We start from the raw sequence: 115,343 nt of genomic DNA, 5'->3' as shown, positions 1-115,343 counted from the left end.
TACCCGTTTCTGTATCTACTTCCACTTCCACGCCATAGACGTTAAAGGTATAGGGCCAGTATGGGTTTCCCTGACCGGTTTCATCATCCAGCTGGGTGGTCATGGCGGTGAAACTGTCTTCCACTCGAAGCAGTTCCTGTCCCTTTATCATGGCAACTTCCCGGTAGCTGAGTGTTGATTCAGCATGTTCTGGATGAACCAGCTTCCCTGAATCCATTGAAATACGGCCGGGTGATGATACCCCCCAGTGCTGGGCTGCCGTTACTTTCATTTCTTTCAGTAATAATTCAGCAGTGCGTTTGATGGCATTACCGGTGTTGTAGGTCTGACGGCTGGCAGCAGCTGTCCCTGCATCCGGGGTTTCATCGGTGTTTTCACACACGAAATGAATGCCTGACAAGGGAAGCGCCATCACTTCCGCAGCGATTTGACTCAAGACGGTCTTGGCACCTTGTCCCACCTCAGTGGCCCCCACATAAACAGTCACCGATCCATCCCGTTCCAGTTGGACGATGGATCGGGAAACATCCGGAAAGCCATTCCCATAGCCAGTACCATAAAAGGTGCATCCAATCCCTTTTCCTCTTTTTTTCATGGTGCCACCTCCCGAAGACTCTGTTTCAAGCCCAGTTTTTCTGCCACTGCTTCCAAACATTCCACCAGCGGCACACTTTCAGAGAGGGTTTGGCCTGTGGCGGTCACAGAACCGGGTACGAAGGCGTTTTTCAAACGAATTTCCAGGGGACTGATCCCCAGCTGCTCTGCCAGTGCATCCATCTGCATTTCATGGGCAATGGGAATCTGTGTCGCCCCAAAGCCTCGCATGGCTCCCGCATAGGGGTTATTGGTGTAAGCGCTGTAACCATCCACATGCACATGGGGAATCACGTAGGGGCCGGTGGCATGTACCCCTGCTTTCCGCAGTACATTAATGGCCCAGGAGGCATAAGCACCCGTATCGGAATAAATGGTCACCTGAGTGGCCAGCAGGTTGCCTTCTCTGTCAGCACCGGTTTTCAATCGCATCACCATGGCATGCCGTTTGCTGTGAGCATAGAAAGACTCTTCCCGGCTGTAGGTAGTCTTCACCGGCCGTTTCAGATGTTGAGCCGCCAATGCCAAATGAATCTGCATGGTCACATCTTCCCGGCCGCCAAAGGCTCCACCCACCGCCGGATTCACCACTTTCACCTGTTCTGTTGGAAGCGCCAGGGCTTCTGCTATTTCCAGCTGATCAAAATGGGGATACTGAGTGGCGGCGCACACCACTACCCGCTCATCTTCTTCCATGTAGGCCAGTCCTGACTCTGGCTGAAGAAAGGCATGATCCACCATGGGCGTCCGGTACTCCTGTTCCACAATGGCATGACTCTCCCGGAATCCTGCTGCCACATCGCCACGGCGCAGCTTGAAACGATACACCAGATTTCCCTGTTCATGTACCAATGGAGCTCCCGGCTTCAATGCCTCCTCGGGGTCAAAAACAGCCGGCAGATCCTCGTAGGTCACCTGAATGGCATCCCGTGCGGCAGTGGCTTCTTTTTCTGTTGCTGCCACCACAAAAGCCATGGGGTCTCCCACCCGCCGGACTTTATCCCTGCAAATCACTTCATGATCCTTGAAAAGAACACCATGGGCATTATGAGGTACATCTGATGCTGTAAAAATGCGAAGCACCCCCGGCATTTGAGAAGCCTGTTCCAGATTTAGGCTGAAATGAGCATGAGGGCGGCTTGAACGCAGGGTTTTTCCAAATACCATGTTGTCCATGTAGATGTCTTCAGGGTAAAGGGCCTTTCCAGTGACCTTTGCCTTTCCATCCACTCTGATTTCATTTTGCCCCACGACGCGCAGTGCCATGGCTCTCTCCCCCTTCTTTCATGGTGTCAGCAGCCTTTTCAACGGCTTCCACAATTTTATGATAGCCAGTGCAGCGGCAGAGATTCCCGGAAATACCCTCCTGAATGTCAGCTCTTGTGGGATTGGGATTTTTGTCCAGCAGTGCTTTGGCAGAAAGTACCATGCCTGGTGTGCAAAAACCGCATTGAACCGCCCCTTCTTCCAGAAAAGCCTGTTGAATGGGATGCAGTGACCCATCTTCCCGGTCGAGGGCTTCAATGGTTTGAATGGATTTTCCATCCGCCTGAAACGCCATCACCAGGCATGAATTGACGATAGCCCCATCCATGATCACCGTGCAGGCACCACATTCACCTTCTCCACAGCCTTCTTTGGTGCCTGTGAGCTTCAGGTTATGACGAAGCACATCCAACAATCGCTGATCTGCCTCCACTGTCAGGGTCATTTCTTTACCGTTAACCGTCAGTTGAATCGTTTTCATGACTGTTCCCTCCTTAATGAGGATTTCAACGCCTGGGACAGCGCATCCCGAAAGACACCCTGCACCGCATGCCTCTTGAAAGGCAGTGTGCTTCTGCCGGCCAATCGCTGGGCAGTTGTCCTTTCCAGCACCTGTGCTGCCTGATCAATGATTGTTTCGTCTATTACTTGCTGCTGCAGGAAAGCTTCCACTTCATTTTCCCGCTGGGCTGTCAACCCAAGAGCACCACTGGCCACCCGGGCTTTCAAACAGCGACCGGTTGCATCCAATTTCAGATATACCGCCATGGAGAGCCGGGCAATGGCCAGGGCGTTTCGAATGCCCAGTTTGCTGAAACCAAGCCCTGATCTGTCTTCCAGTTGTCGAAACCACACCCGTTCCAGCATTTCTTCCGATTTCAGAGCTGTTTTTTCTTTGCCGACGAGAAAATCCGACAAGGGCAGCAGACGGCTTGCTTCCTTTGATCTCAAAACGGTCATGGCTTCCATTGCCAAGAGGGGGGGAAGCAAATCGGCTGCAGGAGAAGCATTGCAGATATTGCCTCCGATGGTGGCACGGTTTCGGATTTGAGGCGACCCCACTGACCGGGCAGCTGCGGCAATGGCGGCCAGATCCTCCTGAAAAAGAGGATGTTCCTGAATTTCACTGAAAGTAGCAGTGCTTCCAATGTGGATTTCATGCCCCTGCGCTTCGATGATACGTGTTTTATCCATGGATGAGATATCAATGAGCACAGCGGGTTTCACATGCCCCTCCCGCATTTTTATGATTAAATCAGTTCCTCCCGCCAGTAGCTTTGCCTGGTGGGTATGCTGGTGCAACAGTTCGAGTGCCTGTTGTATTTCATGTACCTGGTAGACTTTCTGAACCAATGCATATCTCCCCTTTCAATCATTGCTTCTTTCTGGTCACATTACTTGACGACACCCGCAGTGGTGATCCGTTCCTTAATGAGGCGGTTGGCTTCATTTTTCAACGCTGCTTCATTGATGGTGGTCAACTGCCGGTTTTTCATCAGTATGTCTCCATTGATAATGGTGGTGTCCACATCGGCTGCCGTAGCAGAATAGACCAGCTGGGAAACGGGGTCTCCCGATTCCCAGGGAGCATTGTGCAGGGTATCCATCTTCACCAGCACCACATCCGCTTTTTTGCCTGGCTCCAGGCTGCCCAACTCCCTTTCTTTTCCCATGGCTCTGGCACCGCCCAATGTTGCCATTTCAAGAATCGTGGCTGCCGGCATCACTGTGGGGCTTAACAAGCGGGCCTTTTGAATCAGAGCGGCATGACGCATTTCCCGGAACATGTCCAGATTATTGTTGCAGGGCGCACCGTCGGCGGCCAAAGACACTTGCGCATTCATTTCCATCAGCTCCGGTATTTTGGCAATGCCCGAGGCCAGTTTCATATTACTGGAAGGACAATGGGCAATTTTAGTGCCGGTCTCTGCCAGAATCTGCATTTCTTCTTCGTCCAGCCAAATACAATGGGCTAAAATCAGGTTTTCGCCCGTGAGTCCCAGATGCTTTAGATACTGAATATTGCGCATTCCCCGATCACGCTGTACCAGTTCAATTTCACCCCGATTTTCTGAAGCGTGGGTGTGAACCATCACACCATACTCGGTTGCCAAATTCTTTACTTGCACCAACAGTTCTTCGGTGCAGGACACCACAAACCGGGGGGCAAAGGCATAATCAATGCGCCCGCCTCCGGCGCCATGCCACTTTTTCATGAGCCTGAGACTTTCATTGATGGAATCGCTGGTCTTTTCCATCAGTGATGCAGGTACGCCATTACCGTAATCCATCATGCACTTGCCTGATATGGCCCGATATCCGGTTTCCAGCAACGCTTCAAAGGCAGATTCTGTATGATGTACGGTTTCCATGTCGATGATGGCGGTGGTGCCACCTTTAATCAGCTCTGCAATCCCCAGTTTTGCCGATACATAGTTGGACTCGGCCGTATGAGACCCTTCAAGGGGCCATACCCGTTTTTTCAGCCAGTCCAGCAGCTCCAGATCATCTGCCTGTCCCCGCAGCAGGGTTTGTGTCAAATGAATGTGCGTTTGAATAAAGCCAGGAATGACCGTCATGCCTCCAGCCTCCAGCACTTCACAGTCATCAACATCCAACCGGGGAGCTATGGCAGCAATGCGATCATTTTCAATCAGCAGATCGCCTTTCATGATTTCTCTTTGTTGGTTCATGGTGACAATATGACCGTTACGGATCAGCAGTCGTTTCATCTTCGGTGGTGCTCCTTTCGTAAATGGATTCAATTGATTAAGCTCAGCTGTTTCAGCGGGAAAAAGTGATCCTTTGCCGTTGCAACAGCTCAGTTCAATCTTCGGGACAACCTGCCGGTACCGGCAACAATGAAGCCTGCTGACATTAAAGGATGATGGGACAATGCCCTAAGAATCGGTATGATCCTTAGGGCATCGGGTTTCTGTCAGGTTGTCTGACCTAGGTTATCCCAGTGCAAATTTGATGATGAAAAGAATGGAGAGGACAATCATAATCAAGGAAACATCTTTCATTTTTCCTGTTAAAATTTTAAGAGCTGTGTAGGAAACCATTCCGAAGACAATCCCGTCTGCAATGCTAAAAGTCAGCGGCATCATAATGATGGTCAGAAATGCAGGAATTGACTCGGTGAAATCATCCAAGTCTATTTTGTTTATGGGAGACATCATAAACAATCCCACTAATACCAGTGCAGGCGCTGTGGCAGCACCGGGAATCATGATGAACAGAGGCGACAATAACAAAGCCACTCCGAACATTCCCGCTGTGGAAAGTGCCGTTAAACCGGTACGCCCACCTTCGGCCACCCCGGCGGCACTTTCAACATAAGTGGTGACTGTGCTGGTTCCCAGACAGGCTCCGGCAGTGGTTCCCACTGCATCAGCAAAGAGTGCTTGCTTCGCTTTGGGAAGGTTTCCAGTTTCATCAAGCATATCGGCTTTTGAAGCTACTCCCACCAGGGTTCCCAGAGTATCAAACATATCCACAAATAACAGGGTGAAGAGTATAATCACCATATCCAGAGAGAAAAGGCGAGAGAAATCAAACTGGAAGAGAATCGGTGCAAGTGATGGGGGAGCTGAAATAAACTGACTGGGCAGCTGGGTTAATCCCAGTGGAATTCCAATGATGGTGGAGGCAAAAATGCCGATGAGCAATGCTCCCCGAATCCCTTTGGCCAGCAGAACTCCAGTGATCACAAGGCCCAAAAGAGCAACAATTGCACCCGGTGAAGTCATATCCCCCAGTGAAATGATGGTTGCCTCATAGGCGATAACAACACCAGCATTTTTTAAACCGATGAAAGCAATGAAGAGACCGATACCCACCGAAACAGCATGTTTCAGGTTCAGCGGAATTGCTTTTACAATTGCTTCACGAACATTGAACATGGTCAGCAGAATAAAAATAATCCCTTCAATGAAAACTGCTGCCAAAGCCATCTGCCAGGAATACCCCATGCCCAGAACAATGCCGTAGGCAAAAAATGCGTTCAGCCCCATACCAGGAGCCAGTGCAAAGGGATAGTTGGCATAGAATGCCATGACTAAAGTTGCGATGATTGAGGACAAAGCTGTTGCTGTGAAAACCGCACCGAAATCCATTCCTGCATCCGACAGAATCAGGGGATTAACAATGAGAATGTAGGCCATGGTCATGAACGTCGTAATACCTGCCAGAATCTCGGTTTTTGTGTCAGTATGGTGTTCTTTCAATTTAAATGTCTTTTCAAGAAAACCTGTCTGACTGGTTCCGTTTGAACTCACATTGACGCCTCCTTTTTTTGCAGTTCGTGTTGTTCCCTGTACATCTGCGCCATTTTCTTCTGGCCGGTGCGAAGATCCTGTTCCGTCGCCGGTCGGAAAAGACCTTCACATCAGCCCTTGATTGCCGCTATTCAATCACCGGCGGCAAAATGGTAAAGTTATTGACATCAACCAGTCCCTGGTCGGTGATTTTCCATTTGGGGCTGGTGGACAGGGCGAGAAACGAGAGGTGCATGAAAGGTGCGTGCACCTTGCAACCCAGTTGTTCTTTAACTGTTTGTTCCAGTTGGGAAATTTTACGGCTGACTTCATGACCGTTCAGTTCATCGGTGATGAGACCTCCCACCGGCAGCCGCATGTCGTCAATGATCCGACCGTTCTTTGCGACGGCAATGCCGCCACCCATTTCAATAACCCGGTTTACCGCTTCTGTCATGTCTTTCAGGCAGGTACCCACCACCATGATGTTATGGGTATCATGGGCCACACTCTCTGCAAAGGCTCCCTGCTCCAGGCCAAATCCCTGTACGAAAGCTTTTCCGATGCTGCCGTTTCTGCCGTAACGCTCAACGCATGCAATTTCCAGCACATCCTGACGCACATCCGGCACAACCGTTCCCTGCTGGGTGCGGAGGGTGAACTCCAGCGTTTCAGATAAGTTTTGATCTGGAATAAGCCCGATGCAGCGCACACGGGCCTCCTGGGATTGACTGGCGATGGCCAGGTCTTTTTCCACCAGAGGTTCGCGTATCACTGAATTTTTAACACTGTCCGGATAGGTATATTCCGGCAGATCAATCAGGAGTTCTCCCTGTGACGCCACCAGTCGCCCTTCCAAAAAGACTGCTTCCACTTTCATTTGATGCAGGTCGCTGATGACTGCCACATCTGCCAGCATGCCAGGCGCCAGAATGCCTCTGTCCTGGAATCCAAAATAACTGGCGGGATTAATGGTTACCATTTGAATGGCCATCGCCGGATCGACACCCTCTGCGATGGTTCGTTTCACGATTTCATTCATATGCCCCAGCTTTTCAAGATCTTCTGCCACCATGTCATCAGTGGCTAAAATACAACGACGGGAATCCAGTCCTTCTTCTGTGACAGCTCGAATACACTCGGCCATGTTTCGCTGAGTCGAACCTTCTCTCATGAAGACATAGACACCCTGGCGCAGTTTTTCCACACATTCTGCCTTTGTGGTGGTCTCATGACAGGAACATCTGCCACCGGCTGCAATAATATGGGCCGCCAGTTCTGCCCCAAAAAGCTCCGGTGCATTGCCGTCCACCATTTTACCGATGCTTTTCGCATAAATGGTGGATGCCAGCAGGTCTGTTACAATGTCGGCCGTGTTACGGTATACATGAGCTGCATTGCTGAAACCCTGGAGTTCACCGATGCCAATGACATTGGGATAATTCAGTAAATCTTCCATATCTTTGGAGCTGACATCATATCCGGCGGTTTCAAGGCCCGGGCAGTCCGGTGTTAGTGATGGTACCACCAAATGCACGTGGTTGGGAACCAGGCCTGCTTCGTCAGCCATGGCTTTCATTCCCACCGGCCCCAGCGCATTGCCAATTTCGTGAGGATCTGCCACCAGTGTGGTGGTTCCAGAAGGAATGGACAGCCTGGAGAACTCAGTGATGGTCAGCATACTGCTCTCAAAATGCATATGGGAATCGATAAAACCAGGAGCCAGGTATTGACCCCTTACATCAACGGTAATGGTTTCCGGTCCTATGAGTTGCTGTGCATCGCCCACCATCAGGATATATTTCCCTTTTATGGCCAGGTCTGCCTGATAAATTTCAGCTGTGAGTACGTTGACCACCTGTCCACCATGGAGCACCAAATCTGCATGCTCTTTATCGGACATGAGGACGTCCACCAGTTGCCGGTATTCCATTGCCTGCTTTATCCATTGTGCATCCATTCGTTGTGTCTCTCCCTCCTTTCAAACGGCCTATTTGGCCAGATCAATCGAATCTATGATTCCGACAATAGCAGCATCAATGGGCGACTGTTGCCGGTTGGCAGCATGGCGGGAAGCAGCACCAGTGGCAAACAGCACGATTTCACCAATGCCTGCCCCAACGGTATCCACCGCCACCAGCGGGTCGCCAGCTGGCTGGCCGTCCTTTAGAGGCTGGGTTAACATCAGTTTGCATCCGGTTAACCGCTCATCTTTTCTGGTTGCCGTTACAGTGCCGATTATTTTTCCAATACGCATGTTCTTCTCTCCTTGCCGACTGCCTTAAGTTTTTCGAATGAGCTGTATTCCTTTTTCAACTGCCGTGTCCCGAGCCAGCGGTGTCACAATGGCTCCCGCCTCCACCACCAATGTGGCTCCTGCGGCATGTGTCAGCACATCTTTCTCGGTAATCACTTGAACCGCGCCTGCCATTTGATCACGGTTGATCACGTCTGGCAAGTCTTTTCCTGCTGCCACTCTTTCAGTCTTGACTCCCTGAAACTGGTTCATCTCCCGCACACCCATTTCCTTCAATGAACTGATGGTTTGTTTCATGATGCGGTTCATTGCCTGGTTTTGTGTAGGTCTGCCATGGTAGGTGTTCAGGCTTTCCAGATTCATGTAGACAGGAATCCCATCCCATAACGCCTGCCACAGCAGGTTGGGCACCAGTCCGTCCTGTATGCCCTGAACCAGTTTTCGAGCTGTGTTGTGGGTGATCTGCGGCACAAGCACCCCCGACAGGTGATTGAGTGTGTAGTGTTTCAGTTCCTGCATATTGCGATGGATCACCTGAACCGGCTGCAGCGCTCTTAGAATGGCATCTGATTCCATCAGTGCCTCTGCGTTCGCCGAAAAAGCGGCGTCATAGGTATATCCCTTTTTCTTCCAGCTGGTCAGAGTTTGAATGGTCTGCTCCAACCCAATGGGATTGCCTGCAAAAACAGCCAGCAGCCTGGGTTCCTGCAATGAGTGGCTCCACGCCGGATGCCTGACAACGTCAGTTTCTTTGCCAGGCAGCTTGCCAACTTGACCTGATAAATGTGCAAGAATCTGCTTTGTTTGATTTCTCTGATTCACGGATTATCCCTCCTATTGGGACGGGCACCATTCATACAATCATGCAATGGCTATTCCGACTTTTTAAGGATAACCCGCTCCACTTCAGAATGAGGTCGTGGAATGACATGAACGGAATGAAGTTCGCCAACAGCTCGTGCAGCTTCTGCGCCGGCATCTGTTGCTGCTTTTACCGCACCCACATCACCACGCACCATAACGGTGACCAGTCCAAAACCAATTTTCTCATACCCTTCAATGGTGACACTTGCTGCTTTCACCATGGCGTCCGCTGCCTCGATGGCTCCTACCAACCCTTTTGTTTCTACTAAACCCAATGCTTGACTCATATTCTTTCCTCCTGTTCCGGATCCATTGGATCACTTGGTTTTTGTACGTTGATTTTTAACCGCTTCGGCTTTGTCACCCTTCGTGGGATCGCCGGCCGGTGGTGATTGAAGCGAATCCTTTTTTTCTTGCCTGAACCATTCAATGAGCTTATCCACTTCTTCATGGGGCCGGGGAATGACGTGGTGAGACAGCACGCGTCCCGATTTAAGAGCTGCCGCCACTCCTGCTGCCACCCCTGCCTGAACGGCCGCAACTTCACCGGCAAAATGCACCGTCACCGAAATGGCCGCTCCTGCTCCGATGATCTTTTCATAACCGATGAACTTAATGTCTGCCGCTTTGCAGGCAGCATCAACCGCTGTCATGGCAGATGTCAGCCCAATGGCTTCAATCAGTCCCAATGCTGAGTTCATCTATTGCCCCCCTTTCACGACTTCTGGTAATGCCGCAGTTCAACGGCTATTTTTGCCTGCCAGTTCCGACAGCGAGACCATTTTTTGACCTGATACCCTGTCATTCATCGGCTCCTCACGGCGGCTCTGAGATGCCTGCATTTTTTTGCCTGGATAAAGTGTCTGCCGCAGGTGAATCAAATCCATCATCAGTTTTTCCTCATGCGGGTTAAGCTGAACAGGAGCCTGAGGCAATGTCGGTGTCCCACCTGGGGCAGCATGAGCAGCACCAGTCTCGCCAGCTTTTTGAGCCATGTGATTCAATACTTGTCTTGCCAGTGGGTTTGCCATTTTTTACGCCTCCTGCTCCATCATCACTGCCACTTCATCATGGGGGCGGGCGATCACATTGTATGCGATAATTTCAGCCAGTTTTTCCGCTTCAAGCCGGCCATTATCCACCGCTGCCTGAACAGCTGCCACTTCGCCTTCCACGATAACCGCCACAATGCCTGAACCGACATAGTTGAAGTCAGCAATTCTGACATCAGCAGATTTAACCATGGTATCCGCTGCCTGAAGGGCGGCGACCAGACTTCTGGTTTCTACAAAGCCCAATGCTTGCATTACTACCATCTCCATCCTTCACGTTAGTTTTCACCCGGAAAATATCGGCTGATATCGATCTTTTCATATCCCGGAATCACCGCCCGATGGAATCGTTGCCCGTTTTCATCCGTTGGTCGGGTGGCGTCCAATCCCATTTTATCGGTAACACCCCGCAGGCTGTTGGACGGGTCCAGCCCTGACCCGATGGCATCGGGGATCACCACCAGATCTCGAGAAGCCTGGAACCGGGTGGCGATGGCTGCTTCCACATCGTCATGACTGTAAATGTTCACATCATCATTCACAATGACCACATGCTTCAAGTCCTTGTTGCTCCCCAGCGCCGCCAGGATGGCACTTTTTGCCTGCCCTGGCCGTGCATTGCGAATCGCCACCACTGCATGAAAGCGGCAGCCTCCTGACACGGTCACGTTAACATCAGCCACATCAGCCATCAGTTTAACAGCATTGTAGAGCTCCATTTCCCTGATCAGGCCGTTGGAAAGATGTTCTTCACGACATGGAAAAGCCGTCAGAAAAATCGCCTGATTTCGGTGCATCACCGTCTTTATTTCTGCCACCGGATGAGGCCCCACGCCGCCATAGTATCCCATAAGCTCTCCAAAGGGGCCTTCTGGCTTGCGTTTATGTGGCGGCATAATGCCTTCCAGCACCATTTCCGCATAAGCAGGCACTTCCAGATCAACACTGTGGCATTTCACCAGTTCCAATGGTTCTCCCCTCATGGCACTGTCAACCTGATACTTATCGACACCATAAACCTCGCTGCTGATCTGTGAAGCCAATAAAAGGGTGTGATCATACCCCAGCACGATGGCAATTTCCAATGGTCGATTCTGAGCCTCCATCTGGGCGTATTGGCGTTGAGCCAGGGGCGAGGCCACCAACACGCTCACTTCATTGCCACCATTGATTTGAAGTCTTCGCACAGAAATGTGGGTTTGGCCGGTTTCTGGATCTTTCAGCACCACGATCCCTGATGTGAGGTAGGTGGAAGAATCATCTTCATGAAACTTGGGAATTGGGAACATGCGCTGCAGATCGATGCGACTGGTGACAATATTCTCTTTCACCGGTCCATTGGGTAGCAGTCGGGTTGGCTGTGGGTTAGCCACCGCTGCCATCATTTTAAAGAGGCGATTCTCCGGTGTCATCCCCATAAGGTCGTAGTAAGCACTCCGTTCACCAAAAATAGCACCAGCAACTGGCATTTGGTAACCTTTGACGCGCTCAAAAAGAATAGGCACTTCGTTCCGGTAATATTTCAAAACGGCTCCCAGCTCAAATATCGGGTCAACTTCCGTCTGGCATACCTTCAGGTCACCTCTTTTTCGAAAGGCTTCCAGGGTTGCTCTGAGCATTTGCCTTTCCATCCACTCCCTCCTTTCTGCAGGTTTTACCCACTGTATTTGATTGCTTTATTATACCACAGCATATCACTTTTCGAAGCTCTTTTGATTAGGTTCCCCATCTCTTGAACAGCTGGTGATCGATGCCCAACTGATCAAGGGTGCGGCCCACCATGATGGCAATAATATCCTCAAGATTTTCAGGGTGGTGATAGAAACCAGGTGATGCCGGAAGGACGGTCACTCCCATACGGGCCAGCTTTAGCATATTCTCCAGATGGATCACACTGAGGGGTGTTTCCCGTGGGACCACCACCAGCTTTCGCTTTTCCTTCATGACCACGTCTGCCGCCCTGGTGAGCAGATTGTCTGAGATGCCATTGGCCACGGCGGCCAGCGTCCGCATGGAGCAGGGAATAATCACCATTCCGTCTGTTCGAAAGGAACCGCTGGAAATAGGTGCCGCCAGATCCTTGTTATCATGAGTCACTGTTGCCAGTTGTTTCAGCTCTTCAAGACTCATGCCACACTCATGATTTACCACATGCTCCCCCATGGTGGAAACCACCAAGTGACTCTCAATGCCAAGTTGTTTTAAAACCTGCAGCAACGCAACGCCATAGATGGCACAGCTGCCGCCGGAAATACCGACAATGATTTTCATGGGTTGCGCCACATCCTTCCAATTTCAATGAATGCTGCCCTGAAAAGACAGCATTCACCCTGTTTGGCTGCCTCATCATCAGCAGCTCTTTTTTCTATTCTACTTTGTTTTCAGCGTCGCCGCCACCCAGCCATGGATCTTCTCCTTTTTCCCAGGCATCAATGTACTCATCGATGGTCATCACTTTTGTGAAAATGCTGAGATCCACCAGGCCATGTTCATGCATTGCCTGTGTTTTGGAGGCGCATCCGTCACTGAGGGTGATCACTTTATACGCATTGGCCAGGGCATCGGTGGCAGTACTGCGCACACAAACGTTTGTCCAAACACCAGTTACCACGACGGTATCAATTTTCTCTTCTTTTAAATATAGATCCAGATCGGTGTGGGCAAATCCACTGTGACGCCGCTTTTTCACAATATACTCATCGCCTTCAGGGTATAGTTCCGGAATAAAATCAGAACCCCAGGTGCCGTCCACTGCGTGTACCGGACGCACTTTAAAGTCGGCATCGTTCTTACGGTGAGCTTCCTGAATGTGCACCAGATGCACATCATCATCCTTGCGGGCACGTACCCATTTAAAAACCTTCTGCAGTGGTTCAATAATGTCATCGCCGCCTGGGCAGCGCAGTGGTGCTTTTTCTCCAACAAAATCATTTAACATGTCAATGACTAAAATGGCATGTCTTGGCATTTTATTTCCTCCTTTGATATGAAACACTTGATTACCATTCGTTTTCAACTACACAAAGCATGATTTGACTGATTGGGACGGCTGTTCCCTAAGGTTACTGCCGTCCCTTTTGCCATTTTTCATTTCATACTTCTCTAAGAATGATTAGGATCTAAAATCCACTCCGGTAAAGTTGATGGTGCGGGGCAGCTTTTGAATGTTTTGACGTTTAACAAACTGACCATAACCAGGCTTGCCAACGATTCCTTTGCCATCTTCATAGACCACCGTTCCACGTACCACGGTTTTGAAGGGTTTTCCTTTCAGTTTGATGCCATGAAGGGGGTTGTATTTGGCCATGGAATAGGTTTCTTTCTGGTCGATGGTCCATTCTTTGTCCAGATCAATGATGGTAAAGTCGGCATCAGAACCAATATGCATGGCGCCTTTTTTCGGGTAAAGACCGTATTGCTTTGCAGCACTGGTGCTGAGTACTTCCACCAATCTGCTGAGGCTTAAGCGGCCCTTGTTATAGCCTTCACTGACCATGATGGGTACCAGTGTTTCCACTCCCGGAATTCCCGGGAAAGAGTTCCAGATATCCAGTTCAACGCCATCCACAATGCCTTCTTTCTCAGTGGCAATTTCATAAGGCGCATGGTCGGTTCCCATAAAGTCAACGCTGCCATTTCGCAGACCTTCCCACAACTCTTCGTTATCTTTTTTGGTGCGAAGAGGTGGTGCGATTTTGGCAAACTGCCGGTGCTCTGTCATGGCTTCCTGATAGTTCAGCATCAAATAATGGGGGCATGTTTCTGAAGTCACATCAAGCCCTTTTTGTTTGGCTTCACCCACCAGTTTGGCACCAATGCCAGTGCTCATGTGCACAATGTGAAGACGAGCCCCAGTTTCTTCTGCAAAGCTGATTCCCAGCTGGATGGCTGCTTTTTCAGCCAGCTCCAGTCGAGCTTCGGCCCATGCGGGACCATCGGTGCGGCCTTCTTCTTTGAACTTTTTCACAAAATAATCGCACATGGCATAGTTTTCAGCATGGATCCCCACCACAAGACCTGTTTCAGCAACCAGTCTGAAGGCTTCCAGCATTTCAGGATCAGTCACCCGCTCATAGGTGGGTACTGAAGGTGTCATGTAAACCTTGAACGCGCATACGCCATAATCAGCCTGCTCTTTGACAATATCATACTTGCCTGCGCGGATGTCTTCACCGGTCACGCCGCCCCAGAAGCAAAAGTCGATAACGGCTTTGTCTTTTATTCGGTTCAGCTTGCTTTCCAGTTCTGGAATACTTCTCACTGAAGGCTTGGAGCAGCAGGGCATGTCCATGATGGTGGTCAGACCGCCAGCAGCTGCAGATGAAGTACCCGTGAGGAAATTTTCCCGGTGTTCAAAACCCGGGTCCATGAAGTGGGTGTGGGAATCGAAGCAGCCGGGAATGGTCAGATGACCCATGGCATCAATTTCATGGTCATACTCGACACCTTCCAAATCAGTGACAAAACCTGCAATTTTCTCATCCACGACAAGAATATTGGTTAATATAGTGTCATCTCCCTGTGGAATGCGGGCATTCTTGACAACAACATCAGCTTTCATAAGTTAACCTCCTTGGTATTGGTGAATAATTTGGTTGATGAATCGATATCTACCGGCGCCCTATGATGGCCAGAAGCGCCGGGCATGCGTCATTTTTACAGGAATATTCTCAGGGTTATTTCATCAGGTGCGTTTCCAAAATCTGTTCTTTTCGGAAGCCTTCCAGTCCCAGGTAAAACTCCAGTGAGTTCAACAGGTAGTCCAACTTCACTGGTCCCACCAGCTCTGAGCCAGTCACAGCCACCCCATATCGGGCCGCTTCCTGCTTGACAAAGTTAAAGGTGCGATAGAGAGGGGTTGCGCCACAGTCGAACATATTCATAGATACCACCACCCCAGATCGTTCCGGAAACTTAATGCCCACGGCACGCACCGTGGAAAACCCGCCACTGGGCCCTCTGACTCCCTTGGCTATTTCTTTGGCAATCGTAAGATCTTCTGTTGCCAGGAACACGTTGTAGGCTGTCAATCCTTCGGTGTCAGCGCTGACGATGGTGGCTCCGGCTGTGGGATGCAAAGCAGCGGGTCCGATATCCGGTTTGCGCTCGTCTGTATGGGCCACTTCTTTCAAACCTTCATATTGACCTTTTCGAATGAATGACAGCGCCTTTCGATCTTCATTCCGGGCATTCTGTCCGGAAAAAAACACCGGCACCTGATAGCGCTCATACACTGCCTGTCCAATTTCCTCCGCCAGCTGGGTGCAGGCTTCCAGGCTGATATTCTTGAAAGGAAAGAGCGGAATGGTATCCTGTGCTCCAATGCGGGGATGGCTGCCCTGTTGTTCTTCCATGTTAATAAGTTCATAGCTCTTGCCCGCCATTTCCAGCAACGCTTCTTTCAATGGCTCCGGTTCGCCGATGACTGTGATGACTGTTCGGTTGAAATCATGTTCAGGTTCAACACTGACCAGCGTCACGCCTGTGCGATTTTTCAGTGTTGCCGCCACCGCTTCAATAACATCTTTTCTGCGGCCTTCGCTAAAATTTGGTACTGCCAGTACATATTGTTTCTCAGCAGACATGGACACGCCTCCTTCAACATTCTTTGCCTGTAAACAGTATTTGTTTGTTAACAGAGCTGCTTTATTTCTTCACTTACTATCATATCCTATTTTTCAACAGATTCAGACAAAATCCTTTGTAATTAATTAACAAACTTATCTCATTCTTCACCGATGATAACGTTGTCATCTTGTGTACATCTGCTAACTGGCTGCTTTTTTGTTGGCTTCCAGAATCCGTGGGCAAGCGCCAGGTTATTCCAGTGGCAATGAAAGCACCTCCCTCAGAGAGTTTCTACCCGGTTCTTTTTTTGGCTAATCATATTGAAGACAGGAACGTTGTTATTTGACAGCCACTTGGGTATACTGATGATCAAAAGCACATTGATGATCATAAAGGAGGATTCGAAATGGCATTAAAGCTTATTGACCTTTCTCAGGAAATCTTTCAGGGTATGTCTGTCTTTCCCATGCACCAGCCCACATTTATCATGACCAACATGACTCACCAGGATAATCAGCAGGCAACCGGCAGCAAGACTCTTGGATTTTCTGCTCGCAATCTTCTCATCAGCGAACACGGCGGCACCCACTCCGATGCCGTCTGGGAATACAAGCCCAGCGGTGCCACCATCGACCACATGCCTCTTACGCATTTCTGGGGCAGTGCCATTTGCATTGACCTGACCCATATCACTCCTCGCCAGCACATGGGGCCCAGAGAACTTCAGGAAGCTGTAAAAAAATCGGGTCAAAGCATTCAGCGTGGTGATATTGTCTTGCTTTACACAGGTCATTTTGACCGTTACTTCGGAACCGAACACTGGCAGACCACTTACAGCGGTCTGAACTATGAAGGGGCCAAATGGCTGGCAGAACAGGGAGTGGTTAACATAGGTGTTGACGCGCCCGCCATTGATCATCCTGAAGACACCGATTTCTCGGGCCACTTGGTGTGTGGTGAGTACGATATCACCAACACCGAAAACCTGTGCAACCTACATCTGGTCGTAAACCGCCGCTTTCTGTATATGGGCCTTCCCCTACGCATTCGGGACGGATCCGGTTCACCCATTCGAGCTGTTGCACTGATCGAAGAATAGCCCTCACCACCCCTTGAGCACATTTGAAGACCTCTCATAAGACAGTATCATTGTTTTATGGGAGGTCTTTTATTCTGCTTTCTATTCCAGCATTTTCTTCACTTTCAACGCCACCTCAAGGTTAAGCCGGTCTTTATGATGGTTCAGATCCATTCCGGTGATTCGCTGGATGCTCTCCATCCGGTACAAAGTCGTATTGTAGTGAGTGAACAGCACCTCTGCTGTTTTGCGCAAATTTCCGCCCTGCTGATAATAGACTTCCAGTGTTTTCACCAGCTCCGTGGATTTTTTTTCATCGTATCTGACCAAGGGCAGTAATACCGCCTGATAAAAACGCTCCAACTCTTCCTTCAGACTGGGGTGACATAAAATTTTATAAATACCCAGCTGTTCAAAATAAATAACTTCTGTTTCTCCTATCAAAGGACCATGCTGAATCGCCTTCACCGCGTCTGTGTAACTCTTATCCACCTGCTCCAAATGCCGATAACAGCGCCCGATTCCCACCCGAAAACCAATGTCTCTCAGTTTTTTTGGTTTGCGGGCCAGCAACTGCTGACTGTATGTGGCCACCTGTTCATTTAAAAGCTTTTCAGCAGCCGAAGTGAAGATGACATTCAGGCTGTCTGTTTTGGAAATCACCAGGGCGTGCAGTTGTGTATCACGAAGATAAGCATCTGTTTCCTGGGTGATCCAGCTCATTTTTTGAAACACTTCGTCAGTTAATCCTTCAGGTGTCCGGTCAATTTTAATAACCACCATCAGATAGTAATCCCCTGGGTTCAAATGAAAGAGAGATGCTTTTTCAACAGCTTTCTTTTTTCGGGTGTCATCCATGGAAATCAAGTCTTCAAAAAACTCTGTGCGGTATCGGTTTTCAACATCCATGACCGAAAGCTGTCTCAATACCTCCAGCGCAATAGTGGTGGACGCAGATTCCAGAACCGACAGATCAAACCCCCCCAAAGGCGTTCCCACCGCCCAGGTCATCAAGTATCCAGTCACCCGGCTTTTCACTACAATCGGCATCACCATGCGTCGTATACGCTGTTGCATCAGTGTGACCATATTTTCTGAAAAGCGATTGCGATCTCCCCGTTGCTCTGCCTGTTTTAGAAACTGCCGAGCATTTTCTGCAAGGGCCTCCTGCATTTCAGGCGTTGCAGCTGTCCATTCTGTCAGCCATTCATCATGCGATTCCAGTTTCACCAGCACCGGATTCCGTACATTATCTGCCACGACGCCAATGATGGCTTTTAAATCTCCACCGCTGAGCATCACATGCATCAGCTGTTCATGAATTTTTTCTATTCGTTTCAACAGAGAAGCCTGCTTGTTAAAGATCTCCTGAAAAATTGGCGTCATAATTTCGGAGAACGGAATGGCATCATGTAATTCGATGATGGGAAAGTTCAGCGTGTTGGCCAGTTGGATAATCTCTGGGTGAAGTTCCTTCAGATAGGGCTGTATTTTGATACCCAGACCGGCCAGACCCATTTCCGCCGACTTCTTAACAAACTGCTTTTGTTCTCCGATATCGTCCTGCTTAAAAGAATAAGCGGTGGTAAGAAGCAGTTCTCCCGCTTCTACCCACTCCAGCACATCGGGATCAGCCATAATGTTCACCTTGGACACCGTGTTGCGAATCCCGCCAAAACCGGCAATCAGTCTGCATTTTTTCATGCATTCCATTTTCATCACATCTTCGATGGAAATGCCATTTTGTCTTCTCACCGGATGATTCTCTCCTCTCAACTGTCAACTCAATCATATATTTTTCCATTGATAAACCATTGCCAACCTGCTTCTCCATTGAATATACCACTAACATTGTTTTTTGTGGGAAACCCATTTGAATCTATTATAGCTTATAGTATTTTTTTGTGAATCCTTTGTAACTTATTTACAAAGTGGCGCCATCGATACGGATAACGTTTTCCCAACGCTGCCTGTCGTTGTTAACCCAAACTTTCATGCTTGTTTTCGTCAATATACTCCTTCTGAAATGATCTGTTAATTTTGAATTTGTTGAAGCTTCACAAAGGAGTTGTTGTCATTTAATCGAAATTTACGATATAATCAGCAGCAAGTGTGCATCTTTTACCTGTGTCATGAATACTACTTCGCATCATTCATCCTCACTATTGAAAGGGGGCATGAACTCCAGCAGACATTTTTCAGGAAGATTCATCAGGCAAACGGGCAATCTTGAATCTCATGTACAAAAGCACTTATCAATTAGAAATAAGGAGGCATCTGCATGACTGAACAAAAAGTCAATTATCCATGGTTTAAAAAAGAAGACATCGACGGTTTCTTTGCTTTATTTCAAAACAATCTGGCAAACTTCGTACTGATTGCTGTCGCGCTTATTGGCATGGGTTACCCCACAAGCATTGTCTATGGACGCGTCATTCCCGGCGCTGCTGTTTCGGTTCTCTTTGGGAATGTTTATTATGCCTATATGGCAAACCGTTTAGCCCAGAAAGAGGGTCGAACCAACGTCACCGCTCTTTCGTACGGTATTAGTACACCAGTTATGTTCGTGTATCTCTTTGGCGTTATGGGACCTGCGCTGGCATTCACCGGCGACCCTGAGGTGGCATGGCGCATCGGTCTGGCTGCCTGTTTCTTTGGCGGCGTTGTAGAAGTAGTTGGCAGCTTTATCGGAAACTGGGTGCGTAAAACCCTCCCCCGGGCATCCATGCTGGGAGCATTGGCCGGTGTTGCCTTTACATTTATCGGCGGAGAGCTCTTTTTCAATGTACACGAGATGCCCATGATTGGCTTCACCGTATTGGCCATTATCATTGTCGGCCTTATTGCAAGAAAAGCCATGCCTTTCAGGCTACCTGCCTCTTTGTTCGCCATTATCATCGGTACTGTTTTGGCCTACAGCCTGGGAGAAGTGGAAATGAGTCAGATTGCTCAAGGAATGGAAACCGTTGGCGTTTATCCTTTCCTGCCCACCCTGGGCTTCATTGAAGGATTCCGTCTTCTGCTGGGCCCCATGGTCGGTTTAATTGCCGTGTTGCTCCCCATCTCCATCTATAACTTTATTGAAACCATGAATAACGTGGAAGCCATGGCGTCTGCCGGTGATGATTACAGTGCCCGGGAATGTATGCTGGTTGACGGCTGCGGTATTATGCTGGGCAGTCTTTTCGGCGGTGTTTTTCCCACTACTGTCTACATCGCCTCTGTTGGTTCCAAATGGATGAACGCCGGTCGTGGTTACTCCATTCTCAACGGCGGCGTCTTTATGGTAGCGTCACTATTCGGAATAGTAGCAGCTATTTCAAGAATTATCCCCGTACCTGTCATCGCTCCTATCCTGGTATTTGTGGGTATTTCCATGGTGGCACAAACTTTTGCCGCTGTTCCACAACGCCATTTTCCAGCGGTGGTCATCGCCATGTTCCCTTACCTGGGCAACTATGTCATGACTCGCTTTAACAATGCGGCAGGAGAAGTGGTGGCCAATATCTCCACCGGGATTGTTCCCCTTGGACAGGGTGCCATGTTTGCCGGTTTAATCTGGGGTGCCATCGTGGTCTACATCATCGACAACGATTACACCAAAGCAGCTTACGCCTCCCTCTTTGCAGCCGTTCTGGCTGCCACAGGTTTTATGCACGCCCCCAGATTGACGCTTTTCCACGACTATAAGTTTGTTGCCGGTTATGTGATCATGGCTGTCATGTTCCTGATCTTCAAGCGCTTTGGCGGCGATGAAGAAACTCAAGCCGTGTTGGCCGACTAACCAATTATTTGGTCAATTTGTTCAAAGTCTTCGCTCAACTCTTTTAATCAGAATGCCCGAATGCCTGTTATTATTATCAAAACCGGCTACCACAGTGAAACCCCATGCTGCGGAGCCGGTTTTTTATGCTCTTATGATGCCAGATACCAGATTCTCCAGACTGTTATGTTGAAATGCTGAAACTTTGTCTGATTTGATTTTTTAATTATAGGCAACCGTCACCTGCCTTCCATCGAGTATAGGAACTGTTGAAAGACTTGTCAACACTGTTGTTTCCCATGCTATAATGATATAGAACCCATTGCCTGCGATGTTGTTTCGTTGTTTCAAGGATATTTCCCCAACGATTTTGGAGGTGTCACATTGGTCTTCAACAGGAAACATATCGAAAACCTCATTTTGGTCACCGTTCTGACCACCTTTTCAGGCCAAATTTATCTGAGTCCCACCGGCGGTACTTTCCGCCTTTCCATGGCAGTGGCCGTGCTGACGGTCACACTGATCCATTTTCGAAAACTGCCGGTAATGCTGGTATGTGGCACTGTTGCCGTTACCATCCCCCTTTTCCGAAGTGTGGTAGACTATTTTTCAGTACTTGATGCGGATTTTGGTGACATTTTTCGCTCTTATCTTCCTGTAATCTCGTTTTACATCTCCTATGGATTCCTGTTTTTACTGCTTTCCATTCGGGAAAAACTCAGTCACCCCTTCTCCTTCATTCTATCTCTCTGGCTCTGTGACAGTTTTTCCAACATACTGGAATTCTCACTGCGCCAGCTGATTTCGCCCGCTAACATTGTTTCCGATGTGTTGCTCCAGATTATATTAATGGGGCTGGCACGATCTGTGCTCACCTATTTTCTCTACAATACCACGCTCTATTATATCGAACGGTATGACCGGAGCTATCAGGAAAATCGCTATCGGGAAATGATCATGTTTATATCCAGTTTGAAGTCCGAACTCTTCTTCCTTCAAAAATCAATCGCAGATATTGAAAATACAATGAAAGACAGTTATGATCTATACCAGCATCTGGAGTCCGGTCCCCAAAAAGAACAGGTGCTGTCCATCGCCAAAAATATTCACGAAATTAAAAAGGACTATTATCGAGTGGCAAGCGGTCTGGAAAAGGTACTTTCAGCAGAGGAAGATCGTTCCAGCCTGAACAGCCGGGAAATATTTGATCTCATACGGGAAAATTATCAAAAATTGAACACCAACCGGCAGTTACATATCCACTTTGAGTTTCACTGTCGATCACCATTTATCACTGCCGAATACTATCCCCTGATTTCAGTGCTTAACAACCTGATCATCAATGCCGTGGAGGCCATTCAGCAGTATGGCCGCATTGTGGTTGAGGGTCGTCTGGAGGGCACCATTTACAGATTCAGTGTCACTGATAATGGTCAGGGAATCCATCCTGAAGACCTTGAACTTCTTTTTATCCCTGGTTATTCCACCAAGTACGATGCCATTACCGGCCGTATGTCCACAGGCATCGGTCTATGCCACGCCCAGGAAATTGTTGAGAATCACTTTGGAGGTAGCATTCATGCCGAAAGCAATCCCGAACTGGGAAGAACAACTTTCAGCGTGATGATCCCCTTTGACCGTCTTCAGGAGGTGCTCATCCCATGACAACCCATTTCTACATTGCTGACGACGACCGGGGCATTCGCACTATTCTCAAAAGCATTATTGAAAATCATCACCTCGGCACTGTCATCGGTCTGGCTGATAATGGAAAAACAGCCATTGACGAAATCATTCATCACCAGCCTGATATTGTGCTGATCGATTTGCTGATGCCTCAGGTTGACGGCATTGGGGTGGTGACTGCGCTGAAAAAACAGGATTTCACCGGGTCTTTCATTATGATTTCGCAAGTCGATTCAAAAGAGATGATCTCTGGTGCTTATCAACAGGGAATTGAGTTTTTTATCAGCAAACCTCTGAATGTGGTGGAAGTCATCGCAGTGATTCAGAATGTCATGGAAAAACATCGTCTGACCAAAATGCTTCATTCTTTTGAATCTGCCATTCAGCATGTGCGCCAGGCCAGACCGAAGACCGCTGCTTTTCCTCTGCAGGATGGACTGGAGAAATCGTCCCCGACTGATGAGCGGGGACACATTCGCCGTATTTTGGCAAATCTTGGGATCTTGGGGGAAGCCGGATGCCAGGATTTGATTGAAATTGTATACTGGATGAATCAGTCCGACGATCCCACTGCCGCTTCAGGCCATCATTCCTATCGCCTTGCCGATGCCTACCACATGCTGCAACAGTTTTATTCAGAGCGGCAGGGAATCTGTACAAACCCGGGAGCCATTGAACAACGGGTACGCCGGGCAATAAAAAGTGCCCTGAAGAACCTGGCAAATCTGGGGATTGATAATTATGACGACGATGTTTTTATTCGTTACTCAACCATATTGTATGAATTTGGTGAAGTGCGCCGGGAAATGGATCACGAAAAAGGAAAAAGCCCCTATGGTGGCAAAATCAGTGTGAAGAAATTTGTAGAAGGGATTCAGATATTACTGACAGAACAGTATTAGTATTATTGTCACCTCTTGTTGCTGCCATTCGTTTCATGTTGAAGCGGGATGACTTGTTTTTAAGATGCGCGCCTCTGAATATTCATCTAATTCGCAACTCTTTTGTCGGATTACGTCCCTTTCTGTCCGTTTCTGTCAGGCAAAGGTTATCATGAAGTTGTCAACAGCCATTATTCATGGAAATATGAAAAGGAGGAATTCGATTGAAAGGCAAAATGAGTCTTACCACAAAAATCATGATGGGTTTGGTAGCAGGTCTGGTGGCCGGGATTGTGCTTCAGGGATCCCCCGATTTTGTGAATACCTTTATTGCTCCATTGGGACGTCTTTTCCTGAACCTGATCATGATGATCATCGTTCCCCTGGTTTTCTCTTCACTGATTGTGGGTGCCGCCAGTGTGGGTGATGTGAAAACCCTTGGCCGCATGGGAGGCAAAACCCTCGGTTATTATCTCATCACCACTGCTGTGGCCATTACCATTGGTCTTTCACTGGGAGCCATTCTTCAACCTGGCGCAGGCCTTTCGATCCCGGTGGATGCCGAAGTGGCAGTTAACGAAGCTCCTGCCCTTACAGACACACTTCTCAACATCATTCCCCGTAATCCCATTAATGCCATGGCTCAGGGGAATATGCTTCAGATCATTGTCTTCGCTCTTTTCCTCGGCGTGGCTTTTAACGCCATTCCCAAAGAAAAAGGACAGGTATTCATCGACTTTTTTGACGGGCTCGCTGAAATCATGTACAAAGTCACTTCCTATGTCATGGCGTATGCCCCCATTGGTGTTTTTGGCCTGATCACTCCGGTGGTGGTCAACCATGGGCTTTCTGTGCTGATGCCATTGGCAAAGGTAATAGCTGCTGTCTATATCGGATGTATTTTACATGCTGTAATCGTTTACAGTGGCGCTGTGAAACTATTTGCCAACATGAATCCTCTTTATTTCTTCAAAGGGATTATGCCCGCAGCCATCACTGCTTTTAGCACCACCAGCAGCGCCGGCACATTGCCGGTAACCATCAAATCTGTCCGGGAAAACCTGGGTGTTTCCCAGAAGGTCGCCAGTTTTGTTCTTCCTCTGGGTGCCACCATAAACATGGACGGAACAGCTCTTTACCAGGGTGTCAGTGTGCTGTTCATTGCACAGGTATATGGCATCGAGCTTTCCATGGCACAGATGGGCACCATTGTCGTCACGGCCACTTTAGCTTCCATTGGTACCGCCGGTGTTCCCGGTGCCGGAATGATTATGCTCTCTCTGGTACTGACTGCCATCGGTCTGCCATTGGATGGGGTTGCTCTGGTTGCCGGCATTGATCGGATTCTGGACATGGCCCGCACATCTGTCAATGTCATTGGCGACGGTTCGGCTGCTGTCGTAGTTGCCGCCACTGAAAATGAACTGAACCTTGTCTCTGAAGCGTAGTTAACCATTATCCACATTAAACCATGAGGTGACGACATGCAGTCAAACAAGGAAAAAATCATTGGAATTCTCGGAGGAATGGGACCAGAGGCTACCTGGGATCTTTTCGGACGCATCACCAGAGCCACGCCGGCAGAAAAAGACTCCCAGCATCTACATGTCATTGTCGATTCAAATCCCAAAATTCCCGATCGAACCAAAGCCATTCTGGGGGAAGGCCCAAGCCCAGTTGATGCAATGATTGCAACAGGTAAAAATCTGGAACGAGCCGGGGCTGATTTGATCCTGATTCCCTGCATGACTGCCCATTATTTCATTGAACAGGTACAGCTTTCTCTGACGATCCCGGTGGTGAATGGATTTCATTTAATGCAACGCTACCTTGAAAATCAGGGAATTGCATACTCAAAAGTGGCGGTAATCGCCACCACCGGCAGTCTTCAGTCGAAGATTTATCCGCACTATCTGGGGGCAGACCGGTTGATTTGCCCGGATGAGAATGTCCAGCAGCATGAAGTGATGGATCTGATCTATGGTCCCTCCGGCATTAAAGCCGGGTACGTGTCAGGGCCGGTTATCACCCGGCTTAACCGGCTGATTGCCCGCTTTGAAACATTGGGTGCCGATGCTGTCATCGCCGGCTGCACTGAGATCGGTCTTGTCTTGAAAGGACATCCCATGCCGCTGCCGGTCATTGATCCACTGGATCTGATGGCACAGGAAGCCGTTCAACTGGCCCTTTCATCAGTATAATCAAAAACACCTTCCTCCGAATCCGGCTGTCAAAGCCGTTGTCAGATGGAAGGTGTTTTTAAATGGTTGGTTCAGTTTATGATGTGCGCCAGTCCCCGTATTCCATATAAGCCATGGTTTTCTTCATGATCTCACGGCCATAAAGCTTGGATACCAGATGCAGACTTAAATCGATTCCTGCTGCAATACCGCCTGATGTCATTATCCGGCCGTTGTCCGTCCATCGTTTTTCCGGCATGACCAGTGCCCGGGGTGCTGTTTGTTGTAGCAGATCAAGCACTTCATGATGAGTCGTTGCTTCAAGACCGTCCAGAAGCCCCAGTTTTCCCAGTAGTACGGCTCCCGTACAAACTGTCATGGTGATTTTAGCCTGATGATGCACCCGGGAGATCCATTGAAGCACTTTCTCTTTTTTCATTTCAGAACGGGTTCCCACACCGCCTGGAATCACCAGAATGTCAATGGGGGGATGATTGTCGAAACTGTAATCAGCCATGATCCGAAGTCCATGAATGGTTTGAATGGGCCGTCCATCCTGACTGACAGTCAATACCTGAAAAAGGCCAAAATGATTCAGCTCTGAGGTAACTGAAAAAACTTCGCAGGGCCCGGCAAAATCAAGAAGTTCCACCTTATTAAAAAGATAAACGCCAACTCGCAGCACCTCCGGCTGCAAGCTTTTTTTTGATGCGGTCATTGCCATCACTTCCTCCCCTGTTTATGCCACAACTGTCGGTATTTGGCTGAACTGGGCTTCGTATAGTCGGGCATATATTCCCTGCTGTTTCATCAATGTCTCATGAGTCCCTTCTTCCACGATGCCTTCATCTGTCAGCACCATGATCCGGTCTGCATTCTTGATGGTAGCAAGCCGGTGAGCTATCACCAGTGTGGTTCGCTGTTTGGATAATGCCGCCAGTGACTGCTGGATCAGTTTTTCCGTTTCATTATCCAGAGCAGAGGTGGCCTCATCAAGAATAAGGATCGGTGGATTTTTCAAAAACATGCGGGCAATGGATAACCGTTGTTTCTGCCCGCCTGACAGCATGACACCCCGTTCACCGATATAAGTATCATACCCTTTTTCAAGGCCTGTAATAAACTCATGGGCATTGGCCAGACGCGCCGCCATGATAATATCATCTTCAGAAGCATTCAGGTTGGCATAGGCAATATTCTCACGCACCGTTCCCGAAAACAGGAACACATCCTGCTGCACAATTCCAATATTCCTTCGCAGCGAAGCCTGCGTATAGCTTCGAATATCTCGCTGATCAATGGTGATGGCCCCTGTTTCCACTTCATAGAATCGGGGAATCAGGTGGCAGAGAGTGGTTTTTCCACCACCGGAAGGCCCTACCAACGCCACCGTTTCACCCGGGCTGACACGAAAGCTGATATGATTCAGCACGTGTTCCCGGTTATTGTAGCTGAATGTCACATCGTGAAATTCAATTTCACCCGCCGCTTCAGTCATTTCCATCGCATCTGGATCATCTTTTATATCAGGCTCCAGCTCCAGCGTCTCCACAAACCGGTGAAAACCAGCCATCCCCTTCTGATAGTTCTCCACCAGAATTGTCAGCTTACGCATGGGTTGCAGAAACATGGAAACATATAGCAAAAATCCCACCATTTCGCCCATGGTCATGGTTCCCTGATAGATAAAAAGCCCGCCGAAGGTGATCACCAGGAGATTGATGGCGTTGGTGAAAAAGTTGACACCCGCAAAAAACTCCGCCATCACTTTCAGCGCTTTTTCTTTGGAGAGTCTGAAGCCATCATTGCCTTCCTTGAACTTTTCTTCTTCATAGGCTTCATTGGTAAAGGACTTCACCACCCGCACGCCGGATATGCTGTCTTCCACCTGGGCATTGATATCTGCCAGCTTGCGCCGCATGTTCCTAAATGCTTCCTGCATGCGCTTGTTTTTAAGAATGGTGAAGGTCATCACCACAGGAATCAGCATAAAGGTGATGAGCGTTAACTGCCAGTGGATTGAAAGCATGATGAGGAAAGAGCCTGTCAGGGTCACCAGCGCAATGAACAGGTCCTCTGGCCCGTGGTGCGCCAGTTCAGAAATTTCATTCAGATCATTCACAAGCCGGGACATGACATGACCTGTACGCGTGTTATCAAAATAGTTGAAAGAAAGCTTCTGTAAATGCTGAAACAGATCTTTTCGCATATGGTACTCCATGCGAATGCCCAGCACATGTCCCCAGTAGTCAACAATATACTGCAACAGACTTCTAATAATGAAAAAGACCAGCAACCCCCCTGAAATCATAAAGATCAGGTTTAAGTTGCGGCTGGGAATCACCTCGTCAATCATCAACCGCACGACAAAGGGAAAGACCAGGTCCATGAGAGCCGTGATCAGGGCACAGCCAAAATCAAGGGTAAACAAGGGTAAATGTGGCCGATAATAGCGGATGAATTTGCGCATCATCGTTTGTCACCTTCCTTTTCAAATCCTCAACCAGACTGCAATCAGCCCCTGTTGAAGACATAGTCGACCGGATTGATTGTACCACAGTTTCATCAACAGAGCAATTGGCCGTCATCGTTGTCCACAAAAACACGCGCTGTTTCTCAACCATTGACAGTCTGTTCAGATGCACTTCAGAGAAAATACGTTGCAGACAAAAACCGCCGGCAACCCGGCGGTTTTTTGTCAGTATCAGCCTGCAGGCTTATCGATGATGCAGTGCCTTCGCACCAATAAAGGCAAGTCCCTTTTCAGTGAGCGCTCTGGCTGTCCGGTTCACTGCTTCGTGTTTATCAAGGTAATTCTGCTCCAGGTTCTTCATATCGCCTGATTCGAGTATTTCAGCTTTATCTCTGAAATAATGGAGAATGCTGGAGGGTGATTCTCTGGTTTCTTCCACTTCAGGGTCTCCGCCCTCATGTTTTGCCGCAATGTTGGGAACAGTTCTGGCCAGCTCAAGCAGTTCCTCTCTTCGATTGTATGGCTGCCTCACGATGGCCTGATAAGTTTCAGTAATGTGATGTTCAATGCGCACATTGTTTTCCAGGTCCAGTTGCTGTCGAATAAAACTGCTTAGTTCGATTGTCCGGTTATCCACAGAATTGCTCAGATTGAAACCAACCAGCGGTGTTGATCCATCCTCTCTTGAGAACAGTTTCGCCATGAGAAGCGTCCAAAGCACGGAATAGGGATTGTCATTTCCCATAAAAACAGATATCTTAAAGGAAATATCAATGCCCATTTTATGAAGCATATAGGCAATGAACACCGTTCCCGGGTTTATGTTCAGTACTTGTTCAATTCCATAACGGGTATAGTAGTAAAGCAGTTCATCGATCCACTGAAGCGGGTGTTCATTGGGTTGTCCGATGCCACCGAAATAACCGGTGATGGTTTCGGGACCACCCAAATGTACATTGGAACCATCTGTCCCCTTTGTGTCCAGGGTTTCCACATAGCTGGCACCAACGATCTGCATGGCTGCGGCAATGGCCAGCGTGTCTCCGTGATCCTGCTCCTGTTCTTTCATTTTTCGTACTCTGATGAAGCGCCCCGGCATGATCTCCTGTTTCTCAATGGCCTGTTTTGCCTCCGTTATCAGCCAGGGGAAGTATTGGAGAGCGCTGATTTCAAGCGTGACAGCCTTTGCTTCGTCAAATCCAGAAACCGGCAATTGGTCTCCCATCACTTTTTGCCTGTAATCGCTGATTCCAATAAAAGCTTGTCTGTCCCGTTCTCCCATGAGCCATTCCAAGTCTTTCAAATACGGCGAGTTCATTCGTTCCAGTCTTTCCAAAAGATTGGAAAGCTGACGGGCTTCCCGGGCCTGTCGGTTGATTTCTTCAGGAGTTCCGTACTTTCCCACAATACGGGTGATTTCACTGATCAGGGGATTGTTTCGATCCATGAGAAAATCATTGATCTCATCCAGTCTTAAAGGATCAATTTTGAGTTTATCACGATACATGACCATTCCTCCATATTCTCACCTTCGTTTAGAAACCACCAACAGCCTCCGACACCCCCTTAATTAACCTCTTGAGCATCAATTTTCAACACCGTTTTGAAGCCTTGTTATTTTATTGTAATCCTTTGGTTTGATTGTACCCTACCGCGCAGATGAATTCAATTTATTTGTTATATTTTGTCAATTCTGCGCATGGAACTTTTTTGCCTTCGTGCCGTCTATGTTATCAAAGGCTGGTATGGCAAATGCATTATTTCAATGACCCATGTCTACCTATTTTGTACCGGCGCTGTTTCAATTCATATCGTTTGCATGAATAAACTCAGAAGAAAAGAGGGATCGTTATGTCGACAAGGATAAAAAATGGACTTTGGCAACGCAACCGCTATGTGGTGCTGATTCTGTTGCTGATCATGCTTGTGTTTGGAATGGCAGGATGTTCCCGTTCACCGGAATATGCCGCCAGCGACAGTGGCTGGGATGACGGTGCCGTCACCGAGAGTCGTTCTCCTGATGCCATGCCTGCTGCTGAAGCGCCTGCGGAAGCATCTGGTGGCGGCGTCGATCTCAGTACAGTCAACCAAAGCCAGCATAAGATCATTTATTCCGGCGAGGTTAGTATGGAAACACTTGACTTTGATGACGCAGTGGCAGAGATACAGGCCTACGTCAGCCGACTGGGGGGCTATGCGGAATCTTCTTATGTGGAAGGACGCCGCATCGGTCAGACAACGAACACCTCCAGGCGTAATGCCTCTTTTACTTTTCGTATTCCGCAACAGCGTTTTGATGGTTTTACCGAAGGATTAAAGGAGTTTGGCAATGTGCTGTCAGCCAGCAGTCATGGTGAAAACATCACCGAGCAGTACTTCGACACTGAAGCACGTCTCACCAGTCTGCTCATTCAAGAGGAACGCATGCTTGGATTGCTGGAACGCGCTGAAAACATGGAGGATATTCTGCGCATCGAGTCAGAATTAACTCACCTTCGTTACCAGATTGAAAGCTTTACCGGCTCACTGCAAAAATGGGATAACCTGGTACAGTTCGCCACCATGCGGGTGAATCTGAGGGAAGTATCTGAAATGACTCCCGACCCGGATAGCCGCCATTGGGGCACCGAAATAAGCGAGGCTTTCAAAGAATCTGTCGTTGCTGTTATCAGAACCCTTCAGAATCTTGTGGTGGTGCTCATTATGTTTATTCCTGTCGCCATCGTTCTGCTGCCGCTGTTTTTCCTGGCACGTTTTGTTTATCGTTTGATTCGCAAAAAGATTTCTCAACACAAGAAAGATCCTTCCTGATTAATCATCTCTAAAAAAGACACTGCCCATTGTTGGGCAGTGTCTTTTTTACTTAGAAGCAGACCAGAAGTCCGCCAGTACCTGCATGGGTACCAATCACCGGCCCCATAGTGGTGAGGATTATTTCGGCCGGCTTAAAGCGTTGCATAATCTCTTCCTTTAAAGCAAGGGCATCTTCCAGGCAATCACAATGGGTGATCCCCACGATCCGATTAGAATAGTCGACACCCTTTTTCTCCATTTCTTCCAGCAGCATGCGTATCCCTTTTTTCTTTCCCCGCAGGGTTTTCAGAATTCTGACGTACCCTTCTTCCACATGAACCACCGGTTTTAAGTTTAGCAGGTTGGCCACAATTTCCTTAGGTTTGCTCACCCGGCCACCTTTAACGGCATTTTCGAGGGTTTCCAAATACACCACCACCCGCATCTGCTCCCTGTACTCAGCCAATCTCTCCAGAATCGCCTGCTTGCCAAGTCCTTCTTTCACCAATTCACAGGCCTTCATCACTTGCAAGCCCACACCCAGCGATCCGCTCAAGCTGTCAAAAATACTGATTTCTCCTTCCACATCATTTCGCGCCATGAGTGCACCTTCCATGGTGCCGCTGAGACGGGAAGATAGATGGATACTAAGGATTTCAGAATGACGTTTAAACCCTTCCCGAAATGCATCAATAAAAGACTGGGGGGATGGCTGAGATGTTTTGGGCAGGGTTGGCGAAGCAGCCATCTTTTCGAAAAACTGGTGATGGGTCAGATTAACACCATCCGTGAACTCTTCACCATTAATTTCAATTTGCAATGGCACAATCAATATTTTCAGGCGGTCAATGATTTCCTGCGGCAAGTCGCAGGAGCTGTCTGTAATAATTTGCACAGGTTTTCCTCCTTTTCTGGCCGATGTATTTATCTCGGCACCTTCTACGGTCATGATCCATTATTCTTCCTGCATCATTTGATGGTGAAAAACTTGTTGTATTTGCTGAAAATCTAGAAAACGTGCAGTGCGAAAAATCTCTTTTCCTTCCACGAATAACAACACCGCCGGTATTGCAAAAACAAGATACTGGCCTGCAATGTCCGGGTTTTTTTGGGCGGAAGCCTCAACTCCTGCCCACAGGGGATGTGCCTTCATCAAAGTGAGTATCCTTGGTTTCGTTGACTGACAAACAGTGCAATCGGCATTCCCTACATATAGCAATACCCTTTTTTCTGTCTGTAGAACAGTCTCCCACATTTCCAAAGTATGTATTTCTGTTAACGACATGAGCTGCCGCCTTCTTTCTGTCTTGATGCCGCAGTGCACCCTGCCACATAGCCGGAAGAAAAAGCAAACTGGAGGTTAAAACCTCCTGTCATGCCATCCACATCCTGAACTTCTCCCACGAAGAACAGGCCGGGAACTACGAAGGATTCCATGGTGCTGCTGCGAATTTCATCTGTGGAGACACCGCCAGCTGTCACCATTGCCGTTTCCACATCTCCCAAGGTCCCTACTTCCAGTGGCATCCGGGTCATCCATTTTACCAGCATCTTCCGTTGATCTTTGGTGACAGATGCACACACTTGTTCATCAGCTATTCCGGCCATCTTCATCACAATGTCCATCACACGTCGGGGCATCGGTTCTTTATACAGCAGTGTCTTGACTTTTTTCTTTCCCATTGATTGTAACTCCCGAAGTATTCTGTCACTGAAAGCCTCTTCTTTTTCAGGTGCTGCCAGGTTGAGTGTGAGCAGGTCTCCCGGCTGGAAGTAGCGGGAATAGTTGAGGATTACAGGACCACTGACCCCAAGATGAGTAAACAGCAAATCACCTGTGTAGGTTCCAGCCTTTCGTCCCTCACGCCAATGAGATATGGTGATCTCCTGGAGAGATACTCCCGACAAATCTTCCAGCTTCCAATGACTGACAGACAGTCCTGTTAACGCCAGCCTGGGGGCAATAACACTGTGGCCCAGGTCTGCCGCCAAGCGATAACCGTCACCGGTAGTTCCCAGTGAAGGATAGGTGCAGCCGCCGGTTGACAGAATCACATTTCGGACCTTATAAACCTGTTTTTCACACGCTACTTGAAAGCCCTCTTCAAAAGTTTCCAGCTTTTTCACAGGGCTGCGACAGTTCATCACCACCTTCAATCGCTTCACTTCTGTCAGCAGAGCTTCCAATACTTCTGTGGCTCTCCTGCTGGCAGGGAACACCTTGCCATTCTCCAGCACTTCAAGACGAACTCCTCTTTGAGAAAACCACTGCATCAAGCTTTCGGGCGGAAACTGCCGAATGCATTTGCCGGCATAAACCGCTTTTTCATGGTAGTGAGGTAAAAATGATTTCATGGGCATCTGATGGGTCAAATTGCATTGGCCTCCGCCGGTTGCCAGCAGCTTTCTTCCCGGTTGATCATTTTTTTCCAGCACCAGCACCCGACATCCCTGAACCGCCGCAGTGATCGCTGCCATCAGCCCGCCAGGACCGGCTCCAATGACAATGACATCCCAGTGTGTTTCAGTTGTTGTCATCACACTGAATCGCCCGCCAGTTCATTGATGGATGCCTGGATGGTTTCCATTTTATCCGTCAGTATACGCAGCGCCTCTTTCTGTTCCTGAGAAGTGACAGTATTATTTTTCATTAAGTCAAAAATACCCTTGAAAATAGTTGAGAAATGCTGTGTCTGCTCATTGATGTTCTTTGCATAAGACCCAGTCTGTTCTGCCAGTCCTTTCACTTCCCCTGCGACAACGGCAAACCCTCTGCCAAGTTCGCCGGCCCGGGCCGCCTCTATGGCAGCGTTCAAGGACAACAGATTGGTTTTTTTGGCAATTTGCTCAACAAATTTCAAATCATTGCCAATGGTTTCCAGCACTTCTTCTGCCTGGTGGACTGTTTCAACTGCATGGCTATTGATCTCTGCCAGCGTTTCTGAGCCGGCCAGCAGCTCCTGTGAAGTTGCTGCGAGATCGCTCATGCTTTGGTTGACCTGAGTTGCTGTATTCAAAATGCGTTGATTCACCAGATACTGTTCATACATCATATCCACCATGGCCGCAACAATATTGAAGAAGGGCATGACATCATCGGGTTCACCTGTAATGGCGAGGGCTGCCACCACTTCTCCCTCATGCTCCACCACACCTGCAACACCGGCCCTGACATCGAGTCCTTTCTCCTTGGCGGCCATCTCATCAGCTTTGGTGACAACCTGTCTTTCATCAATCCTCTCCCGGATCATGACCTGCGCCCGGGGGTGAGTGTTACCCACACGGCTGGAAACGGTTGCCGCGATTATTTCACCTTCATCCCCGCATAATATCATGGGGTAGGGGACTATTCCCCGGCACTTCTCTACGATCTTATGTGCCACCGTTCTGTCAAGCATGCTGTCGCCTCCTTTAGTCCAGGTTGCTGCGCCACTCCTTTAATGTTAAGGTGCGGCTGCCCTTTACAATTGCCGGATCTTGAGAAGCCATGGCCATGGCTTCTTCATATGAATCTGCTTTGTAAAGCACCAGACCGCCGCTGTGATCGGTGAAAGGCCCCTTCGCAAAAATGCTGCCGTCATCAATCAGTTTCTGTAAATACGCCTTATGTTCTTCAAGAAGCGCTTCATCCATTCGACCATCCACCATGTTCAGTATGGCTGCATATAAAATCATCCGTCTGCTCCTTTCGATCTGGTAATGTCTCATTGTACCCAAAACCATCTTGCAAGTATTTCGTCAAAAAAGCTTCTTTTCTGCAATCAACTGCCCATTGTAGTAGAAGAAAACTCGATCTGCCAGCCATCCCAGCTTCAGTTCTGCTTTCACCGGTACTCCCTGATGAGGGCCTTGTTTAATCTCAGCATGGTAAGTCTGATCCACTTTGTGTTGCATCAGTTTACCGCCGGTCATGTCACGAATTTCGCCGTCCACCAAAAAGCTCACCGACCCCAGTGAACGGTGCAATTCAAACACATGGCCCTGGTAAGTGGTTTTCACTTTCACGGCTGCACCTCCCTTAGATGAAATGATCGCACCGTTTTTGACTGATATGGAGAGTCGTCAGGCATTTCCAATTCTTTTGTTCTATTTATTATATGCGGAATCATGACCGTTGTCGATAGAAAAGCAAAAAAGCCCCGACAGATGGTGACCCAGGGCTTTCATCATCATTGATCTGCAGTGGCAGTTGACATCAATATCAAATCATTAGAACTGTCTTCTTTAAATCAGTTATCCCACACATCTGGTCTCTTCAGTATCTGCCAGGTTCGTATGATCATTCTTGATCTTCTCGATTCGAAAGAGTCTTTGCTGGTTTGTTCGAACCTGGTCTTCCATTCTATTCATGCTGTTTTCAAGCCAGCTCATTTTTATACCTGCTTCCCGAATGATCTCAGCGACTGTGCTCATTTCTTCTCCCATGGTATGGGAAAGCTGAAAGAGACGGTAAAACTGTGTATCGATTCCTTTCACCAGAGCGGTGGCCGCTTCCACCTCCTGACGGCCTTTCGTCACCTGCTGCCGGGTCAGGTTGGATTCCAGCAGCGTACTCTCCATATAAGCTTCAATTTGTTTAACCGACGCGTCCACCTGCTCTGACAGCTGTCGAACTTCCAAGGCAACCACCTGAAATCCGGCACCATGAACACCTGCTCTGGCTGCTTCAATGGAAGCATTCAGGGATAACAGATTGGTCTGGGTTGCAATCCGCTTAATGCCTGCCACCAGGGGTGAAATCTGCTGCATCTGCTGCTGCAGCACCTCCACCTGATCCATCTGCCGTTGCACCACTTTTTCAATCAGGCGAATGTGGTTAAGCAAATCTTCCAATGCCTGCTGTCCTCCGTGGGCAACTTCCTTCATCACGTGTCCTGTCTGTTCGTAGTGGATCATCGAAGTTGTCATTTTCTGTACTGCATGGGAAATCAGTGTCACTTCTCTCACATTTTCCTGAATCACAGCCATTTGATGGTCTGCTTCTTCATGTTGAATTTGAGTTAACAGATTAAAGAGGCTTTCCAGCTTTAGGATTCCCTGAATGCCTCTGTCATTCATGATCAGAATGGTTTCTCCAAAGTCGCCGACTGCTTCTTCAATCATAACCAACAATTGCTCCAGCGTTGTATTATAATCCACTTGAAGCATCTGTCGCAGCATCACCCGTTCCACCGGTTTTTGCTGGTAAAGAAACGGCCCATAACGGGTGCTCAACATAGAAAAGAGGCGCTCCCGCAACAAAATGCCCACTGGTTGCTGACCAACAGCCACCACCAGGCATTCCGTTGATTCTTGATAAAGAGTGACCGCTTTTTCAACTTTGATGCCAGGCTCTATGACAGGGCACTGCTGACAATAATCCGCTACTTGTTGTTTCAGTAATTGTGACATTCTGACCCTCCCGGACTAAAGGCGGGGGCACCGCTGACTCTGCAGAACAACTGCTCCACGAGACACCTTCTGTTCCACCTTTTTTTTACAGTTTAGCCGAAATGTCAGGCAAGAGGTTCAGTTAGAAGTTAATTGCTTGTTAATATTGTGTTAAGTCCAAACTAAAATCAATGAATGCACTTTTAAAATTTAAATCGGGCAACAGCCTCCTGCATTTCCTGGGCCAGTTTTGCCAGGTCTTCGCTGGTGCCTGCAATTTCATCCATTGCTGCTGTTTGTTCTTCCACGGAAGCGGAGGCTTCTTCTGATCCGGCTGCGTTTTCTTCAGAGATGGCCGAGAGACTTTCAATGGTGCTGACAATACTATCTTTCCTCTTTGCCATTTCAGTGCCCGAATCATTGAGTTTTTTCAAACAAATTGTCATTGACTCAACGGCATCAGAGATTCCAACAAAGCGGGTATTGGTATTTTCAACACCTATGGTCTGCTCTTTCATGATTTGTGACACCTTTTCCACAGCTTCAACAGCCGCGCCCACTTTTTCACCCAGTTCAGCAATCACCGCTGCGATTTCATCGGTGAAGCGATTGGATTGTTCTGCCAGTTTTCTGATTTCATCTGCAACCACAGCAAACCCTCTGCCGGCGTCCCCTGCCCGGGCTGCCTCAATGGCTGCGTTTAGAGCCAGCAAGTTGGTTTGCTCGGCAATGCTTCGAATCATGCTGCTGGCAGCATCGATTTTACCGGCACTTTCACTGGTTTCAGAAATAACGAGGTGCACGTTTTGAATGGTTTCACGGCTTGTGACGGTTTTTTCAACCAAATCTGTCATTGTTTCAATTCCTTCATTCTTCAGCTGATCCACCATTTCTGCCGCCTGGTTCATTTCTTTCATTAGTTCCTGTTCATCTTCAATGCTCTGACCCATCTGGTGAACACTCACTGCACCCATTTCCGTTTCCTTCGCCTGGTCTGATGCTCCCTGGGCTATCTCTTCAATGGTTTTGGCGACTTCCGATGCCGCTGTTGCCGCTTCCAGACTGGTGGATGTCAGTTCCTGTGAAGCTGCTGCCACTTGATTAGACTTGTCATTGATATCCTGTACCAGTGTCACCAGATTCTTCTGCATGATTTTCATTGCTCGAAGCATACTGCCAATTTCATCCTGCTGGCGTTCGTAGCGATTCAACTGATGGTTTTCATCAATGGAAAAATCGTAGGCAGCCATGCGATCAACCACTTTCTGAATTCCGATGATGGGACGGGCAAAAGAACCTCCCACCACCACGGCGAGTATGACACCGATGATAATCATTCCCAGCGCCACTGCCGCCAGCAGGGTTCTCATGGCCGTCACCCCGGCCATCAGTTCACTTTCTTCTGCCACCACTGCCAGAAACCAATCGGTTTCTGTGATGGGGTGATAACCGGCGTGGACATTTAAATTATTGAAAAAATACGAACCTGTCCCCGTCTGCTCCTCCAGTATTTGAGTTACAAGCCCTGCCAGCGGTGCCAAAGCAGGGTCTTGCTGAGCTGCCTCCAGGGGATTATACTGATCAATGACCAGTTCCCGCCTGGGATGACCGATAACTGTTCCCGTCTGATTAATCACATAGGCATACCCATTTTGCCCATATCCCATATCCTGAACCAAATCCGAAAGAAAGTTTCCATCTCCCACAGCCACCAGTACTCCGACAATGCGGCCTCCATATCTCAGAGGTACTGAATACACCATGACCAGATTCCCCTGATCATCAGGGTTTACACTCACGGTTGGCGTCATAATAGCCCGTTGCCCATCCAGGGAGCGATGGTAATACTCCCTCTCAGAAACATCAACAATGCTGCCTCCTATCCCATAACTGTCGGACAAGTATAGATTCCCTGATAAATCAGCGACACCGATTCGGATGAAATTACTGTTGGCAGCTTCCTGTTGCAACAAGTTCATTTTCACCGCCAGGTCTCCCTCGGGATTAGAAAGTCTTTCCACTTTAGTGAGGCCTTCCAGATAAACAAACTGGCTGTTAATACGGGCGGTCGCCACATCGGCTCCTTCTGAAGCCAAGAGCAGCAATCCCCGGTTTGCTTCTTCCACCACTGCGTTGGTGGCTGTTGTGATGGAAATGAATGACAACGCTCCTGCCAACACCACCACCACCATCATAATGACCAATACCATTTTTGCCTTGATTGATTTCATCCCGCTCACTCCCCCTTGACTAAATGACACAACTGACTGCACTCCCAGTCTGCAAATCGATTTATATGCATGCAGGCGGCAGGGACTTCCATCGGTTTTTATATCTCTGTATTAAAAAACCTGCAGTCAGGATATCACTTTGATACCCCGCAGCTGCAGGTTTCTATCATTAAACTGGTCATTTTATGACAGACTCGTCTTAATAATTCGACTTCTTCGCCTTTCATGAAAGCTTCTCATTGCAAAAAGACCCTCTTTAAATCCCAATGGAAATGTATTTGATTTCCAGAAAGGGATCCATGCCATGGTGACCTCCTTCGCGGCCGATGCCGCTTTCCTTGAATCCGCCAAAGGGTGCCTGCACTGTTGCCGGCCCGCCATCATTCAGCCCCACCACGCCATATTGAAGCTTCTCGGAAACCCGGATCCCACGGCTTAAGGATTGGGTGTAGACGTAAGCTGCCAGCCCGTAACGGGAATCATTGGCCAGACGAAGGGCTTCTTCTTCTGTTTCAAAGCGTCGTAGCGGCAGCACCGGCCCAAAGGTTTCTTCTCGCATGATCTTCATTTCGTCGGTGACGTTGGTGAGCAGGGTGGGTTCATAAAAATAGCCGGCTTCCGGATGATCGCTTTCATGACGGCCGTTACCGCCGTACAACAGACCAGCTCCCAGTTCTCTGGCATCTGTCACGTGATCCACCACCTTTTGATAAGCCTTCTGATTAATGAGAGGCCCCATGGTGACGGACTCATCAAGGCCGTTTCCGGTGTTAATCTTTTTCAATTCCGTTCGCACCCGGGAAACGAAAGCATCATAGATACCCTCTTGCACAAAGAACCGGTTGACGGCAACGCACATCTGTCCGGCGTTGCGAATTTTTGCCTGAATGACTCCTGCCACTGCCTGTTCCAGATCAGCATCGTCAAAAACCAGGTAGGGCGCATGTCCCCCCAACTCAAGTGAGACGCGTTTCATTGTGTCTGCCGATTGTCTCATCAGCATTTTACCCACTTCCGTGGAACCGGTAAACGTAATTTTTCGGACACGACCGTCTTCCATTAAGGCTTTACCAATAAGTGTTGCCGATCCCGTCACCAGATTCACCACGCCCTTGGGAATACCCGCTTCATGGGCCAGCTCCACAATAGCTGCAGCGGTCAGGGGTGTTTGACTGGCAGGTTTCAGAATCACCGGGCAGCCGGCTGCCAGTGCCGGTGCAATTTTTCGGGTGATCATGGAAGCAGGAAAATTCCACGGGGTGATGGCCGCCACAACACCCACTGGCTGGCGCAACACCATGATGCGTTTGTTCTCACTGGAAGGCGGAATTATTTCCCCGGTAACTCGCACCGCTTCCTCCGCGTACCATTCCAGGAAACGACCGGCAGCCGCCACTTCTCCCCGTGCCTCTGCCAGTGGTTTTCCCTGTTCCAGCGTCAGGATTTGAGCTATGGATTCCTTATGTTCCCCCATCAACTCATACCATCGCCGCAGATATGTGGCTCGCCGACGGGCAGGCAGTGCTGCCCAGGCGTCAAAAGCTTCTGAAGCCGCCTCAATGGCCTGGATCACTTCTTTTTTCCCGGCTGCAGGAACAGTTCCCACCACTTCTCCATTGGCAGGGTTTAATACTTGAATCACTTCACTGCCGGAACCATCCAGCCATTCACCGTTAATGTATAGTTTTTTTTCTTCCATGGGACACCTCCATTAAGAAAAAGATGAAGCCTTTTCGCTCCATCTCGACGATAATGAATCTTATTATCTTTTTTACCCTTTCGTTTCCCCTTCAAACGATGTCTTCTCGCGAATCCACTGAAGCAGGTCTTCAATCAGCGGCTCATCTGCCGGTGTCATGCCATAATCTCCCATGCCTTCCAAGCTGACCCACACCATGGCATCATGCTCCAAGAGCTGGGGTTCTCCCTCAACAATGTGGGTTTCAAAGGCCAGCAACTTCACCTCTCCCCAATCATAGTCATAAGAAATCTCAGAAATGAAGCGACCCGCCATCACCGTCAGATCCATCTCTTCCTTCAGTTCACGAACCAGACATTCTTCAGGTGTCTCACCCAACTCAACTTTCCCTCCGGGGAACTCCCAACAGCCTTCCATGACTTTACCCGCCGGCCGTCGGGCTATGAGTACCTGGTGTTTTTTGTTTGTGATAATCGCCACCGCTACCCGCGTCATTTTTCTTCACCTCTGTTTCAGACATCAAGATATCTATTTGCTACATGCCTTCAATAATGTTGCTAGCCCATTTATTTGAAAACAGCCTTCTGAAACCCACAATGGCTTTCGTCACTTCTTCCAGATGGACCAGTGCCACAACAACATAGATGGGCAGCTGCCAGTAGGTGGTGGCCAAAAAAGCCATGGGAACCCCCACCAGATACACACTAGAAATTTCCATCATCAGGGAGTAGGTGGTATCGCCGCCTCCCCGCAGGGTACCAATCACCTGCAGTGCATTGCACATTTTGATGGTAAGAAAAAAAGCAAAAACAGCCATCACTTTCACCGCATCAGCCCTTACCTGGTCATCCACATTGAAGAACCTGGCAATGGCAGGTGCTGTTACCAGCAGAAAAACAGCAAGAACAATACCAAAAAAAATCGTCAGCAGGTTAAAATAACGAGAATAACGAATGGCTTCTTCCCGACGGTTTTCACCCAGCAGATTGCCGATCATCACTGCCGCCGCGTGGCCAATGCCCATGGCTGCCACGAAGAATAGTTTTTCCACCGTCTGGGATATTTGCACCGCTGCGTAGGCCTGGGTTCCCATACGGGCATAGGCGGCCACATAGAGCGTCATGCCAATGGCCCACAGAAACTCATTAGCCATCACCGGAAAAGACTTTTGCAGGATGCGCCGGGCAAAGACACGGGAAAACCGGAAGTATTGACGCCATTTGGCACGTAATGGGTGCAGGCTGGTAAAAATGGTGCCGGTTAGAATCAGGCATTCCATGCTGCGGGCCAGCAATGTGGCCAGAGCCGCTCCCCGTACTCCCATGGCCGGAAACCCCAGCAACCCAAATATCAGCACGGCGTTCAGTCCGGTATTCACACCAAGTGAAAGGATGCCGGCCCGCATGGGAAGCCTGGCATCCCCCACTGATCTGGAGGCGCTTGACAAAGTGATACTGACAGCGGTGGCCAGGTAGCTCAAGCCAACAATGCGCAGGTATTCCACTCCCAGTCGAATGGCCTCCTCATCGTTGGAGAGGAGTCTCATAAACCATTCAGGAAAAAGAACGCTGATCACAGTAAAAATCAGCCCACCCGCTACACTGAGGAGCAAGGCAACACCAAGGCTTTTATGAATATTTTCCAGATCACGTCTTCCCCAAAACTGGGCAACGAAAATAGCCCCTCCGCTATTAATGCCAAAAAGTAGTAATGAAAAGACAAAAAAGAGCTGGTTGGCCAAACCAACAGCAGTGATGCTCACCGCATTGATTTGCCCAATCATGACCACATCCACCAGGTTCAGGGAGGAAGTAATAACATGTTGAATGGCAACAGGAATGCCAATGGCTGTCAGTACCTTGAAAAAGTGTTTATCCTGCAGCATGGACCGAATCATGATCCAAATACCCGCCAGCTGGTTCCCATGAGCTGGAACAGGGCCAGTGTTTCCTGCACCGGCAGCCCCATCACATTATAGTAACATCCCTGAATACCTTCCACGAAAAGGGCTGCATGCTCCTGGATCGCATAACCGCCGGCTTTGTCACCATAATTGGCATGGGTGACATACCACTCCAGTTCTTCATCGGAGATGGGACGAAAGGTCACATCTGTCACGGCGGTCAGGCTCACCGAATGCCTGCCTGTCGCCTGGGTCAGGGTCACTCCTGTGAACACCTGATGCGTCTTGCCTGAAAAGGCCTGCATCATGTGCCGCAACTCCTGTTCATCCACCGGTTTCCCGTATATCTGATCTTCCAATACCACGATGGTATCAGCACCCAAGACCAGCCCTTCATCCAGTTGACTGGCCACCGCCTGAGATTTGGCGCTGCTGAGGCGCTGAACCAGCTCTCTGGGTGTCGCCTGAGGCATTTTCAAAAGAATTTCAGCTTCATCCACATGACTGGTCTGCACCCGGTAACGCAGTGTCAGCATACTTAAAATTTCAGACCGCCGGGGAGATCCCGACGCTAATATCAGTTCCATTGTCATCCGCCTTTCAGTCTAATTGCTTTTTTGCTTCCTGTGAGCCTTCTGTTACTGTTTCTGTTACTGTTATTGATACTGATACTAATACTAATATTAGTGATGTTGCTCATGTTGCTAACACTGTTAACGCTTTTGATGAAATTTGATGGAACGGATTTTCATCCATCATTTTACCACATCCTTGTTCTGCATCAAAAGCATTCATCTGTTATAATATGATCATACCAGATGACAAGATCAAAAGGAGGCATCGCCGCATGGGTGTCAAGCGAGTTTTTGTTGAAAAAAAAGAGGCGTTTCAAGGAGAAGCGCGCCAATTGTTTCAGGATTTATATGACCACCTGAAGCTCACAGCCCTTCACCGGGTACGCGTTTTGAACCGCTATGATGTGGAGGGAATCGATGAAACCACATTTGAAAAGGCACTGACAACCATTTTTTCCGAACCCCCACTGGACGACGTTTACGTGGAATCCTTTCCCGTACAAGATGACGCCCATTTACTGGCTGTCGAACTGCTTCCCGGTCAGTATGACCAGCGAGCAGACTCTGCCGCCCAGTGCATTCAGCTGCTCACCCAGGAACAGCGCCCCGATGTGACTTATGCCAAAGTCATGGTATTTGAGGGAGATCTAACACCTGACGATCTCATGCGCATCAGTCACTATCTCATCAATCCGGTGGAATCGCGAAAAGCCTCCCTTGAAAAACCAGAAACCCTGAAATTATCGCTAACACCTCCTGAAGCCGTTGCAGTGCTTTCCGGTTTCACCACCATGACAGCCTCTGATCTGGCTGATTTTGCCGGCCAATATGGTCTTGCCATGTCTGTGGAAGACCTTGCTTTCTGCCAGACCTACTTCAGGGACACTGAAAAACGAGACCCTTCCATCACCGAAATTCGCATGATTGACACTTACTGGTCTGACCACTGCCGTCACACCACCTTTCTCACAGAAATCACCCAGGTGGATTTTGAAAACAACCCTTTAAATCAGCCGTTGCAGGATGCCTGGCAGCTTTATCAGCAGAAACGCCAGATGGTCTATGGAGATCAGCTGGCGGAAAAACCAGCCTGTCTCATGGATTTAGCCGTCATTGCCATGAAAGAAATGCGTCAGGCGGGCAAATTGGATGATCTGGAAGTTTCTGATGAAATCAATGCCTGCAGTATCATTGTGCCAGCCGACATTGACGGCCACATGGAAGACTGGCTGGTGATGTTTAAAAACGAAACCCATAACCACCCCACAGAAATTGAACCTTTCGGCGGTGCTGCCACCTGCCTGGGAGGTGCCATTCGCGACCCCCTGTCTGGCCGTTCCTATGTCTATCAGGCCATGCGCATCACCGGCAGCGGTGACCCCCGCACCCCCCTGGAAGAAACCCTTCCCGGGAAGCTCCCGCAACTAAAAATCACCCAGGAAGCCTCCCATGGGTACAGTTCTTATGGAAACCAGATTGGCCTGGCCACCGGCTATGTGAAAGAGTACTATCATGAACGTTTCGTGGCCAAACGAATGGAGCTGGGGGCTGTCATTGGCGCTGCTCCCAAAAGCCAGGTCACGCGGGCATCTTCAGACCCGGGTGATGTGATCGTGCTGGTAGGGGGACGTACCGGCCGGGATGGCTGTGGCGGTGCCACCGGCTCTTCCAAGGAGCATGACGAAACCTCTCTGGCCACCTGCGGTGCAGAAGTTCAAAAAGGAAATGCCCCCACAGAACGAAAAATCCAGCGTCTTTTCAGAGACCCGGCTGTCAGCCGTCTCATCAAAAAGTGTAATGACTTCGGTGCCGGCGGTGTTTCCGTCGCCATCGGCGAGCTGGCAGACGGCCTCCTTGTTGACCTAGATCAGGTGCCCCGAAAGTACGAAGGGCTTGATGGCACCGAACTGGCCATTTCAGAATCTCAGGAGCGCATGGCCGTGGTGCTTGATCCTGCTGATGAGACAGCTTTCATCGCTGCCGCCCAAAAGGAGAATCTGGAAGCCGTCAGAGTGGCTGTTGTCACCGAATCTCCCCGACTGGTGATGAACTGGCAGGGCACTGCCATCGTTGACATCGCCCGTTCATTCCTTGACACCAACGGTGTCAAACAGCAAACAACCATGAAAGTTCCCGCTCCCCTTTATGACGCTTCACCCCTGGTACAGCTGCCCGAAAACCTGAAACATTCCATGAAAAAAGCCCCTGATGACCTGCACCGCCACTGGATGAAAAACTTATCTGACCTGAATGTTTGCAGCCAAAAGGGTCTCATCGAAAAATTTGACAGCACCATTGGCGCAGCCACCTCCCTTATGCCGTTGGGTGGCCTTCATCAGCTGACGCCGGCCGAAGGCATGGCCGCCCGGCTGCCGGTGCTTCAGGGAAATACCACCACCGTCACCGGCATGACTGCCGGTTATCATCCGGATCTGGCCTGCTGGAGCCCCTTCCACGGGGCATACTACGCGGTGATGGAATCTCTCTGCCGCCTGGCTGCCATGGGTTTCTCAACTCAAAAAGCCCGGCTCACCCTGCAGGAATACTTCGAAAAACCAGGAGATGACCCGGTACGTTGGGGACGCCCCCTGGCAGCTCTGCTGGGAGCCTACACCCTGCAACAGCAGCTTGAAATTCCGGCCATCGGCGGCAAAGACAGCATGTCGGGCACTTTTAAGGAGTTGGATGTCCCTCCCACACTGGTTTCATTTGCCGTTGCAGCCGGAAAGGAACATCATCTCTGTTCACCGGAATTTAAGGAAGCCGGTCATCCGGTGGTATGGCTCCGCCCACAGGCAGATCCCCACACACTGCTGTTGGACACTTCTCAGATGAAGGTACTTTTTGAAAAACTGCATCAACTGATTGGAAGTGGTCGGGTACTGGCCGCCAAAACCGTCGGCCAGGGAGGTGCATCTGCAGCTCTCTCCCACATGTGCTTTGGCAACCGGGTGGGCTTCCGGCTTCAGGAAGACCTGGGTTTGGAACCCCCTGCGCTGTTTCTCCCTGCTCCCGGCAGCTTTCTGCTTGAAATGACTGATAAAGAGGCTGTGGATGAACTATTGGAAACATTTCCCGGATGCCTGCTGGGACTCACCATCGAGACACCTGAAATGCAGCTTCCCGAAAAAGCCATTTCCCTTGATGATTTGCTGAAAGCCTGGCAGGAGCCGCTGGAGACTGTTTTCCCCACGAAGACATCGCCAGATAGACCGGAATCTATTGCCACCGCCACAGCAAAGCCTGCCATCAGTAACCGTCCCCTTGTCAAAACACCACGTCCCCGGGTGGTGATTCCCACCTTCCCCGGCACCAATTGCGAAATGGATACCCTGCGGGCACTGGAACGGGCGGGAGCAGATCCTGAGTTGCTGATTTTCCGTAACCTGACTGCCAATGACATTGACGAAAGTGTGCAGGCATTGGCCGCAGCCATTCACCGATCCCAGATGGTGGTACTCCCCGGCGGCTTCAGTGCCGGTGATGAACCCGACGGTTCCGGCAAGTTTATCACCGTTGTGTTCCGCAACCCCCTTATTCAGGATGCCGTCCACCAGCTTTTGAAGGAACGGGACGGTCTGATGCTGGGAATCTGCAATGGATTTCAGGCGCTGATCAAGCTGGGGCTGGTGCCTTACGGAGAGATTCGCCCACCCCATGAAGCCGCACCCACACTGACCTTCAACACCCTTGGCCGCCACGTCTCCGGCTTGATTCGCACCCGGGTGACCTCCAGCCTGTCTCCCTGGTTCGCCGGCGTCACTCCCGGCCAGATTCACACCCTTCCCGTCTCTCATGGCGAAGGACGCTTCATTGCACCGGAAGACACCATCGCTCAGCTCATGGCATCCGGCCAGGTGGCTGCCCAGTATGTGGATCTCTCAGGTCAACCTGCCATGGCACTGCCGCATAATCCCAACGGCTCCATGGGTGCCATTGAAGCACTGACAAGCCCTGATGGCCGAATACTTGGGAAAATGGCCCACTCTGAACGCTGCCTGCCGGGATTATATCGTAATGTGCCCGGAGACTACGATCAAAAAATACTTGAATCCGGCGTGAAATACTATCGTTAATCCCGTCACTTTATGGTATACTGTAGCGTGCCCGTCACAAAGGAATAGTATGATGACTGGAAAACAAGAATAACTGGAGGGTTGAAAGTGGAAAAAAAATGGTTTTATGAAAAAATGAGCCCCGAAACAGTGTACGGTTACCATGTGACACCCGTCCACGAGGAGAATACTGGTTTTCAGGAACTTCAAATTGTGGATCACGGCCACTTTGGTCGTATGATGATTTTGGACAATGTGGTCCAGACCACCGAGAAAGACGAGTTTGTTTATCACGAAATGATGACACACCTGCCCATTATGGCACTGGCACGCCCTGCAGAAAGCATCCTGATCATTGGAGGCGGTGACGGTGGCATTCTGCAGGAATGCCTGCGCCACGACAGCGTGAAACGAGTGACCATGGTGGACATTGACGGCCGTGTCATTGAAGTCAGCAAAGAAATGCTCTTCTTTAAAGATGCTTTCAAAGATCCCCGTTTGGAGCTTATCGTGGGTGATGGTGCTGCTTATGTGGCCGGCGAAGAAGCCCAAAACAAGAAGTTTGATGTGGTGATCGTCGATTCTCCCGACCCGGTGGGTCCTGCAATGGTTCTTTTTGAAGCACCTTTCTATAAAAACATCAGCAATTGCCTCAATGAAGACGGGATCATGGTTCGTCAGGCCGGCGTTCCGGTCTTTCAGGCGCCTGAGTTGAAAGAAGCTGTTGAACATGTGCAGCTCTCCTTCCCTCATGTGGCCGTCTACCGTGGCGTAGTGCCTGTTTATGGCGGCGACATGGCCTTTGTCATTGCCTCCAAAAACGGCGCCCCTGTCGATCAGCCAAACGGTCAGTTCACCGGCAAATACTATCACACCCGCTTCCACAATGCGGCTTTCGTATTACCTGCCTTTTGGTATGATGTGACCGGACTTCCCATGGAGTAGTCACCTTAAAATTTTCACTTTTTCATCATTCAAGCCTGTTGCATCCCTGCAACAGGCTTTCTTATTGGTGCTGAAGGCACCATTGTTTCTCATTGCCTTGACATTTTCCATTATTTCGTTTAAACTTATTTCATATTATAATCATTACACATTGAAAGCAGGTGGGTTATAAATGAAAATGGAATCCACAAAACCAAAATCAATGGAAGAACTGAACCAATACCTACAGGAACATGGTGTCAAGCCATCCTATCAGCGAACCCGCATCTTTGAATACTTGCTGAACCATATGACACACCCCACTGTTGATGAGATTTATCAGGCACTGTCAGATCAGATCCCCACCCTTTCCAAAACCACTGTGTACAACACCTTGAAAGCCTTCATGGAGGCACAGTTGGTTCGCATGGTGAACATTGAGGATCACGAAGCCCGTTATGACGTGGATTTAAGCACCCATGGTCATTTTAAATGCGAGCAATGTAGTACCATTTATGATTTTGAGCTGGATATGACCCAGTTGAAAAATGAGTTCCTGGATACCTTTTTAATTAAGGAACGCAACGTGTATTATCAGGGCATCTGTAACCAGTGCCTTTCAAAAAGTAAACGGCATTAATGAGACGGCTGTCCACTCCTAGTAAGCAAGGTCCCTGCGCCGGATTTTCCGACTCAGGGATTTTCCTGTTTCCACAAATCACACCCACCCTGATGAACCCATTGTCGTCCACGCTGGTCAAGGCTGATGAAATCGAAGACAGATCACGAATGGCGTGTGATGATTCTCAATGAAAGGACGAAGACTTATGTATCAGGGAATTATTCTGGAAGGCATTTCAGGCTCCGGTAAAACAGAGGTGCTGCAGGCATTGCTTCACCACCCGTTACTCAACACTCTTTCTGCCGCTTCCCGGCTCATTCTCACAGAACATCATACCCAGCGGGTGCTGGAACTCCAGGAACAACGTAGAAGGCTGCAACCGGAAGACCACATCGCACTGCTTGAGGAGTTGACTTCGTTTATTGAAGGCTGTGCCGCCCGTACCCTTGGCCGGGGATGGAACGAAAATCAGCTGGCTTCCCATGATCTTTTTTTCCTTCTTGAAAGGTTTCATCTCACCCATGTGTTCCGGTTTCCCCACATGAAGTGGGATCATGTGAAGGAAGTTGACCAGCGACTGAAGCCACTTGGAACCATTCTCTGCCTATTGACTGTCGATGCTGAAACGCTGGAAAAACGTCTGTTTTCCAGACAACATACCTGTTGGCTTCAATACCTGAAGCAATATGGCGACACACCTGCTGCTATTGTGGACACCTTCATGAAACGTCAAGAGGAAGCCCGCCGACTTAGTCAGAGCTCCTGCCTGCCGATCTTGGAGATCAACACTTCTTCAAAAACAGCCAGCACAGTAGCCCAGCAGATCATCACCACCCTTTCCCTTCCGGCTGTCGAGAAATACTCCAATGAAATTTGATGGAAGTTCAATTAAAAAACTTCCCCGTAGCCAGGGAAGTTTTTAATTTTATTCTCATCTATTCTCAATGATCACTCGCATTGATTCATCATTTGTCACGCGACTCATTTTTTGCGTCGTGTGAGCGTCAGACCGCCTACTCCTGCCAGTGCCATAAGACCAAACATCATCATTCCTGCATCACCTGTCTGTGGAATGGGTTCCTGTGCAGGAGCCTCAGTCACCACCGGCTCTTCCACTGGTTGAGGGGTCGGGGCTTCTTCCATCACCAGCTGGAACCCTGCAGGTACCAGTACGGCATCGATGACATGAATCACACCGTTGGATGCTTCAATATCAGGAATAATCACCTGGGATTCATTGACGAATACGCCGCCATCTAAATCAATCATCACATTCTGTCCGCCCACTGTTGCCGCCTGCATGCCATCTGAAAGGTCTGTGGACATCACTTTGCCACTCACCACATGGTACAGCAGCACATCGGCCAATGCTGGCTGGGCCAAAAGTTCTTCTGCCGTTACATCCAGAGCTGCCAGTAACGCTGTGAAGGCATCATCTGTGGGTGCAAATACGGTGAAGGGGCCTTCTCCCTGAAGGGTTTCCACCAGTCCTGCCCGCTGCAGTGCTGCTGTCAGTACGGTGAACCTGCCGTCATTGACTGCAATGTCAACGATGGATGGGAGCACCTCTGCCTGCTCTTCCGCTTCCTCAACCACCAGCTGGAACCCTGCGGGTACCAGTACAGCATCGATGACATGAATCACACCGTTGGATGCTTCAATATCAGGAATAATCACTTGGGACTCATTGACGAATACGCCGCCGTCCAAATCAATGGTCACATTCTGTCCGCCCACTGTTGCCGCCTGCATGCCATCTGAAAGGTCTGTGGACATCACTTTGCCACTCACCACATGGTACAGCAGCACATCGGCCAATGCCGGCTGGGCCAAAAGTTCTTCTGCCGTTACATCCAGAGCTGCCAGTAACGCTGTGAAGGCATCATCTGTGGGTGCAAATACGGTGAAGGGGCCTTCTCCCTGAAGGGTTTCCACCAGTCCTGCCCGCTGCAGTGCTGCTGTCAGTACGGTGAACCTGCCATCATTGACTGCAATGTCGACAATATCATTTTCTTCTGCAAATACCTGGCTGCTGATTCCAAAGAACACCAAGCTTAAAACCAGTAACATAACCAACACTCTTTGACTTTTCATTGTGTTCCCTCCTATTTCTTTTCAATGGTTTTTTCGACAATCTCATCTGCTCTGTTGTTGTTCGCAGATGATCTTTTCAACTATTCACATTTTACCCTCCACCGACAACCTTAAACACGTTATGAAATTTTTATTGTATCTGTTTGAAAGTAATATTTCGAAATGTTATAGTTAAATCAGAAAGGGTATCTAACTGGTAAGCAGACGATCCTGTCAAACTGCTTATTATCACTGGACTGATTATTGAATGGCGTCAATTGCCAACAGAGATTGAGGTGTTTCTCATGAAAAAATTGATTCGCATCATGTCCATCTTTTTTCTCATTGTGGCCATCGTAGCTATCGGTCTTCGCTGGCTGGAAAGCCAAAATCAGCAGGCTTCCATTTTAGAGGCCCAACAGCGCTTCCGTCAGGACTATGACAGCAATGAACTGGGATCAGAAGAAACGTCAACAGTCTTGACCGATCTATCCGGTATCAGTAAATCTGCGCCCGAGATACTGCCAGAAATTGCCAACCTTCAATCTGTGAATCCACAGGTTACCGGCTGGATTCAGATTCCCGGGACCCCTGTGGATTATCCTGTCGTTCAGGCTCACGACAATGCGTTTTATCTGGATCATGACTGGCAGGCTGAAAAAAACCGGGCAGGAGCCATCTTTATGGATTACCGCAATGATGTCAATGCTTTGACACTACCGGCGACTCACACCATTCTCTACGGACACCACATGAGGGATGGCTCCATGTTCCAGTCATTGACCGCTTATAAGGATCCTCTTTTTTTACAGGATCATCCTGTAATTCATATCACAGATCTTCATGAAACACATCGGTTTGAAATTTTTTCTGTCTATGTCACCACCACTGATTTTTATTACATTGAAACCCATTTTGAAGACAGACCCACCTTTGAGGCATTTATCAATGTGTTGCAAGAAAAATCCAAGCATTCCTTTGCGCATTCCATCACTGGAGAAGAGGCTCTGTTGACACTCTCCACCTGTACTTACGAGTATGATGATGCGCGTCTAGTGGTGCACGCCCGTTACCTTGAAACCCTTCCCAGGAAAGGAAGTTGAAGTCATGGCACAAAACTTTGGAGACCGGCTGCGCGGTCTGCGTAAAGGACAGAAAAAAAGCCAGCAGGAACTGGCTTCTATGTTGGGATTGTCACAAACCACCATCGCCAATTATGAAAACAACAGCCGATTTCCAAACGATACCACTCTGTTGCAGTTGGCCGATCATTTCCAGGTAAGCCTGGATTATCTGTTGGGACGTACTGAAGACGCTTCTCCTTTCTTGTCAGGTTCAGTAACACATCCTCCTCAACAACCGGATGAAGCTTGGAGTTATCGTTATCTGGAAGCCTTGATCAGAACAGATATCAGGGAGGCATGGCGCGTGTTGAGCCTGGCTTCCAACATGGGCATTCCTCTTGAAATAATTCATGATCAAATCATCAAACCGGCCCTTTACGAAGCAGGTGTTCAATGGCAAAAAGGAAAGCTGGACATTGCCCAGGAACACTTTATCACCGCAGAAACTGAACGATTTATTTCCCTTTTACGCAAAAAACCATCGTCCGTCAGCACCGGACCGCTGATTGTCGCACTTGCAGCAGGAGACGAACGCCATACCCTTGGCCTGCGCATGGTCAGCAGCGCTTTGGAAGAAGCCGGTTATACCGTTATGTATCTTGGCAGCCAGATCCCTTTCAGCAGCTTGCAGTTTGTCCTCAACCAATACCCGGTGAAGGTGGTTGCCATCTCTGCTGCACTCCTTTCTCATGTCAATGAGGCGCGTTTTTTCATTCACAGTCTGCAGGAACTTGAATCATATGATCATATTAAGGTATTGGTGGGAGGTCAGGCTTTCACTGATACCCCTCATTTATGGAAGTCCATCGGTGCTGATGGTTATGCCTCTGATGCCGTCAGTGCCATTCAGGAAGTGAAACGGCTGTTGAAGCATCAAAAGCCTGACAAAAAATCCCTCCCAAAAAACTGATATTTTCCAAATAAATCAGCAGGACTTTTTGACTTTTTGTTGAATACAGCATAAAGTGGTTTCATAAGAACCGGAGTCTTTATCTGCATTTGATAAACCGGATCAGCAACAGCACGAAAGGAGCCCGTCAGCTGTGATAAAAAAAGACAATGGTCAGAAAGAGCACAAGATGGCATTACTGATTGATGGTGACAATGCTCAGCCTTCCCTCATTACCAAGATGCTGTCAGAAACCGGTAAATATGGATCAGTCACCATTAAACGCATTTACGGTGACTGGACAACGCCCAACATGAAAAGCTGGAAAGACACACTGAATAATTATGCCATCCAGCCCATTCAGCAATTTCGGTATACAGTCGGAAAAAATGCCACCGACAGTGCCCTGATCATCGATGCCATGGACATCCTTCATGGTGAACTGGTGGATGGTTTTTGCATCGTTTCCAGTGACAGTGATTACACCCGGCTGGCAACACGCATTCGTGAGAATGGTACTTTTGTGATGGGAATTGGCGAACAAAAAACCTCCAAAGCTTTTGTCAATGCATGTGATGTGTTTATTTACACCGAAAACATCGCTCCCAAAGAGCCAAAGCCAACAGCAAAAAGTGTACCAGGCAAAAAGAAGGAAAAAACCAAGGAAGCCATTGTACTCGGATTACTAAAGGAAGCCTTTGAAATGGTGGTTCAAGAGGATGGTTGGACTCATTTGGGATCTCTTGGAAAAGCGCTGCTGCAACTTGACCCTGGCTTTGATCCACGCACTTATGGATACCGTCAGCTCTCTCAGCTGATTGAGGCGTTCCCGGCACAATATGAGTTAAAGCGCCTTGACGCAGTTGGTCCCAGCAGCGTTTATGTCAAAATGAAAGAATAGTGAAGTGTTGAACAAAAAGAGGGCATTCCGCCCTCTTTTTTGTGTGAGTTTTACTGTGAATCAATGGTCACCATTCGGTTTTCTGCATCAAAGTGAATTCGCACACCAAAAGCGTCAATAAGCAGGCGGGAATGAATCATGGTACGACCATTCCGCAGCTGTGTGGGATAAAATAAGTCAATTTGCCGGCCGTTCATTCTGGCATAATCGGCATTGATGGGAATGGTTAATGCCTGCTCACCATAGATCATTTCAGCAGCCTTTTCAGAGCTGTTCCATCGAATTTCAGCACCCATTGCTTTCGCCACAGGAGAGATGGGCAGCAGTGTGCATCCTGCTTCCACGATGGGAGGCTGATCCACCTCAAGGCACACTCCATTGACATAAAGGCAAATTTCATCTGCTTGCCCGCAGCGCGCCTGGCATTCCTCCGGCACTTCAGGATTGATAATGCTGGTACAGCGCACATCCAGCCATTGTAAATTTTCAAGCAACTGCAATTGACCGTTTTCAGCCGCCGGGTTGCAACGAAGATCCAGTCCCATGAGCTTGGGAATGGTTGTCAATGGGCGCAGATCTTCCACCTGATTTCGTGCCAGATATAAGTTCAGCAGTTCCTGCTGATTGGCCAGGGGCATGAGATCGACAATTCGATTATTACTCAAATTTAAAATCGTTAGTTGCTGAAGGCCCGCCAGTGGCTGAATGCTCTCAATTTGATTTTGATAAAGGAACAGCCTTTTCAGTCTCGTCAGGTTTTTCAGCGGAGTCAGATCTGACACCTGACTGTTGGCAATCACCAGCGTTTCAAGTCTGACAAGGTCTGAAAGCGGTGACAGATCCGACAACTGGCTTCCTCTGATTTCAAGCCTCTTCAAATTGCGAAGTCCAGCCAGTGGTGTCAGATCACTAATTGCCGTATCCTGAATCACCAGTTCCTCCAGTTGAGTTAATTTTGCAACTGGATCCAAGCTGTCAATTCCGCTGCAGAGAGCCAATCGTCGAAGGTTATGAAGCGCCTCGATTCCTTCCAGGGTTACCACCTGGTAACGGCAGTGCATTCATGTGGTGGTGTCGATGGTTCGGATACTCTCAACATCTGCAGGCTGTATAACCCCCTCTGGTTTATCTATTTCTCTTCTGATAAAAGCCTCCAGTGCCGGATCCTTGATCTGAACACTGTCACTCTCAGCAGCCACCGGTGTAAAAACCACGGATGCTGCAAGCATAAAGATTACCAGTACAACAACTGGTCGAACTCTCATCATGATGCCTCCTTTCCTAGTGGGCATTCCTGACATGTTACCCGAACTACCTCTCATTCTATTATATTCCCATTTTTCAAATTTTGTCACTATAATTTAGGACATTTGTCATTTATTTCTCTCAACTTGCCTCTTTTCCTTTTTGTGCTATTGGATCTTCTTGCACCTTAGCATTTCAATAGCTTCTTTCTTCCCGATGATCAATCTCTCTTTTGAACAAAAAAATCTCCTTTCTCAGTCTTGAAATGATGATTATTTCAAGTGCTGTTAAAAGGAGAGTCTTATTAAACAGAAGTTTCAGTGAGACTTTCGGGGAAACCATGGAAAAAAAGCACTGGTACGGGCTGCATAGGCCTCAAAATCAGGCCGACCCCTGTATTTCTTTTCCAACATGGGAACACCTGAAACAAAAACCAGCAGCCATGTGATGGTCGCAGGTCCGATGATTCCTATCCAGCCAAAAGGAACAGGCAATGCCATCAGCCACAGTCCCCACCACATGGTAGCTTCTCCAAAATAGTTGGGATGTCGGGTATAGCGCCAAAGCCCCGACTCGATTATCTTGCCCTTATTAGCAGGATCCGCCTTAAAATCCCGCAGCTGGCGGTCACCTACTGCTTCAAAGAAAAAACCAACCAGCCAGACTGCCAGACCAACTGCTTCGAACCAGCCGAAACCTGGCTGAGGCACTGCCTGAATTAACAACACCGGCGAAACCACCACCAGCATAAAAAAACCTTGCAACATAAAGACCTGAAAAAAAGCTCTGGGAACCACCCACTTGCCCCACTCTTCGCGCCAGCTGGCGTATCGAAAGTCTTCCGGCTTTCCCCAGTTACGCTTGATGATATGTGTTGCCAGGCGAATCCCCCAGATGGCCACCAGTATCATTGCCGCTGTTGCCCGCGGAGTAAAAAAACCGGCATTGACATAGGCAAATCCAGTCACTATAACAAACCCGGGACCCCAGGCCATGTCTACAATTGAATTGTTTCGAATCACCGTTGCGATGAAAAAGAGGGCTAAAAAGTAAACAAAGATTACCACCACCGACTGTACCAATAAAGTTGACATACCGTCACCTCATTCCTTATTTCTGAACCAGTGCCACCGCCACCGCTCCCCGGCCGGCATTCAGGGCAACAATGGGAGATATTTCAGTTACATATGCTGGTGGCATTCCCAGGATCTGGGTGAGTTTTTCCGCATATTCTTCCGCTTTTTCGGAAGCGTCGGCATGCACCACACAATATCGCTCCACCGGACTTTCCGCATGATGACGTTTCACAATTTCCATTATTTTACGGGTGTTGGCCGCCCTGCTGAAAGCCTTTCCAAAAGCAACACCTTTTCCAGTTTCATCAAGAGATACAATTGGTTTCAGATTCATCCACTTGGCAAGCCTGCCCTTCATAGGACTCACCCGCCCGCCCCTCACCATATATTCGAAAGTGGCTACCGACACATATATGTGGGTTTTAGGAATCAGGTTCTCCACCAGGTGTGACACTTCTTCCAATGATTTTCCTGCCTGAATGGCTTCTGCCGCCATCATAACCAACAGCCCTTCTGCCCCGGAATTTTTACGGGTATCGATGACATGGATCCTTTTTCCCGGGCGCTGCATATCAGCTGCAGCCTGCCGGAACGTCTGCCAAGTTCCACTGTTTTGTGCCGAGACGGACAGCATTAACACTTCGTCATATTGCTGCAGCAGAAAATCCAGTGTTTCCTGCACTTTTTTCACCGTTGGCTGAGACGACGTGGGATATTCTGTCACGTCTTCCAGCACCTGAAATAAAGTGGATGTTGTCAGAGTGACCTGGTCCAGAAAGGGAGCGCCTTCCACCATTACCTGCAGCGGAATCTGAAACACCTGATAATCATCCTGAAAGCTGCGGGGCAAGTCGGCGATGGAATCTGTTACCAGGGCAACAGCAGTCTTGCGTCGAAACAATGCATCCTGCTGGCGCACCATATCATCCACCTTTTGCTCTGTCAGTTGACCATGCTTCATGAGTTTTACAAAAACATTCTCCGGGTGGTCGGTATGGAAATGGAACCGACAACGAAACTCATTGCCAGCCACAATCACTGAATCACCCTGCTGCTTCAACATTTCCTTTATTTCTTCCAGGGCAATATGTTCTCCCGACAACATCCCCTCGGTGCAGTAACGATATGTTGTTTCTTCCGGTGAAAGCACTTCATAAGATATGACATCTTCTGCCACTTCAGCAGGCCGTCCTAAAAACTGTTTGTAATTGCCCGACTGAATCATTTTTCCGATGCCTTCCAGAAAATGAACAAATCCCTGCCCCCCCGAATCAACCACCTTGGCTTTTTTAAGCACTTCCAGCTTTTCCGGTGTCTTTATGAGAGCATCCCGCGCTTTTTCCAGTGAACTGTTGAGAATTTCCACAAAATCATTACTGGCTTTTCCAGCCTCATGAAAGGCTTCTGCCCAGGCTCTAATCACCGTTAACATGGTCCCTTCCACCGGTTGAGCCATGGAGCCATATGCGTAGGGGACTGAATTCACCAGAGTCTGCCCGAACCTTTCTGCTGTCATCACCTGGTGCTGATGCACCTCTGCCGCTACGCCGTTGAGAAACTGGGCCAATATGATACCTGAGTTTCCCCTGGCACCTGCCAGCGAGGCATCTGCAATGGATTGGAGGGTTTCATAAATGGAAGTGGTGGGTTTCACTGTTTGGAGTATGTGGTTGAGAGTGGAGGCCATGTTGCTGCCTGTATCACCATCTGCCACCGGGAATACATTGATTTCGTTCAAATGCCTGCGCTGCTGAGTGACTTCTCTGGTGCCTGCCAGAAAAGCATAGTAGATACGTGTGCCGTTGATGTAACGAATTTTCATGATACAACCCTCCCGGAACAGTTTAACGTCTGTTTGTATCATTTTTTTACCCATCAATAATTGCTTCAAGCAATGTTTCTTCTGAATTCATTCCATTTTTTGAGCCTGTTCATATTAATACCTGTAATGGTATCTGTCATTCACTGTGTTCTTCCAGCTGGAGTATTGCTGCAAATGACAAAACAGTCGAAAAAAACACCGCCTGCATTGGGTTTGGACTGCTTGCAAAGCGGTGTTTTCAGTTGTCACATCCTCTGAATCACTGACTGAGTTGCTTCTTTACATCGATAAAGCCGCTGAAGCAGTTGTCATTGGAAAAGTCACATAAGTAATCATCAAAATCGATACATTAGAGGCTAATAGCATAATTACCCTGACGAAAAACTGAAATTTGCTCCCCCTCAGAGGTAATCCCCTTAATTTCCATGTCAGCGGTTCCAATCATAAAGTCCTCGTGCACCAGGGAGTCATTGATGCCCGCCTTCCGTTGTTCTTCTTTCGACATCTCTGTTCCACCTTTCAGGCAAACAGGATATGCTTTTCCAATGGCCAGATGGCAGGAAGCATTCTCATCAAAAAGAGTGTTGTAAAAGAGAATGCCAGTATTGGAAATGGGTGAATTGTGAGGCACCAACGCCACTTCTCCCAGGTAGCGGGAACCCTCGTCAGTTTCAATGAGACCCTTTAATGTCTCATAGCCTTTTTCTGCGGTAAAATCCACTATTTTCCCCTGTTTAAAAGTGATGGAAAAATTTTCAATGAGATTCCCATTATACTGCAAGGGCATGGAGCTGACCACCAATCCGTCAACTCCTTGACGATGGGGCAGCGTGAAGACTTCTTCTGTGGGCATATTGGCAATGAAGTCAACTCCCTGCTGCGAGACCTCGGCTCCCCCCGTCCAGATATGCCTTTCAGGAAGGGTGATGGTCAGATCAGTCCCCAAACTGTTGGAGAAATGCAGCTGATGGAACTGTTTTTCGTTCAGCCAGTGACTCATTGTTTCCAACTGCTCTTTATGATGTTTCCACGCTGCCACCGGATCAGGTTCATCCACCCGCACCGATGTGAGGATGGCTTCCCAAAGCGCCTCCACTGCCGCTTCTTCCCCCATTTCAGGAAAGACCTTTTTTGCCCAGCTCACCGTTGGCACCGACACCACATTCCAGGTATTGGCGTTACCCATGAGCCGTTCCCGAAACTCGGTATTGGCTGTATTGGAAGCTTTCTGGGCGCGCATGATGCGCTGAGGATTCACGTTTTTCATCAGTTCAGGATCTTCTGCTGCAATACTGACAAAAGCGGCACCTTCTCTGGCATAAGTTTGATAAAACATGCGTTTCCATTCAGGGTATTCGTCAAAGACAAACTCCGGCGCTTTCAGGTATTTGATTTTCTTCGAAAGCTCGTCGTTCCAGTCCATGACCACTTCACGGGCACCTGCCTCATAGGCCTGTTCTGCCACCATGCGGGCAAAAGCTGCAGTCTCAATGGGTGCAGTAATCACCAATGTTTGCCCCTGCTGAAGGTTAACACCCGCTTTCACAATCAATGCTGCATATTTGTTGAAGCGTTCCTGATTCATTTGATTTCTCCTTTCTTCATGCACTTCCTATGGTTGGCGGTAAGAGTGCAGCAGCGCAACCGGTAGTCATATTTTCAAGCTGCCTCTGCCATGTCTCCTGTCCTCATCATATTATATCTTATATCCGGCACATTTTTTAGGATATTTCTTGCGAGCCTCTTGTTGTAACATATCGTAATCCTCACCTTTTGACAAGCTTCATTCAAACCAAGTGATCCACAGTTTTCATTCCCAACACGACTATAAGAAGCTTTGATTGAATTCGGTTGAGTTGGTTATTTTGCTGTGACAAAATTAACTTTTGCGTCCGGTATTGATTCCATCTGCGTATGGGGTATAATTAATAGATACCAATCGATTTATTGTCGTTCACACACGCAAGTCAGATTAATGATGGAATCATTGTTGCTGATTTCAGCAACAATGAAGACTGCCTCAAAAGGAGTTGACGCGTATCTATGGAGCACAATTATTTGACCCTGAATGTCGATGGGATGACCTGTACTGGCTGTGAACAGGTCATTCAGAGCTCGCTGCTAAAGCATCCGGGCGTGGTTCAGGCAGAAGCAGATTTTGTCACTTCATCAGTGTCTGTCAGTTTCACATCTCCGGCCACCCCAAAAAGTATTCGGGTAACCATCGAAAATGCAGGTTACACACCCCAGGTGAAGGCCTATTCTCCCGCCAGAGCATCCTTTGGCTGGGAACTGCCGCCCCCCATTAAGGCAGCTGTCAAATGGGCTGGGTTAGCACTGGTTTTGCTGCTGGCCTACCGCCTGATTCAAAAAGCCGACAGCATGGCGTTTCTGCCTGAAATTCAGGATGAAATGAGTTATGGCATTCTCTTTGTCATCGGCCTTCTCACTTCTCTTCACTGTGTCACCATGTGTGGTGGCATTGCCCTCAGCCAGTGCATCGGTGCCGGGGACCAAAGGGACCTGTCTGGCAGGCTGCGTCCCAGTCTTCTTTATAATGGCGGCCGGATTGTCTCCTATACCATCATCGGCGGTTTTATCGGTGCTTTGGGCTCGGTGATCAGCATGACCCTCCGCTCCCAGGGAATCGTCGTCATCATTGCCGGTGTTTTTATGATGATCATGGGGTTGAACTTGCTGGGTCTTTTCCCAGTACTGCGGCGCTTGATTCCCCGACTCCCCGCCGGATTGAGCGGACGCCTGGCCAATAGCCGTGAAGGCAGGGGACCTTTTGTGGTTGGCCTTATCAATGGATTCATGCCCTGCGGCCCCCTGCAAACCATGCAGCTATACGCCCTTGGAACAGGAAGCTTTGTTGCCGGTGCCACCAGCATGTTTTTCTTTAGCCTGGGTACTGCGCCCCTCCTGTTTGCCCTGGGAGCCCTGAGTACATTTGTCAGCCAGCGCTTCAACCGGCGGATGCTGGCCGCCAGCGGGGTGCTGGTAATGCTCCTGGGAGTTGTGATGATTACCCGCGGCCTCAGCCTGACAGGAACAGTTGCCCCATCCTTTACCGCACCTTCCTACAGCAATATGGCAATGCTGGAAGATGGCCGCCAGGTCGTCCGTATTGAACTGGAGCCCTATTATTATGAACCCATCGTGGTTCAAAAGGGTATTCCTGTCACTTTCATTGTTCATGCTGAACAGCAAAATATCAACGGATGTAATAATGCCATTGTGATTCCTGCCTATGATGTACGCAACAACATTGTGGCCGGAGAGAATCTTTTCGAGTTTACCCCCACTGAAACAGGCACCATTGCCTACTCTTGCTGGATGGGGATGATTCGAAGCAGTATTCAGGTGGTGGATGACCTGTCTACCATGACTCCCTCAGCAGTTCCGGCTTCGCCCTCTCAGGGATTTCCTGAAGCTCCGGCAGACGACTGCTGCAGCGGCCCCTTTTCTTCGTAAAGGTGGCTTTGAAATCAACCACCAGCCGTCTCCAAATCAATTTTTATACTAAAAAGCACCCTGCTGAGAGGGTGCTTTTTGGTTCGTTCTTTTATTGGTTAAGCAGTTGATGCCGGTTGTCCATCACAAGACGGCCTTTTTTTATCACCCGTTCCACCACATTGACGCCAATGTGATAGGCCAAAAAGTGGTAGGAGGGGTCTTTCAGAATGATCACATCTCCCTTTTTCCCTACATCCAGACTGCCGATGGTGTCGGCCATATCCAATGCCGCGGCTCCGTTGATGGTGAGGGCGGTGATGGTCTCTTCCGGTGTCATGCCCATGTAGAGGGTGGCCAGAGCAATGATCAGGGGAATGGATTCAGTATGGCAGCTGCCTGGATTAAAGTCGGAGGCCAGGGCTACGGCGCATCCGGCTTCTATCATGTCCCGTGCCCGTGCATATTTTTCCCGCAGGCTGAAGGCGGTGCCAGGAAGCAGGGTTGCCACCACATCTTTACTGGCCATTTGACGAATGCCTTCATCAGATGCCTGCAACAGGTGATCTGCCGAAACAGCCCCCACTTCTGCCGCCAGTTCTGCCCCTCCCAGGGGAATTATTTCATCGGCATGCATTTTCAGCTTGAATCCCATCTCGCCGGCGGCTGTCAGCAGTCGGCGGGATTCTTCGATGGAAAACACGTTCTTTTCTGTAAAAATATCGCAAAACACTGCCAGATTTCCCTCTTTCACCAGAGGCAGCGCCTGTTGAATGATGGCTTCGATCATATCGCCTCCCCGGTCTTTGTACTCAGGGGCAACTGCGTGGGCACCCATATAGGTAGGCACCACATCCACAGGATGTGCTTGATCAATGGCCTGCATCACTTCCAGCTGCTTCAGCTCTGTGGCTGCATCAAGTCCGTAGCCGCTTTTCCCTTCAACGGTGGTCACACCATTGGCCAGCATGGCCGTAAGACGTTGGTAACCGCTGTTATAAAGCTCCTCAGTGGTCGCCTCCCGGGTGGCCCGCACCGTTGAGAGAATGCCGCCTCCCCGGTTCATGATATCCATGTAATCATCACCCCGAAGCCGCCAGGAGAATTCTTCTGCCCGGTAGCCACCAAATACAAAGTGGGTGTGGGAATCCACAAAACCTGGAAGAACGGCTTTTCCGGCGGCATCCACCACTTCATAGTGACTTTTGTCAATGTCGGCCATCACGGTTTCTGTGGAGCCTGCCCGGGTGATGATACCATCTTCAATCACCAGTGCACCATTCTCAATGATACCCAGATCCTTCATGGCCGCCCCTTTTTTGGCTGTGTTGCCGCTGCAGGTCACCAGCTGGGCTGCATTTATAATGATCAGATTTCCAGATTTCATGTCAACCTCCTCTTCCGCCCTTCAAACAGGGCATCACTTGCCCCGACAGCCGTTGGCTATTCCATGATTCGTTTTTCCAGCACCTGATCCATGCTGAAGTTTTCAACACCCAGGTAATACACCGCTGTATCGATGAGAGCTTCCATGGGCAGCAGCCCGATGATTTCACTGCCCACAACATTCACACCGTAGCGGCGGGCTTCAATGCGAATCAGCTCAAAGACCCGGTAAAGGGCGGTTTTACTGTAGTCTGTCATGTTCATGGACACCTGGACAATGCCCCGCTCTTTCAGTTCGATGCCGATCCCCTTGCAGTAGCGCAGTCCGCCGCTGAGATGGCGCACATTTTTGGCGATCTGGTTGGCAAAATCCAGGTTGTTGCAATCCAAGTTCACATTAAAGGCCACCAGGGGCATCCGCGCACCCACGGCAGTGATCCCGGCGGTGGGATGCAACTGATTGCCAAAATCCGGATGCCACTGAGAATCCTTGATCTTCTCTGCCATGCCTTCAAACTGGCCTTTTCGAACTGCCGCCAGATTTTCCCGGTGGGGTGCCGACGCTGCTTTTTCATAGAGGAAAATGGGCAGCTGGTAGATTTCCCAAGCGGCAGCAGCCACATCCTTCGCCATGGCAACGGCTTCTTCCATGGTCACATTGCGAATGGGGACAAAAGGAATCACGTCAACAGCACCCATCCGGGGATGCTGGCCTTCATGGCGGCTCATGTCAATGAGCTCAACCGCCACTCCCACAGCTTCCAGTACTGCTTTTTTCAATGGCTCTGGTTCGCCCACCACTGTGACCACCATTCGGTTGTGATCTTCATCACAGCTGTAATCCAGCAGTTTAACACCTTCTTTTCCCCGAAAGGGAGACACTATTTTTTCGATTTTATCCAGATCCCGGCCTTCACTGAAATTGGGAATACATTGTACGATTTGCTTCATGGTGATCTGTCCTTTCCGGTTTCAGATTATTGACACTCATTTAATTGGAACCTATTCAACAGGTATCCATTGATACTGATGGAGTCCCGTTTATCAATCACCCAGCTTTTGAGCCACCAGTGCCCTGATCTTCTCCTCATCAGCTGGATAAGGCAGGGTGATGTGATCACGGCCCTGGTTCAGCTGGTTATACTCCATGCTGGTGGTGATGGCATTTTCGTTACGGGCCCAGGCACGACGGGCCACGCCGCCCATGACATCCCACAACATGGCAGATTCAAGAATCTCATCTGCCCGCCGACTCCCGTCAAGCACCATACCAAATCCGCCGTTGATGGACTTGCCAATCCCCACACCCCCGCCATTATGGAGGGCCACCAGGCTCATTCCCCGGGCAGCATTTCCGGCGAAGCACTGGGTGGCCATATCGGCCATCACATTACTGCCGTCTTTAATGTTGGATGTTTCGCGGAAAGGCGAATCAGTGCCGCTGACATCGTGGTGATCACGGCCCAGCATGATGGGCCCAACCTCTCCCCGGCGCACCATTTCGTTAAACTTCAGGGCTATTTTCAGACGACCGTAGGCATCCTGGTAGAGAATGCGAGCCTGACTGCCCACCACCATCTGATTCTTCTCCGCGTCGCGGATCCACACATAGTTGTCACGGTCCTGACCACGGCGATTGGGGTCGATGCAGTCCATGGCTGCCGCATCGGTTTTTCGGAGATCTTCAGGATCACCACTGAGGCAAACCCACCGGAAAGGTCCATAACCAAAATCAAAGAGCTCAGGTCCCATGATATCTTCCACATAGGAGGGGAAGATAAAGCCGTCTTTGTCATCAATACCGTTCTTGGACACTTCTTTCACACCGGCATCATAGACCGATTTCAGGAAGGCGTTGCCGTAGTCAAAAAAATAGGTGCCCTGATTCACCAGTGCCTTGATCATTTCAAAGTGCAGCTGCAGGGTTTCATCCACTTTGTTAACAAATGCCTGACGATCAGTTTTCAGCATGCGGGTTCGTTCTTCAAAAGTCATGCCCTGGGGACAATAGCCGCCGTCATAGACGGCATGGCAGGAGGTCTGGTCAGACAACAGGTCAATGTGAATCTGGTTTTCCACTGCATAAGCCAGTAAGTCCACGATATTGCCATGATAGGCAATGGAAACTGCTTTTTTTGCCTTCTGGGCTTCCTTGGCCAAACGATAGGTCTCTGCCAGATCGTCGGTGACCTCTGTCACCCACCCCTGGTCGTGACGGGTTTTAATTCGTGAAGCATCCACTTCAGCGATGATCCCCACCCCGCCTGCAATTTCCACCGCTTTAGGCTGTGCGCCACTCATGCCGCCAAGGCCGGATGAGACAAAAAGAATGCCTGCCAGATCAGCATCGTCAGCAATGTTGAGTTTTTGTCGGGCTGCATTCAGCAGGGTATTGAAGGTGCCGTGAACAATCCCCTGGGGTCCGATGTACATCCAGCCTCCGGCGGTCATCTGGCCATAGTTGGCCACCCCCATCTGTTCGGCAATATCCTGGTCTTTGGGGTTGTCAAAAAGCCCCACCATCAGAGAGTTGGTAATGATCACCCGGGGATTCTCAGGCTTGGAGTGGAATAATCCCACGGGATGTCCGGAAGAAACCACCAGGGTCTGGTCCTGGGTCATCACCTGCAGGTACTGTTGAATCAGCTGATACTGCATCCAGTTTTGACAGACTTTGCCGGTCTCACCGTAAGTCACCAGTTCGTAGGGGTACAGGGCCACATCAAAATCCAGGTTATTATCCATCATCAACTGAAACGCTTTGCCTTCCAGACAGTTGCCTTGATACTCATGGATGGGTTTTGCCTTGATGATGCCTTCAGGACGAAATCGGTAACCATATATGCGCCCCATGGTGGTGAGTTCTTCCAGAAATTCCGGCGCCATGATGTCATGGTGTTCCTCCGGAATATATCGCAGGGCATTTTTTAGAGCCGTTTCTGTTTGGGCCGCCGTCAGTTTGAATCCCCGGTCTGGTGCCCGGCGGATTCCATCAGCAAATGGCTTGAGGTCCGGCAGGGGACCTGTCAACTTGATGGTCATGGCATCAGCCACATGTTGGTGCATCATTATTCATCGCTCCTCCCAGTTTCTTCATTTTCATCGATATTTCCGGCGGTATATGGTGCCTGCCGGATGATCTGCGTCCAGCTCATGCAGTTACACGGGCAACGTCATAGAAAGACTTGCCTCTTTCTATGCAACAGCATATCTGATCTGCGTCAACAAAGTGTCGATAAATGAACATCACTGAAGCGACATTTAATGGTTGCTTTCGACCATTCTAAAGACAGGTACAGGTGAACGCCATCGACTGATGACGAAACATGAATGTGCTATTCGGACAACAACAGTGTTCCTGTGGCCACCACTGCCACTTCACCATCCAGTTCGATCTGTTTCACCCCATTCTCCCATTCCACGGCAATTTCCAGTGAACCTCCCGGCTGAAAAATGGTTTTCCGGATGGTTTGCCGGGTCTCCACAGCCAGTGCCACTCCCACCGCAGCGGTGCCAGAGCCACAGCCTCGTTCCCAGATCAGAGTATCCGTTGCTCCTACCCACACCAGCGGTTTCATGTGGCTGTCATGCGGTTCATAAAACATCATACCCAATGCTTCATGATGGCGGTCTTTCAGTTGCTCAAGCACCAGCGGGAAAAAGCCTTCAGGATCATCCACCTTTGTTTGAAAAACCAGGTGGGCGATGCCGGGAAAGGTTACCAGCGTTCCGGTCAACAGCTGATCCTCCCACAGAAAAGTCAGCGTCTCCACTGCCAGAGGAAGAGGAATGCGGGCAGCGGACCGATAAACCCCCTCATGATGAGTGGCCGTGACACGGCAGAAAATGGGTTCCTGCACACCTGAAACAGCCAGCAGATACTCCCGCAAATCATGTTCCTTCTTATTTCCCGTTTCTTTTCCCGGTTTTTTTCGGAAGGCCAGCGCTGCCGCCAGAGAGCGGGTGGCATTGGCACAGAATTCGCCACCCATCATCTCCAGCACACTGTCCACACCTGATACTTCTGTTGCCGGTGGTTTCACAAAGCCCACCTGTTCAGCATGGAGATGATTCTCCTGCATGATGCGACCAGCGATCATGGGATACTCTTCCGGCTCCACCGGATCGAAGATGAGAATGGTCATGTTTTCTGTGGGATTGCACTTCACAAAAGTCAGTCTCAATGTCAACGCCCTCTTTCTCTAAGAGTCTTTCAAATCCAGTTTCCTGTCATTTTTTCATCAAAAATGCTGACCATTTAAGCATACCCGAGGTCTGTCTGCCGTACAACCTGTTTCCACTGAATGAAGCCGCTTAAAAAGAATCTATTTTTAAGAAAATCACCTTCCCGGTATCTTTTCAGGCATATGTTTCGTTGATGGTAAAAAAGCCGCTATCTCACAAAGAGACAACGGCTTTGACACTTATGACTGGTTTACAGCAACACCGCACCGATGATGCCAAAGATTACCAGCGGAATATTGTAATGCATGAAGGTGGGCACGCAGGTATCCCAGATGTGATCATGCTGCCCATCCACATTCAGCCCTGCTGTTGGCCCCAGCGTACTGTCAGAAGCCGGGGAACCGGCATCACCCAGTGCCGCAGCCGTTCCGATAAGCAGGATGGTGGCCGGGGTACTGAAGCCCACAGACATGGCCAGGGGCACATAGATAGCTGCAATAATGGGAATAGTTCCAAATGAAGTGCCAATTCCCATGGTGATGAAGAGGCCAATGAGAATCATGAGAGTGGCGGCTACCAGTTGGTTTCCTGCCAGCATACCACTGGCAGAAGCCACCAGGGTTTCAACCCCTCCGGTTTCACGAATGACAGCGCCATAGCCAGCGGCCACCAGCATGACAAAGGCAATAAAGCCCATCATGCCAATCCCGCTATGAATCATTTCGTCAATGTCCTTCCATTTGATGGCACCACCAATAAGCATGATGGCCATTCCGACAACCGCACCAATGTGCAGGCTTCCCAAGGGACTCACCTGAATGGCCAGAGCAGAAAAAGCTCCCACCAGTGCCACCCAGTGTCGGCCTGTCATGGTAACGGCCACTTCAGCTTCATCAGCTGCTGCAGCTACTGTTTCCAGTTCCTGATATTCTCTGGGTTTTCGGTATGTAACAAAGATGGCAATAAAAAGTCCGATGACCATGGCAAGTCCGGGAATCCACATCACGTGCCAAATCTCACCCTGGGCCACTGCCAAACCGTTTTCAGACATCTGATCACTGATGATACCGTGGAAAATCCAACCGTAGCCCACCGGCAGGGCCACATAAGGGGCCTTTAATCCAAAGGTGAGAGCAGAAGCCACTGCCCGGCGATCGATCTTCAGCTTGTTCATCACCGCCACCAATGGCGGAATCATAATGGGAATAAAGGCAATGTGAACCGGAATCAGGTTTTGGGACAGGCATGCCACTGCGGCGATGATCACCACAAGGATAATACCCTTTCCACGAACCCACTGAACGATTTTTTTCGCCAGAATGACAGCAATTCCTGTCTTATGAAGGCTTGCCGCCAGGGCACCCAGTAAAATATAGCTGAGGGCCGTGCTGGAGTTGCCGCCCATGCCGCCAATGAGGACACCCATGGTTTCCCCCAGAGGCATGCCGGCCAATAAACCGCCAGCCAGGGCTGCCACAATAAGTGCCAGCAATACATTCAGTTTAAGAAGACAAAGAACAATCATGATGATGACGGATAAAACCACAGGATTGGTAAACATGATATTCCTCCTTTTTGGTTAAGTTCCCTTTTTAAACCACCACTTCATGACCAGGGTCATGACACTTAGCCTCCTTTCCCAACGTTTAACGCGCAGCCCGCCTTATACCGGGGTATCCGGCCGCCGGCACAGCTGACAACAATAGATTACAGCTGCCCCACTGCTGTTTCCACAGCCTGCAACAAGGAGCCATTTCGCACTAACTCGGCACACTGTTCCATATCCAGGTAAAGAATTCGATCTTCTTCCAACATGGAGACTTGCCGGCGCAGCACACTGTAAGCCGCTTCAGTTCCTTTCCCCAATTCACCCGTCGGATCAAGGTCCACTGCCTGGCACGCTGCCATCAGCTCCACCGCCACCACCTGCTGGGCGTTGGTGAGAATGCTTCTGGCCTTTCGGGCTCCAATGGTCCCCATACTCACATGATCCTCCTGGTTGGCTGATGAAGGAATGGAATCCACACTGGCCGGATGTGCCAGTACTTTGTTTTCAGATACCAGCGCTGCCGCTGCATACTGGGCAATCATAAAGCCTGAGTGAAGGCCGCCCTTCTTTGTCAGGAAAGCAGGCAATCCGCTTAACTGAGGATTTACCAGCCGCTCAATACGTCGCTCAGATACGTTGGCAATTTCTGCCAGGGCAATACCCATATAATCAAAAGCCAGCGCCACCGGCTGTCCATGAAAGTTCCCCCCCGAAATGGCGTCCCTTTCATCGGCAAAGATCAGGGGATTGTCTGTCACCGCATTGATTTCTATATCCAGTTTTTCCTTCACATGCACCAGGGCATCCCATGAAGCGCCGTGAATCTGAGGAATGCATCTCAATGTATAGGCATCCTGAACCCGAAGTTCCCCCTGTCGAGTGGTTCGCCGGCTGTCTGTGGTAAGTCGCAATATGTTGGCGGCACTGCGCATCTGCCCAGCATGGGGCCGCAGCTGATGGACTCTGGAGTCAAAGGCATCGGTGATTCCCCGAAGGGCTTCAAGTGTCAGGGCCCCTGCCACATCCACCAGTTTCACCAGGCTCAGGGCATCTGCCACACACAAAACCCCCACAGCTGTCATCACCTGAGTTCCGTTGATGAGGCCCAGCCCTTCTTTCGAAGTCAATTCAATGGGTCGGATGCCGGCGGCCTTCATGGCTTCACTTCCGGCGAGGCGCTTGCCTTGATAAAAAGCCTCTCCTTCACCCATCATCACAAGCACCATATGGGATAACGGCGCCAGATCACCGCTGGCTCCCAGCGATCCTTTCTCCGGAATCACCGGATGAACGCCCCGGTTCAACATGTCCAGGAGCACCTGAATGGTTTCCAGCCGCACACCAGAAAAACCCTTTGAAAGGGCATTGGCCCGAAGAAGCATCACTGCACGCACAGTTTCTTCCGAAAGTGGATCTCCCACACCACAGGCATGACTCATAATCAAATTTTTTTGCAACTCCCTGGCTTCATCCTTGGAAATCACCACATCACTGAATTTGCCAAATCCGGTGGTAATGCCATACACCACTTTTCCTTCATCTACAAAGGCATCCACGACTTCCCGAGAACGACGCACCTGGGCTGCCGCCTGTTCTGTCAGAGTCACCTGAACCTGTTCCCGCGCAACCTGCAAAACGTTTTCCACTGTCAAATGATTGCCGTCAATCCGAATTGGTTCCACGCTCATTCCTCCTCACTTTTCATGCAGTTTATCAAAGGAGCGTCACCAAAACGTCAACAGCTTGTGATGCATCATCAGGATTCTTCTGCCAGTCTTTGATGCACCAGCTGCTGCACTCGTTTCACAACCCCCAGTTCATAGGGATTTTGCAATTTTTCTGCATAACGGGTCGCTTCCTGAAGGAAATGATTAGCCTGTTTTCTGTCTCCTTTTTCTGCCAGGATTAATGCCATGTACGCATTGGCAATGGAACGCCTCCAATAAATATCGAAAGCCCTGAAATGTTCCAGTGCCTGTTGCAGGCTCCTCTCTGCGTCAGCAATCCGGTTCATTTCGTAATAGGCTTGCCCCATGCCAGTGTGGAACACTGCAATGGAATGATGCCGGGCTTCCTGTTCCCCACACTCTGTAATAGCTCTTTGATAATGAACGATCGCTTCCTCCCACCGCTGGCGGTTGCGCATGATTTCACCCAGGTAATATCTGCAGGCTGCCACATGAACCACTTGATGCCGATGTTTTTCTGGCATTTTATTCACCGCTTCAATGGCCTGCTCCAATACCGACTCCGCCTGATCAAAATGATGCTGTATGAGGAGGTAAAGGCCTTGTAACCGCAGCAGCACCGGCACCCGGTCTGTCAATCCCCGGGTTTCTGCCAGATTCATGGCCGCCTCCAGATTCACCCGCATGACTTCCGGCTGCTGGGTTTGAATTCCATAATTGATGAGCTGTTGAAAGCCATGGACGGCATACCGCCAGTTACCAGTCTCCTCTGCCAGACGAATCATATTGCGCGTAGTGGTCACACCCTCATGATAGTCGCCTTCCCGAATCAGCAGACGTCCTTTTACGTGGAAATAGGCAATCTTCCAGCTCTGTACTTCCGCTTCAGCCAAATCTTCCGGCTCCAGCCTGGTCAGCATGTCTTCCACTTGCTCAAAATAAAGGAGGGCTTCTTCCCGGGGCATAAACAATGACTGTTTGGACAGTTCTCTGGGATGCATGACGCTGGGAAAAAGCTCATGATAGTAATCCAGATAGGCATTAAGGTAGGCAAGAGTATATTTCAGGGTTTGCCGATGGTCGCCCCCCAGTTTGAAATGATGGATCAAATCAGTATAACGCAAGACATCCCCCGTCGACCCCGTCAGTTGTTTTTCCAACTGCACACCCACCCGACGATGCAACAACTTCCGTTTCACCGGAGGCTGTTGCTGATATACATACTCCCGAAATTTTTCATGATTGAAGGTCACACTGATTTTATGACCGTCATCCACTTCACGAAGCATCCCCCGTTGAATCAACTGCTGAATCATTTCCATGGTGGTCATTTCATCCTCACTGGTGAGATCTGCCAATAGATTCAGAGAGACCCGGTGAAAAAACAAAGACACCAGTTCCAGTAGTTTTCGGGTTTCCTGGGAAAACTCGCAAAGACGGCTGCGCAGAATATCCTGGGCTTTGGGAGTCAATTGGCCCGGCTGATCTTGATGTTGAAGGGCATACAGGTATTCGGCCACAAAGAAGGGGTTGCCGCCGGTTTCTTTGAAGATTTGCCGGCAGGCAGTTTCATCAGGCCGGCGTGTTTCTGTCAGCCGGTGGGAAGCTTCCTGCACCCATTGAAAAGTTTCTTTTTCGTTGAAGCATGCCAGGTTCACCCTCTGAAAAAGCGGGCGTCGAACAAGGGTCGCCGTAAAGGCCGCCAGTTGGTCTTCATATCCACTACGAACAGTGGTCAAAAATAACAGCGGCAGACGGGATTCCTGAAGGAGGCGCTGCATCAGTTGCAGGCTGACCCGGTCCATCCAGTGAATGTCTTCGAAAAAAATTGTCACCGGATGTTTCTCGGTTATTTTTTTGAAGATCCCTGTCACTGCTTCCATCAATGGCTGGTTGGGGCGACTGTCATAAAGGCCCAATGACGGCTCTGTCTCTCCCTTATCAGAAGCGAGGAGGGTTTCAAAGATTGGAAACTGCCCGGCGATCAGGGCCAGCCACTGCCTGGGGAGCTGTATGCCTTCTGTTTCAATCAGGTCTGCCAGCCTCGAAAACACCGGTTGCCATGGTTTCAGAAAAAAAGATTCTTCCTGTTGATAGCAGTTGGCCTGAAAAATGGGGAAATGGCCTGTCACCACTTCTTCCAGAAAGGTTTCCAGCAGCATGGTTTTTCCCACACCAGCTTCTCCCGACACCACCACAATTCCCGATTGCTGCTGCCGCTGGAAAGTTTGAAGTACTTGTTCCAGCTGATGCCACTCCCTTTGACGACCAAAAATGTGCTTCTCACCCTTTGTTGATTTCTGTGGGGATGCGGGTTCCTGCCGCTGCTTCTGAAGGATTTCTGCCAGTTTACGGGTTTCTGCCTCTGGCTGAATTCCCAACTCTTCACGAAGCATGGCGGAAACTGACTCAAATTCCTGAATGGCTCTGTGGGCTTCTCCCCGATCTGCGTAAACCTGCATCAGGGTTCGCCTTGCCTTTTCATCAAAGGGATCCTGAAGCACCATCTCGGCTGCCACTTGCAGCATGATTTCCTGATCTCCTGACTGCTGTGCTTTTTTCAGGACACTCTGAAGTTTTCGCAAGTATTGCTGCTGCAAGCGCTGGCGTTCTGCCAGCATCCAGTCTTCAAACTCCACGGCATCTTTAACTGAAAAACCGCGCAGAAATTCCTGTCGATAGTGCTGCCAGGCTTCCGGTTCATCTCCGTTGAACTGTTCCACATCAATCACCAACTGGAAGTTCGGATTTAAACGAATTTCCGATTGGCCTATGGCAATAAGCACCTCTGCATCAAAGGCTTTTCTGATTTTGTAGAGGGCGTTTCGAAGGTTTTTGCGGGCTGTTTCCTCCGGAAAATCGCCCCATAAAAGATGCATCAGCTCATCACGTGTTGCCTTTTGGCGGCAGGCCAGGTAGTAAAAAACCGCTTCTGCTTTTCGGTAGGGAAGCTTCACGGGGTGGCCATCCAGGGAAACTCCCGGAATATCCAGCATTGTCACTGTCACAACAGGCATTCAGCCACCTTCTTTCCATCGCTTTTCAATCTGATTCGTTTCATTCATAGATGGCATAGTACGCGTCTCCCCAGTACTTCTTAATGAACTCGTCACGCCCTGATTTGCTTCGGTCAAGTTTGTATTCTTCAGGACTCTTTTGATAGAAATCCTGGTGATATTCTTCAGCATCATAGTAAGTACCGGCAGGAAGAATGGGTGTGATCACCGGGTCGGGAAACCGTCGGGATTCATCCAGTGCTTTTTTTGATTTTTCAGCAGCCAGCCGCTGAGTTTCAGTGGTATGAAAAATCGCTGTTCGGTAGGAAGGCCCCCTGTCCTGAAACTGGCCCTCCTCATCGGTGGGGTCCACCTGACGCCAAAAGGCTTCCAGCAGCTTTTCATAGGAGATCACCTCAGGATCATACAAAATGCGAACAATCTCATAGTGACCGGACTGCTGGCTTTTCACATCTTCATACCGGGGATTCTCCAGGTGGCCGCCCATATAGCCGGACCTCACCTCAAGAATGCCTTCCAGCACATCAAAGGGAGACACCATGCACCAAAAGCACCCTCCTGCAAAGTAAGCTGTTTGAGTTTCCTGTCGCCTCATCGCCACACTTCCTTTCCATCTATATCACTTTCGAACCACAGAAGCTCATGTCAATCATCAATCATTCTTCGCTGCTTCAGTTCCAATTCGCTCCATGATCATCTTCACCAATCAGAGATTCATCCAGCAGCTTCACCAGCATTTCGCAAAATTGCCGGTTTTCAGCATCGGTCCGCTTTCCAGGCCCCTTGGTACGCCCGCCGCTTCGTCTGATTTTGGCTTTCATTTCCCGTTCTTCCAGTAGAAAATCAATGGTTTCATGGCGATACTCCTTCCCCGAAGGATGAAGGCATCGGCCTCCTTTTCCCAAAATCAGTGCGGCCAGGCCCCAGTCCTGGGTCACCACCACATCACCCGACTCTGCCAGGTTCATCACTTTCATGTCTGCTTCCTGAGAACCGCCATCCACCGTCACATGATGATCAGATTCAATGCGATGATGATAGTTGGCCACTGTCCATACCTCTATCTGCCGTTTTTTCCCTTCCCTCAGGCAGGCTTGAAGCGCTCCCTTGGGGCATCCGTCGGCATCCACCAGAATTTTCACAGAGCACCTCCTTTTCCATGATTTTTTTCAGTTTATCATACAGCCGCCCCCTTTGTCTTCAAAAGTGCGAATCGAGTTATTATTTCAAAAATAACTGTTGACAAACCCAATGGAAGCTGATATTGTAAGCGATAACATTATTTTCTGTCAATTAGCCAATGACGGAGACAAAAGGTGGCTGCTTTCTTTCAGAGAGCCGGTGGCTGGTGTGAACCGGTGGAAAGTTTCATCATATACTCCCTCCCGAGGCTCAGTTCTGAACACAGGCCCCTGCATCATGCCCCATCGGCTGATTTGTATGGTGACACTGTCAGTAGGCAGCTGCGTTTTGTCCCCGTTAACGGACATCACTTTTGCCCGTCGGCATATGCTTCTGACGGCAGAAGTCAGTGAGCCTGGCCCTGAAAAGAGCTGGGGAATTTGGGTGGTACCACGAACAGAACCTGTTTCGTCCCTATTGGATGAAGCGGGTTTTTTTGATACTCTTTTTCCAAAACAGGTGAACTCAATGAATGGTGAACTCAATGAAGAAGGAGTGAGAGAAAATGAAAATGAGTGGCGCATCATGTGTGGTTGAAGCTCTCCGACAGGAGGGTGTCAGTGTCTTGTTCGGTTATCCGGGAGGGGCTAATCTGCTGCTTTACGACGCCCTCATCGACTCAGGTATTCGCCAGGTGCTGGTGCGCAATGAACAGGGAGCCGCCCATGCCGCCAGCGGCTACAGCCGGGTGACAGGTAAACCGGGCGTTTGCATGGCCACCTCGGGCCCTGGTGCCACCAACCTGATCACAGGCATTGCCACTGCCTACATGGATTCCATCCCCCTCATCGCCATCACCGGTCAGGTGGGCACCGATCTTATCGGCCGGGATGTATTTCAGGAAGTGGACATTACCGGTGCCACCGAACCCTTCACCAAGAACAATTATCTGGTAAAGGATATACGTGACCTGCCGCAGATTTTCAAGGAAGCCTTTCACATTGCCACCACCGGGAGACCTGGCCCTGTACTGATTGATATACCCAGAGATGTTCAAACCGCCATTCTTGATTTTTCTTACCCTGAAGCAGTGGATCTGCGAGGATACAAGCCGACACTGAAAGGCCACCCCCGGCAGATTAAAAAAGCCATTGAAGCCATGATGGATTCACGGCGGCCGGTGATTGTGGTGGGTGGCGGCGGTATCATGGCTGATGCTACCAGCGAACTCATTGCCTTTGCAGAGCGTATGCAGGCCCCGGTGGCCACCACCCTCATGGGCATTGGTGCCTTCCCGGCCAGCCATCCCCTTTCATTGGGAATGCTGGGAGGCGATCATGGTGTCTACCCGGCCAAACAGGCAGTGGCTGAAGCTGATTTTCTGGTGGTCATGGGGTCTCGCATGGCTGACCGATCCACGGGCAAACGGTCAGATTTTGCCCAAAAAGCACTCACCGTGGTCCATATCGATGTGGATCCGGCGGAAATCGGCAAAAACATTGATATTCATATTCCCATTGTGGGCGATATCAAAAGAACACTACAAGGACTATTGGAACAGGATTTTCACCGTGAAAACCCTGAATGGATGACACAAGTTCAGGAATGGAAACGGGTGGTGAAAGGTACCGGAGCAGGAGAAGGCGCAGCGGGTCTTGATCCCATGAAAGTGATTCAGCAGCTGTCAGCCAAGGCGTCAAAGGATACCATTGTCGCCACCGATGTGGGACAACATCAGGTATGGACCGGTCGCTATTATGCCTTCGAGCACCCCCGCACCTTTCTTACCTCCGGCGGGTTGGGCACCATGGGCTATGGTTTACCTGCCGCCATTGGTGCCAAAATCGGCTGCCCCCATCAGCAGGTACTATTGGTCACCGGAGACGGCAGCTTTCAAATGAACCTCACAGAACTGGCCACCGCTGCCCAGGAAGGACTGTCCATTAAAATTGTCCTTCTTAACAACAGCCGCCTGGGCATGGTACGGGAACTACAGGAGCATTTCTGCGAAAAGCGCTACACTCAGACCACCCTGACGGGGAACCCTTCTTTTGGAAAGCTGGCGGAAGCCTATGGTTTTCCAGCCATTCGAGTGGAGCATCAGGAGGAACTGGATGCAGCCCTGGATCACTTGCTGGCTCACGAAGGCACCATGCTGGCGGAATTCATCATTGACCCCGTGTCAAATGTGATTCCGGCCCAGCAGGTATAAGGAGGGATTTCAGATGAAAAAGCATATTTTGGCAATTCTTGTTGAAAACCGGCCCAGCGTCCTTTCTAAAGTGGTGGGCTTGTTCAGCCGCAGAGGCTTTAACATTCACAGCCTGGCAGTGGGTGTGACGGAAGACCCCGAAATCTCCCGCATTACCATCGTTGCCGAAGGAGACGAATACATTCTGGAACAGATCTCCAAACAGCTGAATAAGTTGATTGATGTCATCAAAGTTTCCGACATCGGCCAAGAGGCCATTGCACGTGAGCTTGCTCTTATTAAAGTGCACGCCACTCCCGCCACTCGAAATGAGATCGTGGAAATTGTCAACATATTCAGAGAAAAGATCGTAGACATCAGTAAAAACTCCGTCACTATTCAGGTCACCGGTGACAGCAAAAAAATGGCGGCACTGGAAGAAATGCTCCGGGATTTTGGCATTAAAGAGCTGGTACGCACCGGCATGATTGCTGTGGATCGGGGTGCCAAAGCCATTCAGGTGAATAGCGGCCGCAAAGACGGGTAATACGATAGCATGATTAACAATTTGTCAGGGAGGTGATCCCATCGATACACACATTCAAATCACCATTTATGAGGACATTGGCTGAGGCTTCAGCAAGATGAAGCCCGTCGTTGACGAGGCTATTCGCCGCCTTCATCTGAAGGCATCTGTGACATTGGTTTGCAGCCCTGCCGCCATTGAGAAAGACGGCATTCAGTGTTTGCCGGCACTCTTTTTAAACCAACAGCTGGTGGTGGCAGGACGCGTCCCTTCCATTTTCACCATGCCAGATCTACTAAAACAGGCAATCAATGAAAAGAATACTCTTTATCTTGAATAATCAAAAACCCCCTGGGATTTTCAGTCAATTCCCAGGGGGTTTCATTGGGCTTAGTTTCGGTCTTTATTTCAATTTAAAACGGGCGATGGCTTCGTTCATTTGCTGAGCCAGCTCTGTCAAATCGTTGCTGTTCCCTGCAATTTGGTCGATGGAAGCCGTTTGCTCTTCGATGGATGCTGAAGCTTGCTGTGTGGAGGCTGCATTTTCTTCGGAAATAGCCGATAAGCTTTCCACAGCCTCTACCAACGCATTTTTCCTTTCCTCCATTTCACCACCAGACACTTTCAGGGTTGTAATGGCTTCCGTCATTTGTTCCAGGGCGCCTGCAATACCCTCGAAACGTTCATTGGTCTCCGACACATGAGCTTCCTGCTCCTGTGTGAGTCGTGCTGCAGTGGCCATGGCTTCTACCGCCCGGCTAACATTGGCTGATACTTCTTCAATTACCCGCTGGATTTCATCTGTGAAGCTTTCTGACTGCTCCGCCAGCTTGCGAATTTCATCTGCTACAACGGCAAAGCCTCTGCCGGCTTCTCCTGCTCTGGCCGCTTCTATGGCGGCGTTCAATGCCAGAAGGTTTGTCTGGTCGGCAATGTTGCGAATCATTTGACTGGCCTCTGCAATACGGCCGGTGCTGTCATTGGTTTTCTGAATAATCTGCTGTACCTCTGAAGAAGTCTTCGCTGTAACAGCCGTTTTATCCACCAGCCGGTGCATGGCCTCCATGCCTTCCTGACGCAGCTTCTCCACTGCTGTCACTGAATGATCCAACGTCACAAGATCCCGGGCATTTTCTGCGATGGCTGCTCCCATGCGCTCTGCATTGGCAGCACTTTCTTCTGTTTCCCGGGCCTGATCGGTGGCACCACCGGCAATTTCTTCAATTGTTTTTGCCACTTCTGCTGCGGCTATGGAAGTTTCTCTGCAAATAGCAGCCATTTCCTCCGATGCCATGGCCAACTGTTCAGACTGGAGTGAAATTCCCTTAATAAGACTTTTCAAGTTTTCATGCACCCGCACCAGCGACCCGGAAATCTGTCCGATTTCATCTTTCCGCCCACGATATCCCTCAATGACAGCTTCATCTTCTAGGGTCAGATCGTAGTCTGCCAGCCGGTCCAGCGCACGACGGATCATTTTGATGGGCTTGGCAAAGGAACTGCCCACAAAGAAGGTGAGGATCATGCAAATCAAGACAATGACGGCCGCCACCACCATCATTTCACGTTGAATGACCGGAATAGCACTGAGTACTTCATCGGCATCAGCTGTGACCACCATGTACCAATGAGCCCCTTCGATGGGAACGAAAGCTCCGTAGAGATCCTGGTCGTTGTTGGTGTAACGGACGACACCCTGTCGTTGGCCCAGCACCTCTTCCGTGAAAGCTGCCAGGGATGCCAGCGATTCATCTTCTGTTCCCTGACGAATGGGGTTGAAGGCATCCATCACCAATTGACGTTCACGGTGGGCCACTATAGTGCCTTCATGATTCACCACATAGGCATAGCCGCTTTCTCCCAAACCGATGTCTTCAATCTGTTCACTCACTGAATACCAGACAGCCACCGCCAATAAAACCCCCACTGTACGGTCATCCCGGCGAATGGGTGTCACGAAGGTGATGCCCTGTTCATGGTAGTCAGCATCCACCAGCACGTCTGTATGCAGGGTTTGGCCGTTGAAAGCCGATCGGATATATGACCGGTCTCCCAACTGTGCCGTGGAACCATCCAGATAACGGGCAGCGCCACCGGGCTGCACCACGGCAATGGTTCTGAAATTCAAGATATTTCGAAACTCATTGAGGGCCAGGTACTGCTCATCCCAATCCATCCCCGTCACTTCCGGCATGGCGGCAATCAGCTGAATCAGCTGAGCCTGTACTTCCATTCGGGCATCAATCAGATCAGCTGCCTGATGTGCCACTTCCAACAGCGATGCTTCCACTTCATTCACCAGAGCATCTCCCGCTCGCATGGTAGCTATCATGCTCGTAGAGACACTGGCTAAAATCACCAGTAATGCAAAGATCAATACCATTTTAGTCCGAATACTCTTCATGGCGGCGAATCTCTCTCCTTTGTTTCCCGGCAGACAGCCGCAGTTAAGCAGTTGCCACTGCTGCCCTTTTGTGCCCGCCGGCTCAGTTGTCCCTTCGATTTCAGGGCGTTCTTTTTCTTCAATGCTCTATATCTGTTTCATTCGTATACCTATTTCAGGATTATTTTCTGATTTGTCCATTCCCCATCACCATGTATTTAATGCTGGTAAGGGCTTCCAGCCCCATGGGACCCCGTGCATGAAGCTTTTGGGTGCTGATGCCGATTTCTGCGCCAAAGCCGAACTGAAATCCGTCGGTGTAGCGGGTGGAGGCATTCACATAGACGGTGGCTGCATCCACTTCCTGTAGGAAACGCCGGGCATGGCTGTACTCCTCAGTGACAATAGCTTCCGAGTGGCGAGTGCCGTAGGTTTCGATGTGATCCATGGCTTCATCCAATGATGCCACCACTTTCACCGCCAGAATCAGATCGTGAAATTCTGTTGACCAATCCTCTTCACTGGCAGGCATCGCTGCTGGTACCAGAGAGCAGGTCACCGGGCATCCTCTGAGTTCAACACCCTTTTCCAGCAGGGGTTTTGTCAGGGTGCCAAGGTGCTCCCGGGCAAAGCTTTCATGAACCAGCAGCGTCTCGGTGGCGTTGCACACTGCAGGTCGATGGGTTTTCCCGTTCACTGCAATGGCTGTTGCCATGACAGGATCTGCCGACGCGTCCACGAAAACATGGCAGTTACCCACACCGGTTTCAATGACAGGGACTGATGATTGCTCCACCACGGTTTTAATGAGACCGGCGCCGCCTCTTGGAATCAGCACATCCACCAGTCCGTTCAGTTTCATGAGCACATTGACCGCCTCACGGCTGGTGGATTCAATTAACTGTACCGCTTCCACCGGCAACGCACTTTCAGCCATGGCACTTTTCAACACACCGGCAATGGCCGTATTGGTATGAATGGCTTCCGATCCTCCTTTAAGGATCACCGCATTCCCAGATTTCAGGCACAGGGCTGCTGCATCAACCGTCACATTGGGACGGGCTTCGTAAATCATTCCCACCACACCCATGGGAGTTCTCACCTGAGAAATCTGAATACCGTCGGCACCCGTCCACAAACGAGATCCCTCACCAACGGGGTCTTTCAGTGCCGCCACTTGTCGCAGTCCCTCGGCCATATCATTAATCCGGGCATCATTAATCATCAACCGGTCCAAGAGCGCCTGCGAAAAACCCTTTTCCCGTGCCATCGCCAAATCCTGTTCATTGGCTGCCTGAATAACACCACTGTTGGTCTCAAGAGCTGCTGCCATTTTTAACAGACACTGATTCTTTTCATCAGTACTCACCAATGCCATTTGCCGCGAAGCCTTCCGGGCTGCTTTCGCCTGTTGTGTCACTTGTTCTGCAATTGTCATTTCCCGCACCTCATTTCATCGCTTTCATATTATTTGTTCTTTTTAAAAAAGATGTGTTCCGACACTATCCACTTGTGTTCATCTTAATCTCTTTCATCATTTCATCAGGCTCAGCAACTTAATGGAGCAAGACCACCAGATTGTTTCGGTGTATCACTTCATCATATGGTTTATAGCCCAATGTCTCAATGATTTCAGAGGATTTCAGGCCCTTAATCTGATCAATTTCCATGGAACTGTAATTTGTCACACCCCGGGCCACTTCCACCCCCGACTGGCTGACTATAGAAACGATCTGACCCTCCCTGAAGCGTTCTTCTGTTTTTAGAACACCACTGGGCAGCAGGCTTTTTTGCCGCTCTGTCAGCGCTCTCACCGCGCCGTCATCCACTACCAACCGGCCAGCAGGGGTGCTGCCAAAGGCAATCCAGTGTTTCCTTGCCTGAAGGGGATGTTGCTGCTCCTGGAACCATGTGCCCATTTCATAGCCGTCAATCACATCCTGAATCACCCCGGGTCTACTGCCATTGACAATCACCATGGCTGTTCCGGAAGTGGTGGCAATGCGGGCTGCATTGATCTTGGTGATCATCCCGCCGGTACCCAGACTGCTCCCTGCGCCGCCTGCCAGTTTTTCGATTTCGGGCGTGATTTCGCTGACGGTGTGAATCAGCTTTGCGCCGGGACATACCCGGGGGTCCGCTTCACAAAGGCCATCAATATCAGAAAGGAGAATCAGCAAGTCTGCTTCTGCAATGCTGCTGACAATGGCAGAAAGGGTGTCATTGTCTCCCAGTTTGATTTCATCCACTGCAATGGCATCATTTTCATTCACAATGGGAACCACGCCCTGTTCCAGCAGAGAAAAGAAGGCATTTCGCACATGAAGAAACCGGGTGCGGTGGTGGATATCTTCTTTTGTAAGCAGTATCTGGGCCACCACTTTGCCGTACTCGGAGAAAAGTTTTTCATACATGTGTATCAGGATTCCCTGGCCCACTGCTGCTGCCACCTGCTTTTCAGGGATGGTATTGGGACGCTTCTTTAAGTTCAACCGCCCAATGCCAGCACCAATGGAGCCTGAGGATACCAATACCACCTCATAGCCCTGGTTGTGGAGATCGGCAATCTGACGCACCAATAGCTCCATTCGGTTCAGATTCAGCAGTCCATTGCCGTGGGTGATGGTAGAGGTGCCGACTTTGATGACAATGCGTTTCACATGCTGCATGCGTTCTTTTCGGTTCATCAACAGCGCCAAAGGCCTCGACGGGCTTCCAGCTTCCACCTTTCAGTCTAAATATGAGTTTCAGATAATATTTGCCGTAAAATAGTTCAACTGTTATTGTACCATAGAGCACCAGATTCGTCATAGTGGTTTCCATACTACCCGGCAGTATTTTGTGATGCTTACAATTCTCCCTGCAAATCTCCTCTGCCAATCAGGGCATGATTGAATTTATAGCCAACGCCCCGCACATTAATGATGTATTGAGGATTTGAAGGTTCTGGCTCAATTTTCTTCCTTAAATTACTGATATACACCATGATGGTGCGTGCGTCGCCGTCAAAGCTGTCCATTTTCCACACCATCTGAAAGAGCTGTTCCATGCTGTAAATTCTCTTGGGGTTTTTCATGAGGATGGAGAGAATTTCAAATTCTTTATTGGACAGGCTGAGCAAAACACCTTCCGACCAAACTTCCCGCGTATCCATGTTCATCTTCAAGCTGGCATGTTGAAGAATTTCATCTTGTTCCCTGACCGTCGCCAACAACCTATTTCTCCTTAAATGGGCTTTAATTCGGGCAATTAACTCACCCGGTAAAAATGGCTTGATGATGTAGTCATCTCCTCCCGCTGAAAGCGCCATCACTTTGTCAATTTCGCCGGCCTTACAGCTGAGAAACAACACCGGAACATTAGTCTGTTTTCGAATCTCCAAACACAGCTCTATTCCGTCGATATCCGGCATCATAATATCCAGCAGAATCAGATCCGGTTGAAAAGCCTGCACCGCTGCCAGGGCTTCCCTGCCATTGGCCGCCGACTCAATGGTGAAATCTTCTTTCAGCAGATACCGTTTAATTAACTCTGTAATATCCCGTTCATCATCAATCAGCAGGATTCTTTCTCGCGCCATCGTTTTTCCTCCTCTTCCGCATTCGTCATTTTCCATGCTTATGGTTCATAAAGCGGCAGGGTAAAACAAAAGCTGCTGCCTTCATATAGTTTGCTGTCTGCCCAAATATGTCCTCCATGAAATTCGATGATCTCTCGTGAAATGGTGAGCCCAAGGCCACTCCCTTCATAAACAATTCCTTTTTGCCCACCACCCCTGTAGAAACGTTCAAAAATATGTTTTAGATCAGTTTCATCAATACCCACACCGTTGTCGATGACTTTTACCTGCAAATTTTGATGATGATCCGCTTCGAAAACCGAAGCTTGCAGCGCAATCAAACCCGATTGTGGTGTATGCCTGATAGCATTAAACACCAGATTTGAAATCACCTGGTCCATCCGTTCAATATCCACAATGATTTCCCGTTGCAGATCTTTGAGCGTCACTTCGTTCACCAGCTGAAACACAATTCCTGCATGATTCACGTCCCATTCACATTTTTGAAGGTTATTCTGAATAAATTCTGCCACTGTCACCTGCGAAAAATTGAAGGAGATTTGACCAGACTCCAGTTGTGTCAGTTCAAACAAATCCTGAATGAGGCGCTGAAGCCTCAGCGCCTTCGACTGGATCAGTTCCAGGTAATTAATTCTTGTTTCTTTCATGGTAATGGTGCCGTCCAGTAATGCAGATACATAACCCAGAATAGAAGTGATAGGTGTTCGTAACTCATGGGATATGTTGGTGAGAAGGGAATGCCTTGATTTTTCCGATTGCATCATTTCTTCCTCAATCCGTTTGCGGTCCGTAATATCCCGGGCAATTCCCTCGACAGCTTTCATATGTCCTGCAGCATCATGCAAAATCGTGGTATGTTGCTCCGTCCATATGTAGTGCCCTTCTTTGTGCAGGAACCGTATAGTAACAGGTCCCGGGTTGATGTGATCTGGCTCCGTCAGCAAGTCCATCATTACTAGATCAGCCGGATGTACCAGCTCCGAAAATAATGAAGGATTATCATAGAAAGCTTCAGGTTCATAGCCCAGCATGTTCAGAGACGAAGGACTGATGTACTCAAATTTCAACATTGGTTTCAACTGATAAAGGTAAATGAGATCTTTTGCATTATCTGCCATCAGGCGAAAACGTTTTTCACTCAACGCCAGTTGGCTCCGTATTTTTTGAAGATAGATGATCAGAATACTGAAATTTAAAATGTTGGCAAAGATAATTTCACTGGTATAACCCAGATGGGAATCACTGTAAACAGGAAAAAGAAAAGGATAATAGGCTTTATGCAGCCCCCAGATGATGAACACCAAGCCTCCGATGACTCGATCTGCCCAGTTGGTGTCCCAGTACCTGAAGAGCATGACACCGGTGGCTACTGCAACCACACTAAAAAAGACGGAGGCGATCAATGTCACCGTCAGAACGGGTAAATCATAGTACACCGCCAATGTGATCCACAGTAAATTGATAAAGAGAAACTGAATCCAGTACCGGGGAATCTTTCTGCCTACAAAAAGGTAGGTGCCTCCCAGCAGAAACAGGCTGTTTAACAAATCACAAATGACTTTCAGGCCGATTAACACCGTTAATCCCGGCTGGTTAAGCAACAACATGCTGATGAACAGACTGATGGTGTACATCGTCCAGCTGAAACCCCAGTAATTAATATAAGGCTCATGATTTTTAGAAAAAATATAGAAATAAAGCAGTGTGATGAACAGGGTCAAAAAAGCCAGCGAAGCCAGTGACGGGCTTATTTCAAACACCTTCAGCACCCCTTTCCGCAGACAAAAACTGATTTATTGAAATATGCGCAATATATTGAATCGGTAAATTATTTACATAATTTAAAGCATTTTTAAAGCTGCTTTTATGATTTCTTTAATGCTGCTCCTGTAGAATCTATTTTAATACAAATCCATGAAAAGCGACAGCAGAATCAAAAGCGGCAACATACAAAGTATGTGGCCGCCAAACCATTATTAAAGGGGGATGAATCATGAAAAAAAGAAACCGAAACAAGACAATTCTTCTCAGCATCTTTCTTTGCATCACGCTCCTGCTGACAGCCTGCGGCGGCTCTTCCGGCGACAACGGGGGCCAAGCGGCTTCCGATGAGCCCATGGTGCTCCGGTTGGCAACCGACCACCCCGTTGACCACATGGCCACTCGATCTGCCAATGCCATCGCTGAAGAAGTGGAAGAAAAGACCAATGGACGCATTAAGATTAACATTTACCCGGCCAGCCAGCTGGGCGGCTATGACACCGTCTACGAAGAAATTGTCCGCGGCACCATCGATATGGCCCATATCACCATTCCCGATTCTCTGGATTCCCGACTGGGCGCCGCCTATACGCCTTATCTGACAACGGGCTATGAAGAAGCCAAAGTTGTTTATGCTCCCGGTTCCTTCCTGAGTGAAAAATTTGTGGAGTACAACGAAGCGCTGGGCGTCAAGTTTTTAGGATTCTATCTTGAAGGTTACATCGGCATGTCTGCAAAAAAAGAACCCCGGGACCTGCTGGTGCCTGGTGCCAACAAAGGATTGCAGATGCGGGTATGGGCTGCGCCTGCCGCCCGTGAACCCATGGCCGATCTGGGCTATACCCCCGTCACGGTTCCCTACGCAGAAGCCCCCACTGCCATTCAGACAGGTGTGGTGGATGGCTGGATTGGAGGCACTCCCAATGTAAACTACCACTGGGTGGGTGAAATCATCGACTATTTCTGGCGCACCTACATGCATGCAGAAAGTACGGCCTACGTCATGAACCAAAAATTGTTCGACAGCCTCTCTGCCGAAGATCAGCAGATTATTCTGGATGCCTTTGAACGTCAGAGCAAGGAAAGCTTTGAACTTGCCGAAGCGGAAGATGAACACTGGATGGAACAGTTGGAAGAGCTGGGTGTGACAGTGGTAAAACTGAGCGACGACGAAGTTCAGATGCTGGCAGACTTTGTCAGAACCACCACCTGGCCAAAACTGGAGTCTGTCTATACCAGCGAACTGCTGGATGGACTGAAAGCACAGTACGAATAGATTTTTAGACAGGGGAAAGCAAGCCTTTCCCCTGTAACCATCTTGCTGGGAGGGATGAAATTGTCAAGAACCGACATTGAACTGTCACGGGAAAACCATCTTTTCTGGCGAACCCTCGCCAATATTCAAAAGGCCATCATGGTGGTCACCGGCCTCGCCGTCATGCTCATCGTGTCTTCTGCCATGCTGTTGCGCTGGCTTTTTAACACCGATTTCAAAGGCTACGAAGAGATCCTGGTGATGTTTGCCTTCTGGCTCTACATGATTGGCAGCAGCTATGGCAGCTACCGAAAAAACCAGATCACTGCCGATATTTTGAACATCTACCTGAAAGAAGGACGTGTAAAGTCAGTTATTAATTTGTTTCGCTCTTTTTTAACACTGGTTTTGGCAGCTATCTTCAATTACTGGGCTTATGAGTTTGTTGTCTGGGGCTTCACCATGAAGACCAAAACACCCGTTTGGCGGCTGCCCATGGTATGGGGTCAAAGTTCCCTTCTTATCGGACTCACCCTGGTGACTTTCTATAATCTCGTCTATTTTTATGACGAAATCAAACTGACATTGATACAGTTTAAACAAGGCAAACAAATTCTAAGCTAACCTGAAGAGGAGTGATGACTGCATGCACATTATTCTGTTTGCTTTTATAGCTTTGGTGACAACACTGCTCATTGGGGTTCCCATTCCCTTTGCCTTCTTTGCCTCTTCCATTGTAGTGGTTATTTTGGGTGGCTACGACCCTTCATTCCTACTTCCTTATGGGTATGCCCAGGCTTCCTCCATCATTCTGGTGGCCATTCCACTGTTCATACTGGCCGGTGGTCTGATGGAGCGTGGCGGCATTGGCGAACGCCTGGTGGAAGTGGTGGAAGTGCTGGTAGGCAGAGTTCGGGGAGGCTTGGGGGCTGTCATGGTCATTTCATGCGCCATTTTCGGAGCCATTTCTGGCAGTGGCTTTGCAACCGTCTCCTGCATTGGTTCCATCATGCTGCCCCGCATGTACAGAGCAGGTTATCCCCGGGGCCATTGCTCGGCACTTATTGCCAGCGCAGGCGTACTGGGCCTTTTGATCCCCCCCAGCCTGACCATGATTCTATATGCCTGGGTTGGCGGCACTTCTGTTTTAGCCAGTTTTCTGGCCACCGTTACTCCCGGCGTCACTTTGGTTATTCTTTTCAGCATCATCAACCTGATACTGTTACGCAATAATAAAGAGATCACCGTCACTGAAAACTATGACTTCTTGACCACGCTGAAAGTGTTTAACAAAAAAGCCATCTCTGCCACGCCTGCCATTATCGCACCTGCCATCATTCTGGGTGGCATCTACGGCGGAGTGATGACTCCTACTGAGGCAGCTGCCATGTCCTGTCTCTATGCCATTCCCGTCGGCTTTTTCATTTACAAGGGACTTACCTGGCGGGAGTTTTATGACACACTTCTGAATTCCGTCAATACTGCCGGCGTCATTCTTATCATGCTACTTTCTGTTATGGTGCTCAGCCGGCTTTATATCATGGAAAATGTGCCTCAACAACTGATGGCGCTTTTCTCAGCCGTATCAGACAATCCCATTGTCATTCTGCTGATGCTGAATGTGTTTATGGTACTAATTGGAATGCTTATGGATGATATCAGCGCCATCCTTCTATGTACACCCATCCTGTTACCCATTGTCACTCAGTTGGGTGTCACCCCTGTACAGTTCGCTGCCATCATCGGGGTCAACCTGGGAATGGGCTGCATCACACCACCCTGTGCTCCCTTCCTGTATCTGGCCGGCCGCATTGGCGGAGCACCTGTGAATGAGATGCTTAAAACCACTTTTGCGCTGATTTTCTTTGCCTGGATTCCCACCCTCCTGTTGGCCACCTTTGTCCCCGGTTTTTCGCTTTGGCTTCCCCGGCTGGTGCTGGGTATTCAATAATCCGGGCATTCACTACTTCTTTATTTCGCATATTGTCACACGCCAACCGATTTCAAAAAAACCCAAAAGCCCTGTTGGTATTACAGGTACTTTTGGGTTTAACCGTTCATCCCGCTGTGTCAGCGTTCTGACGAGAATGACGATATTTTTCGAAATGCTTCCATCTGTTGTTCGAATTTTCCAATGATCTCATGGCTCCGGGAAGGGGTCTGGCTGCTGACCGCCACAAAAAGACCTGCATTGACCAAAAGAGCCACAATGCCTGCATACACAATTTCAAAGGAAGGGTCAAAGCGCATGACGACCATGGCACTGATCAGTACCACCATGCCGCCCAGGAGTCCTGTAATGGCACCCTGAGCAGTTGAACGCCTCCAAAACAAGGCGCCACACAAAGGAATCAAAATCTGGGCAGTGCCGCTCAAGGCAATTAATCCAATGTTAATCAACAATCCAGGGATATAAATCAGCATTAAATAAGTGAACGCCGAAAAAAGGACAACGGCAACTCTGCCCACCAGAAGAAGCCGCTTATTGGACAGGCTGCGATTAATATACTTTTGGTGAATATCGATGGTATAGACAGAAGAAATGGAATGGATCTGAGAATTGGAAGTGGACATGGCTGCCGCCGCTCCTCCTGTCAAGGCTAATGACATGAAGGCATAGGGGGCATGGCGATACAGCAGCACCGGCAGTATTATATCAGGATTTTCAATGCCCGGTTCCAGCAAAATTCCCGCATAACCGGTGAGCATTGGAAAAATATTGATAATTGACACCATCCCCAGGAGCAATGGCATTAAATCAAATATGCGGGGGTTACGCACCGCATATAAGCGTGTCCATAAATGAGGACCCATCAACGCTCCCACGGGGACGACAATGAACATGGCCAGCCACAGCGGTGCTCCGGCATTACCCGTTGGCCCTGGCAGTGTTAGAATTTCAGGCTTTGTTCGCTGCAACTCCGCAAAAAGAAAATGCATGCCACCCACACGGTTCACCAAATAAAGTCCTGAAGAAGCCAGTCCAAAGAGAATTAAAATGCCATAAAAAATATCAGCCCAAGCCACGGCCCGTAAACCACCCGTCCACACATAGATAATGATGACGATGAGAAAAAGCAGTCCCGCCAGCTCCCAGGGGATCAACTCATTGGAAGCTACCTGAATCAGATAGGCACCACCCGCCAACTGAATCTGAAGGTATGGCAACGTAAAAACCAGCAGAATCACCGCCACCAGATCCGCCAGCCGATCCGACTGGTATTGGTCGCGAAAAAAATCTGCCGCCGTTATATACCCATTCATCTTTCCAAAAAACCAGATGCGTTTTCCTAGAACAAAGAATAAGAGACCAAATAAAAAATCCCACCCGATGGTTGTCCAGTAAACAGGACCTTTCAGGTAAAAAGACGCACTCGATCCCAGAAAGGCAAAGGCACTCATCCATGTGGCCATCACTGTAAAAAAGACCGACAACGATGACATGTTGCGGCTCTGGATAAAAAAGTCCTCCGGCGTACCCAGTTCCCGTTCTCCTGCACGGGTTCCAATGTAAAGAGGAATGAACATATAAGTTCCAATAATCAGTAATGGAAGCACGTGTTGATCCATGGTTGTTTTATCACCCCGCTTTAATCACCCGGCTGTCAGCTCATCCTGTGACTATTTTCCCCAGTTGATCCTGTAGGCAATCCACAGCACCACACAAAGGTACGCCCATACCAAAAGAACAAACCCATACAAAAAGGGCATTCCAAGAAAAGAAGGTTCAATGCGGTTAATGAACAGAATGCCGGGAAATTCTATGGCAGCTATTCCAAGAATAATCAGACCCCACAGTATTTTCCCGGATTTGGTCCCTGTTTTTCTTCTTCCCATGGAACCAGCCTCCTCAGCTTCAACCATCAGCTCAATTGATATTCATTCTGCTCGTCCCATTATACCATAGAATTTTCTGAATTTGTCAGATGGTTTTGCGCACCACCAACAAAAAGGGGGAGCTTCAACAAAGCCTCCCCTTTTTGCTATGGGCTATTGATTTTCCAGCAAATCTTTCACATCCACAAATTCACCGTTGGGGAAATTATCAGCAAAAATCAGTGATACCAGTGCTTCTGCCACCACTTTGGCCGGGCGCAGCACACCGTCTGTCTTGAACTTTACAAAATCGGCCAGCGGCTTAAAATCCACTTCCTTTGAACTTCGAATGGTCACCTGCATGTCGGTGTCCATCACTCCTGGTGAAAAAGCCGCCAACTGAGCGCCATTTTTTTCATCCTTTTCTTCTTCTGCCGCACAACCGGTAAACAGGTTCACCCCCGCCTTTGCGGCGCAGTAGGCACTCCAGCCGTAAATGGCGCGCTTGGAAGCTCCCGAGGTAACGGTCACCACCCGTTTTGGCGCTGCCAGTTCCCGGGACAACCGGAGGAACGCTGCCGTCAACGCCATGGGCGCCGCCAGATTGACATGCAGATTTGTCAGGATCTCCCCGGCATTATACTTTGACAAGGGAGCAACAGGTTCCACCATTCCTGCATTGTTCACCAGATACAGTCCCGTTGCTTTTGAAAAGTCAACCATCTCAAAGAGCTGCACCATCAACGACTCCAACATTTCCACTTCTGCAAGATCCGCCTGAATCACATTCATGGAGATTCCCAGTTTCGCCGCCTGATCAGCCAACGCCTGGTTGGCGGTACGTGCCACACACAGCAGATGAACTGTTTCTCCCTGTTCCATCAACACTTCTGCCAATGCACTCCCCAACCCCTTGGAGGCACCTGTGATGATCACATATTTCATTTTAGTCACGCTCCTTTTCTGACAGCGAAGTTCACCATATGCTAGTCTTCCATCATGATTTTCAGCACTTCCACATCTGTTTCCCGCATGCCTTCACGGCCCAATCTTCCCACTGCCGTAATGGTTTTCTCCACATTGTTTTTCACAATCCCTGCACCCTGCTCAAAAACAATATTTTTCATGGCCAGATGGTGAGCCATCATGGCCGCATCCACACTGGATGCAATTTTGGCGGCACAGGATGATTTGGCTCCATCACAGACAATGCCGGAAACATTGGCCAGGGTGTTAATGATGGTCATTTCAATATTCTCCAGGCGACCACTTTCAAGATAGGTGACGGCTGCACCACTGCCACAGGCGGCACTCACAGCTCCACAATAAGCAGAAAGCCGGCCAATGCCTGTTTTTTGATGAACGGTGATGAGGTTCGCCAGAGCCAGGGCCCGGTACAACCGGTCTTGACTGATTCCCTTGTCAGTGGCATAAACAATCACCGGCAGAGAAGTGGTCATACCCTGATTGCCGCTTCCCGAGTTGGTCATCACAGGAAAGCTGCAACCGTTCATACGGGCATCTGAACCTGCAGCGGCATAGGCACGCATTTTGGTGATTACATCATCGCCGTAGCATTCCAGCAACATTTTCCCAATACCGGCACCATACGCTTCGGCAAGACCTTCTTCCGCAATATCAAGGTTAAAGGCAATTTGACGATCCAGCAGTTCCCGGACGTCTTCCAACCGGACTTCATTGGCAAAATCCAGTATATTGGCAACGTTAAGCCGGCTTCTGTCAGAAAGAACCGAATTGAAGTCATTCATGTCTGTTTCCTGTCGATAAACCACCTGACCGTTGTGAAGAATTTCATGAATGTTGGTATGGGCATGAATGATTTCCACCGACGCTTCATCTTCACCATGAGACACCTGCACCTTTAAATGCAGATTGGCCGCAGAATCCATTAACTCCACCCGGCACATAGATGTTTCCAGAGAAGCATGAATCTGTTTGAGATCTTCTGCTTTAAGGGATTCCAGTACTTCCATCTCCCTTGAGGCATCACCCATCAATCCGGCAAGGGCACTGGCTTCAATGCCCTTCAGCCCGCCGGTGTTGGGAACTGTGACCGCTTTGGCATTTTTGATGATATTTCGGCTGCAGGCAACCACCATGTGCTGCGGGTACACTCCCAATACTTCCCGTGCCTTTGCTGCCGCATAGGCAATGGCAATGGGTTCGGTGCACCCCAGTGCCGGAATTAATTCTTCCTTCAATATTTCCAGATACAGCTGGTATTGCTGCTGGTCCATGAAGCCATCTCCTCTATCACAGTTTATCTCGGTCATGATGGTGTGATTTATATTTTCTCTCATCATACTATTTTGATCTATTTTCATCAAGTACCATCAATGAATCACTCCATCGTCGATGCACATGCAATCACCTGCTATCCGTGTGACGAGAAGAAAAATGAACAGCTGCAGCTGACATGCCCTGTCATATAAATAAAAAAAGTGCTTTCCAGATGGAATGCACCGATATCCTGCTTATTTTAATTGACTGATTGGAGCGGGTGAAGGGAATCGAACCCTCGTAACCAGCTTGGGAAGCTGGGGCTCTGCCATTGAGCTACACCCGCAGTTTGCCTCAGATGATTATATCATCAATACTAATTAAGCGAAACCATCCAGTTACTTTTCTTATGACGTGTACATTTTTCCCGTCAGCTTTCCGTTTACTCTCTAACAGGAATCGTGATTTAGGTTGCACCTTTCAGGCTACAGATGTATTTTACACGTTTATTGTTCTTTTTAAGGAATCATTTTTATCATTTTGTGCTTTTTTTGTCAGTGATCCGTTGAAATCAGTGGCTTGACTAACACCACCGCCACATCGTTCACATTGGTGCCTGTGGGGCCGGTGATCACCAGGTCGCCAGATGCCTTCAAGGCATGGTAGGCATCGTTGCACTTCAGTGCACTTTCCGGGTCATTTCCGGCAGCTCTCATGCGGCAGGCACTATCACCATCCACCATTCCACCAGCAGCATCAGTGGGGCCATCGGTACCGTCAGAACCTACGGAAAACAGCACCACATTGGCCAACCCTTCCATACCCAACGCAGCCGCCAGAGCCAACTCCTGATTTCTGCCGCCTTTCCCATTGCCGGTAAGGTGAACCACGGTTTCACCGCCCATAATGAGGGCGCAGGGAAGTTTCGTCCGATAACCACCTGCTTGATTATTCTGGTGTTCTGCCAGTTCCCGGGCCATTGCTGCCATCACCCTGCCCGCCTCCCTGGCTTCACAGTCCAGGGTGGTGGTAAGAATCTGGGGTTCGTAGCCTCTTTGCAGGCAGGCCTCGGCGACAGCAGTACACAAACCCGCAACGTTACCGGCAATGATGGTCTCACAGCGGGTGGTAATGGCGGGGGTTTCCATGACCAGTGCCTGGCGCACTGATTCATTTATCTGTAAATCATACCGGTGAATGATGGCCAGCGCTTCCTGAGTGGTGGATGAATCAGGATGAGCAGGACCGGAAGCGATGACATCCAGTCGGTCTCCCAGCACATCTGAAAGAACGATGGCCAGGATTGGGGCCGCAGCGCAGGCAGCAGCAAAGCGTCCGCCTTTGACGGCTGAAAGACGTTTGCGGATGGTATTTATTTCACCAATGGAGGCACCACTGGCCAACAGCTGTTCGGTGATCATCTGAATGTCTTTCAACGTGACACCTGCTGCCGGCATTTCAAAAAGAGCAGAACCGCCTCCTGAAATCAGCAGCAGCACCTGATCTTCAGCAGTGAGTTCACTGACTATTTCGAGGGCGGCAGCAGCACCTCTCACAGCATTTTCATCGGGAACTGGATGCCCTGCCTCAATGATTCGAAAGCTCGTCAGCGGTCCCTTAGAATGACCGTGCTTGGTGACCACCAATCCCCGTTTCAGTTGATCACCCAGGATTTCTTTTGCTGCATGAGCCATTGACCAGGCGGCTTTTCCCAGGGATATCACCACAGGATTGCCTGTCAACTGACGGTGTTGCAATGCTTTTTTCACAGCCTCTTCCGGCAGAACCGCCTGAATGGATGTCGTGATGATGTCATGAGCGTCTTGCTTCATGCCTGTTAGTGATCCTTTTTGACCGGCCGCCTGATCTGCTGTTTTCATTCCGTCATCTCTCCTTCAATGTCAGTACGCGTCAGTGCCGATTGGTAAACGGTCTGTAAACTAACGCCCGCTCTTAGAGCTGCTTGCCGGCAGTCTTCATATTCCGGCGATGCTTTCACCACACCTTGCCAGTGAGCCCGTTTCACCCGCACCGGCCCAAAAGGGGTATGAACCTTTCGAAGTTCCCTTGTCATGACAGCGCGTCTGGCTTCTGTGATACGCACGCCCAGGGTGGTGGTTTCCCGAAAGATAATTTCAAGGAGCTTTTTTTCATCTGATCGGTTACAGATCACTTCCAGTTTGACTCCCGGTCGATTCTTTTTCATATAAAGGGGGATAAAAGAAACATCCAGCGCCCCGGCATCCAGCAGCTGTTCCATGGCGAACCCCAGGATTTCCCCCGTGGAGTCGTCTAAACTGGCATGAATCACCGTCACCTGATGAGACGTTAATGCGCTGGGGTCATCACTGTCTTTTTTTTTTCGCCTACTACCATGCGCAGCATGTTGGGAATTTCAAGGTCACGGGTACCCGCCCCGTAGCCGATGGCGGTAACTTCCATTGCAGGCAGCGGGCCGTATCCATCTGCCATGCCGGCGGCGATGGCGGCTCCGGTGGGTGTTACCAGCTCACGGGGGATCCCTGTGTTGTAAAAGGGCATTTGGTGATTTTGAATAATCTGCAGGGTGGCCGGCACAGGCACAGGCATCAGCCCGTGCTGGCACTTCACAAAGCCGGTGCCGGTATGCAGGGGCGACACCACCACCTGGTCCACCTTCAAGTGACACAGACAGATGGCCGCTCCCACAATATCCACGATGGAGTCCACTGCCCCCACTTCATGAAAATGAACTTCTTCAATGGGTTTGCCATGCACCGTTGCCTCTGCTTCCGCCACAATGCGGAACATTTTTTTGCTGAGAACTTTCACCGGCTCTTCCAGGCCACTTTCGTTAATGATGGTTTCCACTGCCGCCAGGTTCACATGGTGATGCTCATGAGCTGTTTCGTCATGATGATGACCGTGGTGATGGTGATGCTCATGGGCATGGCTTTCCTCCTGGTGATGGTGGTGCTCCCCGTGATGATAGCTTTCTGCGCCTGTCAGTTTTACATTCACCTTAGTCCCCTGTATTCCCTGCTTTTCAGCTGGTGTCACCTCTAAACGGTAACCGTCAACCGTCAGCTGTGACAGTCCCTCCCGCAGCAACTGTTCCTCCACACCCAGGTCAATAAAAGCCCCCAGCGTCATGTCCCCGCTGATACCTGCAAAACAGTCAAGATATAATATTCTCAATGAAATCATGCTCCTTTTCAGTTGATTGACACGTGAATCGATATATTGTTGATCCGGATATCTGCCCTTGGTTTTCGTCCAGTCTCATTGTACCACAAACCAACACGTCAGCGGTCGTTACCTGGCCCAGATCTGAAATACTGTCAGCAACACCATCATCACGAAAAGCGTCACTGCATAAATCAGGGCATCTCCAAAAATAAGGGGGGATTCATATCGCTTCACGCAGAAAGTGGAAAACCGCTGGCAAAAACTGAGCACAGGGTGCAAAATCACCTGTTCGGCCGATACCCAGCGAGGCAGTTCCAGGGCAAAAAGCTGAAAACGCCGACCTACAATAAACAAAAGAAATCCGGCAGCAAAAACAGGAATGGTTCCCAAAAGATCTTTGCCATTCCAAAAATTGAGTCCAGTGAGCTGAATTTCCACCAGCGCCGGCACCCGGGAAACCCACATGGCTGCCGGCGCCATCAAATGCCTGACCCAGAAAGTTGGAAACAAGCCTGCGAAGACCATGATCACTGCCAGACAGGTCATCACATGGGTCATCCACCGGGATGGTCCTCCCACCACCTGGCCATCAGCCAAAAGGACCGACTGTGTAACCAGCGGAACCTCCCCCGATTTCACGAATACAAAATAGAAGTATTTGATGGCGTAAGCTACCGTTCCTGCACCGGCAGCCTTGTAGAGCCATTCTGCCATTCGCAGGGAGGCCGGCCCCTGATCCATGGCTTGGACAAGGCCATGGTGCAGCAGTGTCTTGCTGACATAACCGTTCAATCCGGGAAACCCGGTGATTCCCATAAGTCCGATAAGCGTGAGTATGGCAATCACCGGCATTTTTTTCCAGAGACCCCCCAGTCGGTAAAGATTCACCTCATCTGTGGCAAAGAAAAGGGTGCCAGCGGTCATGATCAACAGTGCTTTAAAGAAGAGATGATTGATCATATGATAGAGGGTACCGGCCACACCATAGACTCCCAGGTATCCCAGATATGCAGAAATGCCAACACCCATGATCACGTAGCCCATCTGGCTGATGGTGCTGTAGGCCAGCATTCGCTTGATATTACTCTGCATCAGAGCCAACAAAGCACCTGCAATCATGGTGATGATCCCCGCCCAAAGGAGCATCAGCCCCACCTGTTCCGACACTTGCCAAAGAACGGCACTGAAAGGTGCCTGGTCTTCCGCCCCGGCAGAAAAGGTCACTGACATCACTCTCAACATGCCGTAGCCACCCACTTTTACCAGCATGGCCGAAGACAGAATCACCACTGCAAAAGGGGCCTTTTCGTAAATGCGGGGCATCCAAAAATGAAAGGGCACCATCCCAGCCTTCATTCCCAGTCCCGTTAACAAGAACAGGGCGATCAGATATTTGATGCTCCCCATTTCACTGAACTGCGCTGCCAAGTGCACCCATTCTGCCGTTCCCGTATAAGCCACCAAGAGCAATATGCCGCTAAGAAGCAGCAGGCCGCCCAAGATTCCCATGTACAGATACACAAAGCCAGCCTCCAGCTGTTCTTCCCCCCGGTGATAGACCATTAGTGCATAGGAACTCAGTGTCATCAGTTCAAAAAAGAGAAAGAATGTAAGCAAGTCGCCAGCCAGAAAAGCTCCCTGTGTCGCCAGATAGGTGATGGTGTAAAAAAGATAATGAATGTCTTCCATGCTGTAATAGCCCACCATCAGCCACAGAATTCCTGCCAATACTAAAAAAGGATAGTTTAGCAGGTTTATTTGAAAATACATACCCTGGCCAAAAACGCCGCCCAGCCGATAAATGATAGGTTCCTCCATCACATCCCAATAGGTGGCTGCCAGAATGATCGTATTCAGCAACACAAACCCCTTGGCCGCATTACGCCGCACCTGGCGAGGCTCCCGTCCCGGCATGATCCGGGGCAGCATCAGTTCAATCACCATAAACACGATCACCAACAGCGGTAATCCCATCTGCACCATCAGCCGAATATAGTTCAAGCGAAGACCTCCCGTCTGCTGAAATGCACGTTCTACTTCACTCATACCACAGAAGACAGTCTGACTATCAGACGAAATACATATGTCAGCAGTTCACTGGAAATGAATGAATCTCCGGTGTATTTCCATGGATTTACAGAATCCTTACCTGTTGTTTACATGATCTGAAACCAACTTCCCCGCCCATTTGATACATTAGTGGTGACATTATTCCCCCAACAACCATCAGCAATGGATGACAACTGTTGAAAGGAGTGCCCCATGCGAACCATTGTGATTGTCACTGCATCCATCGGCGCAGGGCATAATCAAGTTGCCTGTGCTTTAAAGGAATCACTGCTGCAGCATAATTCTTCCCAGCAGGTTCATGTCATTGATTTACTGGCAGAAAAACGGATTTATCAGATGGTGAACAAACTTTACTTAACCACCATCCAAAAGGCACCTGCCGTTTTTTCAAAAGCGTATCTTTGGACACAGACACACCAGACAAATCCCCGTGCCGTATCCATGCTCCACCACCTGTGTTACCGCCTGTTGAAGCAGCTGCAGCAGACACTGTCTCCCTCTCTGTTTATCTTTACCCATCCCTTTCCCGCTGCTGCCTATCGATCTGCTGCCCTGGCACCTGCCTACGCAGTTCTCACAGACTTCGGCTTCCACCCCCTCTGGTTAAACCGTCAGCTCAGCGGTTATTTTGTTGCCCATTCTTCCCAGGTGATGTCATTAAGGGATGAAGGCATCCCCGCATCACAGTTATACCTCACTGGTATCCCTGTGAAAAAGGGCTTTGCAACACCAGTCGAAACAGCCTCTCATCTTTATCCCCTGTTAAAGGAACCTGCCATCAGCGAACAGCACATTCTGATCATGGGCGGCGGACTCGGCATTGGCAGCCTGACCGCCTGCACCGATCTGTTGATGGCGGCTTTTCCGCAACTGCATTTTGTTGTGGTCACTGGTAACAACGAGACCCTGTATGACAGCTTAATAATCCGCACCCGCCATTTAGCCAATTGGAAAATTATGGGTTTTTCCAATGATATTCCCCGCCTTATGAAGCAGGCTTCCCTGCTTATTACCAAAGCGGGGGCAGTCAGTCTTTCGGAGGCTGCCGTTGCCGGACTTCCCACCATTATCCTAAATCCCCTGCCAGGTCATGAAGAAGAAAATGCAGCGCTGGCGGCGAGTCAGGGCTGGGCCCTTCAGGCAAAAGATGTTCGTGAAGTTGAGCACCTCATTTGCCAACTTGGTCAGTACCCTGAACGCCTTCACGATATGTGCCAAAAGGCTCGTCAGGCAGCTTTTCCAGAGGCTGCCCACAACGTTGTTTCCCTTCTGCAAATACCGTTGGAAGAGGAGGGGCGCCGATCATGCTGACACTTTTTTCCAAGTCTTCCACCCCACAAAAAAATGTTCATCGCTGCTGTTCCGAGCATGTGCCGGCACTTCTCGCCGGCAGCGGTCACCGGTATTTGGCAGCACTTCTCCCCCCTTTCATGAGCTTCATTCATCAAGGCAGCCAGTGGACTGATCAGGGGTTGCGAAACCTGAGTCATTTTTATCACCCCTTGCAGCACAGCGGCCTTCCCGGTGTTCACCATGCTGCCGACGAGCTGACAAACAACCTGAAAATCATGGATGAAGCATTCAAAGAGCGTCACGCACAACGCTATTTTTTCCACTTGGGGATCGTGCTGCACCTGATACAGGATCTCTGTGTGCCCCACCATGCCATTGGCTGTCTTTTGCAGGGGCATCACCACTATGAATCCTGGGCTGCAGACCATTTTCAGGCCTTTATTCCCCGCAGGCTTGTTGCAGTGAAGGGGCGGCATCCACTGGAGATCCTGGAGTCAAATGCACTTCGCTCTCTTTCTCATGAAATGTTACTTCATCAGCCCACTGAAGAGCAAATGAAGCACAGCACTGCCGAACTGCTGCCCCGGGCTTTCCACAGCACTGCAGCTGTGCTGCTGCTTTTACAGAAGGAAATTGTCTCTCTGACCGAATGCTCCACCTCAATACCCCACCCCAGTCTGATGGGCAAAGTGGTATAGAGGTGATTTCATAAGAAGCAGAAGCTGCCGGATTTTTCGGCAGCTTCTGCTTTATCTGTCGCTGAGCTTATCAGACAGCAATCACAAGGCGATCATCTGTTTTTCAACGCTGACGCCTGTCACTCTAAATCTGGTGACCTTCTCTCAACCCTCCAGGCAAATGGTATCCATGTGCTCAAAATCCAATGTAACCACTGCCGTGTCAAACTTGATTTCATAAAGGACTAACTGTTCTCCGGCTTGCTCAATCGTATCTTGATAGTCTGGAATTTTACTTGTGAACCCATCAGCAACATCGAAAATAGTGCGGTCACTCTTTTTGACAATGCCATTTGCCTTCACATGTTCATAGCCATGATGGGGGATTGTCGTGAAAGCTACCTGTGGATTCGCTTCAAATTCCTTGACCTTGTCATTATCTCCAAAGGTTGTAAAAAACAGTGTGTTTGCTGTGGCATCAAAGTAGAAATTAACAATTCGCACATGCGGCTGTCCATTAACGCTTGTCGCCAATGCAATTTCGGTTTGCGTTCTCATCATGCCTGTTAATTCCTTTTTCGTGATCATCGATCATTCTCCTTTTCTTTTTGAGATATTTATAGCATAATACAGAAAGGTATCAAATCATGACACCTTTTTGTATGATCATTTTTTGGGGGAAGGGTGAAGTTGATGAACAAATCAGAGCGATTGAACGATATGATGCTATTTCTGAACGACAGGAATTTCTTCAATCTAAAAGATTTAATGGAAAAATATACGATTTCAAAGAGTACTGCACTTAGAGACGTACATTCAATGGAAGAAATGGGAATGCCCATCTATTCCCAATCAGGCAGAAATGGTTATTATGGCATTCTGCAAAACAGGCTGTTATCTCCCATTATATTTAACATTGATGAAGTATTTGCATTATATTTTTCAATGCTCACGTTAAGGGCGTATGAAACCACGCCCTTTCATTTAAGTGTCGAAATACTAAAGCGCAAATTTGAAAACTGTCTTTCCGCAGAAAAAATCGAAATGCTTCATAACGCTGAAAAAATTTTTAGCTTAGGGTCTATTCCGCAAAAGAATCATTGTCATTTTTTGAAAGCTATTTTACAGTCCGCTCTTGATGAAAAAGTGTGTGACATTAAGTATCAGAAAAAAAATGCGATTCAGTGGCATCCCATTCAATTTTTTAATATCTCTGCTGCTTACGGCCAATGGTATGCAACTGGCTATCATGCTGAAACAGGCTGTACACAAGTGTTTCGTTGCGACAAAGTACTCGATGTGAAAGGGAACGTTGTGTATCCTTCAAAGCCAGTCGCTGACTTGATAAAATCTGCTGCCCTGCTTTATAAAACCCCGGGTGCAACAGATTTCGAAGTCATTGTATCCAAAAAAGGAGCAGACATTTTTCAAAAGGAACATTACCCTTCAATGAAGCTGCACCTGGAGGATGACGCATACACAATTCGAGGTTTTTATAATGCAGGAGAAGAAAATTTTATTGCTGCTTATTTCATGGGATATGGAGAAACCATTCGATCGATACAGCCTGTTCCTTTGAAAAATCTGATCATCGACAAATTAGATGCTCTTAGAAGTTATTTGTCTGCCATATAGTTGTTTGGCAAGAGCGCTCTCTTACTCACTAAACAGCCCCCAAAATGAAACAGACAGCACCTGTCAATAGCAGCTCACGGAGCCTTGTCTCGACCATTGACGGTTACTGTCTGTTTTGCTATCTGCCTCTATTAGCTTATCGGGTGATCATCACGCTCCAAGATCGCCTGTTTTTTCAACGTTAACGCCTGTCACTTTAAATCCTGGAATTTTGCAGTAGGGGTCCAGCACTTCGCCATTGGTCAATACATTGGCACCCTCACTCCAATGGAAGGGGACAAAAACCACCTGAGCGTCAACCCGGTCAGTGATGCGAGCTTTCACCCGAATTTCACCCCTGGGAGAAGCAATTGCTACCAAATCGCCCTCCTGAATCCCTTTGGCACTTGCCATCTCTGGATGAATTTCCACATAGTTTTCCGGTGCGATGGCTTCAATGCCCGGCGACTTGGCGGTCATGGTACGGGTATGGAAATGGTACAAAATCCGGCCGGTGGTCATGATGTCAGGATATGCTTCCTGTCCCAGCTCTGGTGACGGTTGCCACTGAACGGGTTTAAAGAGACCAGCACCGCGGGCGATTTTACCCACATGCAGAATCGGAGTTCCTCCATGGCTTTCTGCCGGACAGGGCCAACACAGGCCTTCCTCTTCAATTCGGTCATAGCTGATACCTGCATAGGAGGGAGCCACCCGTCGAATCTCCTCAAAAATGTCTTTTGGTCCTTTGTAGCTGGATTCCAGCCCCAGCCGGTTCAAGAGCTGCATGAGAATCCACCAGTCCGGCCGTGCCTCTCCAGGAGCCATCACGGCCTGACGCACCCGCTGCACCCGGCGTTCAGTATTGGTAAAAGTACCCTCTTTTTCGGCAAACACTGCGGCAGGCAACACCACATCTGCCAGTTGGCCCGTTTCAGTGAGGAATATATCCTGAACCACAAGGAACGCTTTTTCCAGCCCTTCCTTCACATGATGGGTATCCGGATCAGAGATCATGGGATTTTCCCCCATCACATAAAGCATTTTCACTGAACCTTCTGCCGCAGCTGGAATCGCCTGAGTGACAGTGAGTCCTGGGCTTTGAGGCAGCGCAACACCCCACGCTTCTTTAAAGCGGGCAATGGTTTCGGGGCTGTTCACCGGTTGGTAAGCAGGCATTACATTGGGCAGCGCGCCCATATCACAAGCTCCCTGCACGTTATTTTGACCCCGCAGGGGATTAACGCCTGCTCCTGGTTTTCCCAGATTGCCGGTGACCAGTGCCAGATTGGAAAGACTCATCACATTTTCTGTGCCATTCACATGCTGAGTGATACCCATGGAATAAATAATGCTGGAAGCATGGCTATCGGCGTACATACGAGCCGCCTGGCGAATGGTTTCCGCCGGCACGCCTGTCACGGTTTCTGCCCACTCCGGTGTGCATTCTGCCACAGCAGCTATTAATTGATCAACGTCTTCGGTGTGCTCTTCGATGAAGGTTTTGTTTTCCAGTTTTTCCTGCAGAATCACATGAATCATGGCATTGGACAGGGCTACGCTGGAACCGGGACGAATTTTTAGGAAAAGGTCGGCTTCCTCAGCCAGTTCAATTTCACGGGGATCTGCCACAATCAGCTTGCTGCCGGCTTTCCGAGCCTGGCGCACATAGGCACCCATCACCGGATGTGCTTCCGTGGTATTGGAACCGGTGATAAAAATCACCTCGGCATTTTTCACATCTGCCATGGGATTGGTCATGGCACCGCTTCCCAGTGTGGTTGCCAGCCCTGCCACGGTGGAAGCGTGGCATAAACGGGCACAGTGGTCAATGTTATTGGTACCAATGGCACCGCGCATCAGTTTGTTCATCAGATAGTTTTCTTCATTGGTCACCCGGGCTGAAGAAAAACCGGCGATGGCATCTGCCCCATGCTCCTGGCGAATGGTCTGAATTTTCTCGGTCACCAGGTTCAGTGCTTCTTCCCAGGATGCGGGTTCCAAAGTGCCGTTCCGGCGGATCAACGGTGTCGTTAAACGATCAGGATGACCGATGAAATCATGGGCAAACCGCCCTTTCACACACAAAAGCCCTTCGTTGGCAGCCCCTTTATCAGGCAAAATTTCCACCACTTTGTTTTCTTTCACCAGCAACTTCATCTGACAGCCGACACCGCAGTAGGCACAAGTGGTTTTCACTTCTCTGGTTTCCCAATAACGGTATTTTTCTTTTCGTTTGGGAAGCAGCGCTCCAACCGGACAGACAGAGATGCAGTTTCCACAGGAAACACAGGTGGATTCTGACAATCCCATTTCAAAAGGAGTTCCCACATGGGTTTCAAACCCACGATCTATGAAACAGATGGCTTCAGTACTTTGAACCTGTGAGCAAACGTAAACACATTTTCCGCAAAGAATACATTTACTCTGATCTGCCACATAGAATTCGTTACTGGTATCTTTGTCATAGTTTTTGCGTTTGCCGTCAAAGGAACTCTCTTCAATATCATACTGAAAACACAGATCCTGCAGGGTACAGCGCCCCGCTTTTTCACAAGTGAGACAATCCAGCGGGTGATTGGCCAGAATAAGATCTAATATTTCTTTCCGGGCAGTCACCACCGCTTCGCTTTCAGTTTGAATGACCATTCCATTGGCTGCTGGCGTACTGCAGGAAGCCATGAGTGAACGGGCACCCGCCACCTCTACGACACAAATACGGCAGGAGCCATGGGGTTTTAATCGTTCATCATAACAGAGCGTGGGAATCTTTATGCCTGCACTGGTTGCAGCTTCATAAATCGTTTGACCTTCCTTCGTCTGGACAACCTGTCCATTAATGGTGCATTCAATCATCTTTTAACCACCTTCCCAAAATATAGTGACATACCGACCATCCTTTCTCTGCTGCCTATCTGAAAAACAGCAGACCTCGCCCATTTTCGTTAATTCTTTCACATCCAACTCTATCACAGGATTTCCACCTTCTCCAATTAAACATTTCTATATGCCTATTGAAATCCAACTATATTGCAGCCATGAACCGCGCTCATTCATCAAAAATGGACGCATGCATTTTCGCCAACAGAGTACGATCATCCTCATCTGGATTTTCTAAAAAAAACAGCACCCTGAGGCCCACGGTGGGGATCCAAAGTGCCGTCATACAGTATGCATAACTCCGCTTCAAATTCATTCTATCGGATCAAATCCCAACTTATGCAATACTTCACGCAATTTTTCCTGGTTAATGGGTTTTGCTGCAAACGCTTCACATCCAAGCTCAAAAGCATCATAAACCGTCTGCTGCTCGTTAAGAGCGGTGGTCATCACAATCTTAACCCGCTCCTCCGCTGGTACATGCTTGTCATTTTCCAACTCCCGAATAATTTTCAGCGTTTTAAGTCCGTCCAACTTGGGCATCATGATGTCCAGACATAGCAGGTCATAAGGTTCCCCTTCATCCCACGCCAGGAGAAAAGCATCCACAGTTTCGATGCCATCCACGGTCATGTCGCATTCCCCGTAAGCTTTAAGAAATTGCTGCATGAATTTTCGACTACCCAAATCATCCTCTGCAATGAGTATTTTTATCATCATTTCCCTCCTTCCCTTGTCGTTTCCATCTGTTGTCCAGCAAAAGAGACATATGACTCAAAAGACTGTTTTAATGCGCTGTAAGCACTTCGGGCATCTTGGAGTGCCTGTTTTCGGGCAGCCAGCTCAATTTTGAAAGCCTGGTTTTTGATGTCCAGTTCGCCCACTGCCACCGCACGGTTTTTCACTTGATGTGCCAGTCGTTCAATCTGCTCCATATCTTCCTCAATTAGTTGTTGGTGGAGCCGATCCAACAGGGAAAACATATCGGGAATAAAACCTTCCACCGCTTTTGCCATCAATTGATCAGCTTCTACGGGCAAGTAGTTGTTAGGCTCAGTATATCTTTTTTGCTGCAGTGGTTTCAAGCCTTTCACATCTGGCGAATCTAATATTCTATTGATCGTTTGGTATAATCGTTCCATCTCCACTGGCTTGGGCACATATTCATCCATCCCCGATGCCAGAAATCGCTCCCGATCCCCATGAATGGCATGAGCTGTCAGGGCAACGATGGGTGTGCGCGAAGATCTTTCACTTTCCAGTTCCCGTATGGCTGCCGTTGCCTGTATCCCATCCATCCCTGGCATCTGGATATCCATGAGGATGAGGTCTGGCTGAAGTGACTCCCATGCGCTCACCGCTTCTTTTCCATCATTGGCGCAGTGAATTCGATAACCCTTTAATTTGAGCAAACTTCGGATAACTGTCTGATTAACGAGATCATCCTCCACCACCAGAATAGTCCACTTTTGACCGATGTCACCGGCAGCCATGGAAGAAATCTCATTTTCCGGCATGGGATCTTCCTGCTGCATTGCATGCTCAAAGGGAAGGGCGACTATAAACGTAGTGCCTTCACCTTCGACACTGGCAGCATGAATGGTTCCATCCATCATTTCCACCAACTGGCGGCTGATGGCTAACCCGAGTCCTGTTCCCCCGAACCGACGGGTAATGGAACTGTCCAGTTGGGTAAAACTTCGAAAAAGCCGGGGTAGTTCGTCTTCAGGAATACCAATGCCGGTGTCACTGACTTTAATCTTTGTCCAGACTAATCCGCCTTCCTCCCCTTCATGATCCATGGTTACCATGACATGCCCTGTTTCCGTAAATTTTACTGCATTTCCAATAAGATTGTTCATCACCTGCTGCAAGAGCTTCGTATCTCCCCGCAGCCTATTTGGCATATGCGGGTCATACACTGCCAGCAGATCAATCCCTTTTTTTGCTGCCTGGGCCTGGTGTACCAATAGGCATTGCATGAACCATTCCTGCACATCAAAATCCACCCGGTCAACTTCTGTTTTCCCTGACTCAATTTTCGAGAAATCCAGCACATTATTGATGACATTCAGAAGATTATTTCCGCAAATTCTGATGATGTCGAGATTATCATGTTGCTCTTTGGTCAAATTTGTCATTGCAGTCAGTTCAATCATACCAATCATTCCATTGAGTGGAGTTCGTATCTCGTGACTCATGTTGGCTAAAAACTCACTCTTTGCCTTATTGGCAGCATCTGCCGCACGTCGTGCATTTTCCAGTTGCTCCATGTAATACTGGCTCTTTTTAAGGTTGCGATCTGCCTGTTCTCTTGCACGACGCAACTCATCTTCCATGGCTTTCTTCGTGGTTACATCTTCTTTGATGGCCAGGTAATAGTCAATTTTTCCATCTGGAGAAGTGATCGGCGCCACGATGGCCTTCTCCCAATAGTAGTTACCATCCTTTTTTCGATTGTAAAACTCTCCCTGCCACACACTGCCCCTGGTGATGGTTTCCCACATGTGTTCATAGGTTTTCTCAGGCGTGCTGCCAGATTTCAATAGTCTGGGGTCTTTCCCTATCACCTCTTCCAGCCCATATCCAGTTAATTCCATAAATTCGCGGTTCACATAAACAATTCGGTTATCCACATCTGTTATGACAACTGAAAAAGGACTTTGTTCAAGGGCCATGCGATACAAATGGAGCTGCTCTTCATGTATACGGAATGGGGTAATGTCACGAAAAACTACCACCACCCCCTGAGGGGGCTGGCCAAATGCTTGTATGGGGGAAAATTTTGCAGCCAGGTAGTAATTCTGGTTTCTTCCCTTCAGTTTAGCATTTCTGGGAAGCTTTATTTTTCTCGCCTCATTCAGCGCTTTTTCCCAGAAGCCGTTCAGCGGAACACCAGCCTTATCATCGTACAAATATAAGATTTTGTCCAGCGGTTGATTGACTGCCTCATGCCATTCAATGCCAATCAACTCCAGAGCAGCTATGTTAATGTTTATGATCACACCCTGTGTATCAGTGGCAATGATACCATCGCCAACACTGTCCCAGATCAGAGCCATTAAGTTAGCTTCCATGGGCATCATTATCAGCCTCCAAACTTCGATTAGCGGGACAAGTGCCGCAGAATTTCTGAGGGAATACGTTCCAGTGGCAACTGACGAACCACTGCGCCGATATTGTAAGCTACCATTGGCATGCCATAGACAACACTGCTATCTTTATCCTGTCCCAATGTGTAGGCTCCTGCTTTTCTCATGGTCAGCAACCCCCTGGCACCATCACTTCCCATTCCCGTCAACAGGACACCCATCGCTTTTGCACCTACTGTTAGGGCTGCTGATTCAAACAGTACATCCACCGAGGGACAGTGACCGCTGACTTTGTCACCGCGGAAACACCTGACCACACACCGTTGCTGATCTTTCACTATTTTAATGTGCTGATCCCCTGGGGCAATCAAGACACTCCCCGGTTTAACTTCATCGCCAGTCTTCGCTTCTGAAACCGACAGTGCACACTGTTGATCCAACCGCTCAGCATACATTCGGGTGAACACTGGAGGCATGTGCTGTACAATCACAATTCCCGGTATATTCATCGGCAGTCCTTTTAGCACCTTCAGCAAAGCATCTGTACCACCTGTTGAAGCTCCCATGGCAATCACCCGAATATCTTTCACCGCTTTAACAGACGGTGTCATTTCTTCTGGAACTGCTGTGGGTGCATGTAAATACATCTTAACTGACGCAGCTATTTTTACCTTTTCAACCACTTCTTCCAAGAAAGTTTCCAGATCAGCCGGTGATGAAATGGCAGGTTTTGCCACAAAATCCACTGCACCTTTTTCCATGGCATCGAACACACGCTCTGCTGAAGAACTGATGACCACCACAGGCAGGGGAAGTTGTGCCATCAGCTTGGTGAGGAAAGTGAGGCCGTCCATTTTAGGCATATTGATATCCAGGGTCAGTACATCCGGCTCAAGGTCCTCGATTTTTTCGACTGCTTCATAAGGGTCCCCTGCCAGGCCCACCACCTGTAACCGCCGATCCCCCGCCAGGCCTTTCCGAAGAATTTCCCTGGATACAAGGCTGTCGTCAATGATGAGTACACGTATTGGTTTAAGGGTTCCCATTGGCTTATTCCTTTCTGTAAACAGCCGGCTGTAGATAGCGGAAGCCTTCATTGTCTCGTCCCAGACTCTCAGAGTGTCCAATAAAAAGATAGCCTCCGGGTGCCAGGTGTTGACGAAATCGCTGTACCAACTGCTTTTTGGTGGGCGCATCAAAGTAAATCATCACGTTTCGACAAAAGATGGCATGAAAGGGTTTGCGAAAAGGAAAATGCTGGTTCATCAGGTTAAAGCTTCTCAACACCAACTCATTTCGCAACCCCAGCTTCACCTGATATCGACCGTCTCCAAGTGACTGAAAGTAAGTATTTCTCCATTTTTCTGGCAGCGACGCCATTTCTTCAGCAGGGTAAATTCCTTCCCTGGCTGCCGACAGGGCCTGCGCAGAAATATCTGTAGCTAAGATCTGGGTATTCCAACGTTGTTTTTCATGGCCAAAATAGTCTTGCATTAACATGGCCAATGTATAGGGTTCTTGCCCCCGTGAACACCCGGCACTCCAAATTCTGGCATCGTAAGGTGAGACAGCTTTCACCCATGGCAGTACCTTTTCCTGGAAAAACATAAAATGAGCGGCTTCACGCATAAAATAAGTGTGATTGGTGGTGATTTTATTGAGAAGTTCAAACACCCCATCTCCCGTCTCATCTGCCAAAAGATACTTGAAATAAGCCGTGAAGCTGTCAAAACCCCTGGATACCAACGTGCTCCCCAATCTACCCATAATGAGCGCCCTTTTTTCCGGACCAAGCTTAATCCCGTACTGACTGCGAATGTATTGCGATATTTGTTGAAACTCTTGATCAGATATTTTCAGCATTCCATTCACCTTCTATCGCCAACCGATTCAATGCTGAATCGACAATGAATCAGCACGTTAGTATTTTCCAAACTCCTGATCATCCAATGATATTTTAACTTTCTTCTTTCCTGCTGTCGACCGTCTTTCAGATGATTCGAAAACCGTCTCTTGTCCATTTCTGTTAACAGACTCCATCATACGAAGAACTTCTGGACTCATTTCATCAAACCCACTCCGATTGCCTCGATGGCCGGCATGTTTCAACTTAAACCGACTCACTGCGTCCTTCAGAAGCTGTGCCTGGCTGGATAGCTCTTCACTGGCTGCCGCGGCTTCTTCCGATGTGGCAGAGTTGGTCTGAGTCACCTGAGACACCTGCATAATAGCTTCGTTCACCTGTTCGATCCCGGAGGCTTGTTCATTGGATGCAGTAGCAATCTGCTGTACCAGCTGGGTGGCATCAGCCACTCCTTTTACTATATTTTCAAGTGCTTTGGCAGTTTCATTGGCGATGTTGGTGCCAGTACTCACCTTCTGAATAGACCCTTCAATCATTTCTGTGGTTTCCTTGGCTGCATTGGCACTTCTCGCTGCCAGATTTCTGACTTCTTCTGCCACCACCGCAAAACCTTTGCCGTGCTGACCGGCCCGGGCGGCTTCCACTGCTGCATTCAGGGCCAGAATATTAGTTTGGAAGGCAATCTCGTCAATGACCTTAATAATCTTGGAGATCTTATTGGATGATTCGTTAATTTCATCCATGGATACCAGCATTTCCTTCATCCGGTTGTTACCAGCCTCTGCGTCCTTCTGTGCCTGGCCGGCCATGTTGCTGGCCTCTGTGGCATTGACAGCATTTTGATTGGTTTGAGAAGCCAGTTCTTCCATGGAGGCAGTTATTTCTTCAACAGAACTGGCCTGTTCAGTGGCTCCCTGAGACAACTGCTGGCTGGAGTCGGCCACCTGACTTGATCCGGCTGACACTTGATCTGCAGCTGAGTTGATATCCTGCATGGCATCATTCACATTTTCTGCCATTCGACTGAAAGCATTTGCTAAAGTTCCAATTTCATCCAGGGTGTTGATATCAATGTCCACATTCAGATCTCCATCTGCCATTTTTTCCGAGGCAACCACCATGAGATTAATGGGTTTCTTGATGGAATTGCTGATAAAGACTCCCAAACCAATGGAGATGAGAATGGCGATGACCAGGATGATGATGGTCTGCACCGTGGCTGCATTGGCAGTGGCAGTATTGCCGGCTGCTGTACTGGCGGCAGCTTCTACTTTGATGTCCATCATGCGATACAGATCATTCTCAAGGGTGCTTCTGATGGCAGCTGCTTCCGTTCCCTGCATCAGTGCATATGCTTCCCGATCCTGTCCGGCACGCGCCATGCGAATCACTTCAGTCATTATTCTATCATAATCACCTTTCAGCGTTCGCACTTCCTGAAGCAGGCGACGTCCTTCTTCTGAGAAGAGGGTGGTTTCATAGCTGTCCAGGTTTGTTGTGAACTCCTGGTTCCGCACCTGTACAAGTCGTTCATACTCCGAAATGTCTGCAGCGCTGTCCGACAAAATAATATCCTTTACGTTACTCCTCATCCGCTGATAAGAATCCAGAATGACTGCCATTTCCCCCAGGGGCACCGTCATGGTTTCATAGAGTTGTGTATCCAGATCGTCTATGGTGCGGATATTCACAATTCCTAAAAATCCAATCAAACCTGCAATCAGTGCTACAATGATAAAACCACTGATCATTTTTGTGCCCAGTTTCATGTTATAGTACCATTTCATTGACAAAACCTCCTCAATATGTGTGATGTGTTTATTTCTCTCCTGTTAAAGCGTTTTTTTGCAAACTTCTTTTTATACCGTGCATCCGCTACTGTCCCACCTGCTCCACCATTTCCAGTTCATCGTCGTTCAACAGCTTGTCGCAGTCCAAAATCAGCTTGACTTCTTCTCCCACCCGGCCAATGCTTTTGATGTACCTGTTCTGGAACCCGGTGCGGTAATCTGGCGGCGGCACGATCATGGCATCTTCAATGTTGAGCACTTCTGCCACCTGGTCCACAATGAGGCCCACAGAGGTGTTGTCGATGTCAATGACGATGATGCAGGTACGGTCATTGTACTCCGCAGCATCTTTCTTAAACTTCAGGCGAACATCGATAAGGGGGATGATTTTGCCCCGCAGATTGATGATGCCTTTGACGAAGTCAGGCACCTCCGGCACTTCAGAGATGGGCTGCATCCCGATGATCTCTGTCACATACCGGATTTCAATGCCAAAGACTTCTTTTCCCAAGTTAAAGGTGAGGTATTTACCTTTCTGCGTATCTTCTTCCATTTCCATTAAATAGTCTTGCTCTGCGGTCATAAGGATCCCCCCTGTATGGTTCGGTGTATAATACCTGTCACGTCTATGATCAAACTGATGCTGCCGTCTCCCAGAATGGTGCAACCGCCAATTCCGCTGACTTTCACTGGGTATCTCACAAGATAACCGGGCAACGGCTTTACCACCACCTGCTGTTCACCCAGCAGTTCGTCGGCAAAGAGACATACGGCCTTGCCGTCGTTTTCCACCATGATCATAATGCCTTCCATCAGATCATCCGTCTTAGGTGCAACCCCAAAATGGCGGTGGAGCCGAACAATGGGATAACAACTTCCCCGAATCATGATCATTTCATTGTTGTCAGTGTCTTTAATTAAATCCTTTTCACTGGCTTTAAAAGACTCTCGGATTGCCACCGTAGGAATAGTGTACAGAGAGCTGCCGGTGTTTACCTGCATGCCATCCACGATAGCCAGTGTTAACGGGATTTTGATGTTGATGGTGGTACCGATGGCCAGGGTGCTGTCAATCGAGATGCTGCCACCCACTTTTTCAATATTGCTTTTCACCACGTCCATGCCTACGCCTCTGCCGGAAAACTCGGTGACGGTGTCTTTGGTGGAGAAACCGGGCAGTAGGATCAGGTTGTAGGCTTCTTCGTCGCTGATGTCTTCGTCAGACTTTGTAATGAGCCCTCTTGACCGTGCTTTGTCGATAAGCGCTTTTCGATCAAGGCCTTTGCCGTCATCCATGATGCGGATAAGGACATCGCCGCCTGTATTGGACGCTTCCAGGGTTATTCTTCCCTTGGCAGACTTTCCTTTTGATTGCCGATCCTGTGGTTCTTCGATACCATGGTCCATGGCGTTACGTATCAGGTGCATCAGGGGATCACCCAGGTGGTCAATGATATTCTTGTCCACCTCAGTCTCTTCTCCCAGGATTCTCAGGTCCACTTCTTTGTTGATTTTTCGAGCCATGTCCCGGACAATGCGCTGCATTTTATGGAAGGTGGGTCCGATGGGCAGCATGCGAATGGACATCACCACATCCTGCAAATCATCAGTGAGTTTTCGCAGTTGTCGGGCAGATTTACTAAAATTGTCCAGCTGCAAACCTGCCAGGTCAGGGTTGCGAATGACCATGGACTCGGTGATGACAATTTCTCCCACCAGATCCATCAACCTGTCCAGTTTATTGATGTTCACAGTAATCATGTTTTGCTTCAAGCTTTTTACTGTGTCTTGTATCGCTTCCATTTCAGTTTTTTCCTGATCAGAGGCAAATGATCTGTCACTAAAACCAGCATCCGCTTCCTCCAACGGCTTACTTCGTCGTTCCAGTTCTTCAACCGCTTCAGTAAAACCTTTTTCATCCAACTCATCCAGCAGGATACTTTTGACAAAAAGAGCTTCCTCCAGTTGATTCTCCACTTGTTCCTTCGTCAACTGAGTGCTGAACACCATCAAAAACCCTTCTTGGGCAATAAACTGGCTGCATTCCTGACTTTCGAACAAGTCTTCAGGGTAGTGATGCATCTGATCACATTGTTCCTTCATGCTGTGAACCACCGTAAACGCCCGTACATTTTCCATTTCGCAGCCTTCGTCAAACTGAATAAAACTGCGAAACCAATTGATTTGTTCCAAGCTCTTAACTTCCTGGCGCACATAAAACTTCTGATCCTTGGGATTCTGCTGGCTATGCAGAACTGTTGCTGTTTCGGCACCTGCTTCATTGCCAGCAATTTGTTGAAGATAAGTGGCGATCCGATCTACCAAATCCCCTTCTGGTGTATCTGCCTCTTCACCACTTTCAATGCGCAGGGTTTCATTGCGGATAAAATCCAGTGCAGAAAAGACCAGGTCACATACCGTTGAATAATCCAATGAAACCAGTTTGTTTTCTCGAATATGAAAAAACAGATCTTCAATGTGATGGGCTAAATTAGCTATGTTCGAAAACATCATCATTGCGGAAGAACCTTTTATCGTATGCATGATCCGGAAAGTTTCATTGATGTCATCTTCGGACATTTGGGATGCTTTTTCGCTGCGAAGCAGTATTTCTTCCAATTGCTCCAACAACTGACAGCTTTCGAACAAGTACATCTCCAGCATAGGTTCCAGCGTCCTGCTTGCCATACCCACACCTCCTCCCTTACAGTTTTTTCACTGCATTAATGAGCACCTCTGCAATAATTGGCTTGACAACAAAACCGCAAGCACCTTGTATCACTGCTTCTTTCACGATACTTTCCTGGCCCATGGCTGTCACCATCAGCACCTTGGCACTCGGAGACGATTTTTTGATACTTTTTAGTGCTTCAACTCCGTCCATCACAGGCATGGTGACATCCATAGTCACCAGGTCAGGAAGTAACTGCTCGTACTGTGCCACCGCTTTTTCGCCATTTTCTGCCTCCCCAACCACTTCATATCCATTTTTTTCAAAAATCATTTTGAGGGATTGTCGCATAAACAGAGAATCATCCACAATTAGCACTTTTTTCATTGCTTACCTCCCTTTCCATCTCGATCTGAAAAGAATTAGCTGCTGTTCTTTATCGCAGGCTTACAGTTCCAACCAACCTGCTGCATCATTTCTTTTGTATGACAGTGATACACTCAATGTTTCAAATGGACATCAAGGTTTACTTAACTCCATCAGTATCCACTCTGGTTCGTTAGCATTAACTAACTTTATTCTAGTCTGATTTCATTCCTGTGTCAAGTTCTTTCATCATTTTATTTTTCTGATTTTTCGCCGTTTATTTCAGCTGGCGTCACATTTTAGAACTGACATCTGCTCCTTTGAAGTCAGTCCACTTGGTGCATTGTCTATCATTATCCTTTCATGCAAAAAGGACCTGATGAGCGTTGTCGCCCCATCAGATCCCTTTGCTGCTCATGGTTTATTTTATTAGCGCTTCTTATTTGATAAAGCAATCAAACTCCCGAAGCGTTTTTTCCCCGTGACCCTCAAGATAGTCTTCAGAAATATCCAATGTCTTCAGCTCTACCCCTGCCTCCGACATCATGGCCAGTAATACTTCCATGAAAATGCCCCGATTCCCCAAGGTATCACAGGAAGGACTTTCGCCGATTCCCACCAGACCCTTGATTAAATACCCCTGACGTTGATACTCCTTTGCCTGTTCCACCACCGGCTGGGCCAGACAACAGCACAGCGTGCGATAAGCGGGTTTATCATACTCATTTTTGGTGCGGGGTGGTCTGTCTTCCCCCGAGAAAGCAAACTCGGGGCAGGGAAGCTGTATAATACCCAAATTCTCTGCCAGCATCGCGTGAACCAGTTCGTTGAATCCGCCCTGGGCCCGTTCCCAGTCGCGGATCACCGCATTCTGATTCAGTACGCAATGCGCCACCAGCAGCAATTGCTTTTTGCGCTTAATCATGATCCACTGCCCGGGTGGTAAAAAGATCCCGGGGAACATACTTCAACATAAGTGCCACCAGCACACAGCTGGCCACCTTATCAACCAGGTTTCCCGTTACCCGGGGAATGAAAGCCGCCGTGAAAATGCGCTGCCCACTGGCCAATAACCAGGCCACCATAATATCAGTGCCTCCACCAGTAAGGCCGCCAAACATCAGAACTGAGATGGGAGTACCAATAAGGGGCGCTATAACGGCCAGCACCAGACCCGTGATCACTGCTGTTTTCAAGTCAAAGCGAAACCGCCGGACCACCAGCCCAACAATCACACCAATGACAATGTTCACCAGCGCAAAGGGGATGGTGCGGGGGTTTGTGATGGCTCCCTGAATGACATTGGTGAGACCTCCGGTCATGGCACCTGCCAGAGGACCCAGTACTGCTGCCACCAAAATGGTTCCCATGGTGTCCAAAAAGAGCAGAGGAATTTGAAGCGTTGATACAATGGTTCCCAATACAATGTTGACAACGATTCCCATGGAGGCCAGAACCATCGCACGGGTGGAGCGAAAAGGTGATGAAGACATGAATCAAAACTCCCTTCAATGAGTTGCCATCGGTGATGATGGTATGATACCGACTTCATTATGGCATGTTCATCTCAGGGAGTAAAATTGAATCTTTGGATGCGTTTTTGTGATTCGATTGAAAATTTCTATCGTCATCTTTCCGAATCGCCTAACACTTCAGTCACTAATGACCACAAGTGCCCTCATGAGCATGTTCATGACAGACAGAACCATTGGAACTCAATTGGCCCTGCAGGTACATGGACACCACTTCCCGGGCTTCACCCACAGCGCCCGTCACCACTTCGATACCGTTTTCACGGAATAGATCCACCGCACCGCCGCCCATACCACCGGAAACTATGACATTGACACCCTGTTCATGGAGAAACTGGGGCAAGAACCCTGGCCGATGACCAGGATTGGCTACCCGTTCTTCACGAAGCACCTTGCCTGCGTCTGTTTCAAAAATGTGAAAAGCTTCGCAATGGCCAAAGTGGCCAGATACTTGAGTGCCATCGCTGGCAACTGCTATTTTCATTCCGTTCACTCCTTCATTTTGATCTGCTCTCTCCAGATGATTTCCCAGTTCTTCCAACCACTCACCCGACACTTTTTCAATGGCACCCTGGTCACATGCCGCTGCCACAGCAGGATCAATGGGGAGACTGGCCAGCAGCTTTAGTCCGTGGCGGCGGGCCAGCATATCCAAATGGCTTTCCCCAAAAGGATAATGCCGCGTGTCACATGAGGGGCACTGGAACCAAGCCATGTTTTCCACCAGTCCCAGAACGGGAATCTGCATCATTTCCGCCATGCGCACGGCCTTTTCAACAATCATGGAAACCAGTTCCTGAGGTGATGTGACAATGACAATGCCATCCACCGGCAGCGACTGAAACACTGTTAGTGGAACATCTCCTGTGCCCGGCGGCATGTCCACAAAAAGGTAGTCCACCTCGCCCCAGATCACATCTGTCCAAAACTGTTTCACGGTGCCTGCT

100 protein-coding genes and 1 tRNA gene (2 of these 101 running past the window's edge) are annotated in these 115,343 nt (G+C 49.1%); 25 read left to right on the top strand and 76 right to left on the bottom strand.

Annotated elements, in window-relative coordinates; all coding sequences use genetic code 11:
* From AAIG11_RS01010 to ftcD (AAIG11_RS00925), 18 genes are all read right to left on the bottom strand, one after another.
* On the bottom strand, positions 1–595 hold the 5' portion of the coding sequence (locus tag AAIG11_RS01010; protein WP_343184417.1) for a xanthine dehydrogenase family protein molybdopterin-binding subunit. Its footprint begins 404 nt before the window's first position; the window shows 595 of its 999 coding nt (coding positions 1–595); its start codon is at positions 593–595; its stop codon lies beyond the left edge, outside the window.
* Positions 592–1,860 (bottom strand): xanthine dehydrogenase family protein molybdopterin-binding subunit, encoded by a 1,269-nt coding sequence (locus tag AAIG11_RS01005; RefSeq protein ID WP_343184416.1) that lies wholly within the window; start codon positions 1,858–1,860, stop codon positions 592–594. Before AAIG11_RS01005 ends, AAIG11_RS01010 begins: the two co-directional genes overlap by 4 nt.
* Positions 1,832–2,341, bottom strand: a complete 510-nt coding sequence (locus tag AAIG11_RS01000) for a (2Fe-2S)-binding protein (protein ID WP_343184415.1) — start codon at positions 2,339–2,341, stop codon at positions 1,832–1,834. Before AAIG11_RS01000 ends, AAIG11_RS01005 begins: the two co-directional genes overlap by 29 nt.
* The gene (locus tag AAIG11_RS00995) at positions 2,338–3,213 is read right to left on the bottom strand and encodes an FAD binding domain-containing protein (RefSeq protein ID WP_343184414.1); all 876 of its coding nucleotides are present in this window, start codon (positions 3,211–3,213) and stop codon (positions 2,338–2,340) included. The genes AAIG11_RS01000 and AAIG11_RS00995 overlap by 4 nt, the downstream gene beginning before the upstream one ends.
* A gap of 41 nt (positions 3,214–3,254) precedes the next feature.
* Entirely contained in the window at positions 3,255–4,592 is a 1,338-nt protein-coding gene (locus AAIG11_RS00990) for a 5'-deoxyadenosine deaminase (protein ID WP_343184413.1), read from the bottom strand.
* A 225-nt stretch (positions 4,593–4,817) separates the two neighbouring features.
* A complete protein-coding gene (locus AAIG11_RS00985) occupies positions 4,818–6,140 on the bottom strand; it encodes an NCS2 family permease (protein WP_343184412.1) in 1,323 nt (440 codons plus the stop codon).
* A gap of 127 nt (positions 6,141–6,267) precedes the next feature.
* The gene (gene ade / locus AAIG11_RS00980) at positions 6,268–8,079 is read right to left on the bottom strand and encodes an adenine deaminase (RefSeq protein ID WP_343184411.1); all 1,812 of its coding nucleotides are present in this window, start codon (positions 8,077–8,079) and stop codon (positions 6,268–6,270) included.
* 30 nt (positions 8,080–8,109) lie between these two features.
* Positions 8,110–8,376 carry a EutN/CcmL family microcompartment protein gene (locus tag AAIG11_RS00975; protein WP_343184410.1) on the bottom strand — a complete coding sequence of 89 codons (267 nt, stop codon included), beginning with the start codon at positions 8,374–8,376 and terminating at the stop codon, positions 8,110–8,112.
* 24 nt (positions 8,377–8,400) lie between these two features.
* Positions 8,401–9,198 carry a hypothetical protein gene (locus AAIG11_RS00970; RefSeq protein WP_343184409.1) on the bottom strand — a complete coding sequence of 266 codons (798 nt, stop codon included), beginning with the start codon at positions 9,196–9,198 and terminating at the stop codon, positions 8,401–8,403.
* Positions 9,199–9,248: 50 nt separating this feature from the next.
* Entirely contained in the window at positions 9,249–9,527 is a 279-nt protein-coding gene (locus tag AAIG11_RS00965; protein ID WP_283408076.1) for a BMC domain-containing protein, read from the bottom strand.
* A gap of 30 nt (positions 9,528–9,557) precedes the next feature.
* A complete protein-coding gene (locus tag AAIG11_RS00960; protein ID WP_425499396.1) occupies positions 9,558–9,941 on the bottom strand; it encodes a BMC domain-containing protein in 384 nt (127 codons plus the stop codon).
* Positions 9,942–9,980: 39 nt separating this feature from the next.
* On the bottom strand, positions 9,981–10,271 hold the full coding sequence (locus AAIG11_RS00955) for a hypothetical protein (protein ID WP_343184408.1): 291 nt from the start codon (positions 10,269–10,271) through the stop codon (positions 9,981–9,983).
* 3 nt (positions 10,272–10,274) lie between these two features.
* On the bottom strand, positions 10,275–10,556 hold the full coding sequence (locus tag AAIG11_RS00950; RefSeq protein ID WP_343184407.1) for a BMC domain-containing protein: 282 nt from the start codon (positions 10,554–10,556) through the stop codon (positions 10,275–10,277).
* A gap of 14 nt (positions 10,557–10,570) precedes the next feature.
* Positions 10,571–11,923 (bottom strand): UbiD family decarboxylase, encoded by a 1,353-nt coding sequence (locus AAIG11_RS00945; RefSeq protein WP_343184406.1) that lies wholly within the window; start codon positions 11,921–11,923, stop codon positions 10,571–10,573.
* A gap of 85 nt (positions 11,924–12,008) precedes the next feature.
* Positions 12,009–12,563, bottom strand: a complete 555-nt coding sequence (locus AAIG11_RS00940) for a UbiX family flavin prenyltransferase (RefSeq protein WP_343184405.1) — start codon at positions 12,561–12,563, stop codon at positions 12,009–12,011.
* A 94-nt stretch (positions 12,564–12,657) separates the two neighbouring features.
* On the bottom strand, positions 12,658–13,260 hold the full coding sequence (locus AAIG11_RS00935) for a cysteine hydrolase family protein (RefSeq protein ID WP_343184404.1): 603 nt from the start codon (positions 13,258–13,260) through the stop codon (positions 12,658–12,660).
* 144 nt (positions 13,261–13,404) lie between these two features.
* Complete coding sequence (locus AAIG11_RS00930; protein WP_343184403.1) at positions 13,405–14,853, bottom strand: dihydroorotase; 1,449 nt, start codon at positions 14,851–14,853, stop codon at positions 13,405–13,407.
* Between the two features lie 115 nt (positions 14,854–14,968).
* Positions 14,969–15,877, bottom strand: a complete 909-nt coding sequence (gene ftcD / locus AAIG11_RS00925) for a glutamate formimidoyltransferase (RefSeq protein WP_343184402.1) — start codon at positions 15,875–15,877, stop codon at positions 14,969–14,971.
* Positions 15,878–16,266: 389 nt separating this feature from the next.
* Here ftcD (AAIG11_RS00925) and AAIG11_RS00920 point away from each other — a divergent pair, with 389 nt between their 5' ends.
* Entirely contained in the window at positions 16,267–16,959 is a 693-nt protein-coding gene (locus AAIG11_RS00920) for a cyclase family protein (protein ID WP_343184401.1), read from the top strand.
* Positions 16,960–17,040: 81 nt separating this feature from the next.
* Here AAIG11_RS00920 and AAIG11_RS00915 read toward each other — a convergent pair whose 3' ends face one another.
* Positions 17,041–18,693 (bottom strand): PucR family transcriptional regulator, encoded by a 1,653-nt coding sequence (locus AAIG11_RS00915; protein WP_343184400.1) that lies wholly within the window; start codon positions 18,691–18,693, stop codon positions 17,041–17,043.
* A gap of 526 nt (positions 18,694–19,219) precedes the next feature.
* Here AAIG11_RS00915 and AAIG11_RS00910 point away from each other — a divergent pair.
* The 5 genes from AAIG11_RS00910 to cuyB all read left to right on the top strand — a co-directional run bounded on the left by AAIG11_RS00910 (position 19,220) and on the right by cuyB (position 25,469).
* The gene (locus tag AAIG11_RS00910; protein WP_343184399.1) at positions 19,220–20,722 is read left to right on the top strand and encodes a hypothetical protein; all 1,503 of its coding nucleotides are present in this window, start codon (positions 19,220–19,222) and stop codon (positions 20,720–20,722) included.
* 363 nt (positions 20,723–21,085) lie between these two features.
* Positions 21,086–22,366: an ATP-binding protein gene (locus tag AAIG11_RS00905; RefSeq protein ID WP_343184398.1), complete on the top strand. Its 1,281-nt coding sequence runs from the start codon at positions 21,086–21,088 to the stop codon at positions 22,364–22,366.
* A complete protein-coding gene (locus tag AAIG11_RS00900; RefSeq protein WP_343184397.1) occupies positions 22,363–23,289 on the top strand; it encodes a DNA-binding domain-containing protein in 927 nt (308 codons plus the stop codon). The genes AAIG11_RS00905 and AAIG11_RS00900 overlap by 4 nt, the downstream gene beginning before the upstream one ends.
* 203 nt (positions 23,290–23,492) lie before the next feature.
* Positions 23,493–24,716: a dicarboxylate/amino acid:cation symporter gene (locus AAIG11_RS00895; RefSeq protein ID WP_343184396.1), complete on the top strand. Its 1,224-nt coding sequence runs from the start codon at positions 23,493–23,495 to the stop codon at positions 24,714–24,716.
* Between the two features lie 36 nt (positions 24,717–24,752).
* A complete protein-coding gene (gene cuyB, locus AAIG11_RS00890) occupies positions 24,753–25,469 on the top strand; it encodes a cysteate racemase (protein ID WP_343184395.1) in 717 nt (238 codons plus the stop codon).
* Positions 25,470–25,545: 76 nt separating this feature from the next.
* Here cuyB and AAIG11_RS00885 read toward each other — a convergent pair whose 3' ends face one another.
* The 3 genes from AAIG11_RS00885 to AAIG11_RS00875 all read right to left on the bottom strand — a co-directional run bounded on the left by AAIG11_RS00885 (position 25,546) and on the right by AAIG11_RS00875 (position 29,428).
* Positions 25,546–26,172: a DJ-1/PfpI family protein gene (locus AAIG11_RS00885; protein WP_343184394.1), complete on the bottom strand. Its 627-nt coding sequence runs from the start codon at positions 26,170–26,172 to the stop codon at positions 25,546–25,548.
* Positions 26,173–26,187: 15 nt separating this feature from the next.
* Positions 26,188–27,921, bottom strand: coding sequence for an ABC transporter ATP-binding protein (locus tag AAIG11_RS00880; RefSeq protein ID WP_343184393.1), 1,734 nt, complete (start codon positions 27,919–27,921; stop codon positions 26,188–26,190).
* A 244-nt stretch (positions 27,922–28,165) separates the two neighbouring features.
* The gene (locus AAIG11_RS00875) at positions 28,166–29,428 is read right to left on the bottom strand and encodes a hypothetical protein (protein ID WP_343184392.1); all 1,263 of its coding nucleotides are present in this window, start codon (positions 29,426–29,428) and stop codon (positions 28,166–28,168) included.
* A gap of 344 nt (positions 29,429–29,772) precedes the next feature.
* Between AAIG11_RS00875 and AAIG11_RS00870 the strand changes: the two genes are divergently transcribed.
* Complete coding sequence (locus AAIG11_RS00870) at positions 29,773–30,732, top strand: DUF4349 domain-containing protein (protein WP_343184391.1); 960 nt, start codon at positions 29,773–29,775, stop codon at positions 30,730–30,732.
* Between the two features lie 52 nt (positions 30,733–30,784).
* Here AAIG11_RS00870 and AAIG11_RS00865 read toward each other — a convergent pair whose 3' ends face one another.
* From AAIG11_RS00865 to AAIG11_RS00810, 12 genes are all read right to left on the bottom strand, one after another.
* Positions 30,785–31,609: a DegV family protein gene (locus tag AAIG11_RS00865; protein WP_343184390.1), complete on the bottom strand. Its 825-nt coding sequence runs from the start codon at positions 31,607–31,609 to the stop codon at positions 30,785–30,787.
* A 60-nt stretch (positions 31,610–31,669) separates the two neighbouring features.
* Positions 31,670–31,969, bottom strand: a complete 300-nt coding sequence (locus AAIG11_RS00860) for a thioredoxin family protein (RefSeq protein WP_343184594.1) — start codon at positions 31,967–31,969, stop codon at positions 31,670–31,672.
* A gap of 20 nt (positions 31,970–31,989) precedes the next feature.
* Positions 31,990–33,252, bottom strand: coding sequence for a BaiN/RdsA family NAD(P)/FAD-dependent oxidoreductase (locus AAIG11_RS00855; RefSeq protein ID WP_343184389.1), 1,263 nt, complete (start codon positions 33,250–33,252; stop codon positions 31,990–31,992).
* Complete coding sequence (locus AAIG11_RS00850; RefSeq protein ID WP_343184388.1) at positions 33,252–34,112, bottom strand: methyl-accepting chemotaxis protein; 861 nt, start codon at positions 34,110–34,112, stop codon at positions 33,252–33,254. Before AAIG11_RS00850 ends, AAIG11_RS00855 begins: the two co-directional genes overlap by 1 nt.
* 13 nt (positions 34,113–34,125) lie before the next feature.
* Positions 34,126–34,389 (bottom strand): YciI family protein, encoded by a 264-nt coding sequence (locus AAIG11_RS00845; RefSeq protein WP_343184387.1) that lies wholly within the window; start codon positions 34,387–34,389, stop codon positions 34,126–34,128.
* A 63-nt stretch (positions 34,390–34,452) separates the two neighbouring features.
* Complete coding sequence (locus tag AAIG11_RS00840) at positions 34,453–34,719, bottom strand: hypothetical protein (RefSeq protein ID WP_343184386.1); 267 nt, start codon at positions 34,717–34,719, stop codon at positions 34,453–34,455.
* Positions 34,720–34,947: 228 nt separating this feature from the next.
* The gene (locus AAIG11_RS00835; protein WP_343184385.1) at positions 34,948–36,105 is read right to left on the bottom strand and encodes a methyl-accepting chemotaxis protein; all 1,158 of its coding nucleotides are present in this window, start codon (positions 36,103–36,105) and stop codon (positions 34,948–34,950) included.
* A 182-nt stretch (positions 36,106–36,287) separates the two neighbouring features.
* The gene (locus tag AAIG11_RS00830) at positions 36,288–38,315 is read right to left on the bottom strand and encodes a methyl-accepting chemotaxis protein (protein WP_343184384.1); all 2,028 of its coding nucleotides are present in this window, start codon (positions 38,313–38,315) and stop codon (positions 36,288–36,290) included.
* 256 nt (positions 38,316–38,571) lie between these two features.
* A complete protein-coding gene (locus AAIG11_RS00825; protein WP_343184383.1) occupies positions 38,572–40,014 on the bottom strand; it encodes an NAD-dependent succinate-semialdehyde dehydrogenase in 1,443 nt (480 codons plus the stop codon).
* A gap of 72 nt (positions 40,015–40,086) precedes the next feature.
* Entirely contained in the window at positions 40,087–40,509 is a 423-nt protein-coding gene (mutT, locus tag AAIG11_RS00820) for an 8-oxo-dGTP diphosphatase MutT (protein WP_343184382.1), read from the bottom strand.
* A gap of 40 nt (positions 40,510–40,549) precedes the next feature.
* Positions 40,550–41,899 (bottom strand): MATE family efflux transporter, encoded by a 1,350-nt coding sequence (locus tag AAIG11_RS00815; protein ID WP_343184381.1) that lies wholly within the window; start codon positions 41,897–41,899, stop codon positions 40,550–40,552.
* Positions 41,900–41,907: 8 nt separating this feature from the next.
* Entirely contained in the window at positions 41,908–42,504 is a 597-nt protein-coding gene (locus AAIG11_RS00810) for a Maf family protein (RefSeq protein ID WP_343184380.1), read from the bottom strand.
* A gap of 260 nt (positions 42,505–42,764) precedes the next feature.
* Here AAIG11_RS00810 and AAIG11_RS00805 point away from each other — a divergent pair, with 260 nt between their 5' ends.
* From AAIG11_RS00805 to AAIG11_RS00790, 4 genes are all read left to right on the top strand, one after another.
* Positions 42,765–46,568 carry a phosphoribosylformylglycinamidine synthase gene (locus AAIG11_RS00805; protein ID WP_343184379.1) on the top strand — a complete coding sequence of 1,268 codons (3,804 nt, stop codon included), beginning with the start codon at positions 42,765–42,767 and terminating at the stop codon, positions 46,566–46,568.
* An 87-nt stretch (positions 46,569–46,655) separates the two neighbouring features.
* The gene (gene speE, locus AAIG11_RS00800) at positions 46,656–47,492 is read left to right on the top strand and encodes a polyamine aminopropyltransferase (protein ID WP_343184378.1); all 837 of its coding nucleotides are present in this window, start codon (positions 46,656–46,658) and stop codon (positions 47,490–47,492) included.
* Positions 47,493–47,664: 172 nt separating this feature from the next.
* A complete protein-coding gene (locus tag AAIG11_RS00795) occupies positions 47,665–48,111 on the top strand; it encodes a Fur family transcriptional regulator (RefSeq protein WP_343184377.1) in 447 nt (148 codons plus the stop codon).
* A 187-nt stretch (positions 48,112–48,298) separates the two neighbouring features.
* Positions 48,299–48,970: a hypothetical protein gene (locus tag AAIG11_RS00790; protein ID WP_343184376.1), complete on the top strand. Its 672-nt coding sequence runs from the start codon at positions 48,299–48,301 to the stop codon at positions 48,968–48,970.
* 104 nt (positions 48,971–49,074) lie between these two features.
* Here AAIG11_RS00790 and AAIG11_RS00785 read toward each other — a convergent pair whose 3' ends face one another.
* On the bottom strand, positions 49,075–50,187 hold the full coding sequence (locus AAIG11_RS00785) for a fasciclin domain-containing protein (RefSeq protein WP_343184375.1): 1,113 nt from the start codon (positions 50,185–50,187) through the stop codon (positions 49,075–49,077).
* 284 nt (positions 50,188–50,471) lie between these two features.
* Here AAIG11_RS00785 and srtB point away from each other — a divergent pair, with 284 nt between their 5' ends.
* From srtB to AAIG11_RS00770, 3 genes are all read left to right on the top strand, one after another.
* A complete protein-coding gene (gene srtB / locus AAIG11_RS00780) occupies positions 50,472–51,269 on the top strand; it encodes a class B sortase (RefSeq protein WP_343184374.1) in 798 nt (265 codons plus the stop codon).
* A gap of 4 nt (positions 51,270–51,273) precedes the next feature.
* The gene (locus tag AAIG11_RS00775) at positions 51,274–52,200 is read left to right on the top strand and encodes a cobalamin-dependent protein (protein ID WP_343184373.1); all 927 of its coding nucleotides are present in this window, start codon (positions 51,274–51,276) and stop codon (positions 52,198–52,200) included.
* A 133-nt stretch (positions 52,201–52,333) separates the two neighbouring features.
* Positions 52,334–53,080, top strand: coding sequence for an NYN domain-containing protein (locus AAIG11_RS00770; RefSeq protein ID WP_283408039.1), 747 nt, complete (start codon positions 52,334–52,336; stop codon positions 53,078–53,080).
* 50 nt (positions 53,081–53,130) lie between these two features.
* Here AAIG11_RS00770 and AAIG11_RS00765 read toward each other — a convergent pair whose 3' ends face one another.
* The 5 genes from AAIG11_RS00765 to AAIG11_RS00745 form a co-directional block, all read right to left on the bottom strand.
* A complete protein-coding gene (locus AAIG11_RS00765) occupies positions 53,131–54,141 on the bottom strand; it encodes a leucine-rich repeat domain-containing protein (protein ID WP_343184372.1) in 1,011 nt (336 codons plus the stop codon).
* A complete protein-coding gene (locus AAIG11_RS00760; RefSeq protein WP_343184371.1) occupies positions 54,142–54,345 on the bottom strand; it encodes a hypothetical protein in 204 nt (67 codons plus the stop codon).
* Positions 54,346–54,642: 297 nt separating this feature from the next.
* Positions 54,643–55,419 carry a DUF1295 domain-containing protein gene (locus tag AAIG11_RS00755; protein ID WP_343184370.1) on the bottom strand — a complete coding sequence of 259 codons (777 nt, stop codon included), beginning with the start codon at positions 55,417–55,419 and terminating at the stop codon, positions 54,643–54,645.
* A gap of 16 nt (positions 55,420–55,435) precedes the next feature.
* Positions 55,436–57,223: a DAK2 domain-containing protein gene (locus tag AAIG11_RS00750; protein ID WP_343184369.1), complete on the bottom strand. Its 1,788-nt coding sequence runs from the start codon at positions 57,221–57,223 to the stop codon at positions 55,436–55,438.
* 349 nt (positions 57,224–57,572) lie between these two features.
* The gene (locus AAIG11_RS00745) at positions 57,573–58,808 is read right to left on the bottom strand and encodes an aminopeptidase (protein WP_343184368.1); all 1,236 of its coding nucleotides are present in this window, start codon (positions 58,806–58,808) and stop codon (positions 57,573–57,575) included.
* A gap of 458 nt (positions 58,809–59,266) precedes the next feature.
* Here AAIG11_RS00745 and AAIG11_RS00740 point away from each other — a divergent pair, with 458 nt between their 5' ends.
* Positions 59,267–60,700, top strand: a complete 1,434-nt coding sequence (locus tag AAIG11_RS00740) for an urease accessory protein UreH domain-containing protein (RefSeq protein ID WP_343184367.1) — start codon at positions 59,267–59,269, stop codon at positions 60,698–60,700.
* 91 nt (positions 60,701–60,791) lie between these two features.
* Here the strand turns inward: AAIG11_RS00740 and hutI are convergent, their stop codons facing one another.
* From hutI to AAIG11_RS00695, 9 genes are all read right to left on the bottom strand, one after another.
* On the bottom strand, positions 60,792–62,066 hold the full coding sequence (hutI, locus tag AAIG11_RS00735) for an imidazolonepropionase (RefSeq protein ID WP_343184366.1): 1,275 nt from the start codon (positions 62,064–62,066) through the stop codon (positions 60,792–60,794).
* A 56-nt stretch (positions 62,067–62,122) separates the two neighbouring features.
* Complete coding sequence (ftcD, locus tag AAIG11_RS00730; RefSeq protein WP_343184365.1) at positions 62,123–63,016, bottom strand: glutamate formimidoyltransferase; 894 nt, start codon at positions 63,014–63,016, stop codon at positions 62,123–62,125.
* 93 nt (positions 63,017–63,109) lie between these two features.
* Positions 63,110–65,134, bottom strand: a complete 2,025-nt coding sequence (locus AAIG11_RS00725; RefSeq protein ID WP_343184364.1) for a urocanate hydratase — start codon at positions 65,132–65,134, stop codon at positions 63,110–63,112.
* 266 nt (positions 65,135–65,400) lie between these two features.
* The gene (locus AAIG11_RS00720) at positions 65,401–66,234 is read right to left on the bottom strand and encodes a histidine racemase CntK family protein (protein ID WP_343184363.1); all 834 of its coding nucleotides are present in this window, start codon (positions 66,232–66,234) and stop codon (positions 65,401–65,403) included.
* Between the two features lie 266 nt (positions 66,235–66,500).
* On the bottom strand, positions 66,501–67,811 hold the full coding sequence (locus tag AAIG11_RS00715) for a Na+/H+ antiporter family protein (protein ID WP_343184362.1): 1,311 nt from the start codon (positions 67,809–67,811) through the stop codon (positions 66,501–66,503).
* Between the two features lie 146 nt (positions 67,812–67,957).
* The gene (hutH, locus tag AAIG11_RS00710) at positions 67,958–69,481 is read right to left on the bottom strand and encodes a histidine ammonia-lyase (RefSeq protein WP_425499395.1); all 1,524 of its coding nucleotides are present in this window, start codon (positions 69,479–69,481) and stop codon (positions 67,958–67,960) included.
* Positions 69,482–69,555: 74 nt separating this feature from the next.
* Complete coding sequence (locus tag AAIG11_RS00705; RefSeq protein WP_343184360.1) at positions 69,556–72,495, bottom strand: ATP-binding protein; 2,940 nt, start codon at positions 72,493–72,495, stop codon at positions 69,556–69,558.
* Between the two features lie 49 nt (positions 72,496–72,544).
* Positions 72,545–73,099, bottom strand: a complete 555-nt coding sequence (gene msrA, locus AAIG11_RS00700) for a peptide-methionine (S)-S-oxide reductase MsrA (protein ID WP_343184359.1) — start codon at positions 73,097–73,099, stop codon at positions 72,545–72,547.
* A 76-nt stretch (positions 73,100–73,175) separates the two neighbouring features.
* Entirely contained in the window at positions 73,176–73,646 is a 471-nt protein-coding gene (locus AAIG11_RS00695; protein WP_343184358.1) for a YaiI/YqxD family protein, read from the bottom strand.
* A gap of 109 nt (positions 73,647–73,755) precedes the next feature.
* On the opposite strand from AAIG11_RS00695, the gene AAIG11_RS00690 reads away from it, so the two are divergent.
* The 4 genes from AAIG11_RS00690 (at position 73,756) to AAIG11_RS00675 (ending at position 76,683) form a co-directional block, all read left to right on the top strand.
* Positions 73,756–74,223, top strand: coding sequence for a hypothetical protein (locus AAIG11_RS00690; RefSeq protein WP_343184357.1), 468 nt, complete (start codon positions 73,756–73,758; stop codon positions 74,221–74,223).
* The gene (gene ilvB, locus AAIG11_RS00685) at positions 74,192–75,838 is read left to right on the top strand and encodes a biosynthetic-type acetolactate synthase large subunit (protein ID WP_343184356.1); all 1,647 of its coding nucleotides are present in this window, start codon (positions 74,192–74,194) and stop codon (positions 75,836–75,838) included. Before AAIG11_RS00690 ends, ilvB begins: the two co-directional genes overlap by 32 nt.
* Before the next feature lie 13 nt (positions 75,839–75,851).
* Entirely contained in the window at positions 75,852–76,364 is a 513-nt protein-coding gene (gene ilvN / locus AAIG11_RS00680; RefSeq protein ID WP_343184355.1) for an acetolactate synthase small subunit, read from the top strand.
* Positions 76,365–76,461: 97 nt separating this feature from the next.
* Positions 76,462–76,683 carry a thioredoxin family protein gene (locus tag AAIG11_RS00675; RefSeq protein ID WP_343184354.1) on the top strand — a complete coding sequence of 74 codons (222 nt, stop codon included), beginning with the start codon at positions 76,462–76,464 and terminating at the stop codon, positions 76,681–76,683.
* A gap of 63 nt (positions 76,684–76,746) precedes the next feature.
* Here the strand turns inward: AAIG11_RS00675 and AAIG11_RS00670 are convergent, their stop codons facing one another.
* The 5 genes from AAIG11_RS00670 to AAIG11_RS00650 all read right to left on the bottom strand — a co-directional run bounded on the left by AAIG11_RS00670 (position 76,747) and on the right by AAIG11_RS00650 (position 84,066).
* Complete coding sequence (locus AAIG11_RS00670; protein ID WP_343184353.1) at positions 76,747–78,747, bottom strand: methyl-accepting chemotaxis protein; 2,001 nt, start codon at positions 78,745–78,747, stop codon at positions 76,747–76,749.
* A 160-nt stretch (positions 78,748–78,907) separates the two neighbouring features.
* Positions 78,908–80,164 carry a glutamate-5-semialdehyde dehydrogenase gene (locus tag AAIG11_RS00665; RefSeq protein WP_343184352.1) on the bottom strand — a complete coding sequence of 419 codons (1,257 nt, stop codon included), beginning with the start codon at positions 80,162–80,164 and terminating at the stop codon, positions 78,908–78,910.
* 118 nt (positions 80,165–80,282) lie between these two features.
* A complete protein-coding gene (gene proB, locus AAIG11_RS00660; RefSeq protein WP_343184351.1) occupies positions 80,283–81,413 on the bottom strand; it encodes a glutamate 5-kinase in 1,131 nt (376 codons plus the stop codon).
* Between the two features lie 161 nt (positions 81,414–81,574).
* The gene (locus AAIG11_RS00655) at positions 81,575–82,306 is read right to left on the bottom strand and encodes a response regulator transcription factor (RefSeq protein WP_343184350.1); all 732 of its coding nucleotides are present in this window, start codon (positions 82,304–82,306) and stop codon (positions 81,575–81,577) included.
* 38 nt (positions 82,307–82,344) lie between these two features.
* Positions 82,345–84,066, bottom strand: coding sequence for a sensor histidine kinase (locus AAIG11_RS00650; RefSeq protein WP_343184349.1), 1,722 nt, complete (start codon positions 84,064–84,066; stop codon positions 82,345–82,347).
* A gap of 233 nt (positions 84,067–84,299) precedes the next feature.
* Here AAIG11_RS00650 and dctP point away from each other — a divergent pair, with 233 nt between their 5' ends.
* From dctP to AAIG11_RS00635, 3 genes are read left to right on the top strand one after another with little or no spacing between them, the layout of a single operon-like run.
* Positions 84,300–85,343, top strand: a complete 1,044-nt coding sequence (gene dctP / locus AAIG11_RS00645; protein WP_343184348.1) for a TRAP transporter substrate-binding protein DctP — start codon at positions 84,300–84,302, stop codon at positions 85,341–85,343.
* A gap of 60 nt (positions 85,344–85,403) precedes the next feature.
* Entirely contained in the window at positions 85,404–85,946 is a 543-nt protein-coding gene (locus tag AAIG11_RS00640) for a TRAP transporter small permease (RefSeq protein ID WP_343184347.1), read from the top strand.
* Positions 85,947–85,968: 22 nt separating this feature from the next.
* The gene (locus AAIG11_RS00635) at positions 85,969–87,273 is read left to right on the top strand and encodes a TRAP transporter large permease (RefSeq protein WP_343184346.1); all 1,305 of its coding nucleotides are present in this window, start codon (positions 85,969–85,971) and stop codon (positions 87,271–87,273) included.
* 119 nt (positions 87,274–87,392) lie between these two features.
* Here the strand turns inward: AAIG11_RS00635 and AAIG11_RS00630 are convergent, their stop codons facing one another.
* From AAIG11_RS00630 to AAIG11_RS00590, 9 genes are all read right to left on the bottom strand, one after another.
* The gene (locus AAIG11_RS00630; protein WP_343184345.1) at positions 87,393–88,892 is read right to left on the bottom strand and encodes a sodium:solute symporter family protein; all 1,500 of its coding nucleotides are present in this window, start codon (positions 88,890–88,892) and stop codon (positions 87,393–87,395) included.
* 51 nt (positions 88,893–88,943) lie between these two features.
* Positions 88,944–89,159 carry a hypothetical protein gene (locus AAIG11_RS00625; protein ID WP_343184344.1) on the bottom strand — a complete coding sequence of 72 codons (216 nt, stop codon included), beginning with the start codon at positions 89,157–89,159 and terminating at the stop codon, positions 88,944–88,946.
* Positions 89,160–89,312: 153 nt separating this feature from the next.
* A complete protein-coding gene (locus tag AAIG11_RS00620; RefSeq protein WP_343184343.1) occupies positions 89,313–90,083 on the bottom strand; it encodes a (S)-benzoin forming benzil reductase in 771 nt (256 codons plus the stop codon).
* A 41-nt stretch (positions 90,084–90,124) separates the two neighbouring features.
* Positions 90,125–91,396 carry an L-cysteine desulfidase family protein gene (locus tag AAIG11_RS00615; RefSeq protein WP_343184342.1) on the bottom strand — a complete coding sequence of 424 codons (1,272 nt, stop codon included), beginning with the start codon at positions 91,394–91,396 and terminating at the stop codon, positions 90,125–90,127.
* A gap of 255 nt (positions 91,397–91,651) precedes the next feature.
* A tRNA-Gly gene (locus AAIG11_RS00610) sits at positions 91,652–91,725 on the bottom strand.
* 208 nt (positions 91,726–91,933) lie between these two features.
* Positions 91,934–93,259, bottom strand: a complete 1,326-nt coding sequence (locus AAIG11_RS00605) for a glycerate kinase type-2 family protein (RefSeq protein WP_343184341.1) — start codon at positions 93,257–93,259, stop codon at positions 91,934–91,936.
* Positions 93,256–93,696, bottom strand: a complete 441-nt coding sequence (gene larC2, locus AAIG11_RS00600) for a nickel pincer cofactor biosynthesis protein LarC2 (protein ID WP_343184340.1) — start codon at positions 93,694–93,696, stop codon at positions 93,256–93,258. Before larC2 ends, AAIG11_RS00605 begins: the two co-directional genes overlap by 4 nt.
* A gap of 11 nt (positions 93,697–93,707) precedes the next feature.
* Positions 93,708–94,556 (bottom strand): nickel pincer cofactor biosynthesis protein LarC, encoded by an 849-nt coding sequence (gene larC, locus AAIG11_RS00595; RefSeq protein ID WP_343184339.1) that lies wholly within the window; start codon positions 94,554–94,556, stop codon positions 93,708–93,710.
* Positions 94,557–94,673: 117 nt separating this feature from the next.
* Positions 94,674–96,548 carry a complex I subunit 5 family protein gene (locus AAIG11_RS00590; protein WP_343184338.1) on the bottom strand — a complete coding sequence of 625 codons (1,875 nt, stop codon included), beginning with the start codon at positions 96,546–96,548 and terminating at the stop codon, positions 94,674–94,676.
* Between the two features lie 261 nt (positions 96,549–96,809).
* On the opposite strand from AAIG11_RS00590, the gene AAIG11_RS00585 reads away from it, so the two are divergent.
* Positions 96,810–97,928: an MGDG synthase family glycosyltransferase gene (locus AAIG11_RS00585; protein WP_343184337.1), complete on the top strand. Its 1,119-nt coding sequence runs from the start codon at positions 96,810–96,812 to the stop codon at positions 97,926–97,928.
* Complete coding sequence (locus AAIG11_RS00580) at positions 97,922–98,608, top strand: phospholipase C/P1 nuclease family protein (protein ID WP_343184336.1); 687 nt, start codon at positions 97,922–97,924, stop codon at positions 98,606–98,608. Before AAIG11_RS00585 ends, AAIG11_RS00580 begins: the two co-directional genes overlap by 7 nt.
* Positions 98,609–98,752: 144 nt before the next feature.
* On the opposite strand, the gene AAIG11_RS00575 is transcribed toward AAIG11_RS00580, so the two are convergent.
* Complete coding sequence (locus tag AAIG11_RS00575; RefSeq protein WP_343184335.1) at positions 98,753–99,175, bottom strand: pyridoxamine 5'-phosphate oxidase family protein; 423 nt, start codon at positions 99,173–99,175, stop codon at positions 98,753–98,755.
* Positions 99,176–99,280: 105 nt separating this feature from the next.
* On the opposite strand from AAIG11_RS00575, the gene AAIG11_RS00570 reads away from it, so the two are divergent.
* A complete protein-coding gene (locus tag AAIG11_RS00570) occupies positions 99,281–100,222 on the top strand; it encodes a helix-turn-helix transcriptional regulator (RefSeq protein ID WP_343184334.1) in 942 nt (313 codons plus the stop codon).
* Positions 100,223–100,372: 150 nt separating this feature from the next.
* Here AAIG11_RS00570 and fdhF read toward each other — a convergent pair whose 3' ends face one another.
* The 12 genes from fdhF to AAIG11_RS00510 form a co-directional block, all read right to left on the bottom strand.
* Positions 100,373–103,057 carry a formate dehydrogenase subunit alpha gene (gene fdhF, locus AAIG11_RS00565; RefSeq protein ID WP_343184333.1) on the bottom strand — a complete coding sequence of 895 codons (2,685 nt, stop codon included), beginning with the start codon at positions 103,055–103,057 and terminating at the stop codon, positions 100,373–100,375.
* 336 nt (positions 103,058–103,393) lie between these two features.
* Positions 103,394–103,795, bottom strand: a complete 402-nt coding sequence (locus tag AAIG11_RS00560) for a response regulator (RefSeq protein WP_343184593.1) — start codon at positions 103,793–103,795, stop codon at positions 103,394–103,396.
* 2 nt (positions 103,796–103,797) lie between these two features.
* Positions 103,798–106,167 (bottom strand): PAS domain S-box protein, encoded by a 2,370-nt coding sequence (locus AAIG11_RS00555; RefSeq protein ID WP_343184332.1) that lies wholly within the window; start codon positions 106,165–106,167, stop codon positions 103,798–103,800.
* Between the two features lie 20 nt (positions 106,168–106,187).
* Entirely contained in the window at positions 106,188–107,219 is a 1,032-nt protein-coding gene (locus AAIG11_RS00550) for a protein-glutamate methylesterase/protein-glutamine glutaminase (protein ID WP_343184331.1), read from the bottom strand.
* 4 nt (positions 107,220–107,223) lie between these two features.
* Complete coding sequence (locus tag AAIG11_RS00545; RefSeq protein ID WP_343184330.1) at positions 107,224–108,036, bottom strand: CheR family methyltransferase; 813 nt, start codon at positions 108,034–108,036, stop codon at positions 107,224–107,226.
* A 57-nt stretch (positions 108,037–108,093) separates the two neighbouring features.
* Positions 108,094–109,824: a methyl-accepting chemotaxis protein gene (locus tag AAIG11_RS00540; RefSeq protein WP_343184329.1), complete on the bottom strand. Its 1,731-nt coding sequence runs from the start codon at positions 109,822–109,824 to the stop codon at positions 108,094–108,096.
* 88 nt (positions 109,825–109,912) lie between these two features.
* Positions 109,913–110,410 carry a chemotaxis protein CheW gene (locus AAIG11_RS00535; RefSeq protein ID WP_343184328.1) on the bottom strand — a complete coding sequence of 166 codons (498 nt, stop codon included), beginning with the start codon at positions 110,408–110,410 and terminating at the stop codon, positions 109,913–109,915.
* On the bottom strand, positions 110,407–112,515 hold the full coding sequence (locus AAIG11_RS00530) for a chemotaxis protein CheW (protein ID WP_343184327.1): 2,109 nt from the start codon (positions 112,513–112,515) through the stop codon (positions 110,407–110,409). Before AAIG11_RS00530 ends, AAIG11_RS00535 begins: the two co-directional genes overlap by 4 nt.
* A gap of 16 nt (positions 112,516–112,531) precedes the next feature.
* Positions 112,532–112,885: a response regulator gene (locus tag AAIG11_RS00525; RefSeq protein ID WP_343184326.1), complete on the bottom strand. Its 354-nt coding sequence runs from the start codon at positions 112,883–112,885 to the stop codon at positions 112,532–112,534.
* 418 nt (positions 112,886–113,303) lie between these two features.
* Positions 113,304–113,789, bottom strand: a complete 486-nt coding sequence (locus AAIG11_RS00520; protein ID WP_343184325.1) for a CD3072 family TudS-related putative desulfidase — start codon at positions 113,787–113,789, stop codon at positions 113,304–113,306.
* Positions 113,782–114,357, bottom strand: coding sequence for a CD3073 family putative ECF transporter S component (locus tag AAIG11_RS00515; protein WP_343184324.1), 576 nt, complete (start codon positions 114,355–114,357; stop codon positions 113,782–113,784). Before AAIG11_RS00515 ends, AAIG11_RS00520 begins: the two co-directional genes overlap by 8 nt.
* Before the next feature lie 166 nt (positions 114,358–114,523).
* Positions 114,524–115,343, bottom strand: the 3' portion of a protein-coding gene (locus AAIG11_RS00510) for an iron-sulfur cluster carrier protein MrpORP (RefSeq protein WP_343184323.1). 386 nt of this gene lie beyond the right edge of the window; 820 of the gene's 1,206 nt are visible here — the last part of the coding sequence; the start codon falls outside the window, past its right edge — the gene reads right to left on this strand; it ends in the stop codon at positions 114,524–114,526.

The organism is Anoxynatronum sibiricum, assembly GCF_039414295.1.
GTDB classification, from domain to species: Bacteria; Bacillota; Clostridia; order Peptostreptococcales; family Tindalliaceae; genus Anoxynatronum; species Anoxynatronum sibiricum.
This window is presented reverse-complemented; position numbering and strand designations above follow the sequence as displayed.

Bases quoted from the DNA above. Each gene is read 5' to 3' on its own strand.
- AAIG11_RS01005 (WP_343184416.1), bottom strand. From the start codon at position 1,860: ATGGCACTGCGCGTCGTGGGGCAAAATGAAATCAGAGTGGATGGAAAG.
- AAIG11_RS01000 (WP_343184415.1), bottom strand. From the start codon at position 2,341: ATGAAAACGATTCAACTGACGGTTAACGGTAAAGAAATGACCCTGACA.
- AAIG11_RS00990 (WP_343184413.1), bottom strand. From the start codon at position 4,592: ATGAAACGACTGCTGATCCGTAACGGTCATATTGTCACCATGAACCAA.
- ade (WP_343184411.1), bottom strand. From the start codon at position 8,079: ATGGATGCACAATGGATAAAGCAGGCAATGGAATACCGGCAACTGGTG.
- AAIG11_RS00975 (WP_343184410.1), bottom strand. From the start codon at position 8,376: ATGCGTATTGGAAAAATAATCGGCACTGTAACGGCAACCAGAAAAGAT.
- AAIG11_RS00965 (WP_283408076.1), bottom strand. From the start codon at position 9,527: ATGAGTCAAGCATTGGGTTTAGTAGAAACAAAAGGGTTGGTAGGAGCC.
- AAIG11_RS00960 (WP_425499396.1), bottom strand. From the start codon at position 9,941: ATGAACTCAGCATTGGGACTGATTGAAGCCATTGGGCTGACATCTGCC.
- AAIG11_RS00955 (WP_343184408.1), bottom strand. From the start codon at position 10,271: ATGGCAAACCCACTGGCAAGACAAGTATTGAATCACATGGCTCAAAAA.
- AAIG11_RS00950 (WP_343184407.1), bottom strand. From the start codon at position 10,556: ATGGTAGTAATGCAAGCATTGGGCTTTGTAGAAACCAGAAGTCTGGTC.
- AAIG11_RS00945 (WP_343184406.1), bottom strand. From the start codon at position 11,923: ATGGAAAGGCAAATGCTCAGAGCAACCCTGGAAGCCTTTCGAAAAAGA.
- AAIG11_RS00940 (WP_343184405.1), bottom strand. From the start codon at position 12,563: ATGAAAATCATTGTCGGTATTTCCGGCGGCAGCTGTGCCATCTATGGC.
- AAIG11_RS00935 (WP_343184404.1), bottom strand. From the start codon at position 13,260: ATGCCAAGACATGCCATTTTAGTCATTGACATGTTAAATGATTTTGTT.
- AAIG11_RS00930 (WP_343184403.1), bottom strand. From the start codon at position 14,853: ATGAAAGCTGATGTTGTTGTCAAGAATGCCCGCATTCCACAGGGAGAT.
- ftcD (WP_343184402.1), bottom strand. From the start codon at position 15,877: ATGTCTGCTGAGAAACAATATGTACTGGCAGTACCAAATTTTAGCGAA.
- AAIG11_RS00920 (WP_343184401.1), top strand. From the start codon at position 16,267: ATGGCATTAAAGCTTATTGACCTTTCTCAGGAAATCTTTCAGGGTATG.
- AAIG11_RS00910 (WP_343184399.1), top strand. From the start codon at position 19,220: ATGACTGAACAAAAAGTCAATTATCCATGGTTTAAAAAAGAAGACATC.
- AAIG11_RS00900 (WP_343184397.1), top strand. From the start codon at position 22,363: ATGACAACCCATTTCTACATTGCTGACGACGACCGGGGCATTCGCACT.
- cuyB (WP_343184395.1), top strand. From the start codon at position 24,753: ATGCAGTCAAACAAGGAAAAAATCATTGGAATTCTCGGAGGAATGGGA.
- AAIG11_RS00885 (WP_343184394.1), bottom strand. From the start codon at position 26,172: ATGGCAATGACCGCATCAAAAAAAAGCTTGCAGCCGGAGGTGCTGCGA.
- AAIG11_RS00880 (WP_343184393.1), bottom strand. From the start codon at position 27,921: ATGATGCGCAAATTCATCCGCTATTATCGGCCACATTTACCCTTGTTT.
- AAIG11_RS00875 (WP_343184392.1), bottom strand. From the start codon at position 29,428: ATGTATCGTGATAAACTCAAAATTGATCCTTTAAGACTGGATGAGATC.
- AAIG11_RS00870 (WP_343184391.1), top strand. From the start codon at position 29,773: ATGTCGACAAGGATAAAAAATGGACTTTGGCAACGCAACCGCTATGTG.
- AAIG11_RS00860 (WP_343184594.1), bottom strand. From the start codon at position 31,969: ATGTGGGAGACTGTTCTACAGACAGAAAAAAGGGTATTGCTATATGTA.
- AAIG11_RS00855 (WP_343184389.1), bottom strand. From the start codon at position 33,252: ATGACAACAACTGAAACACACTGGGATGTCATTGTCATTGGAGCCGGT.
- AAIG11_RS00850 (WP_343184388.1), bottom strand. From the start codon at position 34,112: ATGCTTGACAGAACGGTGGCACATAAGATCGTAGAGAAGTGCCGGGGA.
- AAIG11_RS00845 (WP_343184387.1), bottom strand. From the start codon at position 34,389: ATGATTTTATATGCAGCCATACTGAACATGGTGGATGGTCGAATGGAT.
- AAIG11_RS00835 (WP_343184385.1), bottom strand. From the start codon at position 36,105: ATGTCACAATTACTGAAACAACAAGTAGCGGATTATTGTCAGCAGTGC.
- AAIG11_RS00830 (WP_343184384.1), bottom strand. From the start codon at position 38,315: ATGAAATCAATCAAGGCAAAAATGGTATTGGTCATTATGATGGTGGTG.
- AAIG11_RS00825 (WP_343184383.1), bottom strand. From the start codon at position 40,014: ATGGAAGAAAAAAAACTATACATTAACGGTGAATGGCTGGATGGTTCC.
- mutT (WP_343184382.1), bottom strand. From the start codon at position 40,509: ATGACGCGGGTAGCGGTGGCGATTATCACAAACAAAAAACACCAGGTA.
- AAIG11_RS00815 (WP_343184381.1), bottom strand. From the start codon at position 41,899: ATGCTGCAGGATAAACACTTTTTCAAGGTACTGACAGCCATTGGCATT.
- AAIG11_RS00810 (WP_343184380.1), bottom strand. From the start codon at position 42,504: ATGGAACTGATATTAGCGTCGGGATCTCCCCGGCGGTCTGAAATTTTA.
- AAIG11_RS00805 (WP_343184379.1), top strand. From the start codon at position 42,765: ATGGGTGTCAAGCGAGTTTTTGTTGAAAAAAAAGAGGCGTTTCAAGGA.
- AAIG11_RS00795 (WP_343184377.1), top strand. From the start codon at position 47,665: ATGAAAATGGAATCCACAAAACCAAAATCAATGGAAGAACTGAACCAA.
- AAIG11_RS00790 (WP_343184376.1), top strand. From the start codon at position 48,299: ATGTATCAGGGAATTATTCTGGAAGGCATTTCAGGCTCCGGTAAAACA.
- AAIG11_RS00785 (WP_343184375.1), bottom strand. From the start codon at position 50,187: ATGAAAAGTCAAAGAGTGTTGGTTATGTTACTGGTTTTAAGCTTGGTG.
- srtB (WP_343184374.1), top strand. From the start codon at position 50,472: ATGAAAAAATTGATTCGCATCATGTCCATCTTTTTTCTCATTGTGGCC.
- AAIG11_RS00775 (WP_343184373.1), top strand. From the start codon at position 51,274: ATGGCACAAAACTTTGGAGACCGGCTGCGCGGTCTGCGTAAAGGACAG.
- AAIG11_RS00765 (WP_343184372.1), bottom strand. From the start codon at position 54,141: ATGCACTGCCGTTACCAGGTGGTAACCCTGGAAGGAATCGAGGCGCTT.
- AAIG11_RS00760 (WP_343184371.1), bottom strand. From the start codon at position 54,345: ATGAGAGTTCGACCAGTTGTTGTACTGGTAATCTTTATGCTTGCAGCA.
- AAIG11_RS00755 (WP_343184370.1), bottom strand. From the start codon at position 55,419: ATGTCAACTTTATTGGTACAGTCGGTGGTGGTAATCTTTGTTTACTTT.
- AAIG11_RS00750 (WP_343184369.1), bottom strand. From the start codon at position 57,223: ATGAAAATTCGTTACATCAACGGCACACGTATCTACTATGCTTTTCTG.
- AAIG11_RS00745 (WP_343184368.1), bottom strand. From the start codon at position 58,808: ATGAATCAGGAACGCTTCAACAAATATGCAGCATTGATTGTGAAAGCG.
- AAIG11_RS00740 (WP_343184367.1), top strand. From the start codon at position 59,267: ATGGAGCACAATTATTTGACCCTGAATGTCGATGGGATGACCTGTACT.
- hutI (WP_343184366.1), bottom strand. From the start codon at position 62,066: ATGAAATCTGGAAATCTGATCATTATAAATGCAGCCCAGCTGGTGACC.
- ftcD (WP_343184365.1), bottom strand. From the start codon at position 63,016: ATGAAGCAAATCGTACAATGTATTCCCAATTTCAGTGAAGGCCGGGAT.
- AAIG11_RS00725 (WP_343184364.1), bottom strand. From the start codon at position 65,134: ATGATGCACCAACATGTGGCTGATGCCATGACCATCAAGTTGACAGGT.
- AAIG11_RS00715 (WP_343184362.1), bottom strand. From the start codon at position 67,811: ATGTTTACCAATCCTGTGGTTTTATCCGTCATCATCATGATTGTTCTT.
- msrA (WP_343184359.1), bottom strand. From the start codon at position 73,099: ATGAGGCGACAGGAAACTCAAACAGCTTACTTTGCAGGAGGGTGCTTT.
- AAIG11_RS00690 (WP_343184357.1), top strand. From the start codon at position 73,756: ATGGAAGCTGATATTGTAAGCGATAACATTATTTTCTGTCAATTAGCC.
- ilvB (WP_343184356.1), top strand. From the start codon at position 74,192: ATGAAAATGAGTGGCGCATCATGTGTGGTTGAAGCTCTCCGACAGGAG.
- ilvN (WP_343184355.1), top strand. From the start codon at position 75,852: ATGAAAAAGCATATTTTGGCAATTCTTGTTGAAAACCGGCCCAGCGTC.
- AAIG11_RS00675 (WP_343184354.1), top strand. From the start codon at position 76,462: ATGAAGCCCGTCGTTGACGAGGCTATTCGCCGCCTTCATCTGAAGGCA.
- AAIG11_RS00670 (WP_343184353.1), bottom strand. From the start codon at position 78,747: ATGAAGAGTATTCGGACTAAAATGGTATTGATCTTTGCATTACTGGTG.
- AAIG11_RS00665 (WP_343184352.1), bottom strand. From the start codon at position 80,164: ATGACAATTGCAGAACAAGTGACACAACAGGCGAAAGCAGCCCGGAAG.
- proB (WP_343184351.1), bottom strand. From the start codon at position 81,413: ATGAACCGAAAAGAACGCATGCAGCATGTGAAACGCATTGTCATCAAA.
- AAIG11_RS00655 (WP_343184350.1), bottom strand. From the start codon at position 82,306: ATGGCGCGAGAAAGAATCCTGCTGATTGATGATGAACGGGATATTACA.
- dctP (WP_343184348.1), top strand. From the start codon at position 84,300: ATGAAAAAAAGAAACCGAAACAAGACAATTCTTCTCAGCATCTTTCTT.
- AAIG11_RS00635 (WP_343184346.1), top strand. From the start codon at position 85,969: ATGCACATTATTCTGTTTGCTTTTATAGCTTTGGTGACAACACTGCTC.
- AAIG11_RS00630 (WP_343184345.1), bottom strand. From the start codon at position 88,892: ATGGATCAACACGTGCTTCCATTACTGATTATTGGAACTTATATGTTC.
- AAIG11_RS00625 (WP_343184344.1), bottom strand. From the start codon at position 89,159: ATGGGAAGAAGAAAAACAGGGACCAAATCCGGGAAAATACTGTGGGGT.
- AAIG11_RS00620 (WP_343184343.1), bottom strand. From the start codon at position 90,083: ATGAAATATGTGATCATCACAGGTGCCTCCAAGGGGTTGGGGAGTGCA.
- AAIG11_RS00615 (WP_343184342.1), bottom strand. From the start codon at position 91,396: ATGGACCAGCAGCAATACCAGCTGTATCTGGAAATATTGAAGGAAGAA.
- AAIG11_RS00605 (WP_343184341.1), bottom strand. From the start codon at position 93,259: ATGAAAACAGCAGATCAGGCGGCCGGTCAAAAAGGATCACTAACAGGC.
- AAIG11_RS00585 (WP_343184337.1), top strand. From the start codon at position 96,810: ATGCGAACCATTGTGATTGTCACTGCATCCATCGGCGCAGGGCATAAT.
- AAIG11_RS00580 (WP_343184336.1), top strand. From the start codon at position 97,922: ATGCTGACACTTTTTTCCAAGTCTTCCACCCCACAAAAAAATGTTCAT.
- AAIG11_RS00575 (WP_343184335.1), bottom strand. From the start codon at position 99,175: ATGATCACGAAAAAGGAATTAACAGGCATGATGAGAACGCAAACCGAA.
- AAIG11_RS00570 (WP_343184334.1), top strand. From the start codon at position 99,281: ATGAACAAATCAGAGCGATTGAACGATATGATGCTATTTCTGAACGAC.
- fdhF (WP_343184333.1), bottom strand. From the start codon at position 103,057: ATGATTGAATGCACCATTAATGGACAGGTTGTCCAGACGAAGGAAGGT.
- AAIG11_RS00555 (WP_343184332.1), bottom strand. From the start codon at position 106,167: ATGATGCCCATGGAAGCTAACTTAATGGCTCTGATCTGGGACAGTGTT.
- AAIG11_RS00550 (WP_343184331.1), bottom strand. From the start codon at position 107,219: ATGGGAACCCTTAAACCAATACGTGTACTCATCATTGACGACAGCCTT.
- AAIG11_RS00545 (WP_343184330.1), bottom strand. From the start codon at position 108,036: ATGCTGAAAATATCTGATCAAGAGTTTCAACAAATATCGCAATACATT.
- AAIG11_RS00540 (WP_343184329.1), bottom strand. From the start codon at position 109,824: ATGAAATGGTACTATAACATGAAACTGGGCACAAAAATGATCAGTGGT.
- AAIG11_RS00535 (WP_343184328.1), bottom strand. From the start codon at position 110,410: ATGACCGCAGAGCAAGACTATTTAATGGAAATGGAAGAAGATACGCAG.
- AAIG11_RS00530 (WP_343184327.1), bottom strand. From the start codon at position 112,515: ATGGCAAGCAGGACGCTGGAACCTATGCTGGAGATGTACTTGTTCGAA.
- AAIG11_RS00525 (WP_343184326.1), bottom strand. From the start codon at position 112,885: ATGAAAAAAGTGCTAATTGTGGATGATTCTCTGTTTATGCGACAATCC.
- AAIG11_RS00520 (WP_343184325.1), bottom strand. From the start codon at position 113,789: ATGATTAAGCGCAAAAAGCAATTGCTGCTGGTGGCGCATTGCGTACTG.
- AAIG11_RS00515 (WP_343184324.1), bottom strand. From the start codon at position 114,357: ATGTCTTCATCACCTTTTCGCTCCACCCGTGCGATGGTTCTGGCCTCC.